Raw genomic sequence first — 114,356 nt, forward strand, 5'->3', positions numbered from 1 at the left:
GTTGCCATCGTCGGTCACTTCCCCTCGGTGCGGTTGGCCCGCAGGTAGAACACCGCGAACACGGCGGAGATCAGGATGAGTACGTTGCCGACGACGGCTCCCGCGCCGAAGTCCAGCTGCACGAAGGAGTTCTGGTAGGTCAGCGTGCCGAGCGTCTGGGTGGCGTCGGCGGGCCCGCCGTCGGTGAGGGCGAGGATCAGGTCGAGGATCTTGACCGTCGACATGAAGCCGAGGACGAGCACGACCGTGACGACGGGCTTGAGCAACGGCAGGGTGACGGAGCGGAAGGTCCGCCAGGCCGAGGCGCCGTCCAGCGCGGCCGCCTCGTGCAGTTCCCTCGGGATCTCCTGGAGACCGCCGTACAGGATGACCATGTTGAACGGGATGCCGATCCAGATGTTGACCAGGACGACCGACACCAGGGCCATCTCCGGGCTGGTCAGCCAAGGTGTGCTGCCGCCGATCCCGGCGGTTTCCAGAAACGAGTTCAGCACGCCCGTGTCCTGGTCCAGGATGCGGCGCCAGACGATGCCGGACACCACCATGGGCACCAGCCAGGGCAGCAGGATCAGCGAGCGCAGCACCCCGTTCAGCGGGAAGCGGCGGCTGAAGAACACCGCGAGCGCCAGGCCGATGCAGAACTGCCCCAGCAGCGAGCCCGCGGTGAAGACGAGGGTGTGCCACAGCGCCTTGCCGAACAGGGCGTCCTGGAACACGTTGGACCAGTTGTCGGTGCCGTTGAAGGGCGCCTCACCGGTGAAGAAGGTCTTCGGCGTGTAGTGCTGGAAGCTCATCACGACGTTGCGGACGAGCGGGTAGCCGAAGAACAGCAGCATGAAGACGACGGCGGGGGCGACGAACCCCCACTGGGTGAGCCTGCGCCGGCGCCTGAGCCGGTCCGGGTCCGGCGCGGTGGCCGTCGTGGACGCCTCGGCCGGCGTCTGTGCGGTGACGGTGGACGTGGTCATGGGGGCGTACCTCAGTTCCCGCTCGTGGCCCGCTGCTGGGCGCGCTTCAGGGCGGTCTCACTGGACTGGCCGGTCAGGGCGGACTGGAAGGCGCTCTGGAGGGCGAGCGACACGCTCGACCAGCCGGCGCCGAGCTTCGCGGTGCGGGACCGCGCGACGGCCACCTGGTCGGCGAGGGAGTCCAGCTCGGGCACCCGTTCGCGCCAGACGGCGGCGGCCTTCGCGTTGGCCGGGACCATCCAGCTGTTGAGCGCGTAGGTCAGCTGCTCCCGCTCGCTCGCCAGGCACGCGACGATCTTCCCGGCCGTCCTCTCCCGTGCCTCGTCACCGGTGTTGGGCACGGTGAGCACCGCACCGCCGAGCGGCCCCACGGAGTCGTCGCCGGCCTCGGGCACGGGGATCGGCGCGATGCCCCAGCGCAGCGACTTGTCGGTGTTGAGGGTCTCCACCTGCCACGGCCCGTTGATCATCATCGTCGCGTTGCCGGCCATGAACTGGTCGTTGACGTCCGCCTGCGTCCAGTTGACCGTCGACTTCGACAGCGAACCGTCCTTCAGCAGGCCCTTCCAGTAGTCGAGGGCCTCGACGACCCGCGGGCCGTCCAGCTCGGTCTCGTCACCGCCGTTGGACCACATGAACGGCGTGAACTGGAAGACGCCGTCCTCCGCGCCGCCGGCGCTGAGCGCGAGTCCGTACCGCTTGCCCTCGGTGAGCTTCTCCGCGCTCTCGCGCAACTGCGCCCAGGTGGTGGGCACCTCGACGCCCGCCTTGTCGAGGACGTCCTTGTTGTAGAAGAGCGCGAGCGTGTTCACGGACCGGGCCGCGCCGTAGTACGTCCCCTCGTACGAGCCGAAGTCGACGATGCCCTCGGGGATGTCCTCGGTACTCAGCCCGAGGGTCCGCAGGTCGACCAGTCCGCCGGCGTCGGCGAAGGTCGGCATCTCGGACGCGTCGAACTGCACGATGTCCGGCAGCGACTTGGACGATGCCATGCGCAGGGCCTTCGTCATCACCTGCGACGCCGGGACGCTCTGCTGCTCGATGGTGATCCCCAGCTGCTTGCCGCAGCGGGCCATCGCCTCCGCGTCCCAGCGGTGGTACGACTCGTCGGTCGAGGAGTTCATCACGGTGTACACGTCGGCGTCGCGCTGCTGTCCGCAGCCCGTGAGCGCCGCCCCGGCGACCAGGACGGAGACGGCGGCGAACGGGGCGACGGCTCGGTGTGAGCGCCCTCGCCCGCGGCGCGCGGCAGCCGGAGGGTGTGCTGTCAAGGCGAGCGAGGTGAAGCGCTTCGACATGGTGCGGCCCTTGCTGTCGTACCGTCCGGCTTCCTTGCCGGACCGTTTTGTTTGATGTGATGACTAATACGTCAAGGGTGCGCCGTCGCGCTAGAGCAAAGTGGCCTCCGTCTCGACACTTCGTGCGGTGAGTGGGCTGTTCTGGTGGGTAATCATGGCTGATCAGTGCGGTGAACCCGGTTCGGAGGCCTCCGCACGGGGATTTGTTTTGTGTACGATCAAAATGCTGTGAGACGGCCCCCGTGCTCCCATCCGACAGCTCCCGCCCCACCCGAGGAAGATCATGAAGTTCACCGACGGCTTCTGGCTCATCCGCGAGGGCGTGCATCTCTCGTACGCCACTGAAGTACGCGATGTGCGTCCCGAATCGAAGCGCTTCACCGCCCATGCCGCCGTGAAGAAGGTGACGCGAAGGGGGGACACGCTCAACGCGCCGCTCCTCACGGTCGAATGCTTCTCTCCCGCCGAGGGCGTCATCGGCGTCCGCGTCACCCACCACGCCGGAAAGCGCCGGCCGGGCCCCGGCTTCGCCCTCACGGGCGCGGCGGACGGCGCCGGCGCGGTACGCCAGGACGGCACGGTCACCGAGCTGACCAGCGGTCCGTTGTCCCTGCGCCTGGAGCGCGAGGGTCCCTGGGGCCTCAGCTTCCGTGACGCGGACGGACGCGAGCTGACCCGTGCCGACGCCAAGAGCACCGCGTTCGCCACCACGGGCGACGGCGCGCACCACATGCTGAGCCGGCTCGCGCTCGGAGTCGGCGAGCAGATCTACGGCCTCGGCGAGCGCTTCACCCCGTTCGTGAAGAACGGCCAGGTGGTCGACATGTGGCAGGCCGACGGCGGCACCAGCAGCGAGCAGGCCTACAAGAACATCCCGTTCTACCTTTCCTCACGCGGCTACGGCGTCTTCGTCAACCATCCCGGCGCCGTCTCCTTCGAGGTCGGTTCCGAGTCCGTCGGCCAGGTGCAGTTCAGCGTCGAGGACCAGACGCTGGAGTACTACGTAGTCGCCGGGCCCACCCCGAAGGACGTCCTCACCCGCTACACCGCCCTCACCGGCCGCCCCGCCCTGCCGCCCGCCTGGTCCTTCGGCCTGTGGCTCACCACGTCCTTCACCACCTCCTACGACGAGGAGACGGTGACGAAGTTCGTCGACGGCATGGCCGAGCGAGGCATCCCGCTCTCGGTCTTCCACTTCGACTGCTTCTGGATGCGCGAGTACCAGTGGTGCGACTTCCAGTGGGACCCGGAGGTCTTCCCCGACCCGGACGGCATGCTCGCCCGGCTCAAGGCCAGGGGGCTGAAGGTCAGCGCCTGGATCAACCCCTACATCGCCCAGAAGTCCCCCCTCTTCGACGAGGCCGCCGCCCTCGGCCACCTGGTGCGCCGGCCGGACGGCGACGTCTGGCAGTGGGACCTGTGGCAGGCGGGCATGGGCCTGGTCGACTTCACCAGCCCCGCCGCCCGCGACTGGTACGCCGGAAAGCTCAAGCCGCTGCTCGACCAGGGCGTGGACTGCTTCAAGACCGACTTCGGCGAGCGCGTCCCCACCGACGTCGTCTGGCACGACGGCTCCGACCCGGAGCGGATGCACAACTACTACACGCACCTGTTCAACCGGACCGTCTTCGAACTCCTCGAGAAGGAGCGCGGGCAGGGCGAGGCCGTCCTCTTCGCCCGCTCCGCGACCGCCGGCGGCCAGCAGTACCCCGTCCACTGGGGCGGCGACTGCTGGTCGTCCTTCGAGGCGATGGCCGAGTCCCTCCGGGGCGGCCTGTCCCTGTCCCTGAGCGGCTTCGGCTTCTGGAGCCACGACATCGGCGGCTTCGAGGGCACGCCCGACCCGGCGGTCTTCAAGCGCTGGCTGGCCTTCGGCCTGCTCTCCTCGCACAGCCGGCTGCACGGCTCCTCGTCGTACCGGGTGCCGTGGGAGTTCGGCGAGGAGGCGGTCGACGTCGCCCGGAGCTTCACCCTCCTCAAGCACCGCCTGATGCCCTACCTGTACGGCGTCGCCGCCGAGGCGCACCGCACCGGCGTGCCGATGATGCGGCCGATGGTCCTGGAGTACCCGCACGACCCGGGCTGCCGCCCGCTGGACCGCCAGTACATGCTCGGTCCCGACCTCCTGGTCGCCCCGGTCTTCACCGAGGACGGCGAGGTCGAGGTGTATCTCCCCGAGGGCACCTGGACCCACCTCCTGAGCGGCGAGCGCGTCACCGGCCCCGCCTGGCGCACCGAACGGCACGGCTACGACAGCCTGCCGCTGTACGTCCGCGAGGGCGCCGTCCTGCCGCTGGCCTCCGACGACCAACGCCCCGACGGGGACTGGCTCGACACCCCGACCCTGCTGGTCCACCCGCCCGCCGGGCCCGACTACGCCGCGGAGGCCACCGTGCCCGACCTGCTGGGCACGCCCGCCGCGACGTTCCGCGTGCGGCGCGACGGGGACGTACTGCGGGTCACCGCGAGCGGCACCGGCCGCCCGTTCACCGTGCGCGTCGCCGGCGGGGCGAGCGCGGAGGGCGCCGGGGAGGTGAGCGTTCCGCTGGGGTGAGGCCCGCCGGCCCGCGCCGTCAGCGGTCGAGGCCGGCCAGCGCCGTCAGCAGCCGGTCCACGTCGTCCGCGCTGCTGTACGGCGCGAGCCCGACGCGTACGCCGCCCTCGGCGCCCAGTCCCAGCCGGCGCGAGGCCTCCACCGCGTAGAAGGAGCCGGCGGGCGCGTCCACCATCCGCTCGGCCAACTGCCGGTGGACGTCGGCCGGGCGCAGGCCCGCCACGGTGAACAGCAGGGTCGGCGTGCGCCGTGCGGCGCGGGAGTACACGGTGATCCCGCCGACGTCCGTCAGCCCGCGCTCGATCCGCTCGCGCAGCGCGTCCTCGTGGGTCTCCAGTGCCGCGAACGAGGCGACCAGCCGGTCCCGGCGGCTGCCCCGCGCGTCCGGCTCCAGGCCCGCGAGGAAGTCCACCGCCGCACGGGCACCGGCCAGCAGCTCGTACGGCAGCGTCCCCAGCTCGAAGCGCTCGGGGACGGCGTCGCTGGAGGGCAGCAGCTTGTCCGGGCGCAGCGTCTCCAGGAACTCGGGCCGGGCCGCCAGCACCCCCAGGTGCGGGCCCAGGAACTTGTACGGCGAGCACACCAGCGTGTCCGCGCCGAGCGCCGCCGGATCGACGACGGCGTGGGAGGCGTAGTGCACCGCGTCGACGTGGAGCAGAGCGCCTACACCGTGCACGAGGCGGGCGACGGCCGGCAGGTCGGGCATGGTGCCGATGAGGTTGGACGCGGCCGTCACCGCGACCATCCGGGTGCGCGGGGAGAGCACCGCCTCGATGTGCTCGGGAAGCAGTTCCCCGGTGGCCGGGTCGAAGTCCGCCCAGCGCACGCTCGCGCCGGCCGCCTCGGCCGCCTGCGTCCAGGGCCGGATGTTGGAGTCGTGGTCGAGGCGGGTGACGACCACCTCGTCGCCCGGCCCCCACGTCTTGGCGAGTGTCCGGGACAGGTCGTAGGCGAGCTGTGTGGCGCTGCGGCCGAGGACGACGCCCCGCGGCTCGGTGCCCAGCAGGTCGGCCAGCGCGCTCCGGGCGTCCGCGACGATGCCGTCCGCGTTGCGCTCGCCCTCGGTCGTCCGGCCCCGGTTGGCCAGTGGGTTGGCCAGCGCCTCGGCGATGGCGTCGATGACGGGCTGCGGGGTCTGGGTGCCGCCCGGCGCGTCGAAGCGGGCGGAGCCGGACTTCAGGGCGGGTGTCTGCGCGCGGATCGCGTCGACGTCGAGGGCCATGTGCACTCCAACCGAAGGCGGAAACTCCCGCCTCATGATCGCATCGGGCCGGCGATCCGAACAGACGCGCGTGACGGACGGGCGCGGGGATGGGTACGGGTACGGACGGGTACGGGCGGGTGCGGGCCGCTCAGGAGTCCGCGGCGTGCGTCGGCCGCTTCTCACGGCCGCCGGGATGACGGTGCCGCCAGATCCAGAAGACCGCACAGGACAGCAGTGCCCACCCGCCCAGCACCAGGAACGGGAACGCGTGCTGGTGGTCCTGGAAGTACACCGCCGTGTGCTGGGCGTTGACCGAGGCCCCCGGCGGCAGCCACTGGCCGATCGCACCCAGCGGGGACGGCAGCAGCGGCCAGGACACCGCACCGCCGGAGGAGGGATTGCCGAGGAGCACCATCAGGCCCCAGGTCGGCAGCATCGCCCAACGTCCGAACAGGGTGTTGAACATGGTGAAGACCATGCCGGACGCGAACAACGTGAGCGCGAGGATCAGCCACGACTCGGCGAACGGCAGGTCGAGCGCGTCCAGCAGCCAGTCCACCGTCGCGGCGATGGCGAACCCGCCCAGCAGCGCGTAGGCGGCCGTGAAGAGGATGCGCTCGAAGGGAGTCAGGGAGCGCGCGTGCACGCTCAGCTGGATCGCCCCGACGAAGCCGATGATCACCGCGGCCAGGGAGATGTAGAAGATCGCCAGGCCGCGCGGGTCGCCCTCCTGGAGGGGGTTGATGTCCCGGACGGTGACCTCGACGCCGGTCTTCTGCCCCACCACCGGGGCGGTGTCGGACAGCACCTGCGCGACGGAGGCGCCCGAAGCGCTGGAGAGGTCGAGCACGGCGGTCCGTCCGTCGTCGCGCAGCTCGAAGATCGCGAAGACCTCCTGGTCCTGCATCGCCTCCCGGGCCTCGGCCTCGCTGCCGTAGGGACGCACCCTGACCGAGGCGTTCAGCGCCTTCTCCATGCCGTCCAGGAAGGCCCGGCCGCGGGCCTCCTCGTACGAGCCGACCACGGCCGTGGGGATCGAGTGCGGCGTCGGGTCCGCCATCGAGTAGGTGTACGAACCCGCGAAGAGGCCCGCCGACGCCGCGAGGATCAGTACCAGTACGGTGGCCGGCCAGAACGGCGACTGCCGGAACGTTGACCACCGCTGACCGCGCGTCGGAGGCCGGCCATGGACGCCGTGGGACATGTGGGCCATGTCCCGGACGCTTCCACAGCCGGGGCGAAAGGGCACCAAGAGCGCCGTCGCCCGGGGGTGCACGGAGCGTGACCGAGACCTCCTCCGGGGCCGCGGAGGGCGCGTGGAACGGGATCAGGCGTGCACCAGCGGGGTGTCCACCAGATGCTCCGCCACGAACCACGCCTGCAGTTCGTTGGTGCGCACGACCTCGGAGACGAGGAGGTCGTTGGTGCCGTCGTCACCGAGTTCCTGGGTGCGGCCGGCGGCGTCGTGGCAGTCGGCCAGGATCAGCTCGTGCGCCTCCAGGAGCCGCGAGAGCATCGACGGAACCTCCTCCACCCCGTCCGGCGGACGCGGCACGGTGGTGATCTCGGCGACGTGCCGGGGGTCGCCGATCGCGACGCCGCCGAGCGTCTGGACGCGCTCGGCGATGGTGTCGATCAGCTCCAACTGCTCGCCCGCGTGCTTGTCCAGCAGCAGGTGCAGTTGGTAGAACGTCGCCCCGCGCATGAGCCAGTGGTACTTCTTGTACAGGTCGTGCAGGATCCGGGTGTCCGCCAGAACCTTGTTGAGCCGCTGGCAGGAGTACAGGCGGGTCTCCATGGTCAGCGCCACGGGGAACTGCTTGACGGTGCCGAACTCCTGGATGGTGCGGCCCTTCTGGTGCAGCCAGGGCTGGCTGCCGTCGGACCGGTGCTCCAGGGACGACGGCTTCGGGTCGCTCACGCCTGAACTCCTTCGGGAGAGGTCTGAAGACCGCGCCGGCGCGGTGCGACCGGCTCCGTCCCCCCGGCGACAGTCGACCAGCCGTGTGCCGAGCCCGCAAACGCTGGGGGGTTGTCCGGACATTCGCCTTCCACTTAGGGTCTGCCGCAGTGCAAGCGCTTTCTAGCGGCGCGCGTGCCTGTCGTGCGCCGGCGTCCGAGGAGGACCGCATGTCCCCACGTCCCGCCCGCCGCCGGGTCGCCGTGGTCGGTACCGGTGCCATCGTCACCGGCAGCCACCTGCCCGCCCTCAGAGCCCACGCCGAGCGCGCGGAACTGGTGGCCGCCGTGGACGTGGACCCGGACCGGCTCGACGCCTTCCGGGCCGAGGCGGGCGGCGACGTCGCCGGCTACGCGTCGACGGACGCCATGCTGGACGCGGTACGCCCCGACCTGGTGCTCATCGGTACGCCGCCGTCCCTGCACCGGGAGCAGACGGTCGCCGCGCTCAAGGCCGGCGCCTGGGTGCTGTGCGAGAAGCCGCTGTGCCTCTCGCTCGCCGAGTACGACGACATCGCCGCCGCCGAGGAGGCGTCCCGCGCGTACGCGTCCGTGGTCTTCCAGCACCGGCACGGCTCCGGCGCCGCGCACGCCCGCGACCTGATCGCGAGCGGCGAGCTGGGCGCCCCGCTGGTCGCCCACTGCCAGACCACCTGGCACCGCGACGCCGCCTACTACGCGGTGCCGTGGCGCGGACGCTGGTCCACCGAGGGCGGCGGCCCGACCGTGGGCCACGGCATCCACCAGTACGACCTGCTGCTGCACCTGCTGGGCCCCTGGGCCGAGGTGCGGGCCATGGCGTCGCGTCTGGTCCACGACACCGAGAGCGAGGACGTCTCCACCGCCCTGGTGCGGTTCGGCAACGGTGCCCTCGCCACCGTCGTCAACAGCGTGCTCTCCCCGGACGAGGTGAGCCGCATCCGCGTCGACTGCGCCGACGCGACCGTGGAGCTGACCCACCTCTACGGACACCGCAACGACGACTGGACCTACACCCCGGCCCGGCACGTCGCCCCGGAACGGGCCATCGCCTGGCGCACCCCGGCGGCGGACGTGCCCAGCTCCCACACCGCGCAGCTCGGCGCGGTGCTGGACGCCTGGGACGCGGGCGAGCGGCCCCCCGGCAGCGGTCCGGACGCGCGCGCCACGCTGGAGTTCGCCGCCGCCCTGTACAAGGCGGCGTTCACCGGACGGCCCGTCCGCGCGGGCGAGATCGCGCCCGGCGACCCCTTCCACTCGGCCATGCACGGCGACCACCCCGACTGGGCACCCCAGGAGCGCGCATGAGTACCCTGAGCGTCAGCCACACCCACGGCGACCACGTCGCCGTGACCGCGGCGAACGGCACCGAGATCCTCCGCTACGTCTACCGTCCCGATCCCGAGGCCTTCGAGTCCCGCAAGCCCTACGCGCACCCGGTGCGCACCCTCGCCGGACGCACGGTGACCGGGTACCGCCCCAGCGACCACCGCTGGCACAAGGGCCTGCAGATGACGGCGAGTCACCTCTCCGGCCAGAACTTCTGGGGCGGCAACTGCTACGTCCACGGCGAGGGCTACCTGCCCCTGCCCGAGCGCATCGGCTCGATGCGGCACGACGGCTTCGCCGGCTTCGGGGTCGAGGACGACCGGCTCGCGCTCACCGAGCACCTCACCTGGATCGAGAACGGCGGCGCCGAGTGGGCCCGTGAGGAGCGCGGACTGACCGTCCACTCGGTCGACGAGGCGGCGGGTGTCTGGGTCCTGGACTGGTCGATCCGCCTCACCAACGCCCGCGCCGAGCCGCTGGCGTTCGGCTCGCCGACCACCGCCGGCCGCGAGATGGCCGGCTACACCGGCCTCCAGTGGCGCGGTTCCCGAGACTTCACCGGCGGTACCGCCTTCGCCCCGGACACCGACGCGGACGCCGCCGGGCTGATGGGCACCCGGGGACCGTGGCTCGCCTACACGACCGAGCACGACGACGTCGACGCCCACTCCACGCTCGTCTTCGCGCACGCGCCCGAGAACCTCGACGAGAAGGCCGCGATCCACCCCTCCCACTGGTTCGTGCGCGCCGAGCCGATCCCGTCGGTGGCGTTCTCCTGGGCGTTCTTCGAGGAGTTCGAGCTGCCTCCGGGCGAGTCCTTCGCCTACCGGTACCGCATCGTGGTCGCCGACGGCGCCTGGGACGGCGACCGCGTCGGGACGTACCTGAAGGGGCTGCCGTGGTGAGCGACGCCGAGCCCGTGCTTCCGCACCCCCTGCCCGGCGCGGTGGGCCTGTCCCACCTGAGCGCATACGACTGGGCGGCCGCCGACGGCGTGTGCGGAGGCAGTCCGCATCTGCACCTGGTGTGCACGGAGGCGTACGTCGTCACCGGCGGGCGCGGCGCGGTGCAGACACTGAGTCCCGACGGCTACCGGGACATACCGCTGGAGCCCGGCTCCCTCGCCTGGTTCACGCCGGGCACCGTGCACCGCATGGTGCAGGGCGGCGACCTGCGCATCACGGTGCTGATGCAGAACAGCGGCCTGCCCGAGGCCGGGGACGCCGTCTTCACCTTCCCGCCCGGGGTCCTGGCCGACCCCGACGCGTACGCCGCCGCGGCCACGCTGCCGCCCGGCACCGGGCCGAAGACGCAGGCCGCGGCGCGGCGCCGCAGGGACCTCGCCGTCGAGGGCTACCTCGTCCTGCGCGAGGCCCTCGTCGCCGGTGACGCCGGTCCGTACCGGGAGTTCCAGCGGGCCGCCGCCCACCTGGTGCGCGACAAGGTGCCCGGCTGGCGGGAGCTGTGGCGGGCCGGCGCGCTGGCCACCGCCGAACGCACCGGCGCCCAGCTCGACGCGCTCCTCGACGGCGGTCCGGCGTACCTCGCCGACGCCACCGTGTACGAGGCCGCGCCCACCCGGCACGGCGGCTACGGCATGTGCGGCCGGCGCGACGAGTACGCGCTGCCGGGGACGACGCTGCCGTACCGGGGGGAGTAGCGCACCCGCCGAGGCAGTAGGGGGGCAGGGGGGCACCCGACGGACCGAGGAGAGGAAGAGGTGACCTCGGCATGCCCGGACACCGGACGAGAGGATTCCGCCTGTCGGCCGCGGCGCTCGCACTGTGCGCGCTGCTGGCCGGCTGCGGGGGCTCGGGAGAGTCCGCCGACGGCGGCAAGGTCGTGCTGCGCTACACGTGGTGGGGCAACCCCGACCGCGCGGAACGCACCGAGCGGGCCGTCGCCCTGTTCGAGGAACGACACCCGCACATCCGGGTGCGGACGTCGTTCTCCGGCTACGACGCCTACAAGCAGAAGCTCGCCACCCAGGCCGCCGGCGGCGACGCCCCCGACGTGATGCAGCTCGACTACCGCCAGATCGACCAGTACGCCTCCGGCGGAGTCCTGCTCGACCTCGCGGGGCGGCGGGACACTCTGCGCACCTCCGGCATCGAGGAAGGTCTGCTCGCCACCGGCCGGGTGGACGGCGCCCAGTACGCGATACCGCAGGGCCGCGGCACCGAGACGCTCGTGTACGACGTCGCCGCGTGGAAGGCGTCCGGCGTGCCGCTGCCGCGCGAGGGCTGGACCTGGAGCGAGTGGGCCGACGCCGTGCGGGCACTGGCCGAGAGCACCGGCAGACCCGGTGCGGGCGACCCCGGCCAGAGCGAGGACGCCTTCGAGGTCTGGCTGCGCGGCCAGGGCAAGTCCCTCTACACCGAGGACGGCGGTCTGGGCTTCACGGCCGACGACCTGACCCGCTGGTGGACCTTCACCGACATCCTGCGGCGCGAGGGCGCCGTCTCGCCCGCCGAACAGACCACCCAGCTCGACGGCGCCGTCGAGAACACCCCGCTCGGACGCGGCAAGGCCGTCTCCGACTTCAACTGGGACGCCCCGGCCAGCGGTTACACCGCGCTCGTGGAGAGCGGCATCGCGCTGGCCCCGATGCCCTCCGGCGCGGACGGCACACCCGGCCAGTACTTCAAGCCCTCGATGTTCCTCGGCGTCTCCGCCAACACCCCGCACGCAGCGGAGGCGGCCCGGCTCGTCGACTTCCTGATCAACGACCCCGGGGCGGGGGACATCCTCGGAGCCACCCGCGGCATCCCGGTCAACGAGACCGTCCGCGCGCGGACCGGGCCGCATCTGACCGGCTTCGACCGGGCGGTCGCCGACTTCCAGGACTCCCTGGAGGGCTCGCTGGGAGACCCGCCGCAGGCCCCGCCGGCGGGGGACAACGCCCTGCAGACCACCTTCGCGCGCGACTACGACCAGGTCTCCTACGAACGCATGTCGCCGCGCGAGGCGGCGGAGAACTACCTCACCGAGGCGAAGGCGGAGCTGAGGTCATGACCACCACCGACGTCCCCGCGGCCACCACCCGCCGGGCCCGAGCCGCCGGCACCGCCCCCGAGCGCCGCCCCAGGCGCCGGCGCGAGGGCGCCGCCTGGGTGTTCCTCTCACCCTGGGTGCTCGGCGCGATCGTCCTCACGCTGCTGCCCATGGCGGTCTCCCTGTACCTGTCCTTCACCGACTACAACCTCTTCGACCCGCCCCGCTGGGTGGGTCTGCGCAACTACACGCGGATGTTCACCGAGGACCCGCGCTACTGGCGCTCGGTCCGCACGACTCTGCTCTACGTCGCCCTCGCCGTGCCGCTGCAACTCGCGCTCGCCCTCCTCGTCGCCCTGGCGCTGAAGTCCGTCAGGCGCGGCAAGGGCTTCTACCGCTCCGCCTTCTACGCGCCCTCGCTGCTGGGTGCCTCGATGTCCATCGCCCTGGTCTGGCGGGCGATCTTCAACGACGGCGGCACGGTGGACAACCTGCTCGGCACCGGCGGCTGGGTGAACCGGCCGGGCTGGTCGCTGCTGGCCGTGGCCCTGCTGACGGTGTGGCAGTTCGGCGCCCCGATGGTCATCTTCCTCGCCGGCCTCCAGCAGATCCCCGCCGAGCTGTACGAGGCGGCGGCCGTGGACGGCGCCGGGAAGTGGCGGCAGTTCGTGTCCGTCACGCTCCCGATGCTGTCCCCGGTGCTCTTCTTCAACCTCGTACTCCAGACCATCCAGTCCTTCCAGGTCTTCACCCCCGCCTTCGCCGTCAGCGCGGGCAAGGGCGGACCCGCCGACTCCACCCTCGTCTACACCCTCTACCTCTACGACCGCGGCTTCGTCGCCTCCCACATGGGCTACGCCTCCGCCATGGCCTGGGTGCTGCTGCTCGCCATCGGCGCCGTCACGGCGGTGCTGTTCCGCACTTCGCGCACCTGGGTCTTCTACGCCTCCGAGGGGGACCGATGACCTCGCTCACCGTCGCCGGCAAGGCCGTCCAGTGGCGCCGCGTCGCGCTGCACGCCGGCTGCCTGGCCGCACTGCTGGTCATGCTGTACCCGCTGGCCTGGCTGCTCGCCACCTCGTTCAAGCCCGCAGACGAGGTCATCGCGAGCCTCGACCTGCTGCCCGGCAGCCTGGAGTGGTCCAACTACGCCACCGCCCTGGAGGGCGTGAACGACGTGTCGGTGTGGCGGCTGCTCGGCAACTCACTGCTGATCGCGGGCGGCGCCGTCCTCGGCAACGTCCTCAGCTGCTCGCTCGCCGCGTACGCCTTCGCACGACTCAGGTTCCGCTTCCGCGGCCCGCTGTTCGCCTTCATGATCGCGACGATCATGCTGCCGCACCACGCGGTGCTGATCCCGCAGTACATCATCTTCAACCAACTCGGCCTGGTGAACACCTACTGGCCGCTGATCCTGCCCAAGTTCCTCGCCACGGAGGCGTTCTTCGTCTTCCTCATCGTGCAGTTCATGCGCGGTCTGCCTCGCGAGCTGGAGGAGGCGGCCCGCATCGACGGCTGCGGCCCCTTCCGGAGCTTCTTCAGCGTCGTCCTGCCGCTGACCCGCCCGGCCCTCATCACCACGGCCATCTTCACCTTCATCTGGACCTGGAACGACTTCTTCACCCAGCTCATCTACCTGTTCGATCCGGACAAGTTCACGCTCACCCTCGCCCTGCGGTCGTTCGTGGACGCCTCCAGCACCTCGGCCTTCGGCCCGATGTTCGCCATGTCGGTGATCGCGCTGCTGCCGATCGTGCTGTTCTTCCTGGCCTTCCAGCGGTTTCTGGTGCAGGGCATGGCCAGCTCCGGACTGAAGGGGTGAACGGCGTGAGCGGCACACGCACCCGCGAGCCGGGCGATGTCTTCGGCCCGCGCACGACCCTGTTCGCCGACGTACTGAGCGTCGGCCTCGCCACCGCCGTGGCCTGTCTGCCCGTGCTGACCGCGCCCGCCGCGCTGTCGACGGCCTGCGCGGTCCTGCGGGGCGCGGGGGAGGACCGGCCCGCCACCGCCGGACGCTACTTCGCGCTGCTGCGGCGACGGACGCGGGCCGGTGACCTGGCGGCGGGCGCCGTCGCCCTGGCCGGGCTGCTGCTGTTCGCCGCCGACCTGGCGCTGGCCGGCGCCGGACTGCCGGGGGCACGGCTCTTCGCGGTACTGGCCGCCGTGATCGGCGTGTCCGCCGCGCTGGTGGGACTGCGCGCCTGCGCCCGCCCCGAGTCGCTCACCCACTGGCCGGCCGCCGTGCGCGCCGCCGCCGGGGACGCCGTACGGGATACGGGCGGCAGCGGCCTGGTGCTGCTCGCGGCGGTTACGGCGGCCCTGTGCGCCTGGATGCTGCTGCCGCTGGCGTTCCTGGCCCCGGGACCGCTGGCGTTGGCGCTCACGGCCGTGGACGTGCGGCGCGCACAGGGGAGTTGAGCGGCAGGGGGCCGGGGCGGCGGACGTTCACGTCCCGATCTCCCGCCGGGCGGAAGAGTTAATGGGCCATTAGGACGACGGATGTGTGAAGGGATGGTCGAGATGCGCATCATCTTGACATGAACCTGCGGCCCGACGGGCGGGTCGCAGCCTCATGGAGGTGTGGAATGCACCGCAGACTCGCCACCGGACTCACCACCTCGGCCCTGGCCGTGACCGCCGTCCTCGGCGCCGCCGCGACCGCCGAAGCCGCTCCCGCCGACAAACCGCGGGTACTCGCGAGCTGGACCCAGACCAGCGCGTCGAGCTACAACGCCTGGACCGCTGCGCGGGCGAACCAGTCCGCCTGGGCCGCCTACGGGTTCGACTGGACCACCGACTACTGCTCCTCCTCGCCGGACAACCCGTTCGGCTTCCCGTTCAGCACCTCCTGCGCACGCCACGACTTCGGCTACCGCAACTACAAGGACGCCGGTTCTTTCAGCGCCAACAAGTCCCGCCTCGACAGCGCCTTCTACGAGGACCTCAAGCGGGTCTGCGCCCGCTACGGCGGTGCCACCAAGACCGCCTGCAACAGCACGGCGTGGACGTACTACCAGGCCGTGAGGGCCTTCGGCTGACGGCCCGCTCGGCGGCCCCCTACCCGGGCGCGCAGGACGACACCGGCGCCGCCGAGCAGACCGGACGCACGCCCGGTACCGGAGTGGCCGCCGCTGCCGCGAGGGCGGCGGCCGCACTGGCGATGCCCAGGACGGCGCCCGCGGCCACGTCGCCGGGATAGTGCACGCCGACGTGGACCCGGGAGTAGCCGACGGCGCTCGCCAGCGCGCCGAGCGGAACGGCGGCCGCGGGGAGGACCACGCCGACCGCCGTGGCGAACGCCACCGCCGAGGCCGTGTGACCGGACGGGAACGACGCCGACGCGGGCATCGGCACCTGCCGGTCCACCGTGACCCGCGCCGCCTCCCGGTCGGGCCGCGCCCTGCGCACCAGCCGCTTGCCCAGCACGTTCGCGGAGGCCGAGGCCACGGCGACCGCCCCCACCCCGACGAGGGCCGCCCGGCGCGGCCGCGCGCCGCTCAGGGCGAGCACGGCGGCGATCCCGAGCGAGACCTTCGAGTGGTCGGCGGCGTGGGACAGCCGGCGCAGCGCCCGGTCGAGTGTGGGCGTGGACGTGGCGGCCACCGCCGCGTACAGGGCGCCGTCCACGGCACGGAGATCACCGAGTACTGCGGTCAGGGCCCGCCTGCGCGGACGCGCCGGGCCCGGATCCGGCGCGAGCGGTCCGCTGGCGTCCCCGTCGGCGTTGGTAGGTTCGGTCATGGGCTCCTGCTCCGCGGGGCGATGAGGCCGGGTGACGCGCGGGGCGCCGGGCACGCCGTGAGCCCGTCGGCGCACCGCGCGTGATCCGTCGCCGCACCAGCCTGGACCGCCTCCGGGCACACCGCGCGCCGGCGGGGCCCGTCCGGGGGACGGCGCGGACGTCCCCGGCCACTCGTGCGGGTGCCTCACGGCCACTCGTCCGAAGGGCGCCGCCGGGCCGTCTTGTCCGCGAGGGTGTGACAGTGAGCCGTCGGGCACGCGCGTGAGCCGCCGGCCGGCCCATGAGGGGATCGGTCGGCGACTCGGCGACTCGGCGACTCGGCGGCTCGGCGGCTCGGCGGCTCGGCGGCTCGGCAGCGTCGCGGTGAGTCAGCCCGCGGCGCGGAAGGACCGCAGGCGCAGGGAGTTGCCGACGACGAAGACCGAGGAGAAGGCCATGGCCGCGCCGGCGATCACCGGGTTGAGCAGTCCGGCCGCGGCGAGCGGCAGGGCGGCGATGTTGTAGGCGAAGGCCCAGAACAGGTTGGACTTGATGGTGCCCAGCGTCTTGCGGGCCAGCCGGATGGCGTCGGCGGCGGCGCGCAGGTCGCCGCGGACGAGGGTGAGGTCGCCGGCCTCGATGGCGGCGTCGGTGCCGGTGCCCATGGCCAGTCCCAGGTCGGCCTGGGCGAGCGCCGCGGCGTCGTTGACGCCGTCACCGACCATCGTCACCGACCATCGCCACCGAACGGCCTTCGCCCTGGAGGCGCTTGACGACGTCGGCCTTGTCCTCGGGCATGACCTCGGCGATGACGTGCTCGGGATCGATGCCGACCGCGCGGGCGACGGAGGCGGCCACGGCCCGGTTGTCACCGGTCAGCAGCACCGGAGTCAGACCCAGGGCGCGCAGCCGGACGATCGCCTCGGGGCTCGTCTCCTTCACCGCGTCGGCGACCTCCAGGACCGCCCGCGCCTCGCCGTCCCAGGCGACGGCGATCGCGGTCCGGCCGGCCGTCTCCGCCTCGGCCTTGGCCCGGGCCAGGTCCTCCGGAAGGGTCATGGCCCACTCGGCGAGCAGCTGCTCCCGGCCGACGAGGACGGCATGGCCGTCGACGATGCCCTGCACGCCGAGCCCCGGGACGCCTGCGAAGCCCTCGAGGGCGGGCAGCGCGCCCAGCTTCTCCAGGGCCCCCGTGCGCGACGGCCCGGGTGATCGGGTGCTCCGACGCGTGCTCCAACGCACCGGCCAGCCGCAGCACTTCGGCCTCCCGCGTGCCGTCGCCGGTGTGAACGGCGAGCAGGGTCATGCGGCCGGTGGTGACGGTGCCGGTCTTGTCCAGGACGACGGTGTCGACCTTGCGGGTGGACTCCAGGACCTCGGGGCCCTTGATCAGGATGCCGAGCTGGGCGCCGCGCCCGGTGCCGACCATCAGCGCGGTCGGGGTGGCGAGGCCCAGGGCGCAGGGGCAGGCGATGATCAGTACGGCGACGGCGGCCGTGAACGCGGCGGTCGGCCCGGAGCCGTTGCCGACCCAGAAACCGAGGGTGGCCAGCGCCAGCGCGATGACGACCGGGACGAAGACCCCGGAGATGCGGTCGGCGAGCCGCTGCGCCTGGGCCTTGCCGTTCTGCGCGTCCTCGACCAGCTTCGCCATCCGGGCCGGCTGTGTGTCCGCGCCGACCCGCGTCGCCTCGACCACCAGACGGCCGCCCGCGTTCAGGGTGGCGCCGGTGACCGGGTCGCCCACGCCGACCTCGACGGGCACCGACTCGCCGGTGAGCATGGAGGCGTCGACCGCGGAGGTGCCTTCCGTGACGGTGCCGTCGGTGGCGATCTTCTCGCCCGGGCGGACCAGGAAGCGGTCCCCCACCGCCAACTCCGCCGTGGGAAGCGTCCGTTCACTGCCGCCCGGGTCCAGTACGGTGACGTCCTTGGCGCCCAGTTCCAGCAGGGCCTTCAGCGCGGCGCCGGCCCTGCGCTTGGAGCGGGCCTCGAAGTAGCGGCCGGCGAGGATGAAGGCGGTCACTCCGGCGGCGGCCTCCAGATAGATGTTCCCGGCGCCGTGCCCTGCGCCCCGGCAAGGCGAGTGAGCTGAAGCTGGAGGTCTCCCGGGACGGGGCGCCCGTCAACGACCTCCAGCCCTACCTCGGTGCCTACGGCCACCTGGTCGCCCTGCGCTCGGGCGACCTCGCCCACCTCCACGTCCACCCGAACGGCGAACCCGGCGACGGCACCACGAAGCCCGGTCCGGAGATATCCTTCACGGCCGCCGCGCCCAGCGACGGCACCTACCGTCTCTTCCTGGACTTCCAGCACCAGGGCAAGGTTCGCACCGCTGCGTTCACCGTACGGGCCGGATCGGCACCCGCGGCGCAGGACTCGGCTCCGACGGCTCCGGCGGTACCGACCGAGCACACCGACGGCCACGGGCGCTGACGGCCGCGGACGGCGACCGTGGCCGTGGCCGTGGTCCGCCCTAGGCCGTGACGACCCGAACCCCCGCCTCCTCGAACTGCCGTACCAGGTCCGGGTCGGCCGCACCGTCCGTGACCAGCGTGTCCACCGACTCGGCCGCGCAGATCCGGGCGAACGCCCGCCTGCCCAGCTTGCTGGAGTCGGCGGCCACCACCACACGCTCGGCGCGCTCGCACAGCAGCCGGTTGATCGCGGCCTCCGCCTCGTCGTGGGCCGCGGCGCCGTGCGCGACGTCGAAGGCGACGACGCCCAGCACCGCCACGTCGAGGGTCACCTGACCCAGCACCCCGTCAGCGAGGGGCCCGATCAGCTCGTACGACTGCGCCCGGGCAACGCCGCCGGTCACCACGATCTTGAACTGCGGCCGGACGGCCAGCTCGTTCGCGATGTTGAGCGCGTTGGTGACCACGGTCAGCGCGGGGGTGCCGGAGGCCAGGTCGGCGCGCACGGCCAGGGCGCGCGCCACCTCGGTGGTGGTCGTGCCCCCGGTCAGTCCGACCGCCTCGCCGGGTGCCACCAGGGCGGCGACCGCCTGCGCGACGCGCTGCTTCTCCGAGGCCCGGCGGGCCGTCTTGTAGCGCAACGGCAGTTCGTACGAGACCCCGTGGACGACCGCGCCACCGCGCGTGCGCACCAGCATCTGCTGCTCGGCGAGCCGGTCGAAGTCACGGCGGATCGTCGCGGCCGAGACCTCCAGCTCGGTCGCCGCCTCCTCGACGTCCAGCCGGCCGCGCTCGACGAGCAGCTCCAGCAGCGCCTTCCAGCGGGCGTCGCGCGACATCCGCGCCTCCGTTCCTCGATCTCCCGCCGACCCTAGCGCACCGTGCTCTTCTCAGATTGCTTGATTGTGCTCGAAAGCTAGCTATATCTTGCAGGAACAATCAGAGTGCAGGAGTAATGGAGCGATCGGGGAGTGTGCGCATGACGTATGTCGAGGACGAGCTCAACAGCCAGCCCGAGTGCTGGACGCGCGCCGCCGCGCAGGCGGCACGGCACACGGCGGCGCTTCCGGCGCCGGGGGAGCGGGTGGCGATCGTCGGATGCGGCACCTCGTACTTCATGGCCCAGTCGGCGGCGGCGCTGCGTGAGGGCGCGGGCCAGGGCGAGACGGACGCGTTCGCCGCCTCCGAGTTCCCGCGTGGCCGGGCGTACGACCGTGTCGTCGCCCTCACCCGTTCCGGCACCACCACCGAAGTACTGGAACTGCTCACGGAATTGAAGGGCCGCGCCCGCACCGTCGCGCTCACCGCCGACCCGGAGACTCCGGTCATGGCGGCCGCCGACGACGTGGTGGTCCTCGACTTCGCCGACGAACGGTCGGTCGTGCAGACCCGGTTCGCGACGACCGCCCTCACCCTGCTCCGCGCCCACCTGGGCCTGCACACGGAGGCCGTCGTCGCCGACGCGCGCACCGCGCTCGCGGCCGAACTGCCCGAAGGGCTCGTCGAGTGCAACCAGTTCACCTTCCTGGGCCGGGGCTGGACCGTCGGACTGGCCAACGAGGCGGGCCTGAAGATGCGTGAGGCCTCCCTGTCCTGGACCGAGGCATACCCGGCCATGGAGTACCGACACGGCCCCATCAGCATCAGCACCGACTCCACGGCGACCTGGATGTTCGGCGAGGCCCCGGAGGGACTGGCCGACCAGGTCCGCGACACCGGCGCCCTGTGGGTGCCCGGAGGCCTCGACCCGCTCGCCGAACTGGTCCGCGCCCAGCGCCTCGCCGTCGCCGTCGCCGCCGCCCGCGGCCTCGACCCGGACCGGCCCCGCCATCTCACCCGCTCGGTGATCCTCGCCCCCTGACGCCCGCCTATGGGCGCCCTCCTCCTGACCCCGCCCCGACACCGACCCCCGACACCGACCCCCGACACCCGCGCTCCGACGTGCGGGAAGGGAGAGACCGTGCCCCTCGCCACCACCGGCGACCTGGTCGGCCGCGCCGCGCCCGGGCGCTCCGCCGTAGCCGCCTTCAACGTCATCACCCTGGAACACATCGAGGCAGTCGTCGCGGGCGCCGAGTCCGTGCACATGCCAGTCGTCCTCCAGGTCAGCGAGAACGCCGTGAAGTACCGATACGGCCGCCTGCTGCCGCTGGCCCGTGCGGCCGTCGCCGCCGCCGAGGGCGCCGCCGTGCCCGTCGCCCTGCACCTCGACCATGTCCAGAACGACAGCCTGCTGCGCCAGGCCCCGGACGCCGGGTTCAGTTCGGTGATGTACGACGCCTCCCGGCTGCCGTACGCGGAGAACCTCGCGGCGACCCGGGCCGCCGCCGACTGGGCGCACGCCCAGGGCCTCTGGATCGAGGCGGAACTGGGCGAGGTGGGCGGCAAGAACGGCGCACCGCCGCTCGACGCCCACGCGCCCGGAGCCCGAACCGACCCCGCCGAGGCACGCGCCTACGTCGCCGACTCCGGCGTGGACGCCCTGGCCGTCGCCGTCGGCAGCTCCCACGCCATGACCACACGCACCGCCGCCCTCGACCACGACCTGCTCAAGGAACTGTCGGGCGCGCTGGACGTGCCGCTCGTCCTGCACGGCTCCTCCGGAGTCCCGGACGGCGAACTCGCCGCGGCGGTCGCGGGCGGCATCTCCAAGGTCAACGTCGGCACCGCGCTCAACATCGCCATGACCGGCGCGATCAGGGAGTACCTCGCCGCCCGCCCCGAAGCGGTCGACTCGCGCGGCTACCTCACGGTGGGAAGGCAAGCCATGGCGCGGACGGTGGCGACGATCATCCAGGTGGTCGCCCGGACCACTCCCTGACCGTCACTGGACCACTGCCTGACCGTCACTGGGCCACTGCCTGACCGTCACTGGGCCACTGCCTGACCGTCACTGGGCCACTGCCTGACCGTCACTGGGCCACTGCCTGACCGTCAACGGACCAGTCCCTGACCGTCAACGGACTACTTCCTGACGGCCTTCAGCACCACGAACTTCCGGTCGCTCGCCACCAGGTGGCTGTTGCCGAACAGGCGCCGCAGCTTCACGTGGTAGCCCAGGTGCCGGTTGCCGACCACCCACAGTTCGCCGCCGGGGCGCAGCACCCGCCGCGCCCCGGTGAACATCCGCCACGCCGTGGCGTCGGTCGTCGCCTGGTGGGAGTGGAAGGGCGGGTTGTTGAGCACCAGGTCAACGCTGTCGTCCGGCACCCCGGCCAGCCCGTCACCGACCCGGAACTCGGCCTGTCCCGCCGCCCCGTTCGCCTGGTACGTCGCCTCCGCCGAGGCCACGGCCTGGAAGGACTCGTCGGTGAACAGCACCTCCGCCGCCGGGTCGGCCAGCGCCACCGCCGTACCGACCACACCGTTGCCACAGCCGAGGTCCACCACCCGGCGGGCGCCGCCGGCGTCCGGCAGGTGCTGAAGGAAGAACCGGGTGCCGATGTCGAGCCGGTCGGCACAGAAGACACCGGCGTGGTTGACCACGGGCCGGCCCGACGGCGGCCCGACGCCGTCGGGGAGCCGGTAGGTGAGGGGCCAGGGATTGGCGGGCCGCTTCAGCGAGGGGTCGGGCGTGGCGAAGATGAGCCGTGCCTTCTTCTCGGCCAGCGAAGTCCGGGTCGGTCCGACGATGCGCTCGAACAGCCTCAGCGTCGAGGTGTGGATCTCCTTGACCATCCCGGTGCCGACGACGACCGAGCCCTCGTGCAGGGCGGGCGCCAGCCGCAGCAACTGGTCCTCCAGCAGCGCCAGACTCTTCGGCACCCGCACCAGCAGCACGTCGACACGGTTTGGCGGCGGGTCCTGCGTGGTCAGCAGGCGCACGGAACCCGGCTCGACGCCGGCCCGCTCCAGGTTGGCACGCGTCGCCTCCCGCGTGAGGTACGAGTCGGTGATCTGCACCGGCCGGTGCGCCGCCAGCGCCGTCACGAGCGCTCCCCAGCGGTCGCCGAGGACCACGACCGTGCCGGACAGCGGCACGTCCTGCTCCGCGAGGTGCCCGAGCAGATACTCGTCGGAGGCGTCCCAGGCCCGGAGCCGGTCGCGCGGGTCCTCGGGGAAGCGGGCCGGCACATGCCCGCCCCATGGAGTCGTCATACGGTCGCTGCGGTCGTTCATCGTGCGTCCAGGCTAGCCGAGCCGCAGCTCAGGCCGTGCCGGGCGGAGTGAAGGGGGCTGCGGGCAGGATGGGGGCATGGACGCCGAGCTGTTCCCCAGGGCCTTCACCGAGATCGCGCCCGGCGCCGTCCACGTGCCGGACTGGCTGGACACCGGGCGGCAGCGTGAGCTGCTGCACGCCTGCCGCGGGTGGGCCCGCCCACCGGCCGGACTGCGCACGGTCCGCACTCCCGGCGGCGGCACCATGACCGCGAGGCAGGTCTGCCTCGGGTGGCACTGGTACCCGTACGGCTACGCCCGCACCGTCGTCGACGGCGACGGCGCGCCGGTGAGGCCCTTCCCGGCATGGCTCGCGGACCTGGCCCGCCGGGCGGTGACCGACGCGCTCGGCACCGACGCGGTGGCGGAGACGCCGTACGACATCGCACTGATCAACTTCTACGACTCCGAGGCCCGGATGGGCATGCACCGCGACGCCGACGAGAAGTCCGACGCGCCCGTGGTGTCCCTGAGCCTCGGTGACACCTGCGTCTTCCGCTTCGGCAATCCCGCAACCCGCGCCCGCCCCTACACCGACGTCGAGCTGCGCAGCGGCGACCTGTTCGTCTTCGGCGGACCGTCCCGGCTCTCCCACCACGGGGTGCCCCGGGTGCACGCGGGCACCGCACCGCCCGAGTTGGGGCTCACCGGACGGCTGAACATCACGCTGAGGGTCAGCGGCCTCCAGCTAGGCCCCCCGGCCCCGCGGATCATGGGAGACTCCCCCTCATGAGCGGCAAGGCGGACCCCCGGACGGCGGGGGAAGGGACCACCTCGAGGACGCGGCTGGACCGGGGGCGCGGTGCGCTCGGACCCGCGTTGGAGCTCGTGCACACCGGACGCGCCCCCACCAGGGCCGTCCTCACCGCGGAGCTCGGCGTGACCCGGGCCACGGCCGGCGCGGTCGCCGCCGAACTGGAGGCGCTCGGCCTGATCCGCGTGGACGCCCGGCCCGGCGCCGCGGCCGGTTCGCAGGGCCGCCCCTCGCACCGCCTCGCGGTCTGCGAGGACGGGCCCGTCGCGCTGGCCGCCCAGGTCCACGCCGACGGATTCCGTGCCGCCCTGGTCGGCCTCGGCGGCCGTATCGTCGCCACCGCGCCCGGCTGCGAGGTCGTCGACGCCGATCCGGCGAAGGTGCTCGGCTCCGTCGTCGAGGCGGGCGCGGAACTCCTCCGGGAGACCGGGCGCCGCTGCGTCGGCGCGGGACTCGCCGTACCGTCCGCCGTGGCGGAACCGGAGGGCCTGGCGCTGAACCCGCTCCACCTGGCCTGGCCCGCGGGCGCGCCCGTGCGGCGGATCTTCGCGGAGCAGGTGCGCGCCGCCGGTGTCGAAGGGCCCGCGTTCGCCGCGAACGACGTCAACCTCGCAGCCCTCGCCGAGCACCGCCACGGGGCCGGGCGCGGAGCCCGGGACCTGCTGTGCGTGGCCACCGGCCACCGCGGGGTCGGCGGCGCCCTGGTTCTCGACGGCCGGCTGCACATGGGCAGTTCGGGTCTCGCCCTGGAGGTCGGCCATCTCACGGTCAACCCCGAGGGCCGGCCCTGCCACTGCGGCGGCCACGGCTGCCTGGACGTGGAGACCGACCCGCTGGCCTTCCTCACCGCGGCCGGCCGCGAACCCGGACCCGAGGTGTCCCTGCTCCAGCGGTCCATCGACCTGATCCGCGGCCACCACACCGACCCGGCCGTCCGCGCCGCGATCCAGACCCTCATCGACCGGCTGGGCCTGGGCCTCGCCGGCCTGGTCAACATCCTCAACCCGGACCGCATCATCCTCGGCGGACTCCACCGCGCGCTCCTGGACGCCGACCCCGAGCGCCTGCGCGCGGTCGTCGCCGACCGCAGCCTGTGGGGCCAGAGCGGAGGCGTGCCGATCCTGCCGTGCAGCCTGGACCACAACAGCCTGGTCGGCGCGGCCGAGTTGGCCTGGCAGCCGGTCCTGGACGACCCGCTGGGGGCGTTGGCCTGAGTGAGGCCCCGGTTCGGGCCCGCCGGGTCAGGACGTCGGCCGGTTGCCGCCGCTCGGCGCGTGGCTGAGGTCGATGACGCAGAAGATGCTGCCGTCCGGGTCGGCGAGGACGACGAAGTCGGGCTCGGGCGGATAGAGGTCCCAGTCGACGGTCCGCGCGCCGAGACCGGTCAGCCGCCGCACCTCCGCCCGCTGCTCCTCCGCCGTGTCCGTGGACAGGTCGAGGTGGAGACGGGGCCGCGGCTCGGCCGGTGACTCGCTGCGCGGCAGGCCGAGGGCCGGCCCGAGCCGTCGGCGTGGTCGAGCGTGCGCCATGTCTCGCTCTTCCACTCCTCGGTGGCGACCAGGTTCAGAGCAGCCGTCCAGAACGCCACCGCGCGGGGCACGTCCGTGACGCCGATGACGGGGATACCGAGTCTCAGCATGGCCCCGAGCCGGCGACAGCCGTACCCGGCGCCGGGCACATCCGTCGGGCGGTGACCACCGTCGACCGCCCAACTGGCGGGCGAGGAAGCCCGGTAGGTGTCACCGGCCCGTCCGGCCCGTCCGGCCCGTCCGGCCCGTCCGGCCCGTCCGGCCCGTCCGGCCCGTCCGGCAACCGGCGCCGGACCGCTCGGCAGGCGAGGCCGATAGCCGGCCGCACGGCCCGCGGCATCGAAGGGTCACCGCCCGGTCAGCCGGCAACGGCCGACCGGGCGGGAGCGGGTTGGGGTCTGCCCAGGTCGCCCGCGTGCTCGGCCTCCGCGAACGCGGCGGCCGGCACCTCCTCGACCAGGCGTCGCGGCGGGCGCGCGGAGACGGGTGACGCGGTGACCGGTGCGGCGATGACGGCCGTCGGGAGCGTGAACCAGACGACCTTGCCGGACTCGCCGTCCGGCCGGGCGCCCCAGCTCTCGCTCATCGCGGCCACCATCGAGAGCCCGCGTCCGCAGGTCGCGAGCGGCTCGGCGTCGTCCACCACGGGCAGACGCGGGTCGTGGTCGCGCACGGAGACCGTGAGCCGGTCAAGGAGCAGCTCTATCTCCACGGTGCACGTCTTGTCGGGCCGGGCATGCAGGTGGACGTTGGTCAGCAACTCCGTCACGCCGAGCGCGGCCCGGTCGATCAGGGAATCCATATGCCAGTAGCGCAATTGCGCAGATACGATTCTGCGGACCTGGCCGATCCGCGACGGCAGGGCTTGGAGCTCCACCGTGCAGTGTCTGCTTGGGTGACTGATCACGGCTGCGACTCCCCGACATAGAGGTCCGGAAGAACACGGAGTTCGGATCCAGCAGGGCGCACGCGGCGCATCGCCGCCTGCTGTCATGGCCGGCGGGCTGGTTCGCAGCGTTATCGCCGGTAAACCCAGAGTGACGTGAGACCAGCGTGACGCAAGGGGTGAGGCACCGCAACTTACGGACATCTCAACCGCGGTGCCCGGCCGCCCTGCGCACCGCCTCGATGAAATGGCGAGCCGCGGGCGGGCCCGGCTCGCCCGGCGCGGGGTCGCGCTCGCCGAGCGTCAGCAGGTACCGCTTGCCGTCGAGGTCGGCGAGGGCCCGGTCCTCCGGGGCGAACCAGGGCCTGGAGGCGCGTACCGCCTGCACCGGAGCACTGTCGATCTCACTGCCGTAGCTGGTGAGCAACTCCACGCGGCCACCGCTGATCCGGACCGTTCCGGCCCGGGTGAGTGACCGCAGTCGCTTGCCGATCCGCACCCCCGTGGCCCTGAACTCCGGCTCCGCCATGCCGTCGCCCCCTCGTGCGCGTCGGTTGCCGGACCGTGCACCTCGCTGGGCCCGGTACCGGCCGGCTCGTGTCGTGCTCCAGTGTGCGCCCGCGGCGGGAACCCGGTCCCGCCCGCTGGCAGTCTGCCCGCACCACGCGCCGAGCACCAGTACACCCCGCTCCTTTCCGGTGGCGACCGGAGCACTCGCGCGAATGCGCCCCCACCGGGCCGGGGATCGGGCCCCAGGGGAGTCTTTGGACTTCCCAAAGGTGTGTTTATGCAGGTGAGAAGCGTACGGAGGATGCTTATGATCGAGGCGTCGGCCGCGCGACGCGCCGTCGGCGCGCAGCCTTAAGGAGCCCCGTCGTGAGCACCCCCCAGCAGACCCGCACCGGCGCCACTCTCGACGTCGACCACAGCGACACCGCCTACCGCGCTTGGCTGAAAGAAGCCGTGCGCAAGGTCCAGGCCGACGCCAACCGCTCGGCCGACACCCACCTGCTCCTCTTCCCGCTGCCCGAGCGGTGGGGCATCGACCTGTACCTGAAGGACGAGTCCACCCACCCCACCGGCAGCCTCAAACACCGCCTCGCCCGCTCACTCTTCCTCTACGGCCTGTGCAACGGCTGGATCCGGCCGGACCGCCCGGTGATCGAGGCATCCAGCGGCTCGACGGCCGTGTCCGAGGCGTACTTCGCGATGCTGATCGGCGTCCCGTTCATCGCCGTCATGCCGCGCACGACCAGCGCCGAGAAGATCCGCCTGATCGAGTTCCACGGCGGACGCTGCCACTTCGTGGACGACTCCCGCCGGATGTACGAGGAGTCCGCACGCCTCGCGGCCGAGACCGGCGGCCACTACATGGACCAGTTCACCTACGCCGAACGCGCCACGGACTGGCGCGGCAACAACAACATCGCCGAGTCGATCTTCCGGCAGCTGCGGCTGGAGCGGTTCCCCGAACCGGCGTGGATCGTCGCCACGGCCGGCACCGGCGGCACCTCGGCGACCCTCGCGCGCTACGTCCACTACATGCAGCACGACACCCGCGTCTGCGTCGCCGACCCGGAGAACTCCTGCTTCTTCGAGGGCTGGACCACCGGTGATCCGGACGTCGCCTGCGACCGCGGCTCCCGGATCGAGGGCATCGGCAGGCCCCGGATGGAGCCCAGCTTCGTGCCCGGCGCCATCGACCGCATGATGAAGGTGCCGGACGCGGCGAGCGTGGCGGCCGTCCGCGCCCTTGAACAGGCCATCGGCCGCAAGGCGGGCGGCTCGACGGGCACCGGACTGTGGAGCGCGCTGAAGATCGTCGCCGAGATGGCCGCCGAGGGACGCCGGGGCAGCGTGGTGACGCTGCTGTGCGACCCGGGGGACCGGTACCTCGACAAGTACTACTCGGACACCTGGCTCGCCGAACAGGGCCTCGACATCGGCCCGTACACGGCGGCGATCGAGTCCCTGCTGCACACGGGCAACTGGCCCTGCTGACCCGGGGACGAGGCGCAGGCCGCACGCGGTGGGCGGTTCGGCCGCAAGCGGTGGGCGGTTCGGCCGCGCGCTACGGGCGGGTGAGCCGACGGTCCAGCGAGGTGACCGCGGACCGGAAGGCCCGCTCCAGTCCCGGACGCGCGCGGTTCAGCACGAACCGGAACGGCGCCGTACCGTCCGCGGCGAACGTCCACTGCACGCGGGTGCCCGTCCCGGCCGGCGCCAGCCGCCACTCCTCGGCCATGGCCCGGGCGCCGGGTGCGTTGGTGACGTCGACGCGATAGGCGTACACCTCGGGCAGCTCGGCGGCCAGCACCGTCTCCACGAAGCGCCTACCGCCCTTGAGCCGGATCTCGCGACCCGCGCCCCCACCGATGGGCCGGGCGAACGTCACCGCCGAGAACCAAGCGGTCCAGCCCGGAACGTCCTCGGCCAGCGCGCGGAACACCACGTCCGGGGCGGCGGAGATCTCCCGTGCGAAGACCAGGCGTACCGGAGCCGTCTCGACGAAGTCGAGACCCACCGGGCGCAGACGGCGAGCCATGGTCGCAACCCCCTTGGGCGCAGCCGCGGATGCGGACGATCGGCCAGGAGGCGCCACGATAGCCGGAGGTACGCCGGGTGTCAGCGGTGCCAGGGACGCGCGCCGGTGTGCGCCGGGGTCAGTCGGCCGTCTCCGGCTCGCCCGCCACGACCAGCCCCAGGTGCTCCGAGATCTCCGCGCGGGCGTCCGCCGGCAGGCCGGCGTCGGTCACCAGCGTGTCCACCTGCTCCAGTGCCGCGAAGGAACTCAAGCCCACCACACCCCACTTGGTGTGGTCGGCGACCACCACGACACGCCGCGCCGACTGGACCAGCCGCCGGTTGGTCTCGGCCTCCGCGAGGTTCGGCGTCGACAGGCCGGCCTCGGCCGATATCCCGTGCACGCCGAGGAACAGCACGTCGAAGTGGAGCGTCGCGATCGCCTGGTCGGCGACCGGGCCCACCAGCGAGTCGGAGGGGGTGCGCACACCACCCGTGAGCACCACCGCGGCCGCGCCCTGCCGCGCGCCCGAGGTCCGCTGCGCCACGTGGAACACGTCGGCCACCCGCACCGAGTTGGTGACCACCGTCAGGTCCGGTACGTCCAGCAGCCGGTGCGCCAGCGCGTACGTGGTCGTACCGCCCGACAGGGCGATCGCCGCGCCCGGCGCGACCAGTTCCGCCGCGGCCCGTGCGATGTCCTCCTTGGCGGTCGGCTCCAGACCCGACTTCGCCTCGAACCCCGGCTCGTGCGTGCTCGCCTCGACCACCGGGACCGCGCCGCCGTGCACCTTCTCCAGTACGCCCTGCCGGGCCAGCGCGTCGAGGTCGCGGCGGACCGTCATGTCCGACACGCCGAGCCTGCGGGTCAGCTCGTTGACCCGGACCCCGCCCCGGCGGCGCACCTCGTCGAGGATGAGGGCGCGCCGCTGCTCCGCGAGGAGGTTCGGATTCTCACTCACGTACGCTTCGGTCCTTTCGCCGCGAAACCGCCCGACAAGCCCGGCGCACCTGCTACGACGAGGAGTTCCCCCGCTCCGGTGCGTGGACGTCCCATCCTCGCACGCCCCGCCACCGGCCGCGCCACCGCCCGCCCGTCGCGCACATGCCACTTCCGCCCGTCCCGGTGCCACCTGTCACACGGTTCGGGGAGATTCCGTGCCGAGGGGTGTGCGCCGCCCGCTCAGCGGAGATCCTTGTGCCCGCACGGACAGAGCCGGCGGCGCGTCACGGGGGAGTGCGGGACAGTGGAACAGGCACAGGAACGGGCCGGGACGGGCGGACAGGACGCCCCCGGACCACGCGACGCGACAGACGGGACGGACGGGAGGACGGGCACCGCCCTGGAACTCCTGGTCCACGGAGTGGGCGGCACGACACCCGCCGAGATGCTGGACGACCCGCGGACCGTGCGGATCACCGGCGACCACATCGCGGCCGTCTTCCGGCGCACCGAGGACGCCGACGCCGAGTCCCGGCCCGAGGACTACCGGGGCCGACCGGTGCCCGAGGCCTACGTCTGGTGCAACCTCACCTCCGGCAACGGCACCCGCGCCCTGTGGCTGCTGCTCCTGCCGTTCATGGTGGTCAACCTCGCCCACTGGATGCGGCCCACCGCGCACGGCCGGACCCGGACGGTCCGCCTGTACGGGCTGCTGGTGCGGCTGGCGGGGCTGACGCTGACGGTACTGCTGATCGCCGGGGCCTGCGAGGTCGCCCTCGACCTCGTCGCCTGGCAGTGCGCGGGTACGCGCGCGTGCGCCGAGCGCCACTCCTGGCTGGGCTTCCTGTCGCCGGTGATGTCGGACGGCGGCTGGTGGAGCACGCCCGGCCGCAGGCTCGCCCTCGCGGCCGCGGTGCCCGCCGCGCTCACCGGCCTGCTGTGGTACCTGTCGCTGCGCACCTGGCGGGCGTACGAGTCCCAGCAGCCGATGGACCGTGAGACCGACCCCGGGGAGGACCCCGCCCGCACCGCCCTCGGCCGGCCCGGGTTCTGGTACGGGCGCCGCCTGGTGGCCCGGCTGCGCGCGGCGCACACCGCCGCCGCGCTGCTGACGGTCGCCGCGGCGGTCGGCGCGCCGGCGGCCCGCTTCGACCGCCGGCCGGGCGGACCGGCGCCGCTCGACGCGCTGGGCTGGGTCCTGGTGGCGGCGCTGGTCGCCGGGGCGGTCGCCGTGGTCGCGGTGGTCTGCCGCCGGGGGCGCAGCGAGAACCGCCTCGACCGGACACTCGACGAGCACCTCGTACGACGCCTGCCGCTCGCCGCCCTCGTCCTGTTCGTCCTCGCCCTGCTGTACGGCGGCTGGGCCCGCCCGGAGTGGACGTCGGCCGGCCGGCTGCCGGGGGACATGACCTTCGGCGGCATCGCCCTGGTGCAGGGCCTGCTGGTCATCGCCCTCGCCGTGGTCGCCCACATCCTCCACCGCGGCTTTCCCGACGCCCGCGCCGCGATCCGCGGCCTCGGCGGCCCCGCCGTCGCCATGCTGGCCTGCGCGCTGGGCGGCGTCATGTCCGGCGGTGTCGCCCAGCGGGTGTCGGACTGGCTGGACGGCACCGGGACCTCCATCGACGGCCCGCCCGTCCTGCTGACCTGGCAGGCGTCCGTCATCCCGCCGCTGCTCGTCGTCGTCCTGCTGCTCTGCGCCGCGCTCGCCCGGCACACCTGGCGCCTCGCCCGCGCCGAACGGGACGCCGTGGAGGGCGACCACCCCGGGGAGGCCGGGGACCCGGGCCGCACCCGGCGCATCGCGCTCTCCCGCGCCCTGGCCGGCCTCACCGACCGGGCACCCCTCCTCGTCGCCATCACCTCCGCCGCCACCCTGCTGCTGGGCGCCGGAGCCCTGGTGGGCGCCCTGACCACCGACCAGGTGCCCGGCGACGCCGCGCGCGGGACGTACGCCGTCGTGCACGGCGCCGCGCAGACCGCGCAGGCCCTGGGCTCCTGGCTCATCGGCCTCGGCTTCATACTGTTCGTCACCTGGGGCAGGCGCGCCTACAAGGACGCCTCCGCGCGGCGCACCATCGGCATCCTGTGGGACGTCGGAACCTTCTGGCCGCGCGCCGCCCACCCCTTCGCACCGCCCTGCTACGCCGAGCGCGCGGTACCCGACCTGACCTGGCGCATGGCGACCTGGACCCGGGCCACCGGCGGGCGGCTGGTCATCTCCGGGCACTCGCAGGGCAGCGTCCTCGCCGCGGCGGCGGCCTGGCAGCTGGAACCGTCGGCCCGCAAACGGGTCGCCCTGCTCACCTACGGCTCCCCGCTGGAGCGGCTGTACGGCCGCTGGTTCCCGGCCCACTTCGGACCGGACGAGCTCGGCTCGCTGCACGAGGAGGTCGACTGCTGGCGCAACCTCTACCGGCGCACCGACCCCATCGGCGGTCCGATGCGGCTGCCCGGCGACTCGGGCCCGGCGGTCGACCGCGCTCCCCTCAAGGACCCGCTCACCTACGGCCGCACCGAACTCCATCCGCTGCCCGCACCGCTCCTCGGCCACTCCGACTACCAGGCCGACCCCGCCTTCGCCGAGGAGCGGCAGCGTCTGCTGGCCCGACTGCGCCCGGAGGTACCGGCGCCGCGCCACACCGACCCACCGGCGCCCGTCCCGGCGGCGGACGGCGGACCCGAGGACTGCTAGGGCCTGTCGTTCGGATCCTGCCGGCGTCGCGGGGCGTGGCACGCGCATCTGCGGCGTTGTCGTCGGTTGCCGGGGCTCCGCCCCGTCGCCCTCCTACGCCTTGCAGCCGCACGCGCCACGCCCCGCTCGGGTGGGCCGGAGGCGCAGTCTCTCTCAGCCGACCTGATCCAAACGACAAGTTCCAGGGGATCCGGGACTGCCGGGGAATCCGGGGCCGCACCCGCCGGGGCGTCCGCGCAGCCCCGGCGGGTCTCGCTACGTCAGGTCCGGCAGATCCTCGGCGTACAGCAGGGTCAGGTCGTCCGTGCTGGGGTCGGAGACCTGGGCGACCCGGCTCGCGTGCCGTTCCACCATCGCCTCGAACGTCTGTCGGGCGGTACGGCCGTTGCCGAAGGCCGGGCCCTTGGGGATCGCCGTGAAGTACTTCGTCAGCGCCTCGGCCGCGCCCGGCGCGAGCCGGTACTCGTGCTCGTCGGCCTGCTGCTCCACGATCCGCAGCAGTTCTTCGGGCGCGTAGTCGCCGAAGGTGATGGTCCGTGAGAAGCGGGAGGCGACCCCGGGGTTGACGGACAGGAAGCGCTCCATCTCCGCCGTGTACCCCGCGACGATCACCACGACCGAGTCCCGCTGGTCCTCCATCAGCTTCACCAGCGTGTCGATGGCCTCCTTGCCGAAGTCGCGGCCCGCGTCCTCGGGGGAAAGCGCGTACGCCTCGTCGATGAACAGCACGCCGCCGTGCGCCCGCTGGAACGCCTCCTGGGTGCGGATCGCCGTGGAGCCGATGTGCTCGCCGACCAGGTCGACCCGGGACACCTCGACCAGGTGGCCCTTGTCCAGTACGCCGAGGGAGGCGAGGATCTCGCCGTACAGCCGGGCGACCGTCGTCTTGCCGGTGCCGGGAGAGCCGGTGAAGACCAGATGGCGTTTGACCGACGCGGCCTTCAGGCCCGCCTGCTGCCGGCGCCGGCCCACCTCGATCATGTCGGTCAGTGCCCGGACCTCGCGCTTGACGCTGTCCAGGCCCACCAGCGCGTCGAGTTCGCCGAGGACGGCCTTGGACGTGCGGGCCGGTTCCTGCGGCGCGGCGCCCGCGATCAGGGGCTCCTGCTCGGTGCTGCGCTGCCCGGGGATCGAGCCCAGCAGGCCGGGGGACTGACTCACCGTCTGCACGACGGGCTCCGGAGCGGAGGGCGGCGTCAGACCGCCGCTCTCGTCGCTGGTGCAGTCCTCGACGAGCGGACCGGAGTCGTACGCCGTGTCCGGGCCACCGTCTGCGAACTCGTACCCGCCGCGCGCGCACCGCTCCGTACGGCATTTCCGCAGCGTCGTACGACAGCCGTCGATCACGTGGAAGCCGTAGCCGGCGCTGCCGGTCACCCGGCAGTTGAGGAAGCTGCCGCGGCCGCCGGCCGACACGTAGACGCCTGCCTCCGAGGGGGAGTCGACCGTGCAGCGCTCGATGGTGGGGTCGGCGCCCTTGGTGACGATCACGCCGGTGCGGTTGCCGACCAGGGTGCAGTTGTTCAGGGTGCCGCCGCTGCCGTGGTCGCGGAACCAGGCGCCCGTGGCCGCGTCCCGGATGCGGCAGTCGTCGAGCTGCGCGGTGGCACCGTCGCTCACCGAGACAGCCGTGTTGCGGACCTGGGACAGGTCGCTGTCGACGACGTCCGCGCGCGAACCGCGGTCCAGGACGAACAGCGCGTCCGGCACGTCGTGCACCCGGCAGGAGTCGAGCACCGCGGTGGCGCCGTCGCTGATCCAGACCGCCGGATAGTCGCCGGTGCTGTCGAAGATCTCGCACTGGTTGGCGTCCACCCGCGTACCGGGGTCCCACACCGACAGGCCGTTGCGGCCGAACTGCCGCACGGTGGTGCGGGTCAGGGTGAGCACGGAGCGGGAGCGCAGGTCGACCGCGTTCTCCGGGATGTCGTGGATACGGCAGTCGGCGAGCGTGAGCACCGCGTCCGTGTCGAGCGTGACGCCGTCGCCGGTGGTGCGGTGCACGTCGCAGTCGGTCAGGTGCGCGGTGGCCCGGCCGGTGACCTGCACGCCGCTGCCCCGCACCTCGTAGACCTCGCAGCCCACGGCCTCCAGCGAGGACCCCTCACCCATGGCCGTCAGGCCGGAACCGGCGGCGTGGTGGACCCGGCAGCGCTCCAGCCGGGGTTGCGCGCCGGAGCGCACCGCGACGCCCGCCTGACCTGCCGAGACGACCTCGCACTCCTCGAACACGCCGCCCCCGCCGTCGAGAACGGCGATGCCGACACCGGCCGGGTTGTCGACGGTGCAACGCCGCACCGTCGGCCGCGCGCTGCCGCGCACCTCTATCCCGGACGCGGAGCGCGTGACCACCCGCAGGTCGAGCAGCTCCGGCGTGCCCTCCTCCACGAGCACCGCGGGCGCCGCCGCGTCCTGGCCCTCCACGTGCAGATCCTGGATCACCGCCGAAGCGCGCACGGTCAGCGGTACGCCGTCGACCGGCGCGATCCGTACCGAACCCTGGGCTCCCTCGGGCCCGCGCAGGGTCACCGCCCGCTGGACGACGAGGTTCTCCCGGTAGGTCCCGGGGGCGACGGTGAGGACGTCACCGTCGGCCGCGGCCTCCAGGGCGGCGGCGAGCGATGCGTACTCACCTGTGCGGCGCCGCCACCGCGAGGTACCGGTGTGCGTCACCTGGACCGTGCCCTGTGCCATGGCGTTGCTGTGCCCCCACCTCGTCGTACGCGGGTCGTCGCCGATTCGGTTCGGCCGGTCCACCGTAGCGTGCGCACAGGTGGTGGGTTGACCGGAGGCGGAAGCCCGTCAACTGCCCGCGCCGGTCCTGCCCCAGTCCGGGCCCGCCCGGTCCCACTCCCGCTCCCAACGGGCGTACCGGCGGCGGACCATGCGCCACACGACGATCCGCCGGCCGGCCTCGATCAGCGCCGCGGCCACGACGGCGGCGCCGAACCCGGCGAGCACGGCGTGCGTTGTCGCTGTCGCGGAGTCCAGTGGACGGGCCACCGTCCGGCCCTGCCCGTCCGTCCAGACGGCGAAGCGGTCGCCGGTGTCCGGGTCGTCGATGCTGGCCATGACGGGAGCCTCGTGCTTTGAGCCGTCCGGAGCCGTCCAGACGGCGAGGACACGGCTGCGCAGCCCCCCGGCGGACGTGCCGTCGGGGTCGACGGCCACCGGTGGACGCTCCAGAGCGCGGACGACGGTGGCCGGTACCCGGTGCCGGGACTCGTGCTGGTCACGCACCGACCGCTGCATGGCGTCCTGCGCGGCACCGCCCACGCGCGCGCCGACGAGGGGCGCCACGGACAGGATCAGCAGCAGTCCCGCCAGCGCCACCCACGCCTCGGCCAGGTCGGTCGCGCGGCACAGCGGATTGTGCCGCCAGCGCCAGAGCCCGCTGATCGCCCGCACGATCCGCACCCCCCTTCCCGCTCCGTACCGCGCCCGGCGGAGCCGTCCACGCGCGGGCCGGTCCGGGAGAGCGCGCCATCGCCTCTCCGCGGGCTCGCGGCCGGGTTCCTCATGAACGTCTCACGAAGCCCAACGCGCGGGCGGCGGACCCGGTTCCCGGGCCCCCGCCGGTGTCCGGCACCCGACCCCGCCCGGGGAAGCGGCATCTCACTCGATGATCCGCACCGGGTCACCGACCCGGATCGTGCCGTGTCCGACCGGGACCAGGTTCTGTCCGAAGACCAGCTTGCCGTCCATGCGGCGGTACCGCCCGAGGCTGTGCAGGGGCTCCCTGCCACGCTCGGCGGTGTCCTGGTCGGTCGTCGTCACGACGCACCGCCCGCACGGCTTGGCGACCCGGAAGTCGACCTCGCCGACGGCGACGCGTGACCAGCCGTCCTCGGCCCACGCGTCGGTGCCGGACAGGACCACGTTCGGCCGGAAGCGGTTCATGGGCAGCGGGCCCTCGTCGGCGTGCTCGCCCCCGGCGATCAGGGAGTTGAGTGCGTGGAGGGAGGCCGTGGCCGCGAGCAGTAGCGGAAAGCCGTCGGCGAAGGAGACGGTTTCGCCCGGGAGCGCGTACCGCGGGTCCACGGGCCGGCGCGTGGCCGGATCGTCCAGGTACACCAGTCGTACGTCCGCACCGAGGAAGGCGCTGCACCAAGCGTGCACGGCCTCCCCCTCCGCGGGGAGCGCCTCGACCTTGTCGCGGAAGATCTGCACCACGACCGCGCCCTGCGCGCGAGGCACCGGCACCGTGAGCGGCTCCCGGCCGGGCGCGGACAGCCGGACGCCGCCCCCGGGCAGCAGCTCGGCGGCGGCCAGGGCGAGGCGCGGCTGCTGGCGTTGTGTGACGACCTTTCCCCCGTCGTCGATCAGCATCCAGCGGCGGTCTCCGGCCAGCCCCCAGGGCTCCACGACGGCCTCCCGGAGCGCCAGGCTCCGAAACGCCTTGACCGGATGGACGTGGATCGACTGCAGCCGCGCGTTTGCCATGAGGTCATCGTGCCAGGTGGCACCGACAACGCCGGGGCCGGCTCAGTAGCCGCGGTACTGCTGCTGGTTGTACGGGTCCTGATACGGCGCCGGGGCCGGCCGGGGGGCCGCTGGGCGCATCGCCTCGTACCCCGCGGGGCCGGGCGCGGCCGGGCGGTGCTGCTGCGGCTGCTGGGGGCCGGGGTAGCCGCGCGGTGCGGTCGCCTGGTGCGGGATGTACGCGGCGGGGGCCTGCTGCAGCGGGGCGGGCTGCGGCACCTGCTGCGGGTAGCCGTAGGAGGACTGGGACGGGCCCGCCGGGAGGGCGGGCAGAGCCGACGGGAGCGCGGGCAGGTGGCTGCCCGGCGCGTCGTACGCGGCGGGGACCCGGATCGGGGCGATCTGCGGGGTGCCCCGCTCGGCCACGAGTGAGTCGTAGATCGGGGTGTCCGGGAAGGAGGCGGAGTAGTAGCCGCCGCCATAAGTGGAGCGGGGGGAGGTCATGGCACATAAGTTAAGCCCACGATGTGCTGGTTGGGGAGACCGATAAGAGGGTTGTTTTCCGTGTCCGCAGTGACCTGGGATCCTCAATGCGAGCGAACTTGGCAAAATAGGGCATCACGAGACGTGATTTTGCGGTAAAGGCCGAGTTCCGGGCGGGTTACCGGCGGTTGGCCGGACGTCTTGCCGCACTCCTCGTCGGGGGCGGGCGGCGGGGGAATAGGTTGGGCTCGGAAAACTTGGCGAACCGCCGGGACGCAGCCCGGTTCGGTGACACGTGATGGGGGCGGACATGCCAATGTCGAAAGGATCGAACACCCCGGTGCCGACGACGGCGCTGCGGGTCGAACTGGGCTGGCGATCGGGCCCCGGCGTGCCCGACGCGGACGCCTCGGCCCTGCTCCTGGTGGGCGGGAAGGTACGTTCCGACGCGGACTTCGTCTTCTACAACCAGTCCGCGCACTCCTCCGGCGCGGTCCGCCACGAGGGCAAGCGGGACGCGGGCGGCCGGGTGACCGACAGTCTGCTCGTCGACCTCGCGCGCGTGGAGCCCGCGATCGAGACCGTGATCCTCGCGGCCTCCTCGGACGGTGGATCGTTCGGGAAGGTCCCCGATCTGTACATCGAGGTCCGCGACGCCGTACAGAACACGGTGGCGGCGCGTTTCGACAACCCGGGCGCGACCGTGGAGACGGCCTTCGTGCTCGGCGAGTTCTACCGCCGCCAGGGTGCCTGGAAGTTCCGTGCCGTCGGACAGGGTTACGACAGCGGGCTGGAGGGCCTGGCCACGGACTACGGCATCTCGGTGGACGAGCCGCAGCAGGCGGCCCCGGCCGCCCCGCCGGCGCCGCCCGCCCCCGCGGTCACCGCGCCGCCACCGGCACCCGCGGCCCCTCCCGCGACGCAGCCGCCCCCTCCCGCGACGCGGCCGGCCGCCGCCCCGCCGCCCGCGTCGGCGCCCTCCGCGGAGCCGGTCCGCCTGACCAAGGTCACGCTCACCAAGGCCGCACCCTCCGTCTCGCTCACCAAGCAGGGCGGCACCTCGGGCGCCATGCGCGTCAACCTCAACTGGCAGGTGCGGAAGCAGTTCTCGGGCTGGGCCCGCAAGCTCGGCCGCCCGGTCGCCATGCACGACGACCTCGACCTCGACCTGTGCTGCCTGTACGAACTCACCGACGGCAGCAAGGGAGTCGTCCAGGCCCTCGGCAACGCCTTCGGGTCCCTGAACCAGCCGCCGTTCATCCACCTCGACGGCGACGACCGCACCGGCGCCGTGACGAGCGGCGAGAACCTCACCGTCAACCTCGACCACAAGCAGTACTTCCGGCGCATCCTCGTCTTCGTCACCATCTACGAGGGAGCGCGCTCCTTCGCCGACCTGCACGCCACGGTCACCCTCCAGCCGCAGTACGGCGCCCCGATCGACTTCTCGCTCGACGAGTGCACGGTTCCCTCGACGGTCTGCGCCCTCGCGCTGATCACCAACACCGGCAGCGACCTGGTCGTCCAGCGTGAGGCCCGCTACCTGGTGCCCGAACGCGGCGTGAGCCCCCAGCGAACGGTCGACTACGCCTACGGCTGGGGCATGAACTGGACCCCCGGCCGAAAGTGAAGCCCGCTGCCGGCGCGGGCGCTCAGCCCTCCTCGGGCACGGCGCCCGGACGGGTGTACGTGCGGCCCTTCCAGGCCGCACCGCGCCCCCTGTAGTGCTGCACCGCCGAGTCGACCGTCATCAGGAGGTACAGGAACGCGGTGAACGGCAGCAGCGGAGCGAGCCACAGCCCCTGCCGGTAGTAGCGCAGCATCGGCACGTACGTCCCCGCCATCACCAGCCAGGCGGCGGCACCGGGGACGGCCGCCGCCGCACTCCCCGTCGCCGCGGCCACGACCACCGACGCCGGCGGCACCAGATACACCAGAGCCAGACCGGCGACCGTACCGGCGAGCACGAGCGGGTTGTGCCGCAGCTGCGCGTACGCGCTGCGCGAGACCATGCGCCACAGGTCGTGCAACCGCGGATACGGACGCACACTGTCCACCCGGTCGGCCAGGCCCAGCCAGATCCGGCCGCCGTCGCCCTTGACCGCCCGGGCGAGGGCCACGTCGTCGATGACGGCGTGCCGGATGGCGTCCGGGATCCGCGCCCGTTCGGCGGCCTCGGCGCGCAGCAGCACGCAGCCACCCGCGGCCGCCGCCGTTCCCCCCTTTCCGCCGATCCACCGGAACGGGTACAACTGCGCGAAGAAGTAGACGAAGGCCGGCACCACGAGCCGCTCCCACACGCTCTCCACCCGCAACCGGGCCATCTGCGAGACGACGTCGAAACCGCCCGTGTGGGCAGCAGCCACCAGCCGGCGCAGACTGTCCGGCGCGTGGGCGATGTCGGCGTCCGTCAGCAGCAGGTACTCGGGCTCACGCGCGCGTGCCAGGTCGACGCCGTGCCGCACCGCCCACAGCTTGCCCGTCCAGCCGGCGGGCGGCTCCCCGGGCGAGGCCACGGTCAGCGGCAGACCCGCGTGCCGCCGGGCCAGCTCGCACGCCAGCTCACCCGTGCCGTCCGTGCTGCCGTCGTCGATCAGGAAGACCTCCGCCCGCCCCGGATAGTCCTGGGCCAGCAGCGCCGGCAGGCTCGCCGGCAGGACCGCAGCCTCGTCGCGCGCCGGGACGACGACGCACACGCAGGGCCAGACGTCCGGTTCCTGCCGGGCCGGCAGCCTGACGTCCGTACGCCAGAAGAAGCCCCGGGCGAGCAGCAGCCACAACCAGGCGGCGAGAGACAGGGCGGATACGGCGGTCATGACGGAAGTCCACGCATCGGCGCTCACGTGCGCAGTCTGCCCCACGGCCGCGGCCCGCAGCGGCCCATCGTCTATGGTGGCCCGGTGAAGATCGCTCTCATGGACTCCGGAATCGGTCTGCTGGCGGCCACCGCCGCGGTACGGCGCCTGCGACCGGACGCCGATCTCATCCTCTCTCTGGACCCCGACGGCATGCCGTGGGGACCGCGCACCACCGACGACCTGACCGCGCGGGCACTCGCCGTCGCCGAGGCCGCCGCCGCGCACCGTCCCGACGTCCTGATCATCGGCTGCAACACCGCCACCGTGCACGCGCTGCCCGCACTGCGTGCCCGGCTGGAGCCCACACTTCCGGTCATCGGCACCGTCCCGGCGATCAAGCCCGCCGCGGCCGGCGGCGGCCCGGTGGCGATCTGGGCCACGCCCGCCACCACCGGCAGCCCCTACCAGCGCGGTCTCATCGAGGAGTTCGCCGGCGACGCGACGGTCACCGAGGTGCCGTGCCCGGGGCTCGCCGACGCCGTCGAGCACGCGGACGAGACCGCGATCACCGCTGCGATCGCCGCCGCGGCCGCCCTGACACCCGATGCGGTAACGACCGTCGTCCTGGGCTGCACCCATTACGAACTGGTCGCCGAACGTATCCGCGCCGCCGTTCAGCGTCCCGGCGCCCCCCGTCTCGTCCTGCACGGCTCCGCCGGTGCCGTCGCCGCCCAGGCGCTGCGCCGGATCGGCGCCGCCCCCGACCCCGGGGCCCCGGCCGAGGGCACCCTCACCGTGCTGCTGAGCGGACGCGAGGGCACGCTGCCCGCGCCCGCGCTGGCCTATGACGAGGGCCGGCTCCTGCGAGCGGTCACACCCGCGCGCTGACCGGCGGGCACGCCCGGTCGGCCCAGTGACGCTGTGCGACGAGGTACCCGCGCAGCGAAACGGCAGTAACCTCTTGTCCATGAGGCATCGCCACGGCGAGACCACCCCCCAGCCGGACGTCTGGACCGGACGTGCCACCAACCGGGTCCAGTGGTTCCTGGCGCTCATCGGCGCCGCCTGCATGGCGCTCGGCATCGCGCTGGCCGTCGAATCGGCCTGGGAGTCCGGCGTCGCCCCGCTGGCCATGGCGGTCGTCGGCTGCATCGCGGCGGGACTGCTGGTCCTCTTCGGCACGCTGGCGTTCGTGCACGTCGCTCTGAGAGTCGACGAGGACTGCCTCGAAGTACGCTGCGGCCACATCGGCGTGCCCCGTCGCCGCATCCCCCTCTCGCACGTCGCGGGCGCCGAGTTCGCCCCGTGCGTCACCCCGCGCCACTGGGGCGGCTGGGGCTACCGCTGGCGTCCGGAGAAGGGCACCGCGGTTGTCGTACGGCGCGGCGAGGGCGTGGTTCTGCGCCTGTGGGACGGGCACACCTTCACGATCACCGTGGACGACGCCGAAGCGGCCGTTCAGGTCATCAAGGACCGCCTGCGCCCGAAGGCTCCCGGCGCGGCGCGCTGAGCGCGGCGAGCCCCCGGGCGGGACGAGCCCTCCTACAGCCTGCGGGGGCGTGAAGCCGCCCGGACCGCCATGCCCGGGCAGGTCACGCAAGGCACGCGCCCGACGCGGTCACCGCGCGCAGCCCAGGTAGCGCTCCGCGTCGGCCAGGCCTCTCTCCTCACCGGCACCGACGCAGCCGGCTACCGGCACCGAAGCACCCGGCCCGCACCGGGACATCCGGTCGCCCCGAGGTCGTACGCCGCTCGCCGACGCCGGCGAATCGTCGGCGACGGGGCGGGCGCCCGGCCGACACGCGGCACCGGGGGCCGCGACCGGAAGGAGCGCCCCGCAGACCCGCCCCGCGGCTCGGGGCTCGCGCCGGCGGGTCCGGGCGGCGACCTGACGAGCCCCGGCCACCCGGCCGGGACGGGCCGGCGACTGAGGCTCCGGCACACCGTAACGGCTGGTCGGTGGATTGTGGACCGCTCGGTACCCGGAGGTGCCGAAACGGTGCGGCACCGGCTGTCAGGGCCCCGCGGCGACCTCCGACCACGCTGTCGGCGGCGCGGTCACCCGCCGTACACTCCGGGGGGTGACAGCCACCGCAACCTCCGTCGGCGAGTCGGACCGGACGCAGCCGCAGACCACGCGCGCCTCGCGCGTCGCCGCGCGGCTCCTGCGCCTCCTCCCGGCCGCCGCCGCCGCGCTCTCCGGAGTGCTGCTCTACGTCAGCTTCCCGCCGCGCACCTTGTGGTGGCTTGCCCTGCCCGCCTTCGCCGTCTTCGGCTGGGTGCTGCGCGGCCGCGGCTGGAAGGCGGGTCTCGGCCTCGGCTACCTCTTCGGGCTCGGCTTCCTGCTGCCGCTGCTGGTGTGGACCGGCGTGGAGGTCGGCCCCGGCCCCTGGCTCGCCCTGGTGGCGATCGAGGCGCTCTTCGTCGCGTTGGCCGGCGTGGGCGTCGCCGCCGCGTCGAGACTGCCGGCCTGGCCCGTGTGGGCGGCGGCGCTGTGGATCGCGGGAGAGGCCGCACGCGCGCGCGTGCCCTTCGAGGGCTTCCCCTGGGGCAAGATCGCGTTCGGGCAGGCGGACGGCGTGTTCCTGCCGCTCGCCGCGGCCGGCGGCACACCGGTACTCGGGTTCGCGGTCGTCCTGTGCGGCTTCGGCCTCTGCGAGGCCGTGCGTCTGGCCTCCCTGGCGCGCCGCACCCGAGCGGTACGGCGGAGCGCGGCGGCGGTGGCCCTCCTCAGCGTGGCCGTACCCGTCGTGGGCGCCGTCGCCGCCCGTCCGCTGGTCAGCGACAAGGCGGAGGGCGGCACCGCGACCGTCGCCGTGGTCCAGGGCAACGTGCCGCGCGCGGGCCTCGACTTCAACGCCCAGCGGCGGGCCGTACTGGACTACCACGCGCGCGAGACGCGACGCCTTGCCGCCGAGGTCGAGGCCGGCAAGGCGGCCCGGCCCGACTTCGTGCTCTGGCCGGAGAACTCCTCGGACATCGACCCGTTCGCCAACGCCGACGCGCGGCTGGTCATCGACCGGGCCGCCAAGGCGATCGGCGTGCCCATCTCGGTCGGCGGCGTCGTGGAACGCGACGGCAAGCTGCTCAACGAACAGATCCTGTGGGACCCCGACAAGGGCCCGGTGGACACCTACGACAAGCGGCAGATCCAGCCGTTCGGCGAGTACCTCCCGCTGCGCTCGCTCATCGGGGCGATCAACGACGACTGGACCTCCATGGTCAGCCAGGACTTCAGCCGGGGCACCGAACCGGGCGTGTTCACCATGGCCGGCACCAAGGTCGGGCTCGTCACCTGCTACGAGGCCGCCTTCGACTGGGCGGTGCGCTCCGAGGTCACCGACGGCGCCCAGATGATCTCCGTACCCAGCAACAACGCGACGTTCGACCGCAGCGAGATGACCTACCAGCAGCTGGCCATGTCCCGCATCCGCGCGGTCGAGCACAGCCGGACCGTCACCGTTCCGGTGACCAGTGGTGTCAGTGCGATCATCATGCCGGACGGGAGGATCACGCAGCGGACCGGCATGTTCGTGGCGGACTCCCTGGTCCAGGAGGTGCCCCTGCGCTCCTCCGAGACGCCCGCCACCCGGCTGGGCGTGGTGCCCGAGATCGCCCTGGTGCTGGTCGCGGCCGGCGGGCTCGGCTGGGCCGTCGGCGCCGGTGCGCGCGGGCGACGCGCCCGTGGCGTGTAGCCGTACACCCGCCGCACGCCCGCGGCCTCGCCCGAAGGGGTCCGACCGGCCCGTTAGGGTCGTGCGCATGGCTACTCCCGACTTCATCCGCGACCTGCGCGTCTTGGCCGGACACCAGCTGCTGTGGCTCCCCGGAGTCACCGCCGTCGTCTTCGACGACGAGGGCCGGGTGCTGCTGAACCGGCGCGCCGACAACCGGCGCTGGTCACTGATCGGCGGCATCCCGGAACCGGGGGAGCAGCCCGCCGCCTGCGCGGTGCGCGAGGTCGAGGAGGAGACGGCCGTACGGTGCGTCGTCGAGCGGGTGGTCCTCGTCCAGGCCCTGAACCCGGTCACGTACGACAACGGTGACGTCTGCCAGTACATGGACATCACTTTCCGGTGCCGGGCCGTCGGCGGCGACGCCCGGGCCAACGACGACGAGTCGCTGGACGCGGGCTGGTTCGCGGTGGACGCCCTGCCGGACCTCAAGGAGTTCGGGCAGACCCGGGTCAAGCAGGCGCTGTCCAACGCCCCCACATGGTTCGACCCCACTGGTTGCATCTGAAGTATGGGGCGTGCCCACATGGGGGGTGCGGTGGACGCTGCCTAGGGTCGGAGATATGACCTCGCCCAGCGTCCTCCCGGCCCCCCATGCCTCCCCGCTCGACCTCGGCGGCCGTACCGCCCTCATCACCGGCGCCGCCGGCGGCATCGGCCGTGCCTGTGCGCAGCGGCTTGCCGCCGCCGGGGCCAAGGTCAGAGCGGTCGACCGGGACTCCGCCGGGCTGGACGCGCTCGCCGAGATCTGTGGGGGCCTCGCCGGCAGCGTCGAACCTCACGTCCTGGACCTGACCGACCTGGACGCCGCCGAGCTCGCCGCCGCCGGTACCGACGTCCTCGTCAACAACGCCGGGCTGCAGTTGGTGCGGCCCATCGAGGAGTTCCCGCCGGACGTCTTCCACACCGTGCTCACCGTGATGCTGGAGGCCCCCTTCCGCCTCATCCGCGGCGCCCTGCCCCACATGTACGGGCAGGGCTGGGGCCGTATCGTCAACGTCTCCTCCGTCCACGGCCTGCGCGCCTCGGCCTACAAGGCGGCCTACGTCTCCGCCAAGCACGGGCTGGAGGGACTGTCCAAGACCGCCGCCCTCGAAGGTGCCGCCCACGGCGTCACCTCCAATTGCGTGAACCCCTCCTACGTACGCACCCCGCTGGTCGAAAAGCAGATCACCGACCAGGCCCGGGCCCACGGCATCCCCGAGGAGCAGGTGCTGACCGACGTCATGCTGCGGGACAGCGCCGTGCGCCGGCTCATCGAACCGGAGGAGGTCGCCGACGCCGTGGCCTACCTGTGCGGCCCGCAGGCGTCCTTCGTCACCGGCACCTCACTCGTCCTGGACGGCGGCTGGACCGCGCACTGATCGCAGTGGCGGCCCGAGCCGCCCACCGAGCCGGGTGGTGCTCCTCGGCGGCCGGGGTTTTCCACAGGGCTGCCGGGACGACCGTGCGATGGGGAATCCTGTGAGCATGTCCCGCGATCACGTGCAGTCCGCCGAGCGCTCCGCCCACGATGCCGGAGCGCCGGTCGGCGACGCCGGCGCTGCCGAGAGCCCGGCCGCCGCCGTCGAGACGCCGTTCCTGGAGCTGTTGGCCCGGGGCGCGTCCGCCGACGCCTACGAGCAGCCGGTGCTGCTCGCCCGCGCCGAGCGGGGACCGGCCGAGCGGATCACCGCGCTGGAACAGGCGAGGAACCTCGCCCTGCGCGTGCGCTCCGAACTGGAGGGCAGGCGCAGGCGTGAGGCCGAGCTGTCCGCACTGTTCGAGACGGCCCACGACCTCGCCGGCCTGCGCGACCTGGACGCGGTCCTGCGCGCGATCGTGCAACGGGCCCGCTCGCTGCTCGGCACCGACGTGGCCTACCTCAGCCTCAACGACACGGCCCGCGGCGACACCTATATGCGCGTCACCGAGGGCTCGGTCGCGGCCCGCTTCCAGCAGCTGCGGCTCGGCATGGGGGAGGGGCTCGGCGGCCTCGTCGCCCAGACCGCCCGCCCCTACGTCACCGACGACTACTTCAAGGACGCCCGGTTCCAGCACACCCGCACCATCGACGCGGGCGTACGCGACGAGGGCCTGGTCGCCATCCTCGGCGTGCCTCTCATGCTCGGCCACCACGTCATCGGCGTGCTCTTCGCCGCGGACCGGCGCGCCCGCGTCTTCGAACGTGAGCAGATCGCCCTGCTCGGCTCCTTCGCCGCCCTCGCGGCAGCCGCCATCGACACCGCGAACCTGCTCGCCGAGACCCGTTCGGCCCTCGCCGGCCTGGAGCGGGCCAACGAGATCATCCGGGACCGCAGCGGCGTCATCGAGCGCGCGTCCGACGTCCACGACCGGCTCGCCGAGCTCGTCCTGCGCGGCGGTGGTGTCCACGACGTGGCCGCCGCCGTCTCCCAGGTCCTGGCCGGCACCGTCGAGTTCACCGAGGCCGCCTCGGCGCCGCCGCGGGCCCTGGAGACATCCCGCACCGAGGGTCACGCGGTGCGGCACGAGGACGACTGGATCGCCGCCGTCGCCGCCGGCGACGAGCTGCTCGGCGCCCTCGTCCTGTGCGGCCACCCCGGACTCGACCCCGTCGACCAGCTCACCCTGGAGCGCGCCGCGATGGTCACCTCCCTCCTCCTGCTCGCCCGGCGCTCCGCCGCCGAGGCCGAACAGCGCGTACGCGGCGAGCTGCTGGACGATCTGCTCGACGCCCGAGACCGCGACCCGCGCCTGCTGGGCGACCGCGCCCGGCGGCTGCGCGCCGACCTGGACGCCACCCACGTCGTGCTCGCCGCCCGCCTCGACGCCACCGCACCCGACGCAGACCAGGAGGCGGACGCGCGCAGACGCCTGTGGGCCGCCGCCTCCCACCTCGCCGCCACCCGTCACGGCCTGGCCGCCGCCCGTGACGGCGGCACCGTACTGCTGCTGCCCCTGACCGCGGGGGACGGTGCCACGGACCTGGCCCGCCGCACCGCCCGCCAGCTGGGCACGGCCGTCCACGAGGCCGTCACCGTCGGCGCCTCCGCCCCCGTGGAGGATCTCGCCGACCGCCCCGACTCCGTGGCCGCCGCCTACACCGAGGCCCGGCGCTGCCTCGACGCCCTGCGCCTGCTGGGCCGCTCCGGGGACGGCGCGGCCGCCGAGGACTTCGGATTCCTGGGACTGCTGCTGGCCGGGGACCAGAACGTCTCCGGCTTCGTCGAGCGCACCATCGGCCAGGTCGTCGCCTACGACGAGCGGCGCGGCACCGAACTCCTGCGCACCCTCGACGCGTACTTCGCCTGCGGCATGAGCCCCGCCCGCACCAAGGACGCCCTGCACGTCCACGTGAACACGGTCGCCCAGCGCCTCGAACGCGTCGGCCGCCTCCTGGGCGACGACTGGCAGAGCCCCGACCGCGCGCTGGAGATACAACTGGCGCTGAGACTGCACCGGCTGTCGATACCGGCACAGCACTGACCCCCGTACGCACGGGGCGTACGGGGGCCGGCCGCAGGGCAGGTCAGAGGGTGCGCGCTCCCGGCGTCCGGGAGGCGCTCCCCTCCGCCTCCTTCATGTCCCCGTCCCCGTCCCCGTCCGCGGGAGAGGACATGACCTCGTTGAGGTCCCGGTGGCGGGTCTCCTTCGCCACACCCACCGCGATCAGCGTCAGGACGACCGCGGCGATGACGTAGAGGGAGATCGGGGCGGAGCTGTCGTACTTGTCCAGCAGTGCGGTGGCGATCAGCGGTGCGGGGGCGCCGGCCGCGACGGACGCGAACTGCGCGCCGATGGACGCACCCGAGTAGCGCATCCGGGTCGCGAACATCTCGGAGAAGAACGCCGCCTGGGGCGCGTACATCGCGCCGTGCAGCACCAGGCCCACGGTCACCGCGAGGAGCAGACTGCCGAAGTCACCGGTGTCGATCAGCATGAAGAAGGGGAACATCCACAGCCCGACACCGGCCGCGCCCAGCAGATACACCGGACGCCGGCCGATCCGGTCCGACAGCGCCCCCCAGGCCGGGATGACCGCGAAGTGCACGGCCGATGCGATCAGTACCGTGTTGAGCGCGCTCTGCTTGGAGACGTCTGCGGCGGTGGTGGCGTAGACGAGGATGAAGGCCGTGATGACGTAGTAGCTGATGTTCTCCGCCATCCGCGCGCCCATCGCGATCAGCACGTCACGCCAGTGGTGCCGCAGCACGGCGACGATCGGAAGCGGCTCGGCCTTCGCCGTGCGCGTCTCGGCCTGTGCCAACGCCTGCTTGAAGACGGGCGATTCGTCGACGGACAGACGAATCCACAAACCGACCATGACCAGCACTCCGGAGAGCAGGAACGGTATCCGCCAGCCCCAGCTGTTGAACGCGGAGTCCGACAGCACGGCCGTCAGCAGCGACAGCACGCCGGTCGCCAGCAACTGCCCCGCCGGCGCCCCGGTCTGCGGCCACGACGCCCAGAACCCGCGCCGCCGCGCGTCCCCGTGCTCCGACACCAGCAGCACGGCGCCGCCCCACTCGCCGCCGAGCGCGAAGCCCTGGACGAGTCGCAGCACGGTCAGCAGCACGGGAGCGGCCGTACCGATGGTCGCGTGCGTGGGCAGCAGCCCGATCGCGAAAGTCGCCCCGCCCATCATCAACAGGCTGAGCACCAGCAGCTTCTTGCGCCCGAGCCGGTCACCGTAGTGCCCGAACACCAGCGCCCCCAGCGGACGCGCGGCGAACCCGACCGCGTACGTCAGGAACGACAGCAGCGTGCCGACCAGCGGGTCGGAGTCAGGGAAGAACAGCTTGTTGAAGACGAGAGCGGCGGCGGAGCCGTAGAGGAAGAAGTCGTACCACTCGATGGTGGTGCCGATGAGGGACGCGGCGACGATGCGCTTGAGTTTGCCGGGTGTCGGGGGAGCGGATGCTGCGGAGGCCATGTGCGCCACTTCCTCGTGTGCGGTGGGGACGGGTACGTGAGGGCACACGGTAGGAAGCCGCAGGTCAGGGGCACATGTGGCGGGACAACATAGTTCGGGCCCGAGGTGTGCGTGCGCCCCCCATGCCGATGACGGGACACGGTGCACGGACAGGATGGACGCCAGCACCCGGGCGTTCACCCAGTGCCTATGCTTACGGCCATGAGTCGATGGGAGAAGCTGACTGGTGGTGCGTCCGGCGAGCAGTATGCGGCTCGGTTCGCTCAACTCGCCGAGCAGGGTGAAGACGTACACGGCGAGGCGCGACTGTGTGCCACGCTGGTGCCCCCTGGAGCGCGGGTGCTGGACGCCGGATGCGGCACCGGTCGGGTCCTGATCCGGCTCGCCCAGCTCGGGTATGAGGGCGTGGGCGTGGACCGTGACGCCTCCATGCTGGCCGTGGCACGTCGCAACGCGCCACACCTGACCTGGCTGCAGGCTGACCTGTCGGACTTCGACCCGGCGACCGCGGGCATCACCACCGGCTTCGACCTCGTCGTGGCCGCCGGCAACATCTTCCCCCTCCTCGCCCCGGGAACCGAGGCCGCCGTCGCCGCCCGGCTGGCCCGTGCCCTGCGCCCCGGCGGATTCCTCGTCGCGGGCTTCGGCTTGGACCGGGAGCATCTACCCGTGCCGCCCAGCCTCACCCTGGGGGAGTACGACGCGTATTGCGGCGCCGCCGGCCTCACCCTGACCGATCGCTTCGCCACGTGGGACGCCGCTCCGTACGACGGTGGCGGCTACGCGGTCAGCGTCCATCGCCGCTGAGGGCCGCGGGCGCCGGCCGACAGAGGTCGGCCGGGGCCCGCGGCTTCAGGACGCGGCGCTCACCGCTCCCGGTCGCACATGCCTTCCTCCAACTCGTGGATGTCCCGGTCGCCGGAGCCGACACAGGTCCAGCGGTCGGGATCCTGGTCCTCCCAGCCGGCGGGATCGGCGAGGAGGTCGTCCAGGGCCTGACCGGTCACTGCTTCGCTGGTGAGGTGCGCGGGCCATTCGCCGGACTGGTACACCTTGATGAAGCCGAGGCGCTGCCAGCAGCGGATGAGGCGGGAGAAGCGCGGGATGTGCTTCTTCCACTCCTCCTCGTCCTCACTGTCGGACCAGTCGGACAGCAGGGCCCAGAGGTCGGATCCCTCTCCTCCGTTGATGAAGAGGCAGTACTCGTCGTCTTGCAGGTCCCGCATGGGGGTGGGTCCCTCCACGTCCTGTCGCCTTCGTCGGCCGAGCGTTTGACGTCATAGCCGTCGCAGTCGGCCCGTGTTACCGATGTTGGTGTGGCTGCCCGGCATTAGAGTTCCTCCCATGAACAGGCAGGCCCCGACGCTGGAGGATGTCGCGCGGGAGGCGGGGGTCTCCCGTGCCACCGTGTCGCGGGTCGTGAACGGCGTGCGCAACGTCGATCCCGGCATCCAGGACCTGGTCCGCAGCGCGATCGAGCGGACGGGCTACACGCCGAACCGCGCAGCGAGGGCGTTGGTCACCCGACGTACCGGGACGGTGGCCCTCATCGTCTCCGGCGCGGGCGACGCCTTCGCGGGCCGCGTGTTCGCGGACCCGTTCTTCGGTCGTGTCGTCAACGGCGTCGTGGGGTATCTCCGTGCGCGCATGACGCAACCGGTGCTGCTGTTCGCCGAGTCGGAGGCGGCCAGGACGCAGGTGGCCGACTATCTGCGGCAGGGCAGTGCGGACGGCGCGCTGGTGGTCTCCGTACAACCGGACGACCCTCTGCCGGACATGCTCCTGTCCGCCCGCGTCCCCACGGTGCTGTTCGCACGTCCCAACCGGGCGACACCGGTCAGTTGCGTCGATCTGGACCACCGTGCGGGGGGCCGCTTGGCCGGGGAACACCTCCTGGGCCGCGGCTGCCGCCGTATCGCGGTGATCGGCGCGCCGCCGGGTCTCAGGGCCGGCCGGGAACGCCTCGCCGGATTCCGCGACGCCCTGGCTCGCGCGGGGCATGGCAGCCCTCCCGTGGCCGACGGCGTGTTCACGCTGGACAGCGGGGCGGTGGCCATGGCCGCGCTGCTGCGGTACCGCCCCGCTGTGGACGGCGTGTTCGCGGCCAACGATCTGATGGCCCAGGGCGCCTGTCAGGTCCTGCGGGAACTGGGCAGGCGCATACCGGAGGATGTCGCCGTCGTCGGGTTCGACGACTCGAGCATCGCCGTGACGTGCCGGCCACCGCTGACCACCGTGCGCCAGCCGGTGGAGGAGATGGCGGCGGCCATGGCCAGGATGCTGGACGAGCAGGTCCGGGGCACCCGCACCGAACCCCGCACCCTCGTCTTCGAACCGGAACTGGTCGTACGCGAGTCCGCCTGACCGGGCGACGGGGCAGGGCCCCGGCCATCGGCATGGTCAGGCGCGATCAGGCGCGATCAGGCGCGGGACTCCCCGTGGGCACGAATGATCTCCGCGTACCGCAGGCCGCTCGTCTTGACGGTCCGGACCTGCGTCGCGTAGTCGACGTGGACGAGGCCGAAGCGTTTGTCGTAGCCGTAGGCCCACTCGAAGTTGTCGAGCAGGGACCAGGCGTAATAGCCGGCCAGCGGTACGCCCTTGCGGACCGCCCGGGCGCAGGCGCTCACGTGCTGCTCCAGGTAACGGGCCCGGTCGGGGTCGTGGACTGCGCCGTCGGGCGAGACCGTGTCCGCGAACGCGGAGCCGTTCTCGGTGACGTACAGCTTGCGGACTCCATACTCGTCGGTCAGGCGCAGCAGCAGGGCCTCCAGGCCGCCGGCGTCGATCTGCCAGTCCATGCCGGTGCGCGGTACGTCGGGCAGCCGGACCTCACGGGCGTACGGGACGGGGCCCAGGGGGTCGTCGGTGACGGTCGCCGGGAAGTAGTAGTTGAGGCCGTGCCAGTCGAGGGGCGTGGCGATCGCGTCCAGGTCGCCCGGGCGCTCGGGCAGGTCCACGCCGTACAGCTCGCGCATGTCGGTGGGGAAGCCGCGGCCGTAGACCGGGTCGAGCCACCAGCGGTTGGTGTGGCCGTCCATGCGGGTGGCCGCCGCGATGTCCTCCGGGCGGGTCGAGGCGGCCTCGACGGTGGAGTGGTTGGTGACGAGGCCGATCCGCGCGCCCGGCACGGCCGCGCGGACCGCCCGGGTGGCGAGGCCGTGCCCGAGGAGAAGATGGTACGAGGCGCGTACGGCGGCGGTCAGGTCGGTCAGGCCGGGTGCCATCCGGCCCTCCAGGTGGCCGATCCAGCCGGAGCACAGGGGTTCGTTCAGGGTGGCCCACTGGGTGACGCGATCGCCGAGGCGGCCGGCCACGACCGAGGCGTAGTCGGCGAGGTGCTCCGCGGTATCGCGTACGGTCCAGCCGCCGCGGTCCTGGAGCGACTGGGGAAGGTCCCAGTGGTAGAGGGTGACGTTGGGGGTGATCCCCGCGTCGAGGAGGCCGTCGACGAGCCGGTCGTAGAAGTCGAGTCCGGCCGCGTTGACCGGTCCGTCGCCACCGGGCAGGACACGGGGCCAGGCGATGGACAGGCGGTAGGCGTCGGCGCCGAGCCGCTTCATCAGGGCGATGTCCTCGGGCCACCGGTGGTAGTGGTCGCAGGCCACGTCGCCGTGGTCGTCGTTGTCGATCCTCCCGGGGGTGTGGGAGAAGGTGTCCCAGATCGACGGTGCCCGGCCGTCCTCGGCGACGGCGCCCTCGATCTGGTAGGCGGAGGTGGCCGTGCCCCAGGTGAAGTCGGCGGGGAAGGCGGCGAGGTCGAGCGATTCGGACACAGAGGGCCTCTCTGGGGTGGTCGGGTGGAGTGGGGCAGGGGCAGGGGCAGGGGCGGCTATTTGACGGCGCCGGCGGTGAGGCCGGTGACGAGGTAGCGCTGGAGCAGCAGGAAGCCGGCGACGACGGGGAGGCTGACGACGAGTGAGGCGGCCATGACCTGGTTCCAGTACACGTCGTTCTGGGTGGCGTAGCCCTGGAGGCCGACGGCCAGGGTGCGGGTGGTCTCGTTGGTCATGACCGAGGCGAAGAGCACTTCGCCCCAGGCAGTCATGAACGCGTAGACGGCGACGGCGACGATGCCGGGGATCGCGGCGGGCACGATCACCCGGAAGAGGGCGCCGAGCGGTCCGCAGCCGTCCACCTTGGCCGCCTCGTCGAGGTCCCTGGGCACGGAGTCGAAGTAGCCGATCAGCATCCAGATGGAGAACGGCAGCGAGAAGGTGAGGTAGGTGAGGATCAGGCCGCCGCGGGAGCCGAACAGGGCGATCCCGGTGGCGTTGCCGATGTTGACGTAGATGAGGAACAGCGGCAGCAGGAACAGGATGCCGGGGAACATCTGGGTCGAGAGCACGGTCACCGTGAAGACGCGCTTGCCGCGGAAGGAGTACCGGCTGACCGCGTAGGCCGCGAACACGGCGATGGTGACGGAGCAGAGGGTCGCCGAGCCCGCCACGATCAGCGAGTTCACGAAGTAGTCGGCGAGTGGGACCGTTTCCCAGATGTCGAAGTACGGGCGGACGGTGAGACCCGAGGGGATCCACTCGAACTTGCCCGACACGTCTTCCAGCGGCTTCAGTGAGCTGGAGATCATCACGTAGACCGGCAGCAGGACGAAGACGGTGAGGAGGGTCAGGAAGACGCGACGGCTCCACAGGAAGGACCGCGGGGCGGCCATCGGGGAGCGGGGTCGCCGGACGGCGGGGCTAGGCATCGGTGGCCTTCCTTCCTCGCGAGGTGAGCCAGAGGTAGACGCCCGTCACCACGAGCAGGAACAGGAGCAGCAGGACCGACATCGCGGAGCCCGTCCCGAAGTTCCAGGTCTGGAACGAGGACTGGTAGATGTGGATGGAGATGAGGTCCGCGGCCTCCGGTGCCGCCTTGCCGAACAGGACGAAGGGCGTGTTGAAGTCGTTGAACGTCCACAGGAACAGCACCAGGACGAGGACCTGGTTGACGGGGCGCAGCGCCGGCAGGGTGATGCGGCGGACCTGCTGCCAGACGCCCGCGCCGTCCAGGGCGGCGGCCTCGTAGACGTCCCTCGGGATGTTCTGCAGTCCGGCCATGATGATGAGGAAGGCGAAGGGCCAGCCCTTCCACACCGAGACGACGAGCAGCGCGATGAAGCTGTTGTCGCCGATCAGCCAGAACGGGGGACTGCCGGTGAGCCCGAGCTGGTCGTGCAGCACGTGGTTCACCAGCCCGTTGTCCCGCTGGAACATGAACGACCAGGTGATGACGGCGGCGTACACGGGCAGCGCGTACGGGACGAGGAAGATCGTGCGCAGGAAGCCCCGGCCGCGGAACGATTCCTGCAGGAAGACCGCGGCGGCCACGCCCAGCACCCAGCACAGGCCGACGGAGACCACGGTGAACAGGCAGGTGGTGAAGAACGAGTTGAGCAGCGCCTCGCCCACGGGGGCGTCGAAGTCGACCGACAGCTGGTAGTTGTCGAGGCCGGCCCAGGGCGCGGTGCCCCAGTCGCGGATGTAGAACTGGGTCAGCTCCTTGAAGCTGACGACGATGCCGATCACCATCGGCACCAGGTGGACCAGTAGTTCGAGGAGGATCGCGGGGAACAGCAGCAGGTACGGCAGGGCGATGCGGCGCAGCCGCCCGGAGCGACGCTTGCGCGGCGCCGCTCCGGGGTCGTTCTTCCGCGCCGTCCGCTCGCCTGCGTCGAGGGCAGCGGTGGTGGTCATGGCGGTTTCCGGGCTCACTTCTTGGGCATCTGCTGCTGGGCCTTCTCGAGCCCCGCCCGCACTGACTCGGTGGTCACCGCGCGGCCGGCGGCGGCGTCGGCGAAGAGTTCCTTGACGGCGGTGCCGACGACGGTCTCGAACTGCGACTCCTCGGGGACCTGCGGCAGTGCGGTGGCACTGGTCGCGAGGGTCTCCCGGAGCACAGTGAGGGACGGGGTGTCGAAGGCCGGGTCCTGCTGGGCGGCCTTGACCGGCGGGATGGAGCCGTAGGCCTTGTTGAGGACGACCTGCTCCTCGTCGCTGGTCATGAACTTCACGAACTTCCTGGCGCCGTCGATGTTCTTGGTGTTCTTGAAGACGGCCATGTTGATGCCGGCGACCATGGAGTTGGTGGCCTTGCCCGGGCCGGGCTCGCCGGACTGCACGGGGGCGGGCGCGACGCCCCACTCGTCCTCGCTCATGCCCTGCGACTCGAAGGTGGCCGACGCGGTCTGCCACAGCACCATGGCCGTCTTGTCCTTGGCGAAGTCGCTCAGGGACTGGTTCTGCGCGTACTCGGCGTTGCCGGGCGCGACGATCTTGTCCTTGGCCATCAGATCGACGTACTGCTTCACCGCCGCGACGGCGCCGTCCGAGGTGAAGTCGGCCTTGCCTTCAGGGGTGAAGAAGTCCGCGCCGTGCTGCTTGGCGAGGACGAAGACCTGGTGGATGTTGTTGGAGAGGTTCGAACCCTCCGCGCCGAGCCCCCACCTGCCGTCCTCGGAGAGCTTCCTGCCGGTCTCGGCCAGCTCCTCCCAGGTCGCCGGCGGCTTCTCTATGCCGGCGTCGGCGAACATCTTCTTGTTGTAGTAGAGCGCGTAGGCCATGGAGTACAGCGGTACGGCGGCCGGGTCCTGGCCCGGTACGCCGGTCGAGCCGAGCGCGGACTCCACGAAGCGGTCCTTGCCGCCGATGGTCTCGAAGTTCTCCGCGTCCCAGGGCAGGAGGGCGCCGCTGGACTGCAGCGACGCGCTCCAGGTGTTGCCGATGTTCAGGACGTCGGGGCCCTGGCCCGAGGTGGTGGCGGTGAGGATGCGGTTGAGGAGGTCCGCCCAGGGCACGACCTCCAGCTTCACCTCGATGCCGGTCTCCTTCTCGAACTTGTCGAGTTCCGGCTGGAGGACCTTCTTGTCGACCTCCAGGTTCGCGCCCTGGTTGGAGGCCCAGTAGGTGAGGGTCTTCGGCTGCTCGTTGGAGCCCTCCGTGCCGGACGACCCCCCGCCGCAGGCGGCCACGGTGAGGGCGAAGGAGAGGGTGACGGCGCCGACGGCTGCGGCTCTGTTTCTGCGCATGACTCCAGAGGCCTTCCGGGAGGTGACGGGGTCGCCCGCGGAGGGGGTCCGGGGCAGCACCCCGCGTTCCCTGAATACCCCCACGGCTTAATTTAGGATGTGAGTTAAACTTCGAACGAAGGGCGCGTCAAGAGCCCCGCCACAGGTAAGTCGCGGTAAGGATGTCGGAACGAGGGGGGCGAGGGTGAAGGTGCGCAACGGGCGTACGGTGCGTGACCTGCGGCGGCAGAACCGCACCGCCGTATTGCAACGGTGACGGGCCGCTCAGCAGGTTCTCGCTGGGGCCGGTCACCGGGTTGAGTTCCGGCTCGGTCAGCAACATGGTCTCCGAACTGGTCGCCGAGGGACTGGTGGAGGAGGCCGGAAGCGTCGGCTCCGCCGGCGGCCGTCCCCGCACGCTGCTGCGCGTCAGCGCGCGGAGCGCTTACATGATCGGCGTCGACATCGGCGAGACCCGCGTGCGGATCGAACTCTTCGACCTCGCCCTCACCGAGCTGGCCCGGGTCGAGAGACCGCTGGAGTCGGAGGGGCCGCGCCGCGTCGACCGCTACGACGTCGGCGTCGTCATGACGCATCTGCGCGAGGGCATCCCCGAGGTGCTGGACGAGGCCGGCATCGCGGCGGAGAGCCTGCTCGGCGTCGGGATCGGCGTGCCGGGCATCGTCGCCAGGACCGCCGAGGCCGGCGCGGTCGTGCACGGCCAGACGATCGGCTGGGACGCCGTTCCGCTGGAGCGGTTGCTGCGCGAGTCCCGGGTCCTGCCCGAGACGGTGCCCTACTACATCGACAACGGGGCCAAGACGCTGGGCCAGGCGGAGATGTGGTTCGGCGCCGGCCGGGGCGCGCAGAGCGCGGCGGTGGTGCTTTTCGGCTCAGGTGTCGGCGCCTGCGTCGTCGGGGACGACATGCGACCGGGCCGGGCCGTGGAGTGGGGCCACCTGACGGTACGGGTGCGCGGGCGCCGGTGCCGCTGCGGCGCGCGGGGCGGCGAGGGCGAGCGACGACGCCACCAGTGCGCCGAGGGCGAGCAGGGGGACGGCGCGGCGGCCGGCCCGTCCGCGGTACGAGAGGTCTGGGGACACATCTGCTCCTGGCGGGTTGAGGAGAGCCGACGGGGCGGGGCGGCGGCCGGGGACCGCCTGATGGTCCCTCCGGGCCGGGAGCGCGGGGACGTGGTCCGGCCCGGAGGGGAGTTCCGACCGGCTGACGGCTCGGTCAGGGGAAGGAGACGACCGTGGACGGCACGGTCGTAGTGCCGGCCGGGACGGTGGAGGCACCGGTGTCGTTGATGACGTGGTTGTAGTGCCCCATGCCACCCAGGGAGACCACGAGGAGGCTGTGGAACTTGACTCCCGGTGTGACGGGCGCCTTGAAGCCGCGGTCCTGGCGGATGTTCGGGTCGACGTTGTAGTTGCAGTAGCTGCCGAGGCCCCAGGCTTCGTGGGTGTCCACGGAGTCGTCGACGCGGTAGGCGGCGTACCCCTTCGTCGTGCCGTTCTGGATGGCCGCCTGGTTGGGGGCGTCGTACGCCTTCTCGTTCTGGTAGAAGATCGTCCGGCCGCGTTCGCCGTACCACTCGACGTCGTACTTGTTGAAGTGCTCGACGAACAGTCCGGTGGCCAGTACGTCGTCGCCGTTGACGCGGACGCCGTGGTCGGCCCGGTTGGTCTCCCAGCCGACGCCCTCGCCGTGGTCGGCCCGCCACACCCAGGTGTGGTCGATGATCGTGTCGTGGCTGTTGACCACCATGCTGGTGGTCGCCTTGCCCGCGCCCGCGCCGCCGATGCGGATGTAGACGTCCTGCACGGTGGTCGGGTTCGCGGCGTGGTCGGTGCCGGCGCCCTGGTGGCCGATCTCCAGTAGCGTGGGGGAGTTGACCGGCCCGGCGTCGATGAGGAAGCCGGCGAGCTTCACGCCGTCCACGTCGGCGACCTTCACCGCGGTCACCCCGTTGTCCGGGATGATCGTGGCGAGGCCGAGGCCCAGCACGACGGTGTCCGCCCGGTTGACGTTGATGGTCTGGTCGACGTGGTAGACGCCGGGGGTGAAGAGGAGGTGCAGGCCCTGGGCGAGAGCGGCGTTGATGGTGGCGGCGGTGGCGCCGGGCTTGACGACGTAGAACCTGTCCAGCGGGATCGACTCGCCCTGCGGGGTGCCGTTCGCCCAGGTGGTGCCGCGGGCGTTGGTCCGCTTGGCGGGGGCGAAGACCTTGTACTCGTCGCCGTCCAGGTAGAGGAACGGCTTCTCGCGGGAGATCGGCGTCGTGTCGAGCGTGGTGTAGCGGGGCTCGGGGAAGCTGGTGGCGGGAGCGCCCTCGACTCCTGAGAAGGTCTGGTTCCAGACGCTGTTGGACCAGCCGCCGATGGAGCTGTCGCGGGTGTACCACTGCTGCTGCGAGTAGTTGCCGACCTGGCCGTCGATCTTGCTGTCGGCGATGTAGCCGCCGCTGGCCCAGCCGTAGCCGTTGGGCGCGAGGTTGAGGCCGCCCTTGACGTGCATCCGGCGGAACGAGGCGGCCTGCGAGACCGCCCACCGGTTGGTCCCGCTGACCGGATTCACGGCGAGGTTCTCCGCACCGCGCCAGAAGTTCTGGGTGGCGTTGCCGTTGAACCAGCCGGCGTCGACGGTGACGTCACCGTCGATCGTCGTGTCGTCGGGGCGCAGGCCGAGACCGAGGATCTGGGTGTAGAAGCCGATCTGGGCGTTGAGGTTGTCGTAGGTGCCGGGCTTGAAGAGGAAGGCGTGCCGGCCGGAGCCGAACTGCGCCGACTCCTGCTCCTGGAAGACCTGGTCCAGCTTGGCCTGGATGCCGGGCGTGGACGGGTCGAAGACGTGCACGTTGGGGCCGAGGTCGCCGCCGCCCGGGATGACCGGGCCCGGGTCGTCGCCGGTGGTGCCGAACACCTTGAACTCCCAGAGGGAGTAGCCGTATCCGGTGGCTCGGGCGGCGCCGAGCATGCGGACGTACCGGGCGGTGCCGGAGACGTTCACGATCTCCGTGCCGCCGGCGCCGGTGGTGGTGGAGTGGGCCGTCGACCAGTCGGTGCCGTTCTGAGACGTCTCGATGCGGTAGGACTTGGCGTAGGCGGCCTCCCAGCGCAGCTCGACCCGGCTGAGGGAGGTGGAGGCGCCGAGGTCGACGCGGAGCCACTGCGGATCGGCGGCGGCGCTGGACCAGCGGGTGCCGTTGTCGCCGTCGACGGCCGCGGTCGCCGGGGTGCCGTAGTGCTCCTGGCTGGAAGCGGCGACCGGCTTGCCCTGCGACAGCAGTACGGGCGCGGCCTGGGCCTGCGCGGCGGGGAGGACGGCGAGCAGGGTGGCGGCCAGCGCGGTGACGAGGACGCCGACGAGACCGCGGCGACCGGGTCTGCGCGGCACCGGCACCGCCGGGGATATGCCGACAGCGGGCATGGAAGGACTCCTTGACACGGAAGAGGTGGGAGAGCGCTCTCCGGCACCTTGCCCGCCCTGCCGGTCGCGGTCAAGGTTCCTCGCACGGCTTTTCTTTTGGCTTTCATTAAGTACATTCGGCCGATCCCTCCCCGCTACGACGGGTGCTGCCCGGCCGTGCCGCCGGGCAGCACCCGTCCCGCGGCCTCCTCCTTCACCCCGGCCGACGCCGATCGCCGAGGTGCGGGGTAGGAGACGGTGTGGTCGGGGCCGTTTGACCTTGACACAGTGACAAGGCCTTCACTGTGGCCAGGAGGTGGTCCCGACGACATGTCGAAACAGGACAGGGGTACCGAACAGGCCCTTCGGAGGCTGGAGGACACCAGCCCGTCAGTGCGGCTGCGGGCAGCGCTGGGTGTCGGAACGGCCCCCGACCCGCGGTTCGTCGGCAAGCTCGTCGAACGATGCGCGGTCGAGCCGGAGTTCTACGTGCGCGACATGCTCACCTGGGCACTCACGCGTCACCCGTCCTCCGCGACGCTCCCGGCGCTGCTGCACGAAGTCCGCTCGGAGTGCGCGCAGGCACGAAGCCAGGCCCTGCACACGCTGTCCAAGATCGGGGACCGGCAGGCGTGGCCGGCGATCACACGGGCGCTGCTGTCCGACGCCGACGACGAGGTGGCGCGGAGCGCCTGGCGGGCAGCGGTCGTGCTCGTGCCCGAAGGGGAAGAGCCCCGGCTGGCCGCGGCGTTGGCCGCACAGCTCGGGCGCGGCGAACGGGAGACGCAGCTGAGCCTCAGCAGGGCGCTGATCGCGCTCGGGGAGGTGATCGTGCCGCCCCTGCGTGCCGCGAGAACGGATCCCGACCCCCTCGTGCGCGGGCACGCGATCGCCACGGAACGGCTGTTGCGCAACCCGGAGGCCGGATTCGAGTCCGCGATCGAGGAGGCGAAGCGCATCGTGGTCCTGGGCAGGACGAGCCAGGAGTGACAGGTCAGGAGTGACAGGCAGTGTTGATCAGTGATGTGGCGCGACGGTCCGGGGTGAGCGCCCGCATGCTCAGGCACTACGACTCGCTCGGCCTGGTGCGGCCGACGGGCCGTACCGGCGCCGGCTATCGCGACTACTCCGGCGAGGACATCCGGCGGATCTTCCATGTCGAGAGCCTGCGGTCACTGGGCCTGTCCCTGCGTGAAGTCGGGCGCGCGCTGGACGATCCCGGGTTCACGCCCGCACGGCTCGTCGGCGACCTCGTCCGGCAGACGCGGGAACGCATCGCGGCCGAGACGGAGCTGCTCACGCGGCTGGACCGGATCGGTGCCGCGGAACCCGCCGGCTGGGAGGACGTCCTCCAGACCGTGGCTCTCCTGCAGGCCCTGGGGTCGAAGAGTGCCGCGACGCGCCAGCGCGCGGCCCTGTCCTCGGCCGAAGAGGCTCCGGTGCCGGTGGACGCACTGGTCGAGGCAGCGCTGACCGAGGCGGACCCGAACGTCGCCGGGGCCATCCGCTGGGCTCTGGCGCGCTCGGGCGATGCGGGACTCGCGCTGCTGGCGGAGGGACTCGCCTCACCGGATGCCGAGGTCCGCGAACGTGCCGTCCGGTCGATCGCCGAGATCCCGGACGGTGCGGCGACCGCACTGCTCGAGGAGGCACTCGCCGACTCCGACGTCGCGGTCCGCAGGTACGCGGCCGTGGCGCTCGGGGCACGCGGGGTGGCCGACGCGGTGCCGACGCTCGTCGGCATGGTCGTCGACGAGGCGAACGACGTCGACGCGGCCGACGCGCTGGGCGCGCTGGCGCTCGATCCGGCGCTGGCGGACCGGATCGCCACCGGGCTCGTCGACCGCCTCACGCCGGGCACCGAGGGATCATCCGCACGTCGACGGCTGACACAGGCGCTCGCCGACATCCCGGGAACGACGGCGTCACGTGCCCTGGCGCAGCTGTCCCACGACGAGGACCGTGCCGTGGCGCTCACCGCGGCATACGTGCTCAAGCTGCGCGACGCGCGGTAGCGGATGTCTCCGGTTCGCCACCGGCGGTGGGCGGGCGGTACGTCGTCTCGGTGGCGGCACCGGCGGCACCGGCGGCACCGGCGGCACCGGCGGCACCGGCGGCACCGGCGGCACCGGCGGCACCGGCGGCACCGGCGGCACCGGCGGCACGGCGCGCACCGGGGCGCCGGGGGCGCCGGCCGCCACCGGCTACCGGCCGCACGGGCGGCATCGGGCGCACCGCCTGCACGCCTGCACCATCTGCACCGCCTGCCCCTCACGCGCCTACCGCGCGGGCGGTGTCGGGCGCACTGCCTGCATGCTTGCGCCGCCTGCGCCGCCTGCCCCTCACGCGCCTTCCGCGCGGGCGGCGTAGGCGGCACCGCCTGCACGCCTGCACCGCCCGCGACCGGCAGGTCCCCTCACGCGTCCGCGCCGACCGGCTCCGCCGCGGCGCCGCGCTGCCCCCGTCGGGCCGTGGTCTGCCGTACGACGAGACGTGTCGCCAGTTCTATGCGCTGGGCGGCCCCGCGAGGGTCGTCCGGGCGGAAGAGCATGCGGGTCGCCTCCTCGGCCATGCCCCGCAGCGGCTGATGGACCGTGGTCAGCGGCGGGCTCGACCACTGGGCCAGCGGTACGTCGTCGTAGCCGACCACCGAGAGGTCCTCCGGCACGCTCAGCCCCCTGAGCCGGGCCGCCTCCAGGACGCCGAGTGCCTGGAGGTCGCTGCCCGCGAAGACCGCCGTCGGCCGGTGGGGACCGCTCAGCAGGTCCATGGCGTGCTCGAAGCCGCCCCGCACCTGGAAGTCGCCGAACCGGACCAGACGCGGGTCGACCGTCAGGCCCGCCATGGTCATGGCCGAGCGGTACCCGTCGAGACGGGCCAGTGAGCACAGCATGTCCTCGGGCCCGGTGATGATCGCGACGCGCTCGTGTCCGTGGCCGGTGAGATGGCGCGTCGCGGCGAGCCCTCCGGCCCAGTTGGCGGAGCCCACGGACGGTACGTCCGGATCGGGGTCGCCGGCCGGGTCGACGATGACGAAGGGGATGCCCCGCGATCCGAGCCGGTGCCTCACCTCCGCGGGGAGCGACGAGAAGACCAGCACGACACCCAGCGGCCTGCGTCGGAGCACGCCCTCCATCCAGCCGGGGGCGGGTGCGTGCCGGGTGCCGCTCCTGGTGAGCACCACGGTCGCCCGGTTGGCCTTGGCGACGTTCTCCACGCCCCGGACGAGTTCCATCGCCCAGACGCTGTCCAACTCGTGGAAGACCAGTTCGACGAGCGGGGAGCGCGGTGGGCCGGAGCTCCGGCGGCGGTAGCCGTGGACCTCCAGAAGCCGCTCCACCCTGGCCCGGGTGAGGTTGGAGACATCCGAACGACCGTTGAGGACCTTCGAAACTGTCGGAAGGGAGACCTTCGCTTCTTTCGCCACCTCGGCCAGCGTCACCCTGGCGCCCACCTCAACTTCACCGTGCATACAGGCAGGGTAGGTCATGCGATCGATAACGTTTTGAGTCGGCACCCGCACGGCCATTGACCGGAAATCCCGACTGACTTTACTGTCCGACAGCATGGACTTTCGGTGATGGTGCCGAAACTTTCGAAAGGCGAACGATGAAGACACGTGCGCGCTTGCCCAGACTGGTCGCCACCGGCGCGACGCTCGCCCTGGCGCTGAGCCTGTCGGCCTGCGGCGACGGGAACGGCGGGGCGTCGTCGGGCGACGGCAAGATCCATGTCCTGGTCTACGGGGACGCCACCAACAAGGTCGAACAGCGGATCGTCGACACCTTCAACAAGACGTCCGACGTCAAGGCGGTGCTCGACACCATCCCCGGTGCCGACTATCAGAAGAAGCTCCAGACGATCATCAACACCCCCCAGGCCCCGGACGTCTTCTTCAACTGGGGCGGCGGCAGCATCAAGCCGTTCGTCAAGGCCGACCTGCTGCTGCCGCTCGACGGCTTCATCAAGAAGAACCCCGACCTGAAGCAGAAGTTCCTGCCGTCCGTCTTCGACAGCGCCGTCGTCGACGGCAAGCCGTACGGCATCCCGATGCGCGGCACCCAGCCGGTCCTGCTCTTCCACAACAAGCAGGTCCTCGACGAGGCGGGCGTCGAGCCCCCGAAGACCTGGGACGAGCTGCTCGACGCGGTGGACAAGCTCAAGGGTGAGGGCGTCACGCCGATCGCGCTCGGCGGCGGCGACGTCTGGCCCACCCAGATGTGGTTCCAGTACCTCTACGACCGCATCGCCGGCCCGGAGCTGTTCGCGAAGGCCGTCGGGGGCGACAAGAGCGCCTGGGAGAGCGCGGACAGCAAGAAGGCCCTGGGCATGATCAAGGAGCTGGTCGACACCGGCGCCTTCGGCAAGAACTACGACTCCGTCAAGTACACCAACGGCGGCTCGGTCCAGCTGGTGGCCTCGGGCAAGGCCGGCTTCGAGCTGATGGGCTCCTGGTACTACTCCCAGCAGCTGACGGACCATCAGGAATTCGCCGCGAAGGACCTCGGCTACACCGCCTTCCCGGCCGTCGAGACAGGCAAGGGCGACCCGGCCAACGTCGCCGGCAACACCAACAACTACTACTCGGTGATGAAGAAGACCAAGCACCCGGAGGCCGTCGCCGAGTTCCTGAAGCTCATGTACTCCGACGACTTCGTCAAGGCGCAGTTGGACATCGGCAACCTGCCGACCACGACCAACACCGACAAGTTCATCGAGACCTCGGCCACCCCCGAGTACTCGCGCTTCCAGTACGACCTCGTCGCCGACGCCCCGTCGTTCCAGCTGTCCTGGGACCAGGCCTACCCGCAGAAGGCGAGCTCGGACATGCACAAGGCCGTCCAGCAGTTCTTCAACGGACAGCTCGACACGGACGGCTTCATCAAGGCCATGCAGGCCCTCCCGACCGAGTGACGAACGGCTCATGACCACACAGACCACGAGCGCCCGGCCGGCCGCCGGACCCCGCAAGGAGTCCCGGCGGCGGCCGCCCGCCTCGTCCGCAACGAAGGTAGGCCGCCCGGGCTTCGCCTGGGCACTGCCCGCCGCAGTGTTCTTCGCCCTCTTCGCGATCGTCCCGCTGATCATGGTGGCGGTGCTGTCCTTCATGAGCTGGGACGGGATCAGCCCGCCCGAGTTCGTCGGCACGGACAACTGGTCGCGCCTCATCGACGACCCGGTCATGCTCAAGAGCATCTGGCTGACCCTGCTGCTGACCGCGCTCGGCGTGGTCCTCCAGACCCCGCTGAGCATCCTGCTCGGCGTCTGGGCCGCCGGTCACCAGCGCAACCGCGCCGTCCTGTCGGTCATCTACTTCATCCCGCTGCTGCTGTCCGCGACGGCCGTCTCGGTGCTGTGGCGGGCGCTGCTCGACCCGAACTTCGGCATCCCCGCCGACGCCACCTGGCTGTTCGGCGACGGCAACCTGTTCGGTGAACAGGCCACCGCCATCGGGGTGCTGGCGTTCGTCAGCACCTGGCAGTTCACCCCGTTCCACACGCTGATCTACCAGGGCGCCGCCCGCGCGGTCCCGCAGGTGCTGTACCAGGCGGCGGAGATCGACGGGGCGGGCCGCTACCGGCAGTTCTTCCACATCACCCTGCCGCAGCTGCGCACCTCCATGGTCACCTCGATGATCCTGATGATCGTCGGTGGTCTGACCACGTTCGAGACGATCCTCATCCTGACCCAGGGCGGCCCCGGCACCGACACCACCATCAGCGCCTACTACATGTACGACAAGGCGTTCAAGAGCTTCGACTACGGCACCGGCTCCGCGATCGCCCTGGCCCTGGTCGTCGCGGCCACGATCATCTCGCTGATCGTCGTCCGGGTCTCCGGCTACGACAAGATGCGCAGTTCCGCGGAGGGTGTGTCATGAGGCGCCGACCGAACTACGTGGCCGGCGCGGGCTCGCTCGTCTGGCTGGTCCTGGTCGGCCTGCCGCTGTACGTGATGCTCGCCGCGACCCTGCGCACCCGTCAGGACTACGCGGAGAACGGTCCGGTCTCGTTCCCGGGCAGCTTCACGCTGGACAACTACACAGGTGCCTTCGACTCGGGCTTCGGCCAGTACTTCCTCAACACGCTGGTCGTCACCGCCAGCGTGATCGGCATCGTGCTGCTGCTCGTCCCGCCACTCGCCTACGCGATCGTCCGCAGCCGCGGCAGGGCCACGTCGGCGATCTTCCGGCTGTTCCTGCTCGGCCTCGCCATCCCGGCCCAGGCGGTGATCGTGCCGATGTTCTACCTGATCAACGAGGCCGGACTGTACGACAACCTGCTCGGCGTCATCCTGCCCACGGCCGCGTTCTGCCTGCCGATGTCGGCGCTGATCCTCAGCGGCGCGATGCGTGACATCTCCCCGGAGCTGTACGAGGCGATGGCGATGGACGGCGCGAGCCCGCGGCGCATGTTCTTCCAGCTCGTCATGCCGCTGTCCCGCGGCGGAGTGTCCACGATCGTGGTGTTCTCGGCACTCCAGGCGTGGAACGGCTTCCTCTTCCCGCTCGTCCTGACCCAGTCCGACTCCACCAAGGTGGTCACCCTGGGTCTGTACAACTTCCAGACCGCGCACGGCATCGACATCCCCGGTCTGCTGGGAGCCGTGGTGCTGTCCATGGTGCCCATCCTGCTCGTCTACCTGTTCGCCCGTCGTGCCCTGGTCCAGGGCCTGATGGGTGTCGGAGGAAAGTGATCGCCGACGTGGCCGTTGAGACCACCCCCGAAGTCCCCCTCTGGAACGACCCCGCCCACTCCGTCACCACCAGGGTGTCCGCGCTGATCGAGGCGATGACCCTGGAGGAGAAGATCGCCCAGCTGTACGGCGTCTGGGTCGGCGCGTCCGACGAGGGCGGTGACGTGGCCCCCCATCAGCACGACATGGAGGAGGCCGTCGACCTGGACGCACTCCTGCCCACCGGACTGGGCCAACTGACCCGGTCGTTCGGCACCGTTCCCGTCGATCCGGCACTCGGTGCGCTCTCCCTGTTCCGCACCCAGGCCCGCATCGCCTCCCGGAACCGCTTCGGCATTCCCGCCGTCGCGCACGAGGAGTGCCTGGCCGGCTTCGCCGCCTGGGGCGCGACCGCCTACCCCGTCCCGCTGTCCTGGGGCGCCACCTTCGACCCGGACCTGATCCACCGCATGGCCACCGCCATCGGCCGCGACATGCGGTCCGTCGGCGTCCACCAGGGCCTCGCGCCCGTCCTGGACGTGGTGCGCGACGCCCGCTGGGGCCGGGTCGAGGAGACCATCGGCGAGGACCCGTACCTCGTGGGCACCATCGGCACCGCCTATGTGCGCGGGCTGGAGGGCGCGGGGATCGTCGCCACCCTCAAGCACTTCGTCGGCTACTCGGCCTCCCGCGCCGGACGCAACCTCGCCCCCTCCTCCGTGGGTCCGCGGGAACGCGCCGACGTCCTGCTGCCGCCCTTCGAGATGGCGATCCGCGAGGGTGGCGCACGGTCGGTGATGCACGCCTACACGGACATCGACGGCGTGCCCGCCGCAGCCGACGAGGACCTGCTGACCGGGCTGCTGCGCGACACGTGGGGCTTCGAGGGCACCGTCGTCGCCGACTACTTCGGCATCGCCTTCCTCAAGACGCTGCACGGCGTCGCCGCCGACTGGGCCGGCGCCGCCGGTGCCGCGTTGAGGGCGGGCGTCGACGTCGAACTGCCCACCGTCAAGACGTTCGGCGCGCCCCTGGCGGAAGCCGTCGCCGCCGGCCGCGTACCGGAGCAGCTGATCGACCGCGCCCTGCGCCGGGTACTCACCCAGAAGGCGATGCTCGGGCTGCTCGACCCGGACTGGGACCCTATGCCGTCCGCGCTCGACGGCGCCGACCTGGACGACCCGGAGGCCCTGCGCGGCAGGATCGACCTGGACGGGCCCGCCAACCGCGAGCTGGCCCGCACGGTGGCCGAGGAAGCGGTCGTGCTGCTGAGCAACGACGGCACCCTGCCGCTGGACCGGCCGCGCCGCATCGCCCTGGTCGGACCCAACGCCGACGAGGCCACCGCCGTACTGGGCTGCTACTCCTTCCCCCAGCACATCGGCGTGCACCATCCCCGGACCCCGGTCGGCATCGAACTGCCCACCCTGCGCGACACCCTGGCCGCCGAGTTCCCCGAGGCCGAGTTCACGGTCGTGCGCGGCACGGGCGTCGACGACGGCGACATCTCCAAGATCCCCGAGGCAGTCCGGGCGGCCCGGGACGCCGATGTCGTCGTCGCCGTCCTGGGCGACCGCGCCGGCCTGTTCGGCCGCGGCACCAGCGGGGAGGGCTGCGACGCCGAGTCGCTGGCCCTGCCCGGCGCCCAGCAGCGACTCCTCGACGCGCTGATCGACACCCGCAGACCGGTCGTGACGGTGCTGCTCGCGGGACGCCCCTACGCGCTCGGCCGGGCCGTGGAGGGGGCCGCCGCCATCGTGCAGTCGTTCTTCCCCGGCGCGGAGGGCACCGCCGCCATCGCCGGGGTGCTCAGCGGGCGGACCAGCCCCTCCGGCAGGCTGCCGGTCAGCGTGCCGCGCGGAGCGGGTGCGCAGCCGACCACCTATCTCGGAGCGCGGCTCGCCCACGCCAGCGAGGTGTCCAACATCGACCCGACGCCCGCCTTCGGGTTCGGGCACGGACTCACGTACACCACGTTCGCCTGGAGCGACCTCGTGACGTACGCCGGAGAAGCGGCCACCGACGGCGAGTTCTCGTTGGCGCTCACCGTCCGCAACACCGGCGAACGGCACGGCACCGAGGTCGTCCAGCTCTATCTGCACGACCCGGTAGCCTCCGTGGTCCAGCCGGTCCAGCGCCTCATCGGCTACACACGGGTGCCGTTGGCCCCCGGCGAGGCCCGCAGGGTGCGCGTCACTGTCCCGGCCGACCTCGCCTCCTTCACCGGCCGGGACGGCCGGCGCATCGTCGAGCCGGGCGACCTGGAACTGCGGCTCGCGGCGTCCAGCACCGCCCCGCTCCTGACGGCGACGGTCACCCTCACCGGCCCGGTACGCCATGTCGACCACACGCGGCGCCTGCACGCCGTATTCGGTCAGGAAAACGCTGCCGACGCCTGATCCGCCCGCAGTATCACGAGCGGTGCTCCCGGCGACAGTGCCGGGAGCACCGCTCGCTGCTTTACGGTTGGCATTCGCCTTGTTCTGCGGACGAATGGCTGGCGGGATAGCCGGGTGTTCCGTTCGTTAATGGTGAGGAGCGCGGCGCTGAATAACATGTCTCGGGGAACTCGGCCGACACATTCGGAACTTCAAATTCCGCCCAAACAATCGCAATGTGACGCCGATCACATGGGTAAATACTTGATCAAGCGGATCTGATGGTTCATATACTGACGATGCGCCCGGTGCCGCGGATTGACCGCCGCTTCATCGCTCACCCTCCAGGTGTGGGCGCCGCGAGCCCCGCGCAGTTCACGAGGTCTCAGTCAAGGGGGAAGTTCATGCTGGGCAAGATGGATCAGAACGTCATGACCCCTCCGGCTCTCTCTGCTGCCGCCGTCGCCGGGCCGGCTCCGTCATCGGTGCCGCGACGCCGGGCAGCTGACCGACGGGATCGTTGATCCGACCTCCCTGTCCGGACTCGGATTATCTCTGATATCGGCCGCGAACCAGCCTCTTCCCTCAACTGTTCTGGCACATCGGAATTCGGCGCCCCACCGTCGGACGACCATGAGGTTGATAGGTGAATCGTAGTACTTCCTTAAGAGACCCCCACCTCAGACTGGGAAACGATCACTTGAGAATCCTGCAACTCGTCTCCCAGGGCTGCACCATGTCGCAGGTCGCCCGCAGAATGGAGATGAGTGACCGCACGCTACGGCGCAAAATCCGGTCGATATGCGACCGCGTGGACGTGGAGACACCCATAGAAGCAGTGGTGTGGGCCGTGCGCCGAAGAATCATCTGAGCAAGAACGCCGGAAAGGGCGGAGAAGGCGGCGGGTGACGGTTCGCGGAGGAGACCGTCACACGCCGCCGCCCACCGCACCTTCGGTGGTCGTCCTGCACGGCGGCCGGCGCATCCCCGCCGGAGATGGCCGATGCCGGTCACTTCGTTGTCCGGCGGCGTCGCCCCACGATACAAAACGTCTGTGGCAGGCGAAAAGATCAAATACCCGCAGGGCCGGCCTTCCGCGTCGGCTGTCGACAGTCCCGTGGGCGCATCGGTCGAACAGCTACTGGGGCAGCTCCGGTTGGGTTCGCTGAGTGCCTCGGAGGTCTATTCCTATCCCGGCCGGAACGAGAACTGGTCCGGCATCACGGACACCGGCGATTCGGTATTCGTGAAACGGCTCAAAGGGAGTCCCGAGGAATCCCTGAAGCGATACCGGAGGATCGTGGCGTTCGAGCGCCTCGCGAAGGGCGGCGTCCGGCCCTTCCCCCGCCCCGAATTCCTCGGGGGAGACGAGGAGCGGCGGCTCTTGGTGTTCCGGATGCTGGACGGCATCAGGTCCGGCAGCGAACTCGCCGCGGAGCAGGAGTTCACCGAGTCCATGTCGGCGCAGGCCGGCCGGACCCTGGCCGCACTGCACCGACTCCCCTTCCGGGACGGGGACTTCCCCGGCCCGGACCCCCATCCGTTCCCGCCGGTCGACGACCTGCGATCGCTGCCGCTGGAGATGTACGTCCACGCCACCGGCGCCTTCGTCCAGGCATGGGGACTGCTGCAGCGCGACTCCGCGCTGCTCGAGGGACTGGAGCGGCTGCGGGCGACCGAGGCCGGAGTCGCCCGCGTCCCCGTCCATGGTGACCTGCGGCTGGATCAGTTCCTGCTCACGGACACCGCGTTCTACGTCAACGACTGGGAGGAGTTCCGGCTCGGCGACCCGGCCCGCGACGTCGGAGCGTACGTCGGCGAATGGCTGCACCGTGCGGTGCTGAGGATCCCCGCGCAGGAGACGGACGACGCGTTCTCGGCCGTCCTCACCCATGAGGAGGTCGTGGCGCGCGGCAGCGAGGAGCTGACCCGCGTGCTGCCGCTGGTCTCCGCGTTCCACCGCGGCTACCGCGAGGGCGGCGGCCCCGACGACGAAGGGCTCGTGGTGCGGGCCACGTCCTACGCCGGATGGCATCTGATCGACCGGTTGATCGCCTCGACCAGGGAGAGCGGCCGGCTGTCGGCCATCGTCCGGGCGGCGGCGGGCATCGGCAGGACCGCGCTGCTCGACCCGCGGAGCTTTGTCTCCACGGTCGGGCTCGGGGAGGCTTCATGACCACGCGCACCGAAGAGACCGTGCTCGCGGCCGGACTGCGCCTCGCGCTGGCGGACGTGCGGATCGCGCCGGACGGCAGAACGGCCTGGGTGCGGGACGACGAGGTGACCGCCGAATCCGCGTCGGCGATGCGCTTCACGCTCGCCCGCACCCTCTACGAAGTGCTGCACACCGGGCGCGGGGTCAAGGACCGCGAGACGCCCGGAACGCTGCGCGCGCCGGACTACGAGGCCCGGCTGGCGAAGGCCACCCCGCACCCGGAGACGGTCGCCGCGGGGCTCCTCACCGAGCGTCGGTCCGCCGCCGGCCGGCGGGTCGTGGAGATCGACGGCCTGCGCGTGGGTGTCCCGGACTCGGTGACGCTCCGGGAGACCGGGCGTACGGCGGGCGATGGCGGACGCCCGGTGGTGCTGATGAACCTTCCGGCGGCCCGTCCGCTCGTCTCGCCGGGCTTCTTCCTCGTGGACAGCGGCACGGGCCGCACCGGCGGCGGCGACCTGCTGCGGCTTTATCTGCGGGTCGCGGACGCCGATGCGGCGCCCGAGCTGTGGCACGGCGTACTGAGCGCTCTGGAGAGCCGCTCCGTGACGTACCGCGCGAAGATCATCTCCAATCCGTCGAGCCTGCCGCGCAACGACGGCATGGTGGTCTACCTGGGCTCCGGCTCCTGGGACGCCGTCGACGCGGTGGCCGAAAGCGCCCTGGCCACCGGCCTGCCGGAGGGACCCGCCCCCGCGTTCGCCCACGTGGTCGCGCCCGGCGTGACGGCCGCGTGGGAGCCGAAGGACGACCGTACGGGCATGCGCGGACTGAGCTTCGGCGAACACCGGGCGCATGTCGTCGCACGGGCCTTCGTGGCCGCGGCGCAGCAGCACCGCGAGCGTCCGACGGCCGCCGAACTGGCGGCGGCGTGCGTCGCGGCGAACGTCGACCCCGCCGACCCCGCCCGGAACCTCGACTCGGCCCCCTGGCCCTGGCACACGGCCCCCCGGACCACGCCGGCCGACGACCCGGCCACCCCCGTCCCGGACACCCCGGCACCGGCCACCCCCGCCCCGGCCACCCCGGCACCGGCCACCCCCGCCCCGGCCACCCCCGCCCCGGCCCCCGGCGACGCTTCACCGGCCGCGCAGGGCGCCGCGACCTGAACCGTCGGCCGTGCGAACGACGGTGGCCCGACCCGACCGCACACTGCAGGAAGGCCCTCACCATGGCCAGAGAACCAAACCCGGACGGCACCGACGAACTGCGGGTCTTCACACAGCTGCTGAAGGGCCGCAAGGCCACCGTGGCCGCCGCGGTGGTGCTGAGTCTCCTGTCCGCCGCCGCCACCCTCGTCCTCCCGCTCCAGGTCCGCGACCTGGTGATGGCTCTCGCGGAGGACGAACGCCCCGTCGGCCCACTGCTCATGATGGCGGCCCTCGCGGTGGGCGCGGGGCTGGCGTCGGCGCTCTCCTCCTACCTGCTCGCCCGTGCCGGTGAGGGCCTGGTCTCCGAGGCCCGGTTCCGCATCATTTCGCACATCCTGACCCTGCCGCTGCGCAGGGTGCGGCGCGAGGGGGCCGGCAATCTGGTCGCCCGCGCCAACTCCGACAGCACGCAACTGCGTTCCGTGGTGGACGTCGGCGTGGCGCAGATACCGTCCTCGCTCTTCCTGGCGGTGGGCACCCTGATCGCCATGGGCGTGCTGGACTGGGTCCTGCTGCTCGTCGTGCTCGCGACCTTCACGTTCGCCGGTGCCGGCATCTTCCTGTGCGTGCGGTCGATCCGCAGCGGTGTGGAACGCCAGCAGAACGCCATCGGGACGATGTCGCAGCAGATGACGGCGGCCGTGCTGTCCCTGCCCACCGTCAAGGCGTTCCTCGCCGAACGCCAGGTGGCGTCCACGCTGGGCCACAGCGTCGAGGACGCGCGCCGGGCCGCCGTATCGGTCGCGCGGGTGACCGCCCTGGTCGGACCCACCATGCAGTTCGGCCAGCAGCTCTCGATCATCGCGGTGATGGTCACGAGCGGAGCCCGGCTCGCCTCCGGGGACCTGGGCATCGGCGAGTTCGCCGCCTTCATCGTCTATCTGCTGCAACTCGTCGCGCCGTTGACCATGCTGGTCTCGGGTGTGGCACGGATGCAGAGCGGCCTGGCCGCGCGCGGACGGCTCAACAGCGTGCTCACCGTCGCCCCCGAGAGCTCCGGGGCCGCCTCCCCGGTCGAGCCGTCACCGACGGCGCCCGCGGTGGAGTTCGACGCGGTCACCTATACGGACGGCGGGCGCACCATCATCCACGAGGCGGACTTCGCGGCCCCCGCACGGGGGCTCACCGCCATCGTCGGGCCGTCCGGGGCGGGCAAGACGACGCTGCTCGCACTCACCGAGCGCTTCCTCCTGCCGGAGTCGGGCCGTATCTCCGTCTGCGGGCGCCCGGTCGAGCAGTGGCCCCTGCACCAGCTCCGCGGCGAGATCAGTTACGTCGACCAGAGCTTCACCCTGGTGGAGGGCACGGTGCGGCAGAACCTCCAGCTCGGGCGGGACGACGAGAGGGGTGCCCTCCCGGACGCGGAGCTGTGGCGGGCGCTGGAGGCGCTGGCGTTGCGCGGCGCCGTGGAGGCGCTGCCGGACGGCCTGGACACCGAGCTCGGCCGGGACGAGGACCTGTCGGGAGGCCAGCGGCAGCGGCTGGCGGCCGCCCGCGTCCTGCTGCGGGACACGCGCATCGTCATCTTCGACGAACCGACCTCGCAGCTCGACAGCGAGAACGAGGAGAGGCTGCGGGTGCTGATGCGCACGCTCGCGGCCGAGCGCGCCGTGATCGTGGTCGCGCACCGCATCTCCACGGTGCAGGACGCCGATCTGATCGTGGTCGTCGACGAAGGCCGCATCGTCGACCGGGGGACGCACGAGGAGTTGCTGACGCGCTCCACCCTCTACCAGGAGCTGGTGCACGGGCAGTCGCTGCGCGGCCCGGCGCGGCGCGCGGCCGGTACCGGCCCGGCCGGTCCCGCCGCCGCTCCGGCCGGCCGGCCGGCCGCGTCCGCACCGGTGGCCGGGGCGGTGGCCCGGTGACCGGCACGGCGAACGCCGTCGAACCGGTGGGGGCGCGCCGCCTGCTGGTGATCGGGACGGGCTCGGTGACCGCCGCGCATCTCCCGTTCTGGGCGAGCTGGCTGAAGGCCGGCCACCCCGGGACGGAGGTCCGCTACGTACTGACCGGGGCGGCCTCCAGGTTCGTCACCCGGGAGGCGCTGACCGCCATCGGCGGCTGCGACGTACTGACCGACCGGTGGCCCGACGAGCCGGAACCCAGGGCCCGGCACGTCGACCTCGCCCAGTGGCCCGACGCGGTCGTGGTGCTGCCGGCGACGCTGAACTACCTGGCCAGGCTGGCCACCGGACTGGGCGACTCGCCCTCCGTCCTCGCACTCCAGTGCACGCGGGCCGCGATCGCGCTGGCACCCGCGCTGCCACCCGGTGGCGCGGAGAGCGTGGCGTACGCGGAACACACCGCCAGACTCCGCGCGCGCCGGAACGTGGTCGTCGTACCACCGCATCCCGGCCGCAGTACGACCAGCGGGAAGCGCGAGGCGTGGGCGCCCGCGTCCTTCCCCGACGTGCTGGCCGCGGCCGACGGCCTGCGGGCGGAACTGGAGCCGGCCGACCTCGGCGGCCACCCCGGGCCCGACCGGGAACACGCACCCGCCTGACACCTCACGGAGGCAACCATGACCACGGAAACACCCCGGCAGACCCGGCAGCGGCCGAACAGCGGGGGCAGCAGCGCCTACGGGGAATCGCTCGCGGACATCTACGACTCGCTCTACCCCACCTCCGGACCCGCCGTCGACTCCATGGTCGCCTTCCTCCAGGAACTGCGCCCCGCCCCCGCCACGCTGCTCGAACTGGGCGTCGGCACCGGCCGGCTGGCGATCCCGCTGGCCGCACACGGCTACCGGGTGCACGGCGTGGACGCGTCCCCCGCGATGCTGGCGAAACTCCACGAGAACGACACCACGGGCGAAGTCACCACCGCGGTGGGCGACTTCGCCGCGCTGGCCGTCGAGGAGCGGTACGACCTCGTCCTCACCGCGCTCAACACCTTCTTCATGCTGCCCACCCAGGAGCAGCAGATCGACTGCCTGCGCGGCATCCACGACGCGCTCGCGGACGGCGGGGCCGCGGTCTTCGAGACCTACAACCCGCAGGTCTACCACCGGCTCACCGAGGCGACGACCAGGGTCGGACACCTGGCGCCGGACGCGCTGCTGCTCGACACGATCCAGGTGAACCAGGCGCTCCAGTCCGTACTGGTCGTCCACACGGTCATGGGCTCCGGCCGGCTGCGGAAGGTGCCCGAGGTGAGCCGGTACGCCTGGCCCGCCGAGTTCGACGTGATGGCCCGGCTCGCGGGACTGCGCGTCACCGGCCGCTGGGCCGACTGGGACCGCAGTCCCGTCACGGACCAGGCGGAGAAGCACGTCTATGTGGTGGAGCGCCAAACCGTGTGACCAACTTGACGGACTGTTGTGTTAACGCAATACTCCAGTCAGTTAACACATTGCATCGGGAGGTGTGTGACATGGCCGTGCCGGCGCTGGAGGTCGATGGCGTACGGAAGAGTTACGGCAGACGCCGGGCCGTGGACGACATGACCTTCGACATCCGCGCCGGTGAGTTGTTCGGCTTCGTGGGAAGCAACGGGGCCGGCAAGACCACCACGATGCGGATCGTCCTCGGAGTCCTCACGCCCGACGCGGGCGAGGTCCGGTGGCTCGGCCGTCCGGTCGGCTTCGCCGACCGCAGGCGGTTCGGTTACATGCCCGAGGAACGCGGCCTCTATCCGCGTATGAAAGTCGCCGAACAGCTGCGGTACCTGGGCGAGCTGCACGGCCTGTCGCCCGCCGCCGCACGGACGGCCGCAAGCCGGTGGATCGAGCGGCTGGAGTTGTCCTCCTACGCCTCGGAGGAGGTCCAGAACCTCAGCCTCGGCAACCAGCAGCGCGTCCAGCTGGCCGCGGCGCTGGTCCACGGGCCGAAGGCGCTGGTACTCGACGAGCCGTTCTCCGGCCTCGATCCGGTGGCGGTGGACGTCATGCGCGACGTGCTCGCGGAGCGGGCGGCCGACGGGGTGCCCGTCATGTTCTCCAGCCATCAGCTGTCGCTCGTCGAGCGCGTCTGCGACCGGGTGGGCATCGTGGGCGGCGGCCGGCTCATCGCCTGCGGGACGGTCCGGGAGCTGAGCGAGAACGCCGACCGCCGGCTGCTGGTCGACGCCCCGCAGGCGGGCGACAACTGGACCGAGGGGCTGGCCGGCGTGGAGGTCGTCGGCCGCGAGGGCACCCGTACGTGGCTCCGCCTGGCCGAGGGCGCGGACGACCAGCGGGTGCTGCGTGCCGCGCTGGCCACCGGGCCGGTCTGCGCCTTCGTGTCCGAGTACCCGCCGCTGACCGAGCTGTACCGCGACCTGGTCACCAGGACGGGCGAGCCCGAGGAGGACGCCGAGGGGACGCCCGGCGCGGGCGAGACGGCGGCCGTCGGACGGACGTCCGCCAACCGGGCGGCCGTGGGCGGTGAGCGATGAGCCCGGTGGCACGAGCGCCGGGCGGGGCCAACGGCCAGGACGCACCGGACGGCGGACGGGCCGGCGCCCCGGACCGGGACACCGCGGGACCGCGGCCCGGCCCCGGCGCGCTGTCGGCCCGCCGAGCGGTCGGTCTGGTCGCCCGGCGGGAGATCAGCAGCAGGATGCGGACGAAGTCCTTCGTCCTGAGCACCCTGGGGCTGCTGCTCGGCCTCGGCGCCTACGCCCTGATCATCCTCGTCTCCAAGGACGGCCCGGCCAGGATCGGCGTCGAACGGGAGGCCTCGGCACTGCGCCCGGCGCTCGCCGCGGTGGCCGGGGAGACGGGCGACTTCGAGTTCGTCACCGTCGACGGCGACCGCACCGACCGGAGCCTGCGCGACGGGGAACTCTCCGCCGTGATCGGCAGCGCCGACGGGAGGCTCACGCTGTCCGTGGAGCACGAGGCGGACGAGGAGCTGCTCGCCGTGGTGCGGGCCGCGGCCGCCGAGGAGCGCACCTCCAGGGAACTGGAACGCGCGGGCCTGGACCCCGCCGAGTTCCGGGAACGCGTGGCATCGTCCACCGTCCGGGTGACCGCGCTGGAGCCCTCGGAGAACAGCGCCGCCGAGCAGTTCGCGCTGATCCTCGCCTCCACCGGCCTGCTGTACTTCTTCTTCGTCTTCTACGGGATCATGCTGGCGCAGGGCGTGGTGGAGGAGAAGACCAGCCGCGTCGTGGAGCTGCTCCTGTCTACCATCCGCCCCTGGCAACTCCTCGCCGGCAAACTGATCGGCGTGGCCGTGGTCGGCCTGACCCAGCTCGTGCTGCTCGGCGGCGCGGCGGTGGCGCTCGCCCAGGGCACCGGCGCCGTCACCCTGCCGACCGCCGTGGGCGGGACGCTGGTGACGCTGGGCGTCTGGTTTCTCCTCGGCTTCTTCCTCTTCGCCGCCATGCTGGCCGCGGCGGCCGCGCGGGTCTCCCGGCAGGAGGACCTCCAGGGTGTGGTGCAACCGGTGATGCTGCTCATCACCGCGCCGTTCGTGCTGGGCATAGCCCTGCTGAGCAAGGACGCCCACGACCCGCTGATCGAGTGGCTGTCGCTGCTGCCGCCGCTCAGCCCGATCCTGATGCCGGCCCGCATACTGCTCGGCACCGCTCCCGTCTGGCAGATCGCCCTCTCCCTGGTGCTGGCGGTCGCCGCGCTGGCCGGGATGACCCGGGTCGCCGGACGGATGTACGCCAACAGCGTGCTGCGCAGCGGCTCCAGGGTTCCGCTCGCCGAGGCGCTGCGGCTGCGTCAGTGAGCCCAACCTCCCGTCGACCGTCTCCCTCTCCCTTCATCCCCCTCCCTTCATCCCCTCGCCCTATCTCCTTTCCTTCATCCGCCCCCTTCGTCCGTCACCACCACTGTCCGGAACACCACCACCCGGCCCGCAGGGCCGTCCGACAAACGAGGAGTCCCTCATGAGCACCGCCCTCTGGATCGCCATCGGCATCGCCCTTCTGGTCGCCGTGATCGCGGGGATCAGGAAGAGCCGGGGCTGACCCGCCCGATCCGCTCACGACGCGGAGGGGGGCGGTGCCGCCGAGTCGAACCACTCGGCGGCACCGCCCCCAGCCGTCAGAAGACGAGTTCGCCGGTGGCGCCCAGGCGCAGCGGCGCCACCGCCGCTTCGTCGGCGACGACCACACCCGTGAAACGCGCGGGCCGGAAGAACCGGCGAGCCGCCTCGACGACCGCGACGTAGGGCACGCCCGCCAGCAGCGGCCCCCAGTTGTGCAGCCAGTCGGAACCGACTCCGATGTGCACCAGGTTCGCCAGGCCGGACGCCAGCGCGCCCGGGGACGACATGGCGGTCGCCGTGGAGCCGGCCGCGTAACTCCGTGCGGCGTCGACCTCCCGTACCGACGGCGGCTCGGCCGCCATGCGCTCCAGTTCGGCCTTGATCACCGCGAGGGCCGGCACCGTGTGCTCGGCGGCGGTGTCGGCCTCGACCATCAGCGTGGAGGCGCCCGGCACCGACTCCACGCCCGACCCGAGCTGGTAGGCGTACCCCTTCTCCTCCCGCAGGCGCGTGACCAGCCGGGAGGCGAAGGACCCACCGAAGACCAACTGCGCCAGATGCAGGGCCGGGTAACCCGGGTCCGTGCGGGGCAGCGCGGGGGCGGCCAGCCGGATCACGCTCTGGACGGCGCCCGGTCGCTCCACCAGGCGCAGCGGCCCGCCGGGAAACCCCGACGGCACCTCGGGCGCCCCGGCGGTCGGCCCGGCCCCCCACGACCCGAACGTGTCGGTGACCGCGGCGACGGCTTCCTCCGGCCGCAAGTCTCCGACCAGCACGAGCACCGCGCCCCGGGCGCCCAGGTGCCGCGCCTGCAACTCGGCCAGGTCGTCCGGTGTGCAGGCGGCGGCCTGTTCGGGCGCCGGCTGCCGGCGGGCGGCGGCCTCCTCGCCGTACCGTCTCCGCAGCAGAGCGTGCTGCGCGAGGGCCGCCGGCTGGTGGGTGGCCAGCCGTACTCGGCGTGCCAGCGCCTCGCGTTCGGGGAGGACGACGTCCCGGGTCAGCCTCGGTGCGCGGACGGTCTCGGCCAGCAGGGCGAGTACGGCGGGCAGGGCGTCCGCCATGGTGTGCCCCGCGACGGTGAACTTGTCCGCGTCCGCGGCGGCGTTCAGGGTGGCGCCGTGCGCGGCGAGTGCCGCGTCGTAGCCGTCCGCGTCCCGGTGCGCGGTGCCTCGCAGCAGGACGGCGGCCAGCAGTTGGCACCGGGTCACCTCGCCGGGTTCCGTCGCGGCGTACGGGACGGTGAGCCTGACCTCGACGAGGGGGACGACGGGAGCCGAACAGACCACCACGCGCAGCCCGTTGCCGAGGACGACGTCGGCGTCGGGCAGCGGCAGCCGCCCGTCCGGCGCGTGACGAGGCGGGCTGTGCACCGCGCCCCCGCTCATGCCGCCGCCTCCTCGCGTGCGGCACGTGCGGTGCCTTGCGGCGCGGCCTGCGCGGGCACGAAGCGCACCACCGCCCGGTGCGAGGAGGCGAGTCGGGCGGCCGCACGGCTCACCTGTTCCCCGGTCACCCCGGTGCGTACCAGCTCCGGCAGCGCCGGCGTCAGCTCGGCCTCGCCGAACAGCGCCTCGCGCAGGCCGAGCAGCTGGGCCCGGGTGCCCGGGTCACCGAGCTCGCGCAGCGCCCCGGCGGCCCAGCGGGCGGTCGTGGCCCGAAGCAGACCGGCGTCGACCTCGTCCCTGGCCAGGGTCTCCAGCGTGCCGTCCAGCGAGGCCAGGACGCCCTCCGCGCCGTGCTCGCTCTCGTGCACCGCGAACAGGGTCAGCAGATCGGGCCCCGTCGTGTCCAGCGGCAGACCGAACAGACCGCAGCCCACCGAGAGGCTCGACACCTCCGCCGCAGCGGCCGGCCCGCGACGCAGCAGTGCCTGCCTGCCCTGCCCGAGCAGTGCGGCCAGGACCAGGTGGGCCAGATAGTCGGCGCGCTCGGTTACCGGGTCCGGCATCCGGTAGCCCACCGCCACGGCGGGCGGACCGGCGTGCGGGTCGGTGACCGTCAGCCGCCGCTCCCGGTCGGGCAACCGCTCGTGCGTGTCGGGCGCGGCCACCGGCGGACGCGCCGGCAGGGCCTCGAAGTGCCCGCGCACGAGACGCTCCGCCGCCGCCGGGTCGAATGCGCCGGTCAGTGTCAGCACGGCATTGCCGGGACCGTAGTGGTCGGCGAAGAACCGCTCGCACAGCGGGACGTCGAAGGCCGCCAGGTCGGCGGTTTCGCCGTACCCGTCCCTGGTGTTCTCCGCCCGGGAGTGCAGGACGCGCGGCAGCACCCAGGGGAATGAGCCGTACGGACGGTTGCGGACCATGAGGCGTATCTCCTCGTCGATCACCGCGGTCTGCGTGCGCAGGGTTCGCTCGGAAATACCGGGTGAGCGCATTCGGTCCGCTTCGAGCGCGAGCAGCATTTCCAGTGCGGAGGCCGGGGCGGCGGCGTAGTAGACGGTCACGTCCTGGCGGGTTCTGGCGTCACCGAAACCGCCGGCGCGCTGTACCCGGGGCAGATACCCCTCGGGTGCGGCATCACGGCCGCCTTGGAACACCAGGTGCTCGAAGAGGTGCGCGAGGCCCGTACGCCCCTCGGGTTCGGTCCGGAAACCGACGCCGTAGTGCACCGCGACGCCGACCGAGGCACCCACGGGATTCGGTGCCAGCAGTATCCGCAGACCATTGTCCAATACCAGGCGGCGCAGCTGAGTTCGGATCATCCGGGCGAGCATAGGCCGGGTCAAGTGCCTACTCAACGCGGGACGTTGACCGATTGCGGCCACTGTCCGCATGCGGCCAACTCCATTGCCATCGCGGCACCGGCCGGGAAATGGTTCAGCCACGGCCGGAGAACGCGATTGCGGAAATCGCCGATCCGGCCGCCATTCGATTCCGCTATCACCCCACGGGAGTCATCATGAACACCCAGTCCCTCATCAGCGGTTACTCCACCTACGCCGCCGCCGACGAGATCGTTCCGGCGGTGGAGGCCCCGGGCGCCACCATCACCATCACCACCTCGTCGCAGGCGTGCATCTCCGCCGCGTCCGCCGTCTCGGCCGTGTCGATCGACAACACCTTCGACCACTCCTGCTGAACCGCGTGACCCGCTGAGAACAGGGCGGGTGCCCACCGCCGCAATCGGTGGGCACCCGCCCTGTCGCACGATAGCGGGTCGCCGGTTTCCGGCGGCCGGATCACTCGTCGGCACCGGCCTCGGAGTCCTCGACGCCGGTGTCGGAGAACCCCAGGATGATGGAGGGCAGCGCCGATGACGTCAGCATCAGCGTGGTCAGCAGCCCGGGCATCCGCTCGATCATCCCGGGCTCGTTCTGGAAGACGACCATGAGCAGAACGACGGCCATGCCGGCGGCGACCGCGCACTGGTACCCGATGAAGGAGACCCGGTCGCGCAGTCCGCGCTCGCGTTCGTCCAGTCCCGCCACCGGCCGCTCGGCCACGCCGCGGGTCATCGAACGCAGCACGCCCCACAGCAGCAGCCAGAGAACGAAGCCCACCAGCCACCACGAGTCGGAGAACGCGTTGCCGTCCGAGACGAGTGACAGCACGACCATGGCGGCGCTCAGCGCGCACAGTGAGAGTGCCACGGGGCGCATGGGGCTGCGGACCGGGCCCGTCGTCACGTCAGAACCTTCCCCACTCACGAGCGTTCCTCCTTCTTGTACAGCTGGGCGGAGAGCGGGACGAAGGGCTTACGACTGAAGATCGCTTCGACCGGAAGCTCGAACACGTCGCTGAAGCGGAACGCCAGATCGAGACTCGGGAAGTAGTCGCCCCGCTCGATGGCGCCGATGGTCTGCGGATGCACTTCCACCAGTTCTGCCAGCGCGACCCTGCTGAGACCGCGCTCCGCGCGCAGCACTCTCAGCTGGTTGTAGATCGGCATTCCCTCGCGATGACTCACTGGGCTCATGCGAGGAATGTAGTAGTAACACAACAGGTCGTCAAGAAACCGCTACAGAAGGGTGTGCTTACCTGTGACCGCCGTGCTCCCGAGCATGCTCGTGCCGAACATGCCCGACACCCCCGACGCCCTGCGGCCCTACGCCGAACTGGTGCGGGACACCGGCGCGCGCCGGTTGTGGACGGGCCAGTCGCTCAAGGTAGAGACCCACCAGGCGTTCGCCCATCTCGCAGGCGCCGGGATACGCGTCCCCGTCGGCACCGGCGTGACCCTGATGCCGCTCCGCCACCCGTACGAGGCCGCCCTCCAGGCCCGTTCCCTGGCCCTGATGACCGGCCGGACGGTGGTGGCCGGATACGGGGTCGGCGCACCGGCGTTCGTACGCAGCCTCAACGGACGCCCCTATGCCAGCCCGCGCACGATGGCCGCGGACTATCTGCGTACGGTCCGCTCCCTGCTCGACGGGGAGATCGTCGACCACTCGGGTGACTATCACGCGCTGCGCGGGCGGCTGATCCCCATGGACCACCCCGGGGTGGAGGTCGGCGTGGGTGTGCTGCGCCCCAACATGGCCCGTACCGCGGGCGGCGTCGCGGACGTCGCCATCACCTGGATGACCCCGCCCGGATACGTCGCCGACACCCTGCTGCCCGCCCTGGAGGAGGGCGCCAAGGACCGGGACGCCCGCTGCCGTGTCGCGACCGTCGTCCATGTCGCGGTGGAGCGCGGCGGGCGGGACCCGTACGTCCTCGCGCACACGGCCGCCGCCGGGCACCTGGCCGCCGACCACTACACGGACATGCTGCGCCGGGCCGGTGTGCAGGCCGATCCCTCCGACCCGAGGGCCGGTGCCGTCTCCCTGGTGGACAGCGGCACCTATGTGTTCGGCTCGGCGGACCACATCGCCGCCCGGCTCGACGAGTACCGGGACGCCGGGGTGGACGAGGTGGTCCTCAACTGCGGCGGGGTGCTCTTCACCGAGGGCCGGGACGCGGCCTTCCGGGACGTGGGGGAGATCATCGAGGCGGTCCGGCGGCGGCACGGTGGCTGAGCCGTCCGTTGCCTCGGAAGCCGAGCCCGTGACCGTGCGCGAGTACGGCACCCGTTATCTGCGGATCACCGTGCGCCACCACGGGGACGCGGAATTCAGCTGGCTGCGCGCACCCGGGCCGGCCCACACCCGTCCGCAGCGCCTTCCCCCCGTGGCGGTGGCCGCGGCACTGCGGCGCGTCGACACCGCCGCCGGTGACACGGCGGAAGGCCGGCGCGGTGCCCGGCTCGCCCTGGGGGAGTGGGCCGGCGGCGCGCGGCCGGGCGTGCGGTACCGCGTGCCGGGCGCGGTCTCGGTGGCCCGGCTGCTGCCCTCCGGCGACGACACCGCCTTCCGGCTCTCGGTGAGCGCGCTCGCGGACGCGGGCAGGACACTGCGGCGACTGCACCGGGAGCCGTGGGAGTTGCCGGAGCGGCCGCCGCACCCCGGCATGCGACGGCTCCGCGCCTGGATCCTGGGGGAGGGGACCGGCCCCGGTGCCACCCGGCTGCGGGCGCAGGCCCGCACCCGGCTCGGCCCCTCGCTGTGGGCGCGGCTGACGGACTGGTCAGCGGCCGCGAACGAACCGTCCGGCGGGGCAGCCGCGGTCCTGCTGCACGGTGCGCCCAGTACCGGCTGGCTGGTCCCCGCCCCGGCCGGAGGCCACGCCGCCCTGCTCACCGGCGAGGAGGTCACCGGGGGCGACCCGGCCCTCGACCTCGGCTGGATCCTCGGGGAGCTGCACGAACTGCGCACCGCCGCCGCACGGGGACTCGGCGCCGCCGGACAGGGCCCGCCGGTCGACTACCCGGCCGCGGCCCATGCCCTGCTCGCCGGGTACACCGGCGGTGCGGGCACCGCCGGTGCCTCCGCCCTCCCGCCCGGCACCGCACGCGCTGCCACCCTCCGACTGGCCGTCCACATGAGGGACTTCGCCTCGTTCGTCGGCTGGCACGAGGATCTGCACCGCTACTGCGACCTGCTGGCGGAGACGCTCACCGAGGACGGCGCCCCCGCCCTTCAGTGGGGCGTCAGCCGTTCGTGACGACTGAAGTCAGCCGTTCGTGGCGACCGTCGTCGCTACCGTCACCGCGATGATCGCCGTCAGCGCGTCCTCCGCGGCCTTCACGACGTGGCGCACCGCCGTCGCGGACCACTGGCCCCGCGAGACCGACTCCATCGCCGCCTCGACCCGGCGCGCGTCGGCGCCGGGGAAGGCGAGACGGTGCAGCTTCGCTCCGTGCAGGAGGGCGACCAGACTCGCCGTACGCTCGTCCGGCGCCGCGCCCGACAGGACGACCGCGTCGAGGCGCTGCCGCACCGCCGCCTCCACCGAGCCGTCGGCCTCCGGATAGCGGCGCACGGGGAAGAGGCCGAGCACCTTCTTCCTCTCCTCCCGGACCAGCCCCTTCCCGATCAGGCCCGTGTTCGCCCGGGCCACTGCGTCGGTCCTCAGCCGGTTGATCCAGTCCTTGGTGCTGCCCGGCCGGTCCTTGCCGGCGACGGCTTCGAGCGCGGCATCGAGGGCGGGCTCGCCCAGCGGCGTGGCGTCCAAAACGGTGACCTTGTCGTCCGACACGTCGATCCGGCCGGCCAGCGCGAGTTCCACCAGCGAGGCCGCGGCGATCGCAGGGGCCACCTTCGCCGACTCCTTGGCGGTGCCGGACTCGTCGTCCAGTGAGATGAGCAGGAGCTGCTCGCCCAGGGTGGTGGGGGTTTCCGTGGGGGCTTCCATGTGTCCGTTCCTCCGGGGTCCGGGTGGGGCCGGGCGTCGGCGACGAAGATCTTCGCCTCCGTCCTCTGGGACGCCCCTACCCGTACTTCCGTTCCCGCACCACCGGTCTTCACCACCGGATCCACCACCGGTCTTCACCGGCGGGGCGGCCGTGTCGGCGTGCTCGTGCCGTATCGGATCGGTGAGGATGAAGGGCCCGTCGGCCGACCCGAGGACGCAGTCATGTGCTGGAGCGCGGAGGCCGACCTCGTCGCGGGCGTCGGGATCGCCGCCGTCGGTGTGGCCTGTGTGAGGCGGGTACGACGGGGCCGTGACCTTCCGCTGGCCGCGCTGCCCCTGCTGCTCGGAGTGCACCAGATGGTCGAGGCGGCGGTCTGGGCCTCGGACGGAGGGAGCGGCCCGGCCACCCTCGCCTGGACGGTCATGGCCCTGCCACTGCTGGCGCTCTGGGTGCCGGCGGGCGTGCTGTGCGCCGCGCCACGGTCCGCGCGGCGCGGACCGACCGTGCCGCTCGCCGTCGGAGTCGCGACCGCGGCGGTGCTCGCGTACGTACTCGCCACGCGCCCGGTGCGGGCGGAGATCCGCGGCCACACCGTCGGCTACGTGATGGACCTGCCCCACGCCCCGGTGCTGACCGTGGGCTACCTCGTCGCCACGGTCGGCTCGCTGCTGCTGTCCGGCGACCGGGGCCTGCGCGTGCTGGGGATCCTGGCCGGCGCGGGCGCCCTGATCTGCTGGGTCCTGTGGCGGATGGAGTTCGTCTCGACCTGGTGCGCGTTCGCGGCGGTGTGCTCGGTGGTCCTGCTCGGCTGGGTGAACGCACGCCGAGCGCGATGAGCGGGGTCAGCGTCCTCGCAGGGCGTCAAGGGTCTGCAGCGCCACGTGGAGTTCGGTGCGCTGCTCGCCGGACTCGAGATCGCGGCCGAGCAATCGTTCGATCGTGCGCAGCCGTTGGTAGACGGTTTCCCGGGACACACCGATGGCGCGGGCGGCGACGGTCTTGTTGCCGGCGGCGTCCAGGTATCCGCGCAGGGTCGTCAGGAGGTCGGTGCCGTGGCGGGCGTCGTGGCCGAGGAGCCGGCCCAGCTGCCGCTCCGCGTACTCCTGCACCCGGGTGTCGTCGCGGAGCGCGAACAGCAGGCGGCGCAGACCGATGTCCGACCGTTCGTGGAAGGAGCGGTCCGGCGGGAGGGGCTGTTCCGGCCCGGTCGCCTCGGCCACCCGGGCCGCCTCGCGGAACGAGCGGGCGACGTCGGCGAGGTCCGCGGCCGGGGAGCCGGTGCACACGGTCGTGCCCGGGGCCGGGCCCAGTGCGGTGCGGCTCAGCCGCTCGACGGCCTGCCGCCAGGGCCGGGACGGGCGCAGCGCCAGCAGAACGCCGAGCCGGGTGGGACCGAGGAGGCCGACGAGGGCCGGGGCCCCCGTGGCGCCCAGTTCCTCGGCGAGGTGCACCTCGATCCTGGCGGTGTCCGCTGCCGCCGGGACGTCCACGAGCACGGCGACGAAGCGGGCGTCCTCCGTGGGCAGCCCCAGCGCCGCGACCCGGGCGCACGCGTCCGCGGGGGAGCGGTGGCGCTGCTCGAACAGGTCGCGCAGGGCGTTGCGGTGCGCGGTGCGTTCCCAGGGCGTGGGGTGGGTGAGACGGGCGATGGTGAGGGCCATCGCGGTCCGCTCCAGCACGGTGACGTCCTCGGGCCCGAAGACCGGGGACGTGGCCGAGTCGGACGGGCCGGGGAGCATGGCCACCCGTCCCCAGCCCTCGCCCTGGTACTCCACCGGGGCCACGAGCCAGCCCTCGGGGCCGCGCAGACCGGTGTGGTCGGCGGGCGGGGTGGCCCGGGAACGCCGTTCCCAGTCGGTGAGCGCGGCCTCCGTCGTACTGCCGGAGGGTTCGCAGACCATCGCCCGGTGGACCAGGTTCTCCAGTACGACCGTGTGCCCGCTCATCTCCGCCGCGGCGCGCAGCACGTCCTCGGGGCCGGCGCCGCGCAGGGTGAGGGCGGTGAACGCCTCGTGGACGCGCTGGGTCCTGCGCATCGCGTCCGCCTGGCTGCCGAGGATCAGCGTGTGGACGACCTGGGTCACCTCCAGGAAGTTGACGTCCTTGGCGAGGGTGACGAGAGGCAGGCCGCGCGACCGGCAGGCGTGGACCAGGGCGTCGGGCGGCCGGTGGTAGCGGCGGACGAGTTCGATGACGAGGGCCGCGGCACCGACAGCGGCCAGTTCGTCCACGTAGCGGCGTACACCGGCGGGGTCGTCGGGCAGCGGCATGCCGGTGGTGAGGACGAGTTCGCCGCCCTTGAGGAAGGAGGCCGGGTCCGTCAGTTCGGTGATGTGCACCCAGCGGACCGGACGGTCGGTGTGGTCCCGGCCGGTCACCACCTGCGGATCTCCACCGGCCAGGACGGGCAGCGCCAGCACGTCGGCCACGGTGAGCGGACGGCCTGCCGGTACCGGGCCTCTGCGCTGGTCCTCGCTCACGGTGCCTCCCTGCCCCCGCCACTCTGACAAGCCGCGCTGACCTGCGCAAGGGAGCCCAGGCGGCGGCCGTGGCACGCGTGACGGACGCGGCGGGGCCGCGTCGGTTGACACATCGTCCGGATACCGCGCCCCGGCCGGACAGATCACGCGTTGTCCGGCCGTGGACCGCGGGCATGCTCGGGGAACCGCAGCACGAACGACGACCAGGCCGGGAGACGAGCATGACCGCACTGTCGCCGCACCTTCGCCAGGCCACACCCGTGGTGGCCGTCCGGGGCGAGGGCGTCCACATCCATGGCGAGGACGGCCGCCGCTATCTGGACTTCACCGCCGGCATCGGAGTCACCAGCACCGGACACTGCCACCCCAGGGTCGTGGCCGCCGCCCAGGAGCAGGTGGCCACGCTGGTCCACGGTCAGTACACGACCGTCATGCACCCGCCGCTGCGGCACCTCGTCGACAAGCTCGGCGAGGTGCTGCCGGCCGGTCTGGACAGCCTGTTCTTCACCAATTCCGGCAGCGAGGCGGTGGAGGCGGCGCTGCGCCTGGCCCGCCAGGCCACCGGCCGGCCCAACGTCCTGGTCTGCCACGGCGGTTTCCACGGCCGCACCGTCGCCGCCGCCTCCATGACCACCTCCGGCACCCGCTTCAGGTCCGGCTTCTCACCGCTGATGAGCGGCGTGGTCGTCACCCCCTTCCCGACGGCCTACCGCTACGGCTGGGACGAGGAGACCGCCACCCGCTTCGCCCTCCGGGAGCTCGACTACACCCTCCAGACCATCTCCTCGCCCGCCGACACCGCGGCCGTCATCGTCGAGCCGGTACTCGGCGAGGGCGGGTACGTCCCCGCGACCCGCGCCTTCATGGAGGGCCTGCGGGAACGCGCGGACCGACACGGCTTCCTGCTGATCCTGGACGAGGTGCAGACCGGCGTGGGCCGCACCGGCCGGTTCTGGGGCCACGAGCACTTCGGCGTCACCCCGGACATCCTCGTCACCGCCAAGGGCCTGGCCAGCGGATTCCCGCTGTCCGGGATCGCCGCGTCCGAGGAGCTGATGCGCAAGGCGTGGGCGGGCTCGCAGGGCGGCACGTACGGCGCCAACGCGGTGGCGTGCGCGGCGGCCTGCGCCACGCTCGACGTCGTACGCGACGAGAAGCTCGTGGAGAACGCCGAGACGATGGGGGCGCGGCTGCGCCACGGGCTGGAGGCGGTGGCCGCCCGGACCCCGGCCGTCGGGGACGTACGCGGACTGGGACTGATGCTGGGCAGCGAGTTCGTCACCGAGGACGGCGACCCGGACCCCGAGACCGCCGCCCGGGTCCAGCGGGCCGCCGTCGACGAGGGCCTGCTGTTGCTGCTCTGCGGGGCCTGGAACCAGGTGGTCCGGATGATCCCCGCACTGGTGATCGGCGAGTCGGACGTCGACGAGGGGCTCCGGGCGTGGGCGGCCGCCGTCGAGGCGGGCACGTCGGGAGCGGCGGACCGATGAACACGGCGAGGAAGGACCTCATGACCGGCACACCGACCCGGCTGTTCGTCGGCGGCGCCTGGACGGACGCCGCGGACGGCGCCGTCATGCCCGTGGACGACCCCGCGACCGGCGAGATCCTCTGCCATGTCGCCGACGCGGGCCCCAAGGACGCCCGCCTCGCCCAGGACGCGGCGCTCCAGGCGCAGGAGGAGTGGGCCCGTACGGCGCCGCGGGCGCGCAGCGAGATCCTGCGCCGCGCCTACGAGATCGTCCTCGACCGCACCGACGAACTGGCCCACCTGATGACGTCCGAGATGGGCAAGCCACTGACCGAGGCCAGGGGAGAGGTGGCGTACGCGGCGGAGTTCTTCCGCTGGTTCTCCGAGGAGGCCGTCCGCATCGACGGCGGCCACGGCATCCTCCCCGACGGACGCAACCGCATGCTGCTCTCCCGGCGCCCGGTCGGGCCCTGTCTGCTGATCACACCGTGGAACTTCCCGCTGGCCATGGGCACCCGCAAGATCGGCCCGGCGATCGCGGCCGGCTGCACGATGGTGCTCAAGCCCGCCCCGCAGACCCCGCTCTCCAGCCTGGCCCTGGCCGCCGTCCTCAAGGAGGCGGGACTGCCGGACGGGGTACTGAACGTGATCACCACCTCCCGGGCGGGGGAGGTGTGCGAACCCCTCCTGCGCGGCGGGCGGATCCGCAAGCTGTCCTTCACCGGCTCCACGCAGGTCGGCCGGCTCCTGCTCGCCCAGTGCGCCGACACGGTCGTACGCGCCTCGATGGAGCTGGGCGGCAACGCGCCGTTCATCGTCCTCGACGACGCCGACCTGGACGCGGCCGTGGACGGCGCGATGATCGCCAAGATGCGCAACATGGGCGAGGCGTGCACCGCCGCCAACCGGTTCTTCGTCCACCGCTCGGTGGCCGGGGAGTTCGCTGGGCGCCTCGCCCGGCGGATGGAAGCGCTGGTGGTGGGCCCCGGCACCCGGGACGGCGTCGACGTCGGCCCGCTCATCGACGCCACCGGACGCGCCAAGGTCGAGGACCTGGTGTCCGACGCGGTGGAGCGCGGCGCGCGGGTCCTCTGCGGCGGCCGTACGCCCGAAGGGCCCGGCTGCTTCTACCCGCCCACGGTGCTCACCGACGTCAGTCCGGACAGCCGCCTGATGGGTACGGAGATCTTCGGCCCCGTGGCGGCGATCCTCACCTTCGACGACGAGGACGAGGTGGTACGCCGCGCCAACGACACCCCCTGGGGGCTCGTCGGCTACGTCTTCACCGGCGGCCTCGACCGCGCCCTGCGCGTCAGTGAACGCCTCGAGGTCGGCATGGTCGGCCTCAACACCGGGCTCGTCTCCAATCCGGCCGCGCCCTTCGGCGGCGTCAAGCAGTCCGGGCTCGGCCGGGAGGGCGGCACGGTGGGGATCGAAGAGTTCCTGGAGTACCAGTACATCGCGATGCCGACGGCGCGGTGACCACCCGGGCTTTGCATGGCCATGCGTCATCATGCATACTCTTCCTATGTCCAAGGTCCTCACCTCCCTTCCCACCGGCGAGCGCGTCGGTATCGCCTTCTCGGGCGGCCTCGACACCTCGGTCGCGGTCGCGTGGATGCGTGACAAGGGCGCCGTCCCCTGCACGTACACCGCCGACATCGGCCAGTACGACGAGCCCGACATCGCATCGGTGCCCGACCGCGCCAAGACCTACGGCGCCGAGATCGCGCGCCTAGTCGACTGCCGGGCGGCGCTGGTCGAGGAGGGCCTGGCCGCGCTCACCTGCGGGGCGTTCCACATCCGCTCGGGCGGGCGGGCCTACTTCAACACCACGCCGCTGGGCCGTGCCGTCACCGGCACGCTCCTCGTCCGGGCGATGCTCGAGGACGACGTCCAGATCTGGGGCGACGGCTCCACGTTCAAGGGCAACGACATCGAGCGGTTCTACCGGTACGGCCTGCTCGCCAACCCCCAGCTGCGGATCTACAAGCCGTGGCTGGATGCCGACTTCGTGACCGAGCTGGGCGGCCGCAAGGAGATGTCGGAGTGGCTCCTCGCCCACGACCTCCCCTACCGGGACTCCACGGAGAAGGCGTACTCCACCGACGCCAACATCTGGGGCGCCACCCACGAGGCCAAGACGCTGGAGCACCTCGACACCGGTGTGGAGACCGTGGAGCCCATCATGGGCGTGCGGTTCTGGGACCCGTCGGTCGACATCGCCGCCGAGGACGTCACGATCGGCTTCGACCAGGGCCGCCCGGTGACGGTCAACGGCAAGGAGTTCGCCTCCCCCGTCGACCTGGTGATGGAGGCCAACGCCATCGGCGGCCGCCACGGCATGGGCATGTCCGACCAGATCGAGAACCGGATCATCGAGGCCAAGAGCCGCGGCATCTACGAGGCGCCCGGCATGGCCCTGCTGCACGCGGCCTACGAGCGCCTCGTCAACGCGATCCACAACGAGGACACCCTCGCCCAGTACCACACGGAGGGACGGCGCCTGGGCCGGCTGATGTACGAGGGCCGCTGGCTGGACCCGCAGTCGCTGATGATCCGCGAGTCGCTCCAGCGCTGGGTCGGCTCGGCCGTCACCGGCGAGGTCACGCTGCGGCTGCGGCGCGGCGAGGACTACTCGATCCTCGACACCACGGGCCCGGCGTTCAGCTACCACCCGGACAAGCTGTCGATGGAGCGCACCGACGACTCCGCGTTCGGCCCGGTGGACCGGATCGGCCAGCTCACCATGCGCAACCTCGACATCGCCGACTCCCGCGCCAAGCTGGAGCAGTACGCCGGACTCGGGCTCATCGGCACCGCCAATCCCGCCATCGGTGCCGCCCAGGCCGCCTCGACCGGGCTGATCGGCGCCATGCCGGAGGGCGGCGCGCAGGCCATCGCCTCACGCGGCGGGGTCTCCGGCGACGACGAGCTGCTGGACCGTGCCGCCATGGAGTTCGGCACGGACTGATCCGTCCCCCTGGGGGACCCCTCACCGGCAAGGGCCGGCTCGACGCCTACGGGCGCCGAGTCGGCCCTTCTGTTTCTCATAGCGGTGCATGACTTGCGTGCGCGATGGGATCTGAACGGCATCTGCATGTCTCGATGGTGACTACTTGCCTGTTCAACGCGGACGCAAGAGATCCGCAAGCTGTGCAAGCCGCTTACGTACCAAATCCCGCCGCAACGAGGACCGTTGACAAACAGGTGACGCAATAGAAATCTGATGACGCACTTTCCGCAAAGAATCGACTGTCCTGCTCAATTGGCGCGCATGGTCGGTGCCTGCCCTCCCCGTCGACCTGTCGCGCTCCCCGACTCCCCACGGAACAGAGGACCCCCATGAGATGGAGATCCCTCGGCCGACGGTCGCTGACGGGCGCCGTCGTGGCCGGGCTGATGACGGTCGGGCTGCTCCCGCTGCCCTTCGCGTCCGGCGCGCACGCCGCGACGGCCGCCGCCGACGTCAACCTCGCCCTCGGCCGTCCGGCCACGGCCGGCGGCTCACACGGCGCGTACCCGGCCGGCAACACCACCGACGGCACCCAGGCGTCCTACTGGGAGGGCCCGGCCGGCTCCTTCCCCCAGTGGGTGCAGGTCGACCTCGGCGAGGCCCGCAACGTCGAGCGGGTGGTCCTGAAACTGCCCGCCGGCTGGGAGAGCCGCAGCCAGACCCTCTCCCTCCGGGGCAGCACCGACGGCTCCACCTTCAGCGCCCTCGCCGGCCCCGCAGCACGGGCGTTCAGCCCGGACCGGACCAACACCGTCGCCGTCGGCCTCACCTCCCCCTCCGACGCCCGCTACGTCCGCGTCCACGTCACCGGCAACACCGGCTGGAACGCCGCACAGCTGGCCGAACTGGAGGTGTACGGCGAGGAAGTGGTCACCGAGCCGCCCCCCACCGGCACCAACCTGGCCCGCAACAAGCCGGTCGAGGCCACCTCGTCGGTGCACTCCTACGTCGCGGCCAACGCCACCGACGACTCCATCTCCACCTACTGGGAAGCGGTCGGCCACCCCGCCGACCTCACCGTGCGGCTCGGCGCCGACGCGGACATCAGCGCCGTGGTCGCCAAGCTCGACCCGGACCCCGTCTGGGCCGCCCGGACCCAGAGCATCCAGGTGCTCGGCCGTGCGCAGGGCCGGAGCGACTTCACCTCGCTGCGCGCCCGCGCCGACTACTCCTTCAGTCCGGGCAAGGACAACACGGTGACCATCCCGGTCACCGGCCGCGTGTCCGACGTACGGCTCAGGTTCTTCTCCAACACCGGCGCGCCCGGCGGCCAGGTCGCCGAGTTCCAGGTCGTCGGCACCGCCGCGCCCGCGCCCGACCTGACCGTCACCGGCCTCGCCTGGTCACCCGCCGACCCCTCCGAGCGGGACGAGGTCACCGTGAACGCCACGGTCCGCAACGCCGGCACCGCGCGTTCGGCCGCGACGACCGCGGACGTCACCGTGGAGGGAACGGCCGCCGGCAGCGCGGAGATACCCGCGCTCGGCCCCGGTGAGTCCGCCGAGGTCGCCGTCGCCACCGGCACCCACGCGGCCGGCGACTACGCGGTCGCCGCGGTCGCCGACCCGCGCGACACGGTCGCCGAACTGGACGACTCGAACAACAGCCGCACCGCCGCCGACCGGCTGGTCGTCGACCGGGCCCCGGGACCCGACCTGGAGGTGCGCTCCATCACCACCAATCCGGCCAACCCGGCCGTGGGCGCGGAGGTCTCCTTCACCGTCGCCGTGCACAACCGCGGCACGAGCACCGTCGGGGCCGGCTCGGTGACCCGGCTCCAGGCCGGCACCACCACCCTGGACGGCACGACGGCCGAGGTCGCCGCCGGTGCCACGGTGACGGTGCCGATCAGCGGCACCTGGACGGCGGTCAGTGGCGGGGTCATCCTCAGCGCGACCGCCGACGCGACCGGCGTCGTCACCGAGACCAACGAGAACAACAACGTGCTCGCCAAGTCCGTCGTCGTCGGACGCGGCGCCGCCGTGCCGTACACCGAGTACGAGGCGGAGGAAGGCCGTCACAACGGCACCCTGCTCACCGCCGACGCCAAGCGCACCTTCGGGCACACCAACTTCGGCACCGAGTCGTCCGGCCGCAAGTCCGTCCGGCTCGACTCGACCGGTGAGTACGTCGAGTTCACCTCCACCACGCCCACCAACTCCATCGTGGTGCGCAACTCCGTCCCCGACGCCCCCGGCGGTGGGGGAGCGGAGGCCACGATCAGCCTCTACGCCGACGGCGACTTCGTACAGAAGCTGACCCTGTCGTCCAAGCACAGCTGGCTGTACGGCAACACCGACGACCCCGAGGGCCTCACCAACCGGCCCGGCGGCGACGCGCGGCGGCTGTTCGACGAGTCCCACGCGCTGCTGGACCGGACCTTCCCGCAGGGCACCGAGTTCCGCCTCCAGCGCGACGCCGGCGACTCGGCCGCCTTCCACGTCATCGACCTGATCGACCTGGAGCAGGTCGCGCCCCCGGCGCCCAAGCCGGCGAACTGCACCTCGATCACCGAGTACGGGGCCGTCCCCGGCGACGGACTCGACGACACCGACGCCATCCAGCGCGCCGTCACCGCCGACCAGGCGGGCGAGATCCCCTGCGTGTGGATCCCGGCCGGGCAGTGGCGTCAGGAGCAGAAGATCCTCACCGACGACCCGCAGAACCGCGGCCAGCACAACCAGGTCGGCATCCGCGACGTCACCATCCGCGGTGCGGGCATGTGGCACTCCCAGCTCCACACCCTGACCCCGCCGCACGAGGCCGGCGGCATCAACCACCCGCACGAGGGCAACTTCGGCTTCGACATCGACGACAACACCCAGATCTCCGACATCGCGATCTTCGGCTCGGGCACCATCCGCGGCGGTGACGGCAACCATGAGGGAGGCGTCGGCCTCAACGGCCGCTTCGGCGAGGACACCAAGATCAGCAACGTGTGGATCGAGCACGCCAACGTCGGCGTCTGGGCCGGCCGCGACTACTCGAACATCCCCGAGCTGTGGGGACCCGGTGACGGCCTGGAGTTCACCGGCATGCGCATCCGCAACACCTACGCCGACGGTATCAACTTCGCCAACGGCACCCGCGACTCCACGGTCTACAACTCCTCCTTCCGCAACACCGGCGACGACTCGCTCGCGGTGTGGGCCAGCAAGTACGTGAAGGACACCTCCGTGGACGTCGGCCACGACAACCACTTCCGCAACAACACCATCCAGCTCCCCTGGCGGGCCAACGGCATCGCGGTCTACGGCGGTTACGGCAACACCGTCGAGAACAACGTCATCTCCGACACGATGAACTACCCCGGCATCATGCTCGCCACCGACCACGACCCGCTGCCCTTCTCCGGGCAGACCCTCATCGCGGGCAACGCCCTGCACCGGACGGGCGGCGCGTTCTGGAACGAGGACCAGGAGTTCGGCGCCATCACCCTCTTCGCGCAGGGGCAGGACATCCCCGGCGTGACCATCAGGGACACCGACATCCTCGACTCGACCTATGACGGCATCCAGTTCAAGACGGGAGGTGGTGCGATGCCGGACGTGAAGATCCAGAACGTCCGCATCGACAAGTCCAACAACGGATCGGGCATCCTCGCGATGGGCGGCGCCCGAGGCAGCGCCACCCTGACCGACGTCACGATCACCAACTCGGCAGAGGAGGACGTGACGATCGAACCGGGATCGCAGTTCAAGATCAACCGGTGAGGTCGGCCGGCGGTCCAGCCGGGGACCGCCGGCAGCACCCGCTCGGCGACGCGGAGCACCATCGCGTCGTCGGGCGGCATGCCGTCCCCGCGCCAGACGGAGAGTTCGTGGGAGCCGCCGCTGTCCTTGGCGTCCTGGGCCACCATCAGGCTGCGGGCGATGCCGCCCGGACCGGCGTCCGCCCCGTCGCCGCCGAGGGAGATGGCGATGGTCCGGTTCGAGTAGAGGGCCGCCGCGCGTCCCAGGACCCTCTTCGCCTGCGCGGCCTTTCCCAGGTGGCCGGCCCCCGTTTCCCGGAGCTATGAGCGTCGGCCCGGGCGATGGTCCACATGCCGCCCGCCAGCGCACCGACCAGCACCACCGCGGTGATCGCCTGGGCCGCCGCGCTCATGCCCTTCTCGGGTCTCGCGGAAGCGTCCGTCATGCCCCCTGCCCCCGTTTCACGTGCGCGTTCCTTGCGCGTGGCGGAGCCGGTCCGGTGATCCTCCGACGGGGAAGCGGGAATCGTCCGCAAGGCGCTCGGTGTTGAGCTCCGCGACCGCGCCGAGCGCGTCACCGATCGTCGCGTAGTCCACCGCGATGAAGTTGACCGGTCTGCCGCGCTGCCGCTCACAGGAGTGCGCCCGCTCCAGCACCCGCTGCCGGGAGTTGACGAGCCCGGCGTCCAGCCGCAGCCCGCCGCCGGCCGTGACGAAGTGGTTGAGCAGGAACAGCCGCTTGTCGGCGCCGCCCCGGTTCGGCAGGCAGGACATCTCGTCCGGGCTGCGGAACGCGAACGGCGTCTCCATGCCGTACCGGTAGAGGTCCCGGTACCACGGCGCGGGCCCGTCGGCCTTCTCCGCGAAGACGACCAGGCGCCGGCCGCTGTCGATCATGCCGCCCAGCTTCGGCCACGGCCGGTCCGGGTCCGCGTCCGGCTCGAACAGCAGGTCGGACAAGCCGGCCTGCCGGAAGGCGCTCTGGGCCGCCACGGAGTCGACGCCGTCCTGGAGGATCAGGGTGACGACCTCCGTGGGGTTCGCGCGCAGCCAGTCGCCGATCTGGCGCAGTGTGGGTGTCAGTTCGAGAGCCCCGGCGCCGCACACCGAGTGGCACAGCCACATCCCGGGGTGGGGCGGGTTCACCCGCTCCAGGATCGAGGTGAGCCGGCGGCGCAGGGCCGGGGAGAAGTCCGAGGTGCTCAGCCGTTCCGCGACCTCCTCGGGCCGCTCCCAGCGGTGGGTGTCGAGGAGCAGGACCCGTACCCCGGCGTTGAGCTGACCGACGATGTCCGGGTCCTGGAGGGGGCCGATGAACCGGTCCGCCGTCGTGGCCATCGCGTTGTGCGACGCGAGCTGGGCGATCTCGTCGTAGCGGGCGTCGCACAGCTCGGCGCTGCCCTGGCAGATGCGCGGTGAGGAGCCGGTGATCGCCACCGGCGCCAGCATCGTGCCCACGAGCGCGCACGCCGTGACGGCGAAGGTCAGGGTGGGGCCGTGCCGCGGATCGGTGAGCACCGGCACGCCGGGCCTGGTCTGCCAGACCCAGCCGACGGTGATCAGCAGGGCGCCGGCGGCGAGCAGGATCACCGCTACGACGGTCGCGCTGGTCAGGAGCTGGTCGACGGCGGTGGCCCGAATGTCGCCGAGGAGGTCCGACGCCGCGGGAGGCCACGCCGCGGGCGTGTCGAACAGCGCGTTGCCCAGTGTGAGACGCAGCAGGAGTACCGACAGCGCCATCACCGAGGCGGCGGCGGCCGGCACCCAGCCGAGCGGCATCAGCCGGCGCTTGGTGGGGGAGGGCGTGAGGAACCACAGCAGGGTGAGCGCGGCGGCGCAGAGCACGGCCGCCGCCGGTTCCACCACCTCCTGGAAGAGGCGGGAGATGGAACGTGCGCGGTCCACGGGGGCCAGTGCCTCGTGCGAGGGGTCGAGGTCGACGGTGATGACCCACGCGCCTTCGCCCGCGTCCCGCAGCAGCTCCGCGGCGGCTGCCCGGACCCGGTCCGTCAGCGCGACCGGCGCGACCGCGGCCAGCGCCGCCGCCACGTCACCCCGGTCCAGTGCCGTCTGCACCGTGGGCCTGGTGACGGCGCGCGCGTCCGACGGCACCAGTCGCATCAGCGCGTCCGCGGTCGCGACCGCCTGGCCGTGGGAGAGCGGCAGCGACGGCAGGCCCTCCAGCGGCGCCTCACCGGCCACCACCTGCGCCGCCAGTTCGGACAGGCGCTGCACGAAGGCCTGGAAGTCCGGTTCGGACCGTTGCTGCAGGGCGGCGACGGCGTCACCGAAGTAGGCCCGGGTGAGCCGTTCGACGTTCGCGACGACGGGCTCCAGGTCCACCGTGATGCGAAGCCGGTCGCGGTCACCCTCCAGGTACTCGATCACTTCGGCGATCTGCCGGTCACCCATGGCCCGAAGCGTCTCCGGAGGAATCACGACCTTGAGGTTCGAGGTGATGGTCGACTGCGGAACGGGCAGTCGGTCCAGCAGTTCCCGGGCCAGCGGCGTACTGTCCGGGTCGACCAGCACCTCGTCGTAGAACCGCTGGTAGGCCCGCTCGTCCTCCAGCACCTGGCCGTAGAACTTCGGATCGAGCACGGTGCTGCGCACGACGGCGGCCGCGGCCAGGACGGTCAGGCTCAGCACCGCGACGCACCAGACCAGCACCTCGATCCAGGGCGAGCGCCGACCCAGTGCGTTCATGGCCCCATTCTCGTTACGGCCGACCGTCGTGCGACACGGCGTCCGAGTGGGGAACGCCATCACACTCATGCCCCGGCCCGGTCGGCCGATGCCGGTCAGCCTCCGCTCAGGGCTTCCTCCACGGCGACACTCGGCTGCGGTGTACGCAGCGCCGGCGACGTCCGCCGGGACCGTCCGTCGCCGCCGGGAAGGCGGCGCACACGTCGTCAGCCTTCCCGCAGCGGGTACGCGACGGGCATCCGGAGGGCGGGCGGCGGCCGAGTGGACGCTCTCGCGTCCTGATCCGGCACGCGCGAGGGGCGGTGGAAGCCATGCCCATGACCCACCGCCCCTCGCGCACACCGCTCCGTCCGGGGATCAGACCGCCGGGGCCGGGTACGTCGGGTACTCCACCCCGGAGACGTGCTGCACGACGCGCACGACCTGGCAGGAGTAGCCGAACTCGTTGTCGTACCAGAGGTAGAGGATCGCGTTGTCGCCCTCGACCTTCAGCGCGCCGGCGTCCACGATCGAGGCGTGGCGCGAGCCGATGAAGTCGCTGGAGACCGCGTCGGGGGCGCTGATGAAGTCGATCTGGCGCTTGAGCGGCGAGGTCAGCGACACGTCGCGCAGGTGGTCGAGGACCTCCTCGCGGCTCGCCTCACGGGCGAGCTGCAGGTTGAGGATCGCGATCGACACGTCCGGCACCGGGACGCGGATCGAGCTGCCGGTGATCTTGGCCTTGAGGTCCGGGAGGGCCTTGGCGACGGCGGAGGCGGCACCCGTCTCGGTGATGACCATGTTCAGCGGCGCGCTGCGGCCGCGGCGGTCCGACTTGTGGTAGTTGTCCAGCAGGTTCTGGTCGTTGGTGAACGAGTGGACCGTCTCCACGTGGCCGCGCAGCACGCCGTACTCGTCGGCCATCGCCTTCAGCGGCGGGACGATCGCGTTGGTGGTGCAGGACGCGCAGGACAGGATCCGCTCGTCCGGCTTGATGGTGTCGTGGTTGACGCCGTGCACGATGTTGGGGACGTCGCCCTTGCCCGGCGCGGTCAGGACGACCTTGTCGATGCCGGGGCGCAGGTGCTTCGACAGGCCCTCGCGGTCGCGCCACTTGCCGGTGTTGTCGATGAGGATGGCGTTCTTGATGCCGTACGCCGTGTAGTCGACCTGCGTCGGGTCGTCGGCGTAGATCACCTTGACGGCGTTGCCGTTGGCGAGGATCGTGCTGTTGTCCTCGTCGACGGTGATCGTGCCCTGGAACTGGCCGTGCACGGAGTCGCGGCGCAGCAGCGAGGCGCGCTTGACGAGATCCTGCTCCCCGCCGCCCCGGACCACGATGGCGCGCAGCCGCAGGCCGTTGCCCGAGCCCGCCTTCTCGATGAGCAGGCGGGCGACGAGCCTGCCGATACGGCCGAAGCCGTACAGGACGACGTCGCGCCCCTCGCGCCGGTCGATCTTGTTGGCGCCCGTGGCCCCGGCGACGGCGTCGGCGGTGAACTCCTCCACGGTCAGCCCGCGGTCGTCGCTCCTGTAGGTCGCGGCGAGCATGCCGATGTCGATCTGCGAGGGACCGAGGTCGAGCGTGGTGAGGGCCCGCAGGAAGGGCATCGTCTCGGTGACCGACAGCTCCGCACCGGCGATCTGGCGGGCGAAGCGGTGGGTCTTGAGGATGCTGACCACAGACTTGTTCACCAGGGAACGGCTGTGCAGCAGGATCGTGACGTCCTGCTCCCGGTGCAGCTTCCCGATCATCGGGATCATCGATTCCGCGATCTCTTCGCGGTTCTTCCAGTTGGTGAACGAGTCGTCGTTGGCAGTCACGTCTCTATCTTTCGAGCTAGGCGGCGCTCATATGCTAACCCGACCGCCCTTCTGATCGATCAAGTGGGTCCCTTGCTGATCAGATGAGTGCCGGTGGTGGCCGACGGGCGCCGATCCGGACGCCCGCCGGCCCTGACCCGCCTCAGCGTGCGCCGCTCCAGGAGTGGGCGACGTCCACGACGACACGGCCGTCCAGTGCCAGCACCCGGAAGGGCAGCCGGGCACGGACGCCGAGCCCGATCTGCGTCTCGCCCTCGAAGCTGCCGGCGAACCGGGCGTCCCTGAAGGTGCGGTACCCGGTCAGGTCGACATCGGGCAGGGGCCGGCCGGCCCGGCCCGGATACGTGGGGGCGCCGGCCTCGGGGCGGTATCCGGGCGCGGCGACCCGGACCTCCAGGACCGCTCCGCCGCCGACCGCGATCGGACGGCCCGAGCCGTCCTGGTGCAGCCGGTCGACGTACCGGACGAAGTAACCGAGGCGGTCGGCGTTGGCCCCGGGCACGTCGACGACCATGCGGTCGAAGCACGCGTGGCGCGCGGCCCTGACGTCCCGCACGGGCGTCGTCGTGCCCGCGACGCGGGTCTTGTCCCGGCTGCCCCAGCCGGTGGGGCACGCCGTGGTGTGCGCGGCGTTCCGCACGGTGCTCCGCGCGTCGGCGGCCGGTGCCGCGTCGGCCGCGACCGTGGCCGTTCCCAAGGCGGTGCCCGCGAGCAGGACCGCTACCCATGCTGATCGACTTTGTCGCATTGTGCCCCCCGGGGTATGGATGTTCCGGTATTGGGTGGGACGAGCGAATTGACCGGAAGGTTGCACTGCGGCGGGCCCGTCGCGAACGCCGCGGAGGGCAAAGAGGCGAGGGAGGCGAGGGGGGCGAGGGGGCCGGTCGAACTCGGTCGCCCCACCGCTCGGCGTCGAACATGATTGCGTCCTGGGCGATCGGGTACGCGAGCCTGAACCGCCCCGTGCCGATCATCGGGCGGGCCCACCACCGTCGCTACCAGGGATCTGCCATGGAAACACCCGCGAACGACAACTCCGTCTCGCCCGCCCAGCGGGCGCTGGGCGCACTTGCCGAGAACACCGAGGACACGACGGCGCTCGACACGCTCGCGAGCAGCGACGTCCTCGTCCCGGTACCCGACGACGCGAACGAGCAGGACGCCGCCGACCCCGGGATGCTGGCACTGCCGGTGCTGGAGCAGCAGGGCGGCCGCCAGGTGGTGCCCGTGTTCACGTCGGAGCTGGAGATGGCCGACCTGCTGCCGTACGTCTCCCGCTACCGCATGGTGCCGCTGGGCGCCCTCGCCGCACAGTGGCCGGCCGACGACCTGTCCCTGTCCATCGACGCGGGCTCGGAGCACCGCCTCACGCTCACGTCGGACGGCGTGCGTACTCTCCTGGCCCGTCCCTAGGGGCGGGAGTCCTCCACGCCGCCGAGCATGCGGGCCAGTGCGGCCCGCTGCAGCGGCAGCACCTCGGTGTACAGGTCCCGGCCGCTGCGCGTCAGGGTGACGTACACACCGCGGCGGTCCTCCGCGCACATCGAGCGCTCCACCAGGCCGTCCTTCTCCAGCCGGGCGATGAGCCGGGACAGCGCGCTCTGGCTCAGGTGGACCCGGCCGACCAGGTTCTGCACCCGGCACTGGGCGCCCTCCCCGGGCGCCTCGGTCACCAGGAGGTCGAGCACCTCGAAGTCGCTCGCGCCCAGACCGTGCGGGTGCAGTACGCGGTCGATCTCGCACATCGTGCGCGCGTGCACCGAGAGGATCTCCCGCCACCGCTCCTCGAGCCGCCCGCCGGCCGTCTTGACTGCCATACCTGCACGGTAACACCGAAGCGACTGTTCCTTGTCCGTGCAACTAGTGTGCGTGCAAGGACCGGCTAAGGGTGCGGAGGGGCAACGGGGTCCGTTCAGGCCGAGTCGCGCTTCACCAGCTCCGTCGGCAGGATCACCGCCGCCGGGTCGTCCCCGCCGATCTGGGCCAGCAGCACTCGCACCATCTCCGCGCTGATCCGGTCCCAGGGCTGCCGGATCGTGGTCAGCTCGGGACTGGCGGCGACCGCCGCGGGGGAGTCGTCGAAACCGCCCACCGCCACGTCCCCGGGCACCCGCCGCCCCGCCCGTTGCAGCGCCGCCAGCACTCCCTGCGCCATCAGGTCCGACGCCACGAACACGGCGTCCACGTCCGGCGCCTGCGCCAGCAGCCGCTCCGCCCCCGCCTCACCGCTGGCCCGGCTGTAGTCGCCCGATACGACGAGCCGTTCGTCGACGGTGACGCCGGCCTCGCCGAGTACCTCCTTGTACCCGGCCAGGCGCTCCACACCACCGGGGGTGTCGAGCGGGCCGGTCACCACACCCACCCGCCGCCGCCCCAGCGACAGCAGATGGCGGACCATGTCCCGGGCGCCGTCCCGGTCGTCGGCGGCCACGTAACTCACCTTCGAACCCAGCCCGATCGGCTTGCCGCACGCCACCAGCGGCACACCCGCCGCGCGCAGTTCCTCGGCGACCGGGTCCCCGGAGTGGCTGGAGACCAGCAGCACGCCGTCGACGTGCCCCGCCGTGATGTACCGCGTTATGCGCCGCCGCTCGTCCTCGGTACCGGCCAGCATCAGCAGCAGCGGCACGTCGTGCGCGGCCAGCGCCTGGGTGCAACCGCGCAGCAGGACGTTGAAGTTGGGGTCCTCGAAGAACCGCTCCTGCGGCTCGGTGAGCAGGAAGCCCACCGAGTCGGACCGCCCGGTGATCAGCGACCTGGCGTGCCGGTTGACGACGTAACCGGTCTTGCGGATGGCCGCGTTGACGGACTCCTGCGCGGCCGGACTGACGTAGTGCCCGCCGTTGAGCACCCGCGACACCGTGCCCCGCGACACTCCCGCCTCGCGCGCCACGTCGTGGATCGTGGGCGGTCGGCGCCGGCCCCCCGTGTTGCTCATGGTCATGACTTTACGGCCCCGGAGAGCAGGTCGAGGCTCCAGAACCGCTGGACGACCAGGAAGAGGGCGACGAGCGGCAGCACCGCGAGGAAGGCGCCGGTGATCACCAGTGTGTAGAGCGCGGGCGTGTTCGCGCCCTGCTCCAGCAGCGTGTACAGACCGAGCGTCATCGGGAACTTCTCGTCGTCGCTGAGCATGATGTAGGGCAGCAGGAAGTTGTTCCACACGGCCACGAACTGGAACAGGAACACCGTCACCAGTCCCGGCACCATCATCGGCAGCGCGACCCGGGTGAAGATCCGCCACTCGCTCGCGCCGTCCATCCGCCCGGCCTCCACCACGTCGGCGGGCACGGCCGCCGCGGCGTAGATGCGCGCCAGGTAGACGCCGTAGGGGGAGAGGATCTGGGGGAGCAGCACGGCCAGGTACGAGTCCGTCAGGTTCGCCTCGGCCAGCAGCAGGTACTGCGGCACGGCGAGGATCACCGGCGGCATCAGCACGCCCGCCAGCAGCACGTTGAACAGCGTCTCCCGGCCGCGGAAGCGGTACGTCGCCAGCGCGTAGCCGCTGAACGCCGACACGGCCGTGGACAGCAGGGCGCCGAGACCGGCGTAGAGGGCCGAGTTGGCCATCCACCGCCAGTAGACGCCGTCCCGGTAGGCGCTCAGGTCGCTCACGTTGTCGGCGAAGCCCGTGCCCGGCAGGAAGGTGAAGGTGGAGAACAGTTCGCTGCCCGACTTGGTGGCCGCGATGACCACCCAGGCCACCGGCAGCAGGCAGTAGACCGCGCCGAGCAGCAGTGTGAGCGTCGGGACCGGTGCGATGCGGCGGCGCCGCGGCGGGCCCTGCGCCGTGCCGGGCGTGGTGCCCGCCGCCGGCCGCGCCTTGCGTACGGCGAGAGAACTCATCGTGCTGCCTCCTGCTTGTTTCGACGGTTCGCTGCCCGCAGAAAGCCGAAGGACAGCACCAGGGTGACGAGCGCGATGATCGCCGCCTGGGCGGCAGCGGCGTGGATGTCCCCCTTGCCGAAGGCGTCCTGGTACACCTTCATCAGCGGACTCCAGGTGGTCGACACGGAGTTGGTGAGCGGCTTGAGGGTGGTCGGCTCGTTGAACACCTGGAGCGTGGCGATGATCGAGAAGAAGAACGTCAGCACCAGCGACGGCACCACCATCGGAATCTTGATCCGCAGCGCGATCTGCAGCGGGGAGGCACCGTCCAGCTTCGCCGCCTCGTACACCTCGGCCGGGATGGCCCGCAGCGAGGTGTAGATGACGATCATGTTGAAGCCGGTGCCGCCCCAGACGGCGATGTTCGCCAGGGCGAGGTAGAGCGGGCCGCCGTCCAGCAGGTCCGGCTGCGGCAGACCGAGCCGGTCGAGCACGAAATAGAAGGGGCTGACGTCCGGCAGGTACAGGAAGCCCCACAGCAGCGCCGCCACCACGCCGGGAATGGCGTACGGCAGGAAGATCGCGAGCCGGGTGACCGGGGTGAACCGCACCTTCTCGGAGTCGAGCATCAGGGCGAACAGCAGGGCGAGGCCCAGCATCACCGGCACGACGACGCAGCCGTAGCCCAGGACGCGCAGCGCCCCGTCCAGCAGCTCGCCGTCGGTGAGGGCGTCGGTGTAGTTCTGGAGACCGGCCCACACCTCCTCGCGCGCCCCGGCGCCCAGTCCCAGCCCGGAGACCTCCACCTTGCGGAAGCTGAGGTGGACGGCGTAGCCGATGGGCAGCGCGAAGAAGAGCAGGAACAGGGCGATCGCGGGGATCAGGAAGGCATACGGGGCGCCCTTGACCCCGTACGGCCTCCGGCGTGCCGTCGTACTGGTCACCGGGCGACCTCGAAGCCCTGCTTCTTCAGGTCGGCGACCGTCTCCTCCTGCATGGTGCCCAGGGCGGCGGTGAACCCCGACTTGCTCTTCGCGGCGGCGCCGAACGCGTCCTTGAAGGCCGTGTAGGCGACGTTGACGTTGGGGCCCCAGGCCGAGGGCGCCGTCGTCTTCGCGATGGCGGCGGCCTTGGTGTAGAAGTCCGGCTGGTTGGCGAAGAACTCCGGCGGATTGGAGAAGGCACCGCTGAGCTGGGCGGAGGTGGAGGCCGGGTAGATGCCTCCCTCCGTGGCCAGGGCGCTGAGCGCGTCGCCGTCGGTGTTCAGCCACTCGGCGAACTTGGCGGCGGCCTCCTTGTGCTCGGAGTCGGTGGTGACGCCGGTGGAGGAGCCGCCCCAGCTGCCGGTGCGGTTCTCGCTGTCGGACCACTGGGGGAGCGGGGCCATGGCCCACTTGCCCTTGGTGTCGGGCGCGGCCGTGGTCAGCGTGCCGGGCGCCCACACGGCGCTGACCCAGGCGATCTGCTTGCCGGTGTTGAGTGCCTTGTTCCAGGCCGGGGTGTACATCGGCTGGTTGTCGACGGCGCCCTCCTCGACGAGGCCGCCCCAGAAGTCGGCGACCTTCTTCGTCGCCGCGTCGTCGATGCCGACCTTCCACTTGTCGCCCTCGGTCGTCCACCACTGGGCGCCCGCCTGCTGGGCGAGACCCGCGAAGAGGCCGGAGTCGTTGGCGGAGAAGGTGGTGAGGTCCTTGTCGGGCGCCGCCTTCTTCAGCTCGCGCGCGGTCTCGGCGAACTCGTCCCAGGTGGCCGGGACCTTCAGGCCGTACTTCTTGAACAGGTCCTCGCGGTAGTAGAACATCATCGGCCCGATGTCCTGCGGGACGGCGTAGACGGCGTCCGTGCCCAGTGTGGTCTGCTGCCACACTCCCTCGGCGAACTTGCCCTTCACGTCACCGACCTCGTCCGATATGTCGGCGAGCGCGTCGTTGCTGACCAGGGTCGGCAGCGCCTGGTACTCGGCCTGCACCAGGTCGGGCCCCTGGCCGGCCTTGTGGGCGGTGAGGATCTTGGTGACCAGCGTGTCGCCGGACGCCTGCTTCTTCACCGTGACCGTGATCTGCTGCTCCTCGCCCGGCCCCTTGTTCCACAGGTCGACGACCTTGTCCATGCCGGGCGTCCAGGTCCAGTACGTCAGCGAGACCGGGCCCGACCGGGCGTCGCTGTCGTCGTCGGACGAGCCGCAGGCGGCGAGGGTGGTGGCCCCGAGGGCGACGGCGACGGCCGAGGTCACCAGGCGACGGCGCTTCGTGTACGGCATGGAACTCTCCCCTGACCTGGGGTCTCCGCCTGCTGCGAAGACCTGCCATGCTTCTGTGAGCGTTCACAGTAGAGAAACATCCCGGACACTTGTCAATGGTTGTTGCTGTGCGGTTATGTTGGGCTCGCACTGCCGAAAGAATGTGTGCACGTTCCCAATTGATCGATCACATCGGGAGACCATCCATGCCGGAGACCACCCCCAGGGGCCTGGCCGGGCTCGCCTTCGGCGGGGACTACAACCCCGAGCAGTGGCCGGAGGAGACCTGGCAGGAGGACGTCCGGCTGATGCGCGAGGCCGGCGTGACGATGGTGAGCGCCGGGATCTTCTCCTGGGCGCTGCTGGAACCCGCCCCCGGCGCCTACGACTTCGCCTGGCTGGACCGCCTCCTCGACCTTTTGCACGACAACGGCATCCGCGCCGACCTCGGCACGCCCACCGTCGCCCCGCCCGCCTGGTTCTACCGGGCCCACCCCGAGGCCCTGCCCGTGACCGCCGAGGGGCTGCGGTACGAGTTCGGCTCCCGGGGCGCCATCTGCCACAGCAACGCCGACTACCGCGCCGCCGCCGCGGACATCACCACCAGGCTCGCCGAGCGCTACGGCACCCACCCGGCCCTCGCGCTCTGGCACGTCCACAACGAGTACGGCGTCCCCGTCTCCGCCTGCTACTGCGACTCCTGCGCCGCACACTTCCGCCGCTGGCTGGCGACGACGTACGGCACCGTCGACGCCGTCAACGAGGCCTGGGGCACCGCCTTCTGGGGCCAGCGCTACGCCGACCTCGACCAGATCAACCCGCCGCGCACGACCCCGACGGTGGGCAACCCGGCCCAGGCGCTGGACTACAAGCGCTTCGCCGACGCCACCATGCGCGAGAACTTCCGCGCCGAGCGGGACATCCTGCACCGCCTCTCGCCCGGCGTCCCCGTCACCACCAACTTCATGACCGCGCTCAGCCAGTGCGACTCCGTGGACTACTGGGCGTGGGGCCGCGAGGTCGACCTCGTCACCAACGACCACTACCTGATCACCGACGGCCGCCGCACCCACGTCAACCTCGCCATGGCAGCCGACCTCACCCGCTCCGTCGCGGGCGGCGCACCCTGGCTGCTGCTGGAACACTCCACCTCGGGCGTCAACTGGCAGCCCCGCAACCCCGCCAAGGCCCCGGGCCAGATGGCCCGCAACTCCCTCGCCCACGTGGCCCGCGGCTCCGAGGGCGCCATGTTCTTCCAGTGGCGGCAGTCGAGGCGCGGCGCGGAGAAGTTCCACTCGGCGATGCTGCCGCACGGCGGAACCGGAACACGCGTCTGGCGCGAGGTGACCGAACTGGGCGCCTCGATCGACTCACTGGCCCCCGTCCGCGGCACCCGCACCGAAGCCGACGCGGCCATGGTCTGGGACTGGCAGTCCTGGTGGGCGCAGAACCTCCAGTGGCGTCCCAGCGAGGACCACGATCCCCGCGAACGCGCCGACGCCTTCTACGAAGCCCTCTACGACCGCCACCTGACCGTCGACTTCGCCCACCCGGAAGCCGACTTGTCGGCCTATCCACTTGTCGTCGTCCCCGCGCTGTACCTCGCGACCGAGGCGGCCGGGAACAACCTCCGCGAGTACGTCGAGAACGGCGGCACCCTCGTCGTCTCGTACTTCTCCGGCATCGTCGACGAGCACGACGCCGTCCATGAGGGCCCCTACCCGGGCGCGCTCAGGGACGTGCTGGGCCTCACCGTGGAGGAGTTCTCGCCCCTGCTCGCGGGCGAGCGGGTCGGGCTCACCGGCCCGGACGGCTCCGGGCAGACCGGCGACGTGTGGACGGAGTTCGTCGTGCCGCGCGGCGCCGAGCCGGTGTGGGCGTACACCGACGGCCTCACCGCGGGCCACCCGGCCGTCACCCGCCACCGCCTCGGCGAGGGCACCGCCTGGTACGTCTCCACCCGCCTCGGCGCCGAAGGCCTGGACGCCGTGCTCGGCCGGGCGGCCGAGGACGCGCGCATCAGCCCCCGCGCCGACCTGCCCCGCGATGTCGAAGTGGTGCGCCGCGCCGGCGAGTCGGGCACCTACCTGTTCGCGATCAACCACTCCGCCTCGGACGCCAAGGTGCCGCTGGACGCGCACGGCACCGAACTGCTCACCGGGGAGCGCGCCGCGGGCCGCCTCGCGGTCCCGGCCGGCGCCGTGCGGATCGTACGGCTCGACACCCCCTAGCCCCGGTTCTCGCTGTTTCCGCCCCATCCCCCAGTCGAAGGGACCACGGACGACGATGTTCCATCCCAGACGCACTCTCAAGCCCCGACGCACTCTCAAGGCCCTGCTGCCGCTCCTCGTGGCCGGGCTCGCCCTCACGGGCCTGCCGGACCGGACCGCCCATGCGGCGAGCACCCTCACCAACGGCGGCTTCGAGACCGACGCCGGCGGCGCGGCCACGCCCGCCGGCTGGACCGAGTACGGCTCGACCGGCGCCTCGTACACCGAGGCCGGCGGCCACAGCGGCGGCAACCGCCTGAGCCACTGGTCCTCGTCCGCGTACAGGGTCGAGACGTACCAGTACCTCTCCGGGCTGGCCGACGGCAGCTACCGGCTGACCGCCTGGGTCCGCTCGGGAGGCGGCCAGAACGCAGCCTGGATAGCCCTGAAGAACTGCGGCGGTGCCGAGCAGCGCACCGACCTTCCCGTGTCCGCCGCTGGGTGGATCCGGATCGTCCTGCCCGTCAATGTGACCGCCGGTCAGTGCACTGTCAGCATCAACAGTGACGCGAACGCCGGTAACTGGATCAACGTCGACGACCTGACCTTCACGCCGGGCACGACCTCCGGACTGCCGGTCAAGGGGGCCGACGTCTCGTCCCTCGCCAAGAGCGAGGCCAAGGGCGGGACCTACCGGACGACTTCGGGGCCCGCGGGCGACGCGCTCGGCATCCTGAAGTCCGCCGGCATGAACTACGCCCGCCTCAAGGTCTGGGTGAACCCGGCCGACGGCTACAACGACAAGGCGCGCGTGCTGGCGACCGCCAAGCGCGTCAAGGACCGGGGCATGAAGCTGCTGGTCGACTTCCACTACTCGGACACCTGGGCCGACCCGGGCGCCCAGAGCAAGCCCGCCGCCTGGGCGGGCCACTCCTACGGCCGGCTGAAGACGGACGTGTACGACCACACCCACGACGTACTCGACGCGCTCGAGGCGCAGGGCACCGGCGCCGACATGGTGCAGGTCGGCAACGAGATCAACGGCGGCATGCTGTGGAACGAGGGCTCCACGGACAACTGGACGCAGCTCGCCGGGCTGATCAACAGCGGATACGACGCGGTCAAGAGCGTCGACGCGGCAACCCCCGTAGCGCTGCACCTGGCCAAGGGCGGCGACCTGTCGGGCACCCGCTGGTGGTTCGACAACGCCGTCGCGCACGGCGTCCGGTTCGACGCGATCGGCCTGTCGTACTACGGCTACTGGCACGGCCCGCTGTCCGACTTCCAGACCACCCTGGACGACGCGGCCGCCCGCTACGGCAAGCCGGTCTTCGTCGCCGAGACTGCCTACCCGTTCCGGCTGGACAGTGAGGACGCGCACGAGAACATCATCGACGTCGCCGGCGAGCTGGTCCCCGGCTACCCGGCGACCCCCGCCGGGCAGACGGCGTGGATGAACACGGTGGCGAACATCGTGGAGGCAGTCCCGAACGGCCGCGGCCTCGGCGTCTTCTACTGGGAGGCGACCTGGACCGCCGTCGACGGCAACGGCTGGGACCCCGCCGACCCGTCCTCCGGCAACGGCTGGGAGAACCAGGCCCTGTTCGGCTACGACGACAGGGCGCTGCCGGCCATGGCGTGGTTCCGTCACCGCTGACACCTCCTGTGCCGTACGGGACGGCTCGCTACCGGACAAGGCGCCGGAGTCCCGGACAGCGGGGCCCCGGCTGCGGGACAGTGGAAGGACACGGTACGGGCGGGCCCGGACGGAGGGAGGACGAGATGCTGAGGACCCCCGCGCACGGTGCGCGTCTCGACATCCTGGAGTGGCTCAAGGATCCGGCCGCCCACTTCCCGCCCGAGTACCACGCGGACGTCGTCGCGCACGGCGTCCGCGCGGAGCTCGTCGCCGTGAAGCTCGGCGTGTCCCGCCGGGCGGCCGGAACCCACCTCGACCTGCTCGCGAAGACCGGTCTGCTCCGCACCGGCATCATCCGCGGCCGGACGCACTACCGGCGCGACGAGGTGCGGATCGCCGAGGTGGCGCGGATGTTCGAGAAGGGTTGGTCGACCGGCGGCCGCGCCACCCGACGAGTGCCCCGGGGCCGCGCCGGCGTTAGGCTGACCCCAGGCGCGGCCCCGGGGCGCGCGGCGCGGCGGTGGGGCCGCCGTACCCGAACCGCGGCACCGCTGCCGCCGACGGTCCCTACTTGCGAACGGGGGCACCCCCTGCCCGGCGAGTAGGAGACGTACGACCATGACAGCCCCGGGCACCGAGAGCGCCGCCGTCCGGCGCGGCCAGGCGCCGGTCGTCGTGGCCGTCTCCCTGGGCGGCGGCACGGGCGCCGCCGCCCGCTACGCGGCCTCCCTGTGGTGGCCGACGCAGACCGGCGGCTTCCCCTGGACGACCTTCTGGGTCAACGTCGCCGGCTGTGCCCTGATCGGCGTGCTGATGGTGGTCGTCACCGAGGTGCGGGGCGCCCACCGCCTCGTCCGGCCCTTCCTGGGCACCGGAGTCCTCGGCGGCTTCACCACCTTCTCCACCTACGCCGTCGACATCCGGCACCTGCTCGCCGCCGACCAGCTCCGTACCGGTCTCCTCTACCTCGCCGCCACCCCTCTCGCGGCCCTCGCGGCGGTGTGGCTCGCCACCTGGGCGACCCGCCGCGCGTCACCGCCCGGAACACGCGGGGGCGCGGACGCGAAGGGTGCGGGGTCGTCGTGAACTGGCTGCTGGTCGTCGCGGGCGGCATGGTCGGTGCCCCGCTCCGCTACCTCACCGACCGCGCGGTGCAGGCGCGGCACGACTCGGTCTTCCCCTGGGGAACCTTCACGGTGAACGTCGTCGGCTGTCTGGTGCTGGGCCTGCTGACCGGCGCGGCACTCGCGGGAGCCGCGGGCTCCGACCTGCGGCTCCTGCTCGGGACCGGGCTGTGCGGTGCCCTCACGACGTACTCGACCTTCTCCTACGAGACGCTCCGGCTGACCGGGGCGGGCGCACGCCTCCTGGCCGCCGTGAACGTGGCGGCGAGTGTGCTGGCCGGCCTGGGGGCGGTGTGCGCCGGGGTGACGCTGGCCGACGCGCTCTGGGCCTGACACGAGGCACCGTCCCGCACTCCTTCACGCCTTCGTCATCTACCGGATCGCGGTCGGCGTCCCGCTCCTCGGGCTGCTCGGCGCGGGCGTGCTGCACAGCTGACCGCGCGGCCGGACCCGGCACGCCCCCGCCGCTCAGTGGGCGTCGCGCAGCGGTTCACCGACGCTCCGCAGATGCCGCAGCGCCTCGCGGTACGACGCGAGCAGGCCCGTCTGGCAGTACGGGACGCCCAGTTCGGCGCAGTACCGCTCGGTGATGCCCTGGGCCCTGCCGAGGGCGGGCGTCGGCATGCTGGGGAAGAGGTGGTGCTCGATCTGGTAGTTGAGGCCGCCCATGAACGCGTCGACGAGCACGCCGCCCCGCACATTGCGGGAGGTGAGGACCTGGCGGCGCAGGAAGTCGAGCCGCATGCCCTCCTCGATCATCGGCATGCCCTTGTGGTTGGGAGCGAAGACCGAACCGAGGTAGACCCCGAACAGCCCCTGGTGCACGGCGATGAACGCGAGCGCCTTGCCGGGGGAGAGGACCGTGAACAGAGCGCCGAAGTACAGGGCGAAATGGGCGACGAGGAGCGTGCCCTCCAGAACCGGCCGCTTCACGGACGGGCTGCGCAGGGCCTTGAAGCTGCTGAAACTCAGATTGAGACCTTCCAGCGTCAGCAGCGGGAAGAACAGGGCGGCCTGGTGTTTTCCGACGAAGCGGGGAAGCCCCGCGGCCCTGGTCGCCTGGCGCCGTGACCACACCAGGATGTCGGGGGAGACGTCCGGGTCCTTCTCCTCGTGGTTGGGATTCGCGTGGTGGCGCGTGTGCTTGTTCATCCACCAGCCGTAGCTCATCCCCAGCAGCAGGTTCGCCACCAGGAGACCGCCGGTCTCGCTGGGGCGCCGACGCGAGAAGACCTGCCGGTGGGCGAGGTCGTGGGCGGCCAGCCCGAGCTGGCCGAAGACGACGGCCAGCGCCACCGCGACGAACAGCTGGCTCCAGCTGTTCCCCAGAGTGACGAAGGCGGCGACACCGCCCGCGAGCGCGAGGGCGACGGCTCCGAAACGGACCGTGTAATACAGCGGGCGGCGCCGGAGCAGCCCCGCGTCGGCCATACGCCGTGAGAGTTCGGAAAAGTCGCTCCCTCTTTCGCGTCCCTTTTCCTGTTCGCGGGTGGGCAGGCTCTCGATGAGCACCGTTGAGTTGGCCATGCACCGCAGTATGCGGGCGGCTTCCCCGGCCGCAGAATGACGGTCGCCACCCGAAGCAGGGGGTGGCTGGCACCACCCCTGCCCTGGGGTCCTCCCTTGACAGCTCTCCGCCCGACCCGCAGGAGCGGCGCACCGCCCTGCCGCGGCCGGAGATCCTGGCGGGCCGGCGCACCGCTCCCGCCCGACTGTGCGCCGGGAGCGGCCCGGAGGAAGAATGGCGGGCATGAGTACGCGGACGACCTTCCAGCCGGTCCTGGAGCGCATCGCCGAGGAGATCGAGCGGACCCCCGGCAGTGGTCGGCCCGCCGACTACATCCCGGCGCTCGCCGCCTGTGATCCGCGCCGCTTCGGCATGGCCGTCGCCGAGCCGGACGGCACGGTGTACGGGGTGGGGGACTGGCGCGAGCCATTCTCCGCGCAGTCCATCACCAAGGTCTTCACCCTCGCCCTCGACCTGTCCCGCGAGGGCGACGCGCTCTGGGAACACGTGGGCCGCGAACCGTCCGGCAACCCGTTCAACTCCCTGGTGCAGCTGGAGTACGAGAACGGCATCCCGCGCAACCCCTTCATCAACGCGGGCGCCCTCGTCGTCACCGACCGTCTGCACACCCGTACCGGGGACGCGGCGGGTGAACTGCTCGCCTTCCTGCGCGCGGAGAGCGGCAACCCGGACCTGACCTACGACGAGGAGGTCGCCGCCTCCGAGACCGCGCACGGCGACAGGAACGCCGCCCTCGGCCACTTCATGGCGTCGTACGGCAACATCGACAACCCCGTGCCCGTCCTGCTGGAGCAGTACTTCCGCCAGTGCTCCGTCGCCGCCTCCTGCGCGGACCTCGCCCTGGCGACCGGGTTCCTGGCCCGGCACGGCATCCGCGCGGACGGCACCCGGCTGTTGAGCCGCAGTCAGGCCAAGCAGGTCAACGCGGTGATGCTGACCTGCGGGACGTACGACGCGGCCGGTGAGTTCGCCTACCGGGTGGGTCTGCCGGGCAAGAGCGGGGTCGGCGGCGGCATCATCGCGGTGGTGCCGGGCCACTGCACGCTGTGCGTGTGGAGCCCAGGCCTGGACGAGCGGGGAAACTCGGTGGCCGGCGTGGCGGCGCTGGACCGCTTCACGACACTGACGGGCCTGTCGGTCTTCTGACCGGACGACCCGGGCGCCGTCAACTCCCCTCGGCCCGCACGAACTTGAGCCGTAGCGCCAGTGCCATGACCCCCGCGCCCAGCCCGGCGACGCCCACGATGGCACCGGTCTCCGGCCAGCCCGCATGGTCCTGCGAGGGCCGCGCCGCCACGACCGCCGCGGGTACGGCCTGCGGGCCCGGCAGCGGCCGGGCGCCCCCGGATTCCAGCGATCCCACCGGGTCGACGTGCCCGGCCGCCTCGAAGCCCCAGTCGAGCAGCGAACGGGTCTCCTCGTACACGGCGTGGCCGCCGCCCTCCTGCGGGTTCATCACCGTCACCACCAGGGTCCGCCCGTCGCGGCGGGCGGCCGCGATCAGTGTGTTGCCGGCGTCGCTGGTGTAGCCGTTCTTGATGCCGATCAGCCCCGGGTACGGCTCCACCCCGTCCGCCCCGGTGAGCAGCCGGTTGGTGTTGATGATCCCGAACGAGTCCCCGTTCCGGCCGGGGAACATCGCGTCGACCTTGGCGCAGTACCGCGCGAAGTCCGGGTTGCGCAGCCCCGCCCGGCCGAAGACCGCCAGATCGTACGCCGACGACACCTGGCCCGGTGCGTCGTAGCCGTCCGGTGAGCGCACGTGGGTGTCGAGAGCGCCGAGGGCGCGGGCCTCGGCCTGCATCCGGGCGGCCGTGGCGCTCCAGCCGCCGGTGAGCGAGGCGAGGACGTGGACGGCGTCGTTGCCGGAGTTGAGGAAGACGCCGTTCCACAGGTCGGAGACCCGGTATGTGTGGTCCTCGACGACACCGACCAGGCTGCTGCCGGGCCCGATGCCGGTCAGCTCGTCGGCGCTCACCTCGTGGCGGATGCCGCCCGGCAGGACCGGCAGCACCGTAAGAGCGAACAGGGTCTTCAGGGTGCTGGCCGGCGGGAGCTTGCGATGAGCGTCATGTGCCGCCAGCACGTCGCCGGTGCCGGCGTCGGCGACCACCCAGGACAGCGCCGAGACATCGGGGACTCCGGGCGCGCCGGGGCGGGGCCGGACCTGCGTCCCGGAGCGGTACAGCGGCGACGCCTGGGCCGCCGCCGCGCGTGGCCCGCCGGGCGGACCCGGGTCCGGCAGCACCGCACGGGCGGCCGCGGCGGCGGGCATGAGCGTCAGCAGCCCTGCCACACAGAGCACACAGGAGGATCGAGCCGCCCGGGATGAGAATCCGATAGTCATACCGCAAACGTAGGAACGGGCCCCCGGACCGCCACGCTCCCCGGGCCGAGTCGCGCCCGCAAGCACCCGGATGCCGTAGGGAGGTGGGCCGGCCGGGGCCCACCGGCCGACGCGCGGCCTCAGTCGGCGGGCGGCGTCGGCTGGACGCGCCGCAGGAACGTGGCGTTGTCCGGCGTCTGGCGCATCCGCTCCAGCAGCGTCTCCAGCCCGGACTGCTCGTCCCGGCCCCCCAGGGCCCGCCGCAGCCCGCGCACGGCGGTCGATTCGGCGGCGGACAGCAGCAGCTCCTCGCGGCGGGTGCCGGAGCCGGTCATCTCCACGGCCGGGAAGACCCGGCGGGAGGCGAGCTCCCGGCTCAGCCGCAGCTCCATGTTGCCGGTGCTCTTGAGCTCCTCGAAGTAGAAGTCGTCGGCACGCGAACCGGTCTCCACCAGGGCGGTGGCGAGGATGGTGAGCGAACCGCCCTCCTCGGCCGTCCGGGCGGCGCCGAAGAACCGCTTCGGCCCGAGCAGCGCCCCGGCGTCGACACCGCCGCTGAGCGTGCGGCCGCTTAAGGAGGCGGCGTTGTTGTGCGCCCTGCACAGCCGGGTG

95 protein-coding genes and 5 pseudogenes (2 of these 100 cut by a window edge) are annotated in these 114,356 nt (G+C 72.1%); 54 read left to right on the top strand and 46 right to left on the bottom strand.

The genetic code is table 11. The annotated features are described in order from the left end of the window. The 3 genes in view from ACIQ1J_RS17020 to ACIQ1J_RS17030 are tightly spaced (at most 11 nt apart) and all read right to left on the bottom strand, a layout consistent with a single transcriptional unit that may run on beyond the window. Positions 1-8: the beginning of a carbohydrate ABC transporter permease gene (locus ACIQ1J_RS17020; protein ID WP_403557459.1), read on the bottom strand. The gene continues 820 nt to the left of window position 1, outside the view; only the first 8 of its 828 coding nucleotides appear in the window; its start codon is at positions 6-8; its stop codon lies off the left edge, out of view. A 6-nt stretch (positions 9-14) separates the two neighbouring features. Continuing rightward, the gene (locus ACIQ1J_RS17025; RefSeq protein WP_403557460.1) at positions 15-968 is read right to left on the bottom strand and encodes a carbohydrate ABC transporter permease; all 954 of its coding nucleotides are present in this window, start codon (positions 966-968) and stop codon (positions 15-17) included. An 11-nt stretch (positions 969-979) separates the two neighbouring features. Beyond that, positions 980-2,266 (bottom strand): ABC transporter substrate-binding protein, encoded by a 1,287-nt coding sequence (locus ACIQ1J_RS17030; protein WP_403557461.1) that lies wholly within the window; start codon positions 2,264-2,266, stop codon positions 980-982. A 283-nt stretch (positions 2,267-2,549) separates the two neighbouring features. Here ACIQ1J_RS17030 and yicI point away from each other — a divergent pair, with 283 nt between their 5' ends. Continuing rightward, entirely contained in the window at positions 2,550-4,820 is a 2,271-nt protein-coding gene (yicI, locus tag ACIQ1J_RS17035) for an alpha-xylosidase (RefSeq protein ID WP_403557462.1), read from the top strand. Positions 4,821-4,839: 19 nt separating this feature from the next. Here the strand turns inward: yicI and ACIQ1J_RS17040 are convergent, their stop codons facing one another. The 3 genes from ACIQ1J_RS17040 to ACIQ1J_RS17050 all read right to left on the bottom strand — a co-directional run bounded on the left by ACIQ1J_RS17040 (position 4,840) and on the right by ACIQ1J_RS17050 (position 7,945). Continuing rightward, positions 4,840-6,042, bottom strand: a complete 1,203-nt coding sequence (locus ACIQ1J_RS17040) for a cysteine desulfurase-like protein (protein WP_403557463.1) — start codon at positions 6,040-6,042, stop codon at positions 4,840-4,842. Positions 6,043-6,172: 130 nt separating this feature from the next. After that, a complete protein-coding gene (locus tag ACIQ1J_RS17045) occupies positions 6,173-7,237 on the bottom strand; it encodes an ABC transporter permease (protein ID WP_403557464.1) in 1,065 nt (354 codons plus the stop codon). 114 nt (positions 7,238-7,351) lie between these two features. Then, positions 7,352-7,945 carry a Dps family protein gene (locus ACIQ1J_RS17050; RefSeq protein WP_403557465.1) on the bottom strand — a complete coding sequence of 198 codons (594 nt, stop codon included), beginning with the start codon at positions 7,943-7,945 and terminating at the stop codon, positions 7,352-7,354. 209 nt (positions 7,946-8,154) lie between these two features. Here ACIQ1J_RS17050 and ACIQ1J_RS17055 point away from each other — a divergent pair, with 209 nt between their 5' ends. The 8 genes from ACIQ1J_RS17055 (at position 8,155) to ACIQ1J_RS17090 (ending at position 15,326) form a co-directional block, all read left to right on the top strand. Beyond that, positions 8,155-9,270 carry a Gfo/Idh/MocA family protein gene (locus ACIQ1J_RS17055; RefSeq protein WP_403557466.1) on the top strand — a complete coding sequence of 372 codons (1,116 nt, stop codon included), beginning with the start codon at positions 8,155-8,157 and terminating at the stop codon, positions 9,268-9,270. Then, positions 9,267-10,196 (top strand): PmoA family protein, encoded by a 930-nt coding sequence (locus ACIQ1J_RS17060; RefSeq protein ID WP_403557467.1) that lies wholly within the window; start codon positions 9,267-9,269, stop codon positions 10,194-10,196. The genes ACIQ1J_RS17055 and ACIQ1J_RS17060 overlap by 4 nt, the downstream gene beginning before the upstream one ends. Further along, the gene (locus tag ACIQ1J_RS17065) at positions 10,190-10,951 is read left to right on the top strand and encodes a cupin domain-containing protein (protein WP_403557468.1); all 762 of its coding nucleotides are present in this window, start codon (positions 10,190-10,192) and stop codon (positions 10,949-10,951) included. The genes ACIQ1J_RS17060 and ACIQ1J_RS17065 overlap by 7 nt, the downstream gene beginning before the upstream one ends. A gap of 71 nt (positions 10,952-11,022) precedes the next feature. After that, entirely contained in the window at positions 11,023-12,306 is a 1,284-nt protein-coding gene (locus ACIQ1J_RS17070; RefSeq protein ID WP_403557469.1) for an ABC transporter substrate-binding protein, read from the top strand. After that, positions 12,303-13,250, top strand: a complete 948-nt coding sequence (locus tag ACIQ1J_RS17075) for a carbohydrate ABC transporter permease (protein WP_210959377.1) — start codon at positions 12,303-12,305, stop codon at positions 13,248-13,250. Before ACIQ1J_RS17070 ends, ACIQ1J_RS17075 begins: the two co-directional genes overlap by 4 nt. Continuing rightward, positions 13,247-14,107 carry a carbohydrate ABC transporter permease gene (locus ACIQ1J_RS17080; RefSeq protein WP_403557470.1) on the top strand — a complete coding sequence of 287 codons (861 nt, stop codon included), beginning with the start codon at positions 13,247-13,249 and terminating at the stop codon, positions 14,105-14,107. The genes ACIQ1J_RS17075 and ACIQ1J_RS17080 overlap by 4 nt, the downstream gene beginning before the upstream one ends. Positions 14,108-14,112: 5 nt before the next feature. Continuing rightward, positions 14,113-14,706, top strand: a complete 594-nt coding sequence (locus tag ACIQ1J_RS17085) for a hypothetical protein (protein ID WP_403557471.1) — start codon at positions 14,113-14,115, stop codon at positions 14,704-14,706. 167 nt (positions 14,707-14,873) lie between these two features. Next, complete coding sequence (locus ACIQ1J_RS17090) at positions 14,874-15,326, top strand: phospholipase (RefSeq protein ID WP_210959373.1); 453 nt, start codon at positions 14,874-14,876, stop codon at positions 15,324-15,326. A 19-nt stretch (positions 15,327-15,345) separates the two neighbouring features. Here ACIQ1J_RS17090 and ACIQ1J_RS17095 read toward each other — a convergent pair whose 3' ends face one another. Together ACIQ1J_RS17095 and ACIQ1J_RS17100 are read right to left on the bottom strand one after the other, a co-directional pair. Continuing rightward, complete coding sequence (locus tag ACIQ1J_RS17095; protein WP_403557472.1) at positions 15,346-16,029, bottom strand: phosphatase PAP2 family protein; 684 nt, start codon at positions 16,027-16,029, stop codon at positions 15,346-15,348. A gap of 369 nt (positions 16,030-16,398) precedes the next feature. Further along, positions 16,399-18,077 (bottom strand): annotated as a pseudogene (locus ACIQ1J_RS17100) (heavy metal translocating P-type ATPase); the annotation flags it as partial. Between ACIQ1J_RS17100 and ACIQ1J_RS17105 the strand changes: the two are divergent. Continuing rightward, positions 18,074-18,445: pseudogene (locus ACIQ1J_RS17105) on the top strand (hypothetical protein); the annotation flags it as partial. The pseudogenes ACIQ1J_RS17100 and ACIQ1J_RS17105 overlap by 4 nt on opposite strands. A 40-nt stretch (positions 18,446-18,485) precedes the next feature. Here the strand turns inward: ACIQ1J_RS17105 and ACIQ1J_RS17110 are convergent. Beyond that, positions 18,486-19,265, bottom strand: a complete 780-nt coding sequence (locus ACIQ1J_RS17110) for a DeoR/GlpR family DNA-binding transcription regulator (RefSeq protein WP_210959367.1) — start codon at positions 19,263-19,265, stop codon at positions 18,486-18,488. 140 nt (positions 19,266-19,405) lie between these two features. On the opposite strand from ACIQ1J_RS17110, the gene ACIQ1J_RS17115 reads away from it, so the two are divergent. Then, positions 19,406-20,287: an SIS domain-containing protein gene (locus ACIQ1J_RS17115; protein WP_403557473.1), complete on the top strand. Its 882-nt coding sequence runs from the start codon at positions 19,406-19,408 to the stop codon at positions 20,285-20,287. A 99-nt stretch (positions 20,288-20,386) separates the two neighbouring features. Then, the gene (locus tag ACIQ1J_RS17120; protein ID WP_403557474.1) at positions 20,387-21,247 is read left to right on the top strand and encodes a ketose-bisphosphate aldolase; all 861 of its coding nucleotides are present in this window, start codon (positions 20,387-20,389) and stop codon (positions 21,245-21,247) included. Positions 21,248-21,390: 143 nt separating this feature from the next. On the opposite strand, the gene ACIQ1J_RS17125 is transcribed toward ACIQ1J_RS17120, so the two are convergent. Continuing rightward, a complete protein-coding gene (locus ACIQ1J_RS17125) occupies positions 21,391-22,524 on the bottom strand; it encodes a methyltransferase (RefSeq protein WP_403557618.1) in 1,134 nt (377 codons plus the stop codon). Between the two features lie 97 nt (positions 22,525-22,621). Between ACIQ1J_RS17125 and ACIQ1J_RS17130 the strand changes: the two genes are divergently transcribed. Together ACIQ1J_RS17130 and ACIQ1J_RS17135 are read left to right on the top strand one after the other, a co-directional pair. Further along, positions 22,622-23,317: an alpha-ketoglutarate-dependent dioxygenase AlkB family protein gene (locus tag ACIQ1J_RS17130; RefSeq protein WP_403557475.1), complete on the top strand. Its 696-nt coding sequence runs from the start codon at positions 22,622-22,624 to the stop codon at positions 23,315-23,317. Next, positions 23,314-24,552: an ROK family protein gene (locus ACIQ1J_RS17135; RefSeq protein WP_403557476.1), complete on the top strand. Its 1,239-nt coding sequence runs from the start codon at positions 23,314-23,316 to the stop codon at positions 24,550-24,552. Before ACIQ1J_RS17130 ends, ACIQ1J_RS17135 begins: the two co-directional genes overlap by 4 nt. Positions 24,553-24,579: 27 nt before the next feature. Here ACIQ1J_RS17135 and ACIQ1J_RS17140 read toward each other — a convergent pair. From ACIQ1J_RS17140 to ACIQ1J_RS17150, 3 genes and pseudogenes are all read right to left on the bottom strand, one after another. Then, positions 24,580-24,977: pseudogene (locus ACIQ1J_RS17140) on the bottom strand (VOC family protein). Positions 24,978-25,225: 248 nt separating this feature from the next. Continuing rightward, a complete protein-coding gene (locus tag ACIQ1J_RS17145) occupies positions 25,226-25,774 on the bottom strand; it encodes an ATP-binding protein (protein WP_403557477.1) in 549 nt (182 codons plus the stop codon). 184 nt (positions 25,775-25,958) lie between these two features. Next, on the bottom strand, positions 25,959-26,282 hold the full coding sequence (locus tag ACIQ1J_RS17150; RefSeq protein ID WP_210959356.1) for a hypothetical protein: 324 nt from the start codon (positions 26,280-26,282) through the stop codon (positions 25,959-25,961). A gap of 347 nt (positions 26,283-26,629) precedes the next feature. Between ACIQ1J_RS17150 and ACIQ1J_RS17155 the strand changes: the two genes are divergently transcribed. Next, entirely contained in the window at positions 26,630-27,754 is a 1,125-nt protein-coding gene (locus ACIQ1J_RS17155; RefSeq protein WP_210959355.1) for a PLP-dependent cysteine synthase family protein, read from the top strand. A 70-nt stretch (positions 27,755-27,824) separates the two neighbouring features. Here ACIQ1J_RS17155 and ACIQ1J_RS17160 read toward each other — a convergent pair whose 3' ends face one another. Together ACIQ1J_RS17160 and ACIQ1J_RS17165 are read right to left on the bottom strand one after the other, a co-directional pair. After that, a complete protein-coding gene (locus tag ACIQ1J_RS17160) occupies positions 27,825-28,298 on the bottom strand; it encodes an SRPBCC family protein (protein WP_210959354.1) in 474 nt (157 codons plus the stop codon). A gap of 118 nt (positions 28,299-28,416) precedes the next feature. After that, positions 28,417-29,238, bottom strand: coding sequence for a DeoR/GlpR family DNA-binding transcription regulator (locus ACIQ1J_RS17165; RefSeq protein WP_403557478.1), 822 nt, complete (start codon positions 29,236-29,238; stop codon positions 28,417-28,419). Positions 29,239-29,523: 285 nt separating this feature from the next. On the opposite strand from ACIQ1J_RS17165, the gene ACIQ1J_RS17170 reads away from it, so the two are divergent. Beyond that, the gene (locus tag ACIQ1J_RS17170; RefSeq protein WP_403557479.1) at positions 29,524-31,914 is read left to right on the top strand and encodes a hypothetical protein; all 2,391 of its coding nucleotides are present in this window, start codon (positions 29,524-29,526) and stop codon (positions 31,912-31,914) included. A gap of 255 nt (positions 31,915-32,169) precedes the next feature. On the opposite strand, the gene ACIQ1J_RS17175 is transcribed toward ACIQ1J_RS17170, so the two are convergent. The 4 genes from ACIQ1J_RS17175 to ACIQ1J_RS17190 all read right to left on the bottom strand — a co-directional run bounded on the left by ACIQ1J_RS17175 (position 32,170) and on the right by ACIQ1J_RS17190 (position 36,840). Beyond that, positions 32,170-34,608 carry a right-handed parallel beta-helix repeat-containing protein gene (locus ACIQ1J_RS17175; protein ID WP_403557480.1) on the bottom strand — a complete coding sequence of 813 codons (2,439 nt, stop codon included), beginning with the start codon at positions 34,606-34,608 and terminating at the stop codon, positions 32,170-32,172. 108 nt (positions 34,609-34,716) lie between these two features. Continuing rightward, positions 34,717-35,322 carry a hypothetical protein gene (locus ACIQ1J_RS17180; RefSeq protein WP_403557481.1) on the bottom strand — a complete coding sequence of 202 codons (606 nt, stop codon included), beginning with the start codon at positions 35,320-35,322 and terminating at the stop codon, positions 34,717-34,719. Positions 35,323-35,529: 207 nt separating this feature from the next. Continuing rightward, complete coding sequence (locus ACIQ1J_RS17185) at positions 35,530-36,357, bottom strand: MOSC domain-containing protein (protein WP_403557482.1); 828 nt, start codon at positions 36,355-36,357, stop codon at positions 35,530-35,532. A gap of 42 nt (positions 36,358-36,399) precedes the next feature. Then, positions 36,400-36,840: a DUF6643 family protein gene (locus ACIQ1J_RS17190; RefSeq protein ID WP_210959348.1), complete on the bottom strand. Its 441-nt coding sequence runs from the start codon at positions 36,838-36,840 to the stop codon at positions 36,400-36,402. A 295-nt stretch (positions 36,841-37,135) separates the two neighbouring features. Here ACIQ1J_RS17190 and ACIQ1J_RS17195 point away from each other — a divergent pair, with 295 nt between their 5' ends. Beyond that, the gene (locus ACIQ1J_RS17195; protein WP_403557483.1) at positions 37,136-38,449 is read left to right on the top strand and encodes a TerD family protein; all 1,314 of its coding nucleotides are present in this window, start codon (positions 37,136-37,138) and stop codon (positions 38,447-38,449) included. Positions 38,450-38,471: 22 nt separating this feature from the next. Here the strand turns inward: ACIQ1J_RS17195 and ACIQ1J_RS17200 are convergent, their stop codons facing one another. Beyond that, complete coding sequence (locus ACIQ1J_RS17200; RefSeq protein WP_403557484.1) at positions 38,472-39,635, bottom strand: glycosyltransferase; 1,164 nt, start codon at positions 39,633-39,635, stop codon at positions 38,472-38,474. A gap of 84 nt (positions 39,636-39,719) precedes the next feature. On the opposite strand from ACIQ1J_RS17200, the gene ACIQ1J_RS17205 reads away from it, so the two are divergent. The 6 genes from ACIQ1J_RS17205 to ACIQ1J_RS17230 all read left to right on the top strand — a co-directional run bounded on the left by ACIQ1J_RS17205 (position 39,720) and on the right by ACIQ1J_RS17230 (position 46,798). Further along, entirely contained in the window at positions 39,720-40,505 is a 786-nt protein-coding gene (locus tag ACIQ1J_RS17205) for a glutamate racemase (RefSeq protein ID WP_403557485.1), read from the top strand. Positions 40,506-40,584: 79 nt separating this feature from the next. Beyond that, the gene (locus ACIQ1J_RS17210) at positions 40,585-41,127 is read left to right on the top strand and encodes a hypothetical protein (protein WP_210959340.1); all 543 of its coding nucleotides are present in this window, start codon (positions 40,585-40,587) and stop codon (positions 41,125-41,127) included. Between the two features lie 571 nt (positions 41,128-41,698). Beyond that, positions 41,699-43,312 (top strand): apolipoprotein N-acyltransferase, encoded by a 1,614-nt coding sequence (gene lnt, locus ACIQ1J_RS17215; RefSeq protein ID WP_403557486.1) that lies wholly within the window; start codon positions 41,699-41,701, stop codon positions 43,310-43,312. A 67-nt stretch (positions 43,313-43,379) separates the two neighbouring features. Then, positions 43,380-43,859: an NUDIX hydrolase gene (locus tag ACIQ1J_RS17220; protein WP_403557487.1), complete on the top strand. Its 480-nt coding sequence runs from the start codon at positions 43,380-43,382 to the stop codon at positions 43,857-43,859. A 55-nt stretch (positions 43,860-43,914) separates the two neighbouring features. Then, positions 43,915-44,715, top strand: a complete 801-nt coding sequence (locus tag ACIQ1J_RS17225) for a 3-hydroxybutyrate dehydrogenase (RefSeq protein ID WP_403557488.1) — start codon at positions 43,915-43,917, stop codon at positions 44,713-44,715. Positions 44,716-44,821: 106 nt separating this feature from the next. Then, the gene (locus ACIQ1J_RS17230) at positions 44,822-46,798 is read left to right on the top strand and encodes a helix-turn-helix domain-containing protein (RefSeq protein WP_403557489.1); all 1,977 of its coding nucleotides are present in this window, start codon (positions 44,822-44,824) and stop codon (positions 46,796-46,798) included. A gap of 43 nt (positions 46,799-46,841) precedes the next feature. On the opposite strand, the gene ACIQ1J_RS17235 is transcribed toward ACIQ1J_RS17230, so the two are convergent. After that, the gene (locus tag ACIQ1J_RS17235) at positions 46,842-48,245 is read right to left on the bottom strand and encodes an MFS transporter (RefSeq protein ID WP_403557490.1); all 1,404 of its coding nucleotides are present in this window, start codon (positions 48,243-48,245) and stop codon (positions 46,842-46,844) included. A 201-nt stretch (positions 48,246-48,446) separates the two neighbouring features. Between ACIQ1J_RS17235 and ACIQ1J_RS17240 the strand changes: the two genes are divergently transcribed. Next, positions 48,447-49,052, top strand: a complete 606-nt coding sequence (locus ACIQ1J_RS17240; RefSeq protein WP_403557491.1) for a class I SAM-dependent methyltransferase — start codon at positions 48,447-48,449, stop codon at positions 49,050-49,052. A gap of 59 nt (positions 49,053-49,111) precedes the next feature. Here ACIQ1J_RS17240 and ACIQ1J_RS17245 read toward each other — a convergent pair whose 3' ends face one another. Then, complete coding sequence (locus ACIQ1J_RS17245) at positions 49,112-49,471, bottom strand: hypothetical protein (RefSeq protein WP_403557492.1); 360 nt, start codon at positions 49,469-49,471, stop codon at positions 49,112-49,114. Between the two features lie 118 nt (positions 49,472-49,589). On the opposite strand from ACIQ1J_RS17245, the gene ACIQ1J_RS17250 reads away from it, so the two are divergent. Continuing rightward, on the top strand, positions 49,590-50,609 hold the full coding sequence (locus ACIQ1J_RS17250) for a LacI family DNA-binding transcriptional regulator (protein ID WP_403557493.1): 1,020 nt from the start codon (positions 49,590-49,592) through the stop codon (positions 50,607-50,609). Between the two features lie 56 nt (positions 50,610-50,665). Here ACIQ1J_RS17250 and ACIQ1J_RS17255 read toward each other — a convergent pair whose 3' ends face one another. From ACIQ1J_RS17255 to ACIQ1J_RS17270, 4 genes are read right to left on the bottom strand one after another with little or no spacing between them, the layout of a single operon-like run. Further along, entirely contained in the window at positions 50,666-52,021 is a 1,356-nt protein-coding gene (locus ACIQ1J_RS17255) for a GH1 family beta-glucosidase (protein ID WP_403557494.1), read from the bottom strand. Between the two features lie 56 nt (positions 52,022-52,077). Next, positions 52,078-52,917 (bottom strand): carbohydrate ABC transporter permease, encoded by an 840-nt coding sequence (locus ACIQ1J_RS17260; protein ID WP_403557620.1) that lies wholly within the window; start codon positions 52,915-52,917, stop codon positions 52,078-52,080. A gap of 28 nt (positions 52,918-52,945) precedes the next feature. Continuing rightward, positions 52,946-53,941, bottom strand: a complete 996-nt coding sequence (locus ACIQ1J_RS17265) for a carbohydrate ABC transporter permease (protein ID WP_403557495.1) — start codon at positions 53,939-53,941, stop codon at positions 52,946-52,948. A 14-nt stretch (positions 53,942-53,955) separates the two neighbouring features. Further along, complete coding sequence (locus ACIQ1J_RS17270; RefSeq protein WP_403557496.1) at positions 53,956-55,272, bottom strand: ABC transporter substrate-binding protein; 1,317 nt, start codon at positions 55,270-55,272, stop codon at positions 53,956-53,958. 184 nt (positions 55,273-55,456) lie between these two features. On the opposite strand from ACIQ1J_RS17270, the pseudogene ACIQ1J_RS17275 reads away from it, so the two are divergent. Continuing rightward, positions 55,457-56,258, top strand: a pseudogene (locus tag ACIQ1J_RS17275) (ROK family protein); the annotation flags it as partial. Between the two features lie 229 nt (positions 56,259-56,487). Here ACIQ1J_RS17275 and ACIQ1J_RS17280 read toward each other — a convergent pair. After that, positions 56,488-58,683: a discoidin domain-containing protein gene (locus ACIQ1J_RS17280; RefSeq protein ID WP_403557497.1), complete on the bottom strand. Its 2,196-nt coding sequence runs from the start codon at positions 58,681-58,683 to the stop codon at positions 56,488-56,490. A 309-nt stretch (positions 58,684-58,992) separates the two neighbouring features. Here ACIQ1J_RS17280 and ACIQ1J_RS17285 point away from each other — a divergent pair, with 309 nt between their 5' ends. Together ACIQ1J_RS17285 and ACIQ1J_RS17290 are read left to right on the top strand one after the other, a co-directional pair. Next, positions 58,993-59,652, top strand: coding sequence for a HEAT repeat domain-containing protein (locus ACIQ1J_RS17285; protein WP_403557498.1), 660 nt, complete (start codon positions 58,993-58,995; stop codon positions 59,650-59,652). Positions 59,653-59,672: 20 nt separating this feature from the next. Beyond that, positions 59,673-60,677, top strand: a complete 1,005-nt coding sequence (locus ACIQ1J_RS17290) for a HEAT repeat domain-containing protein (protein WP_403557499.1) — start codon at positions 59,673-59,675, stop codon at positions 60,675-60,677. 401 nt (positions 60,678-61,078) lie between these two features. Here ACIQ1J_RS17290 and ACIQ1J_RS17295 read toward each other — a convergent pair whose 3' ends face one another. Then, positions 61,079-62,134: a LacI family DNA-binding transcriptional regulator gene (locus tag ACIQ1J_RS17295; protein ID WP_403557500.1), complete on the bottom strand. Its 1,056-nt coding sequence runs from the start codon at positions 62,132-62,134 to the stop codon at positions 61,079-61,081. Between the two features lie 137 nt (positions 62,135-62,271). Between ACIQ1J_RS17295 and ACIQ1J_RS17300 the strand changes: the two genes are divergently transcribed. From ACIQ1J_RS17300 to ACIQ1J_RS17350, 11 genes are all read left to right on the top strand, one after another. Then, complete coding sequence (locus tag ACIQ1J_RS17300) at positions 62,272-63,576, top strand: ABC transporter substrate-binding protein (RefSeq protein WP_403557501.1); 1,305 nt, start codon at positions 62,272-62,274, stop codon at positions 63,574-63,576. A gap of 10 nt (positions 63,577-63,586) precedes the next feature. Continuing rightward, entirely contained in the window at positions 63,587-64,543 is a 957-nt protein-coding gene (locus ACIQ1J_RS17305) for a carbohydrate ABC transporter permease (RefSeq protein WP_403557502.1), read from the top strand. After that, a complete protein-coding gene (locus tag ACIQ1J_RS17310; RefSeq protein ID WP_210959306.1) occupies positions 64,540-65,358 on the top strand; it encodes a carbohydrate ABC transporter permease in 819 nt (272 codons plus the stop codon). Before ACIQ1J_RS17305 ends, ACIQ1J_RS17310 begins: the two co-directional genes overlap by 4 nt. After that, on the top strand, positions 65,355-67,736 hold the full coding sequence (locus ACIQ1J_RS17315) for a glycoside hydrolase family 3 N-terminal domain-containing protein (RefSeq protein WP_403557503.1): 2,382 nt from the start codon (positions 65,355-65,357) through the stop codon (positions 67,734-67,736). The genes ACIQ1J_RS17310 and ACIQ1J_RS17315 overlap by 4 nt, the downstream gene beginning before the upstream one ends. 982 nt (positions 67,737-68,718) lie before the next feature. Continuing rightward, positions 68,719-69,891, top strand: coding sequence for a class V lanthionine synthetase subunit LxmK (gene lxmK / locus ACIQ1J_RS17320; protein WP_403557504.1), 1,173 nt, complete (start codon positions 68,719-68,721; stop codon positions 69,889-69,891). Then, positions 69,888-71,039, top strand: a complete 1,152-nt coding sequence (locus ACIQ1J_RS17325; protein WP_403557505.1) for a T3SS effector HopA1 family protein — start codon at positions 69,888-69,890, stop codon at positions 71,037-71,039. Before lxmK ends, ACIQ1J_RS17325 begins: the two co-directional genes overlap by 4 nt. 62 nt (positions 71,040-71,101) lie before the next feature. After that, a complete protein-coding gene (locus ACIQ1J_RS17330) occupies positions 71,102-72,949 on the top strand; it encodes an ABC transporter ATP-binding protein (protein ID WP_403557506.1) in 1,848 nt (615 codons plus the stop codon). Further along, positions 72,946-73,587 (top strand): flavoprotein, encoded by a 642-nt coding sequence (locus ACIQ1J_RS17335; RefSeq protein ID WP_403557507.1) that lies wholly within the window; start codon positions 72,946-72,948, stop codon positions 73,585-73,587. The genes ACIQ1J_RS17330 and ACIQ1J_RS17335 overlap by 4 nt, the downstream gene beginning before the upstream one ends. A gap of 18 nt (positions 73,588-73,605) precedes the next feature. After that, positions 73,606-74,388: a bifunctional 2-polyprenyl-6-hydroxyphenol methylase/3-demethylubiquinol 3-O-methyltransferase UbiG gene (locus ACIQ1J_RS17340; protein WP_210959296.1), complete on the top strand. Its 783-nt coding sequence runs from the start codon at positions 73,606-73,608 to the stop codon at positions 74,386-74,388. A gap of 71 nt (positions 74,389-74,459) precedes the next feature. After that, on the top strand, positions 74,460-75,461 hold the full coding sequence (locus ACIQ1J_RS17345; protein WP_403557508.1) for an ABC transporter ATP-binding protein: 1,002 nt from the start codon (positions 74,460-74,462) through the stop codon (positions 75,459-75,461). A gap of 5 nt (positions 75,462-75,466) precedes the next feature. Next, positions 75,467-76,747 carry an ABC transporter permease gene (locus tag ACIQ1J_RS17350; protein WP_403557509.1) on the top strand — a complete coding sequence of 427 codons (1,281 nt, stop codon included), beginning with the start codon at positions 75,467-75,469 and terminating at the stop codon, positions 76,745-76,747. Positions 76,748-77,064: 317 nt separating this feature from the next. Here ACIQ1J_RS17350 and ACIQ1J_RS17355 read toward each other — a convergent pair whose 3' ends face one another. Both ACIQ1J_RS17355 and ACIQ1J_RS17360 read right to left on the bottom strand, forming a co-directional pair. Continuing rightward, complete coding sequence (locus tag ACIQ1J_RS17355; RefSeq protein WP_403557510.1) at positions 77,065-78,393, bottom strand: M16 family metallopeptidase; 1,329 nt, start codon at positions 78,391-78,393, stop codon at positions 77,065-77,067. Continuing rightward, positions 78,390-79,712: a M16 family metallopeptidase gene (locus tag ACIQ1J_RS17360; RefSeq protein ID WP_403557511.1), complete on the bottom strand. Its 1,323-nt coding sequence runs from the start codon at positions 79,710-79,712 to the stop codon at positions 78,390-78,392. The genes ACIQ1J_RS17355 and ACIQ1J_RS17360 overlap by 4 nt, the downstream gene beginning before the upstream one ends. Positions 79,713-79,909: 197 nt before the next feature. Between ACIQ1J_RS17360 and ACIQ1J_RS17365 the strand changes: the two genes are divergently transcribed. Next, positions 79,910-80,089 (top strand): hypothetical protein, encoded by a 180-nt coding sequence (locus ACIQ1J_RS17365; RefSeq protein ID WP_210959286.1) that lies wholly within the window; start codon positions 79,910-79,912, stop codon positions 80,087-80,089. Positions 80,090-80,189: 100 nt separating this feature from the next. Here the strand turns inward: ACIQ1J_RS17365 and ACIQ1J_RS17370 are convergent, their stop codons facing one another. Then, positions 80,190-80,600, bottom strand: a complete 411-nt coding sequence (locus ACIQ1J_RS17370) for a hypothetical protein (protein WP_210959284.1) — start codon at positions 80,598-80,600, stop codon at positions 80,190-80,192. 53 nt (positions 80,601-80,653) lie between these two features. Beyond that, positions 80,654-80,926: a helix-turn-helix transcriptional regulator gene (locus ACIQ1J_RS17375; protein ID WP_121750544.1), complete on the bottom strand. Its 273-nt coding sequence runs from the start codon at positions 80,924-80,926 to the stop codon at positions 80,654-80,656. 64 nt (positions 80,927-80,990) lie between these two features. Here ACIQ1J_RS17375 and ACIQ1J_RS17380 point away from each other — a divergent pair, with 64 nt between their 5' ends. Both ACIQ1J_RS17380 and ACIQ1J_RS17385 read left to right on the top strand, forming a co-directional pair. Beyond that, positions 80,991-81,968, top strand: coding sequence for an LLM class flavin-dependent oxidoreductase (locus tag ACIQ1J_RS17380; protein ID WP_403557512.1), 978 nt, complete (start codon positions 80,991-80,993; stop codon positions 81,966-81,968). 28 nt (positions 81,969-81,996) lie between these two features. Beyond that, positions 81,997-82,992, top strand: a complete 996-nt coding sequence (locus ACIQ1J_RS17385; protein ID WP_403557513.1) for a hypothetical protein — start codon at positions 81,997-81,999, stop codon at positions 82,990-82,992. Between the two features lie 9 nt (positions 82,993-83,001). Here ACIQ1J_RS17385 and ACIQ1J_RS17390 read toward each other — a convergent pair whose 3' ends face one another. Next, on the bottom strand, positions 83,002-83,682 hold the full coding sequence (locus ACIQ1J_RS17390) for a GPP34 family phosphoprotein (RefSeq protein WP_403557514.1): 681 nt from the start codon (positions 83,680-83,682) through the stop codon (positions 83,002-83,004). 222 nt (positions 83,683-83,904) lie between these two features. On the opposite strand from ACIQ1J_RS17390, the gene ACIQ1J_RS17395 reads away from it, so the two are divergent. Next, entirely contained in the window at positions 83,905-84,519 is a 615-nt protein-coding gene (locus ACIQ1J_RS17395; protein ID WP_403557515.1) for a DUF6629 family protein, read from the top strand. Positions 84,520-84,525: 6 nt separating this feature from the next. Here the strand turns inward: ACIQ1J_RS17395 and ACIQ1J_RS17400 are convergent, their stop codons facing one another. Further along, positions 84,526-86,163 (bottom strand): PucR family transcriptional regulator, encoded by a 1,638-nt coding sequence (locus ACIQ1J_RS17400; RefSeq protein WP_403557516.1) that lies wholly within the window; start codon positions 86,161-86,163, stop codon positions 84,526-84,528. A gap of 221 nt (positions 86,164-86,384) precedes the next feature. On the opposite strand from ACIQ1J_RS17400, the gene ACIQ1J_RS17405 reads away from it, so the two are divergent. The 4 genes from ACIQ1J_RS17405 (at position 86,385) to ACIQ1J_RS17420 (ending at position 94,363) form a co-directional block, all read left to right on the top strand. Continuing rightward, complete coding sequence (locus ACIQ1J_RS17405) at positions 86,385-87,653, top strand: aspartate aminotransferase family protein (RefSeq protein WP_403557517.1); 1,269 nt, start codon at positions 86,385-86,387, stop codon at positions 87,651-87,653. A 20-nt stretch (positions 87,654-87,673) separates the two neighbouring features. After that, positions 87,674-89,116 (top strand): NAD-dependent succinate-semialdehyde dehydrogenase, encoded by a 1,443-nt coding sequence (locus ACIQ1J_RS17410; protein ID WP_403557518.1) that lies wholly within the window; start codon positions 87,674-87,676, stop codon positions 89,114-89,116. Positions 89,117-89,162: 46 nt separating this feature from the next. Further along, entirely contained in the window at positions 89,163-90,608 is a 1,446-nt protein-coding gene (gene argG, locus ACIQ1J_RS17415; protein ID WP_403557519.1) for an argininosuccinate synthase, read from the top strand. A gap of 371 nt (positions 90,609-90,979) precedes the next feature. Beyond that, entirely contained in the window at positions 90,980-94,363 is a 3,384-nt protein-coding gene (locus tag ACIQ1J_RS17420) for a CARDB domain-containing protein (protein WP_403557520.1), read from the top strand. Between the two features lie 145 nt (positions 94,364-94,508). Here ACIQ1J_RS17420 and ACIQ1J_RS17425 read toward each other — a convergent pair whose 3' ends face one another. From ACIQ1J_RS17425 to ACIQ1J_RS17440, 4 genes are all read right to left on the bottom strand, one after another. Further along, positions 94,509-94,787 carry a DUF6215 domain-containing protein gene (locus tag ACIQ1J_RS17425; protein ID WP_403557521.1) on the bottom strand — a complete coding sequence of 93 codons (279 nt, stop codon included), beginning with the start codon at positions 94,785-94,787 and terminating at the stop codon, positions 94,509-94,511. Positions 94,788-94,803: 16 nt separating this feature from the next. Continuing rightward, entirely contained in the window at positions 94,804-97,047 is a 2,244-nt protein-coding gene (locus tag ACIQ1J_RS17430; RefSeq protein ID WP_403557522.1) for a hypothetical protein, read from the bottom strand. Between the two features lie 357 nt (positions 97,048-97,404). Beyond that, on the bottom strand, positions 97,405-98,850 hold the full coding sequence (locus tag ACIQ1J_RS17435; protein WP_403557523.1) for a glyceraldehyde-3-phosphate dehydrogenase: 1,446 nt from the start codon (positions 98,848-98,850) through the stop codon (positions 97,405-97,407). A 142-nt stretch (positions 98,851-98,992) separates the two neighbouring features. Beyond that, positions 98,993-99,598 carry a hypothetical protein gene (locus ACIQ1J_RS17440; protein ID WP_403557524.1) on the bottom strand — a complete coding sequence of 202 codons (606 nt, stop codon included), beginning with the start codon at positions 99,596-99,598 and terminating at the stop codon, positions 98,993-98,995. 263 nt (positions 99,599-99,861) lie between these two features. On the opposite strand from ACIQ1J_RS17440, the gene ACIQ1J_RS17445 reads away from it, so the two are divergent. Further along, positions 99,862-100,263 (top strand): SseB family protein, encoded by a 402-nt coding sequence (locus ACIQ1J_RS17445; RefSeq protein ID WP_403557525.1) that lies wholly within the window; start codon positions 99,862-99,864, stop codon positions 100,261-100,263. Here ACIQ1J_RS17445 and ACIQ1J_RS17450 read toward each other — a convergent pair. The 5 genes from ACIQ1J_RS17450 to ACIQ1J_RS17470 all read right to left on the bottom strand — a co-directional run bounded on the left by ACIQ1J_RS17450 (position 100,260) and on the right by ACIQ1J_RS17470 (position 104,938). Further along, the gene (locus ACIQ1J_RS17450) at positions 100,260-100,667 is read right to left on the bottom strand and encodes a MarR family winged helix-turn-helix transcriptional regulator (protein ID WP_210960959.1); all 408 of its coding nucleotides are present in this window, start codon (positions 100,665-100,667) and stop codon (positions 100,260-100,262) included. The genes ACIQ1J_RS17445 and ACIQ1J_RS17450 overlap by 4 nt on opposite strands. A 95-nt stretch (positions 100,668-100,762) precedes the next feature. Further along, a complete protein-coding gene (locus ACIQ1J_RS17455) occupies positions 100,763-101,794 on the bottom strand; it encodes a LacI family DNA-binding transcriptional regulator (protein ID WP_210960958.1) in 1,032 nt (343 codons plus the stop codon). Next, the gene (locus ACIQ1J_RS17460; protein ID WP_403557526.1) at positions 101,791-102,696 is read right to left on the bottom strand and encodes a carbohydrate ABC transporter permease; all 906 of its coding nucleotides are present in this window, start codon (positions 102,694-102,696) and stop codon (positions 101,791-101,793) included. Before ACIQ1J_RS17460 ends, ACIQ1J_RS17455 begins: the two co-directional genes overlap by 4 nt. Further along, positions 102,693-103,622, bottom strand: a complete 930-nt coding sequence (locus ACIQ1J_RS17465) for a carbohydrate ABC transporter permease (RefSeq protein ID WP_403557527.1) — start codon at positions 103,620-103,622, stop codon at positions 102,693-102,695. The genes ACIQ1J_RS17460 and ACIQ1J_RS17465 overlap by 4 nt, the downstream gene beginning before the upstream one ends. Next, the gene (locus ACIQ1J_RS17470; RefSeq protein ID WP_403557528.1) at positions 103,619-104,938 is read right to left on the bottom strand and encodes an ABC transporter substrate-binding protein; all 1,320 of its coding nucleotides are present in this window, start codon (positions 104,936-104,938) and stop codon (positions 103,619-103,621) included. Before ACIQ1J_RS17470 ends, ACIQ1J_RS17465 begins: the two co-directional genes overlap by 4 nt. Before the next feature lie 185 nt (positions 104,939-105,123). Here ACIQ1J_RS17470 and ACIQ1J_RS17475 point away from each other — a divergent pair, with 185 nt between their 5' ends. The 5 genes and pseudogenes from ACIQ1J_RS17475 to crcB (ACIQ1J_RS17495) all read left to right on the top strand — a co-directional run bounded on the left by ACIQ1J_RS17475 (position 105,124) and on the right by crcB (ACIQ1J_RS17495) (position 110,223). Beyond that, a complete protein-coding gene (locus ACIQ1J_RS17475; RefSeq protein ID WP_403557529.1) occupies positions 105,124-107,148 on the top strand; it encodes a beta-galactosidase in 2,025 nt (674 codons plus the stop codon). Positions 107,149-107,203: 55 nt separating this feature from the next. After that, positions 107,204-108,784 (top strand): arabinogalactan endo-beta-1,4-galactanase, encoded by a 1,581-nt coding sequence (locus tag ACIQ1J_RS17480; RefSeq protein ID WP_403557530.1) that lies wholly within the window; start codon positions 107,204-107,206, stop codon positions 108,782-108,784. A gap of 125 nt (positions 108,785-108,909) precedes the next feature. Then, a pseudogene (locus ACIQ1J_RS17485) lies at positions 108,910-109,194 on the top strand (ArsR family transcriptional regulator); the annotation flags it as partial. Between the two features lie 190 nt (positions 109,195-109,384). Further along, positions 109,385-109,852: a fluoride efflux transporter CrcB gene (gene crcB / locus ACIQ1J_RS17490; protein ID WP_403557531.1), complete on the top strand. Its 468-nt coding sequence runs from the start codon at positions 109,385-109,387 to the stop codon at positions 109,850-109,852. Beyond that, the gene (gene crcB, locus ACIQ1J_RS17495) at positions 109,849-110,223 is read left to right on the top strand and encodes a fluoride efflux transporter CrcB (protein ID WP_403557532.1); all 375 of its coding nucleotides are present in this window, start codon (positions 109,849-109,851) and stop codon (positions 110,221-110,223) included. The genes crcB (ACIQ1J_RS17490) and crcB (ACIQ1J_RS17495) overlap by 4 nt, the downstream gene beginning before the upstream one ends. 135 nt (positions 110,224-110,358) lie before the next feature. Here the strand turns inward: crcB (ACIQ1J_RS17495) and ACIQ1J_RS17500 are convergent, their stop codons facing one another. Further along, complete coding sequence (locus tag ACIQ1J_RS17500; protein WP_403557533.1) at positions 110,359-111,417, bottom strand: fatty acid desaturase family protein; 1,059 nt, start codon at positions 111,415-111,417, stop codon at positions 110,359-110,361. 223 nt (positions 111,418-111,640) lie between these two features. Between ACIQ1J_RS17500 and ACIQ1J_RS17505 the strand changes: the two genes are divergently transcribed. Beyond that, positions 111,641-112,564 (top strand): glutaminase, encoded by a 924-nt coding sequence (locus ACIQ1J_RS17505; protein WP_383554045.1) that lies wholly within the window; start codon positions 111,641-111,643, stop codon positions 112,562-112,564. A 19-nt stretch (positions 112,565-112,583) separates the two neighbouring features. On the opposite strand, the gene ACIQ1J_RS17510 is transcribed toward ACIQ1J_RS17505, so the two are convergent. Beyond that, positions 112,584-113,765 (bottom strand): D-alanyl-D-alanine carboxypeptidase family protein, encoded by a 1,182-nt coding sequence (locus ACIQ1J_RS17510; RefSeq protein WP_403557534.1) that lies wholly within the window; start codon positions 113,763-113,765, stop codon positions 112,584-112,586. Positions 113,766-113,884: 119 nt separating this feature from the next. After that, positions 113,885-114,356, bottom strand: the final stretch of a protein-coding gene (gene rho / locus ACIQ1J_RS17515; RefSeq protein ID WP_403557535.1) for a transcription termination factor Rho. Its footprint extends 668 nt past the window's final position; 472 of the gene's 1,140 nt are visible here — the last part of the coding sequence; its start codon lies beyond the right edge, outside the window; the stop codon is at positions 113,885-113,887.

The organism is Streptomyces sp. NPDC097107, from assembly GCF_044762405.1.
Taxonomy (GTDB): domain Bacteria; phylum Actinomycetota; class Actinomycetes; order Streptomycetales; family Streptomycetaceae; genus Streptomyces; species Streptomyces thinghirensis.

Bases quoted from the DNA above. Each gene is read 5' to 3' on its own strand.
- ACIQ1J_RS17025 (WP_403557460.1), bottom strand. From the start codon at position 968: ATGACCACGTCCACCGTCACCGCACAGACGCCGGCCGAGGCGTCCACG.
- ACIQ1J_RS17030 (WP_403557461.1), bottom strand. From the start codon at position 2,266: ATGTCGAAGCGCTTCACCTCGCTCGCCTTGACAGCACACCCTCCGGCT.
- yicI (WP_403557462.1), top strand. From the start codon at position 2,550: ATGAAGTTCACCGACGGCTTCTGGCTCATCCGCGAGGGCGTGCATCTC.
- ACIQ1J_RS17040 (WP_403557463.1), bottom strand. From the start codon at position 6,042: ATGGCCCTCGACGTCGACGCGATCCGCGCGCAGACACCCGCCCTGAAG.
- ACIQ1J_RS17045 (WP_403557464.1), bottom strand. From the start codon at position 7,237: ATGGCCCACATGTCCCACGGCGTCCATGGCCGGCCTCCGACGCGCGGT.
- ACIQ1J_RS17055 (WP_403557466.1), top strand. From the start codon at position 8,155: ATGTCCCCACGTCCCGCCCGCCGCCGGGTCGCCGTGGTCGGTACCGGT.
- ACIQ1J_RS17060 (WP_403557467.1), top strand. From the start codon at position 9,267: ATGAGTACCCTGAGCGTCAGCCACACCCACGGCGACCACGTCGCCGTG.
- ACIQ1J_RS17070 (WP_403557469.1), top strand. From the start codon at position 11,023: ATGCCCGGACACCGGACGAGAGGATTCCGCCTGTCGGCCGCGGCGCTC.
- ACIQ1J_RS17075 (WP_210959377.1), top strand. From the start codon at position 12,303: ATGACCACCACCGACGTCCCCGCGGCCACCACCCGCCGGGCCCGAGCC.
- ACIQ1J_RS17080 (WP_403557470.1), top strand. From the start codon at position 13,247: ATGACCTCGCTCACCGTCGCCGGCAAGGCCGTCCAGTGGCGCCGCGTC.
- ACIQ1J_RS17090 (WP_210959373.1), top strand. From the start codon at position 14,874: ATGCACCGCAGACTCGCCACCGGACTCACCACCTCGGCCCTGGCCGTG.
- ACIQ1J_RS17095 (WP_403557472.1), bottom strand. From the start codon at position 16,029: ATGACCGAACCTACCAACGCCGACGGGGACGCCAGCGGACCGCTCGCG.
- ACIQ1J_RS17110 (WP_210959367.1), bottom strand. From the start codon at position 19,265: ATGTCGCGCGACGCCCGCTGGAAGGCGCTGCTGGAGCTGCTCGTCGAG.
- ACIQ1J_RS17115 (WP_403557473.1), top strand. From the start codon at position 19,406: ATGACGTATGTCGAGGACGAGCTCAACAGCCAGCCCGAGTGCTGGACG.
- ACIQ1J_RS17125 (WP_403557618.1), bottom strand. From the start codon at position 22,524: ATGACGACTCCATGGGGCGGGCATGTGCCGGCCCGCTTCCCCGAGGAC.
- ACIQ1J_RS17130 (WP_403557475.1), top strand. From the start codon at position 22,622: ATGGACGCCGAGCTGTTCCCCAGGGCCTTCACCGAGATCGCGCCCGGC.
- ACIQ1J_RS17135 (WP_403557476.1), top strand. From the start codon at position 23,314: ATGAGCGGCAAGGCGGACCCCCGGACGGCGGGGGAAGGGACCACCTCG.
- ACIQ1J_RS17150 (WP_210959356.1), bottom strand. From the start codon at position 26,282: ATGGCGGAGCCGGAGTTCAGGGCCACGGGGGTGCGGATCGGCAAGCGA.
- ACIQ1J_RS17160 (WP_210959354.1), bottom strand. From the start codon at position 28,298: ATGGCTCGCCGTCTGCGCCCGGTGGGTCTCGACTTCGTCGAGACGGCT.
- ACIQ1J_RS17175 (WP_403557480.1), bottom strand. From the start codon at position 34,608: ATGGCACAGGGCACGGTCCAGGTGACGCACACCGGTACCTCGCGGTGG.
- ACIQ1J_RS17185 (WP_403557482.1), bottom strand. From the start codon at position 36,357: ATGGCAAACGCGCGGCTGCAGTCGATCCACGTCCATCCGGTCAAGGCG.
- ACIQ1J_RS17190 (WP_210959348.1), bottom strand. From the start codon at position 36,840: ATGACCTCCCCCCGCTCCACTTATGGCGGCGGCTACTACTCCGCCTCC.
- ACIQ1J_RS17195 (WP_403557483.1), top strand. From the start codon at position 37,136: ATGTCGAAAGGATCGAACACCCCGGTGCCGACGACGGCGCTGCGGGTC.
- ACIQ1J_RS17200 (WP_403557484.1), bottom strand. From the start codon at position 39,635: ATGACCGCCGTATCCGCCCTGTCTCTCGCCGCCTGGTTGTGGCTGCTG.
- ACIQ1J_RS17210 (WP_210959340.1), top strand. From the start codon at position 40,585: ATGAGGCATCGCCACGGCGAGACCACCCCCCAGCCGGACGTCTGGACC.
- ACIQ1J_RS17220 (WP_403557487.1), top strand. From the start codon at position 43,380: ATGGCTACTCCCGACTTCATCCGCGACCTGCGCGTCTTGGCCGGACAC.
- ACIQ1J_RS17225 (WP_403557488.1), top strand. From the start codon at position 43,915: ATGACCTCGCCCAGCGTCCTCCCGGCCCCCCATGCCTCCCCGCTCGAC.
- ACIQ1J_RS17230 (WP_403557489.1), top strand. From the start codon at position 44,822: ATGTCCCGCGATCACGTGCAGTCCGCCGAGCGCTCCGCCCACGATGCC.
- ACIQ1J_RS17235 (WP_403557490.1), bottom strand. From the start codon at position 48,245: ATGGCCTCCGCAGCATCCGCTCCCCCGACACCCGGCAAACTCAAGCGC.
- ACIQ1J_RS17240 (WP_403557491.1), top strand. From the start codon at position 48,447: ATGAGTCGATGGGAGAAGCTGACTGGTGGTGCGTCCGGCGAGCAGTAT.
- ACIQ1J_RS17245 (WP_403557492.1), bottom strand. From the start codon at position 49,471: ATGCGGGACCTGCAAGACGACGAGTACTGCCTCTTCATCAACGGAGGA.
- ACIQ1J_RS17250 (WP_403557493.1), top strand. From the start codon at position 49,590: ATGAACAGGCAGGCCCCGACGCTGGAGGATGTCGCGCGGGAGGCGGGG.
- ACIQ1J_RS17260 (WP_403557620.1), bottom strand. From the start codon at position 52,917: ATGGCCGCCCCGCGGTCCTTCCTGTGGAGCCGTCGCGTCTTCCTGACC.
- ACIQ1J_RS17265 (WP_403557495.1), bottom strand. From the start codon at position 53,941: ATGACCACCACCGCTGCCCTCGACGCAGGCGAGCGGACGGCGCGGAAG.
- ACIQ1J_RS17270 (WP_403557496.1), bottom strand. From the start codon at position 55,272: ATGCGCAGAAACAGAGCCGCAGCCGTCGGCGCCGTCACCCTCTCCTTC.
- ACIQ1J_RS17280 (WP_403557497.1), bottom strand. From the start codon at position 58,683: ATGCCCGCTGTCGGCATATCCCCGGCGGTGCCGGTGCCGCGCAGACCC.
- ACIQ1J_RS17285 (WP_403557498.1), top strand. From the start codon at position 58,993: ATGTCGAAACAGGACAGGGGTACCGAACAGGCCCTTCGGAGGCTGGAG.
- ACIQ1J_RS17295 (WP_403557500.1), bottom strand. From the start codon at position 62,134: ATGCACGGTGAAGTTGAGGTGGGCGCCAGGGTGACGCTGGCCGAGGTG.
- ACIQ1J_RS17300 (WP_403557501.1), top strand. From the start codon at position 62,272: ATGAAGACACGTGCGCGCTTGCCCAGACTGGTCGCCACCGGCGCGACG.
- ACIQ1J_RS17305 (WP_403557502.1), top strand. From the start codon at position 63,587: ATGACCACACAGACCACGAGCGCCCGGCCGGCCGCCGGACCCCGCAAG.
- ACIQ1J_RS17310 (WP_210959306.1), top strand. From the start codon at position 64,540: ATGAGGCGCCGACCGAACTACGTGGCCGGCGCGGGCTCGCTCGTCTGG.
- lxmK (WP_403557504.1), top strand. From the start codon at position 68,719: ATGCCGGTCACTTCGTTGTCCGGCGGCGTCGCCCCACGATACAAAACG.
- ACIQ1J_RS17325 (WP_403557505.1), top strand. From the start codon at position 69,888: ATGACCACGCGCACCGAAGAGACCGTGCTCGCGGCCGGACTGCGCCTC.
- ACIQ1J_RS17330 (WP_403557506.1), top strand. From the start codon at position 71,102: ATGGCCAGAGAACCAAACCCGGACGGCACCGACGAACTGCGGGTCTTC.
- ACIQ1J_RS17340 (WP_210959296.1), top strand. From the start codon at position 73,606: ATGACCACGGAAACACCCCGGCAGACCCGGCAGCGGCCGAACAGCGGG.
- ACIQ1J_RS17345 (WP_403557508.1), top strand. From the start codon at position 74,460: ATGGCCGTGCCGGCGCTGGAGGTCGATGGCGTACGGAAGAGTTACGGC.
- ACIQ1J_RS17355 (WP_403557510.1), bottom strand. From the start codon at position 78,393: ATGAGCGGGGGCGCGGTGCACAGCCCGCCTCGTCACGCGCCGGACGGG.
- ACIQ1J_RS17360 (WP_403557511.1), bottom strand. From the start codon at position 79,712: ATGATCCGAACTCAGCTGCGCCGCCTGGTATTGGACAATGGTCTGCGG.
- ACIQ1J_RS17365 (WP_210959286.1), top strand. From the start codon at position 79,910: ATGAACACCCAGTCCCTCATCAGCGGTTACTCCACCTACGCCGCCGCC.
- ACIQ1J_RS17375 (WP_121750544.1), bottom strand. From the start codon at position 80,926: ATGAGCCCAGTGAGTCATCGCGAGGGAATGCCGATCTACAACCAGCTG.
- ACIQ1J_RS17390 (WP_403557514.1), bottom strand. From the start codon at position 83,682: ATGGAAGCCCCCACGGAAACCCCCACCACCCTGGGCGAGCAGCTCCTG.
- ACIQ1J_RS17395 (WP_403557515.1), top strand. From the start codon at position 83,905: ATGTGCTGGAGCGCGGAGGCCGACCTCGTCGCGGGCGTCGGGATCGCC.
- ACIQ1J_RS17405 (WP_403557517.1), top strand. From the start codon at position 86,385: ATGACCGCACTGTCGCCGCACCTTCGCCAGGCCACACCCGTGGTGGCC.
- ACIQ1J_RS17410 (WP_403557518.1), top strand. From the start codon at position 87,674: ATGACCGGCACACCGACCCGGCTGTTCGTCGGCGGCGCCTGGACGGAC.
- argG (WP_403557519.1), top strand. From the start codon at position 89,163: ATGTCCAAGGTCCTCACCTCCCTTCCCACCGGCGAGCGCGTCGGTATC.
- ACIQ1J_RS17420 (WP_403557520.1), top strand. From the start codon at position 90,980: ATGAGATGGAGATCCCTCGGCCGACGGTCGCTGACGGGCGCCGTCGTG.
- ACIQ1J_RS17425 (WP_403557521.1), bottom strand. From the start codon at position 94,787: ATGACGGACGCTTCCGCGAGACCCGAGAAGGGCATGAGCGCGGCGGCC.
- ACIQ1J_RS17430 (WP_403557522.1), bottom strand. From the start codon at position 97,047: ATGAACGCACTGGGTCGGCGCTCGCCCTGGATCGAGGTGCTGGTCTGG.
- ACIQ1J_RS17440 (WP_403557524.1), bottom strand. From the start codon at position 99,598: ATGCGACAAAGTCGATCAGCATGGGTAGCGGTCCTGCTCGCGGGCACC.
- ACIQ1J_RS17445 (WP_403557525.1), top strand. From the start codon at position 99,862: ATGGAAACACCCGCGAACGACAACTCCGTCTCGCCCGCCCAGCGGGCG.
- ACIQ1J_RS17450 (WP_210960959.1), bottom strand. From the start codon at position 100,667: ATGGCAGTCAAGACGGCCGGCGGGCGGCTCGAGGAGCGGTGGCGGGAG.
- ACIQ1J_RS17455 (WP_210960958.1), bottom strand. From the start codon at position 101,794: ATGACCATGAGCAACACGGGGGGCCGGCGCCGACCGCCCACGATCCAC.
- ACIQ1J_RS17460 (WP_403557526.1), bottom strand. From the start codon at position 102,696: ATGAGTTCTCTCGCCGTACGCAAGGCGCGGCCGGCGGCGGGCACCACG.
- ACIQ1J_RS17470 (WP_403557528.1), bottom strand. From the start codon at position 104,938: ATGCCGTACACGAAGCGCCGTCGCCTGGTGACCTCGGCCGTCGCCGTC.
- ACIQ1J_RS17475 (WP_403557529.1), top strand. From the start codon at position 105,124: ATGCCGGAGACCACCCCCAGGGGCCTGGCCGGGCTCGCCTTCGGCGGG.
- ACIQ1J_RS17480 (WP_403557530.1), top strand. From the start codon at position 107,204: ATGTTCCATCCCAGACGCACTCTCAAGCCCCGACGCACTCTCAAGGCC.
- crcB (WP_403557531.1), top strand. From the start codon at position 109,385: ATGACAGCCCCGGGCACCGAGAGCGCCGCCGTCCGGCGCGGCCAGGCG.
- ACIQ1J_RS17500 (WP_403557533.1), bottom strand. From the start codon at position 111,417: ATGGCCAACTCAACGGTGCTCATCGAGAGCCTGCCCACCCGCGAACAG.
- ACIQ1J_RS17505 (WP_383554045.1), top strand. From the start codon at position 111,641: ATGAGTACGCGGACGACCTTCCAGCCGGTCCTGGAGCGCATCGCCGAG.
- ACIQ1J_RS17510 (WP_403557534.1), bottom strand. From the start codon at position 113,765: ATGACTATCGGATTCTCATCCCGGGCGGCTCGATCCTCCTGTGTGCTC.